A 91,356-nucleotide genomic window follows, 5' to 3' on the forward strand; every position below is an offset into this window, starting at 1 on the left:
ACCCTTGTTGATGTCCTCGAGCTTCAACGTGTGGGTGATCATCGGGTCGATCTGGATCTTGCCGTCCATGTACCAGTCGACGATCTTCGGCACGTCGGTGCGGCCGCGCGCGCCGCCGAAGGCAGTGCCCATCCAGGTGCGTCCGGTGACCAGCTGGAACGGCCGCGTCGAGATCTCCTGGCCGGCGCCGGCGACGCCGATGACGACGGACTTGCCCCAGCCGCGATGCGAGGCTTCGAGCGCCTGGCGCATCACCTTGGTGTTGCCGGTGCAGTCGAACGTATAGTCGGCGCCGCCGATCTGATCGGCGCCGCGCTTGGTCATGTTGACGAGATGAGGCACGATATCGCCGTCGATCTCCTTCGGATTGACGAAATGCGTCATGCCGAATCTCTCGCCCCAGGCCTTCTTGTCGTTGTTTAAATCGACGCCGATGATCATGTCGGCGCCGGCGAGCTTCAGGCCCTGGATGACGTTGAGGCCGATGCCTCCGAGACCGAAGACCACTGCGGTCGCCCCTTGCTCGACCCTGGCGGTGTTGATGACAGCACCGATGCCGGTGGTGACGCCGCAGCCGATGTAGCAGATCTTGTCGAATGGAGCGTCCGGGTTGACCTTGGCCAGCGCGATTTCGGGCAGCACGGTGAAGTTGGAGAAGGTCGAACAGCCCATGTAATGAAAGATCTTGTCCTTGCCGATCGAGAAGCGCGACGAGCCGTCGGGCATCAACCCTTGCCCCTGCGTGGCGCGGATCGCCGTGCAAAGATTGGTTTTCCTGGACAGGCAGGACGGGCACTGGCGGCATTCGGGCGTATAGAGCGGGATGACGTGGTCGCCCTTTTTGACCGAGGTGACGCCCTTGCCGACATCGACGACGATGCCGGCACCCTCATGGCCGAGGATGGCCGGAAACAGGCCTTCAGGGTCGGCGCCCGACAGCGTGAATTCGTCGGTGTGGCAGATGCCGGTCGCCTTGATCTCGACCAGCACCTCGCCCTCGCGCGGACCCTCGAGGTCGACCTCCATGATCTCCAGAGGCTTTCCGGCGGCGACAGCGACAGCGGCGCGGGTCTTCATCGAGCAAATCCTCCCAAGCGATCGATAGAGTTTCACGTTCCGACATTGCTGCGGATGCTCTCGAAGTCGAAGACCGCGATCCGCTCAGCCACCGCCATCCCCCCGCGAAAAGGCATAGGACTAAAGCAGACCCCTAATCCACCTCGCAGGGGTTTGATAAATTTTTTGGGTCCGCTAAGCTCATCCTGGGCACCTTGAATTCGCGCGGGTTCGGCATCAATCGGACTTTAGTGCAAGAACGGGCAGTTTTATCGATGACGAGCGTGGTGCCAGGCACTCTCGCGGCCTTGTTGGTTTTTTTTCTCCAGGCCATCAACATTCCGGACGTGATGGCCCAGGAACTGGCGGGCAAGCAATCGGCTGCGACCGAGAGGCCGGAAAAAAAGATAACCGAAATCAAGATAGGTTATTTGCGGGCCTACGCGCCGCAACTGACGCTTTCGTTGCTCGACCTGCCGCCGCGTGACGAAGGGGTCGCCGGCGCCAATGTCGCAATCGGCGATAACAACACGACCGGAAAATTCACCAGCCAGAAATTCAGCCTCGACGTCACCGAGATAAAGCCGGAGGCCGATGCCGTTCAAGCATTCGAGGATCTGATCGCCAAAGGCGATCGCTATGTGGTCGCGGACCTGTCGGCCAGGCAATTGCTGTCGATCGCCGACATCGCCCGCGACAAGGCGGTCCTGGTCTTCAATGTCGGTGCCAGTGACGACAGCCTGCGCGAGGAGGACTGCCGCGTAAATGTCTTCCATGTCGCGCCGACGCGCAGCATGCTTGCCGACGCGCTGGCGCAGTACCTCGTGGTCAAGAAATGGCCGAATTGGGTGCTGCTCTACGGTTCGCATGAGCAAGATCATCTTTACGCGGACGCCTTGCGCCGCGCGGCGGCCCGCTTCGGCGGCCAAATCGTCGCCGAGAAGGAATTCAAAGACACCGGCACGGCGCGCCGCACCGATACCGGCGCCACGCAGATACAGCAGCAGATTTCCGTGTTCACGCAGGATCTGCCGGAGCATGACGTGGTGCTTGTCGCCGACGAGAGCGAGGTGTTCGGAACTTATGTGCCCTACCGCACCTGGACATCGCGGCTGGTCGCCGGCACGGCTGGTCTTGTGGCGTCGTCCTGGCATCCCGCGAGCGAGCAATGGGGCGGCATCCAGATGCAGAGCCGGTTCCTGAGGACGACCGGACGGCGAATGCTGTCCAAGGACATGTCGGCCTGGACGGCGGTGCGGGTGGTGGGCGAAGCCAGCACGCATACAAATGGCGACGATCCCAAGAAGATCAGCGACTACATCCGCTCGGACGATTTCTCGGTCGCCGCCTTCAAGGGACAGAAGCTGACCTTCCGCAAATGGAACCATCAGCTTCGCCAGCCAATCCTGCTCGGCGATAACAAATCGGTCGTCTCGACATCCCCACAGGAGGGTTATCTCCACCAGATCTCCGAGCTCGATACGCTCGGCGTCGATCAGCCGGAAACGAAATGTGTCCTTAAGTAGAAGCTGTCGGGAGGAATTTCGTGCAGAGACGAGCTTGCGCACTCGCCATCCTGGCAACCGGCTTCATGGCCAATCCGGCGTCCGCCTACATGGTCTATGTCTCCAACGAGAAAGACAATACAATAACCGTCGTCGACACGGCGACGATGCAAGTGGTGAAGACCGTCGAAGTGGGTCAGAGACCGCGCGGCATCACCATCTCGCACGACGGCAAGCTCATCTACTTATGCGCCAGCGACGATGATACGATCGAAATCATCGACACCGCGACGCTTCAGATCGTCGGCACGCTGCCATCGGGCCCGGACCCCGAATTGTTCGTGCTTTCGCCCGACGGCAAGACACTTTACGTCGCTAACGAGGACGACAATCTCGTCACCGCGATTGACGTCGAGAGCAAACAAGTCGTGACCGAAATTCCCGTTGGCGTTGAGCCTGAAGGCATGGCTGTCAGTCCAGATGGCAAGACCATGGTCAACACTTCCGAAACCACCAGCATGGCGCATTTCATCGACACCGGCAGCCACGAGGTGACGGACAATGTGCTGGTCGACACCCGTCCGCGCTTCGCCCAGTTCAAGCCCGACGGGTCACAGGTCTGGGTCAGCGCCGAGGTCGGCGGGACGGTCAGCGTCATTGACAGTTCCAAACGCGAGGTGGTGAAGAAGATCGCGTTCGCGATTGCGGGGCTGCGGGCCGAAACCATCCAGCCGGTGGGGATCGCCATCAGCGCCGATGGCAAGAAAGCCTATGTCGCGCTCGGCCCGGCGAACCATGTCGCGGTGATTAACACCGAAAGCTACGAGGTGGAAAAATACATTCTCGTCGGCCAGCGCGTCTGGCATCTCGACTTCACCCCCGATCAGAAGACGCTGATCACCACCAACGGCAATTCCAACGACATCACCTTCATCGACACGGCGACCGACGAGCCGGTTCAATCGGTCACGGTGGGCCAGCAGCCTTGGGGCGTGGCCATATCACCCCGATAGAACGCGGTGATTATCAGGGAGGCCGAATGATGAATATTGCCACGGGGTCACTGCAAGTGCACTAGATAACCAGCACGCCCCGAAGGAGTGAGCGGCATGCAGCATGTGAGGACAAGCGGGCCTGAAAGCGCGGTGGCGGCGCTCGATGTCGCCGGCATCGGCCATTCCTATGGTCCGAAGCGAGCGCTCAACGACATCTCATTCTCGGTCGCGCCAGCAACTTTCACCGTTCTTCTCGGCCTCAACGGCGCCGGCAAAACAACTCTGTTCTCGCTGATCAGCCACCTCTATGACACGCGCCGCGGATCGATCCGCATCTTCGGCCATGATGTCTGCCGCGCTTCGGGCGAAGCGCTCAGGCGTGTCGGCATCGTGTTCCAGGCACGCACGCTCGACCTCGATCTCAGCGTCCACCAGAATCTCTCCTACCATGCCTCCCTGCATGGCATCGCGGAACGCGAGGCCCAGCAGCGTATTGCCGCGCTGCTCGACACAGTCGGCATGCAGGGCCGGCAGCATGACAAGGCACGCAGCCTTTCCGGCGGCCAAATGCGGCGAATTGAGATCGCCCGGGCTCTGCTCCACCGCCCGTTGCTGCTGCTGCTCGACGAGGCGACCGTCGGTCTCGACATCGAATCGCGCGCAGGCATTCTCGCGACCATCCGCAAGCTCGTCGAAACCGAGGGCATTGGCGTGCTGTGGGCAACGCATCTGATCGATGAGGTCGAAGACGGCGACCATGTCGTCGTCTTGCGGCAAGGCGAACTGGCTGCCAAGGGCAAGGTCGCCGACGTCGTCAGGGACACGAGTGCCAATTCGATCCGCGCTGCTTTTTCGAAGCTCAGCCGCATCGAAACAACCAGCGCCCCGGAGGTGTCGCCATGAGCGCCCCCGCAATGCCCGAAAAAGCAGCCGGCATCATGCCGGTCAGGTTCGAAGAATTCGGCCTCAGGCACCATCTCATTTGCCTGAAGGGAATCGTCCTGCGGGAGTGCCTGCGCTTCATGCACCAGCGCGAGCGCTTCATATCCTCGCTGGTTCGGCCTCTCGTCTGGCTGTTCATCTTCGCCGCCGGATTCCGGCAGGTGCTCGGTGTATCGATCATCCCACCCTACAAGACCTACGTGCTATACGAGGTTTACATCACGCCGGGCCTGTGCGGCATGATCCTGCTCTTTTCGGGCATGCAGTCTTCGCTGTCGATGGTCTATGACCGCGAGATGGGCAACATGCGCACCCTGCTGGTCAGCCCCTTCCCGCGCTGGTTCCTGCTGGTGTCGAAGATGCTCGCCGGTGTCGCGGTGTCGATCGCGCAGGTTTACGCGTTTCTGATCGTTGCCTGGTTCTGGGGCGTCAAGGCGTCGCCGCTTGGCTATTTGACGGTGCTGCCGGCGCTGTTCCTGTCGGGCATGATGCTGTGCGCGCTCGGCATGCTTTTGTCTTCGATGATCAAGCAACTCGAAAACTTCGCCGGCATCATGAACTTCGTCATCTTTCCCGGCTATTTCGCTTCTCCGGCACTCTATCCCTTGTGGCGCATACAGGAGGCGAGTCCGCTGCTCTACAAGATCTGCCTCGCCAATCCGTTCACCTATGCCGTCGAACTGATCCGCTTCGCTTTCTATGGGCAGGTCGATTGGGTGTCGCTGGTCATCGTCGCCGGATTCACGCTGCTGTTTCTGGCCGGCGCCATCATCGCCTACGACCCCTCGCGCGGCCTGATGACCCGCAAACAGGACCCGGGAGGAAACGGCTGATGGCAGGGATGGTTCTCGTTCGCAGCCTGGTTCTGGTCGCCAGTTTTGTCCCGATCGCGAATGCCAATGCGGCAACCACTGATCCGGACTGGCCCTGCATGCAGCGCAAGGTGCCGCAACTATCGCTCGGCCAGGTCTGGAACGGGCCGAATCTGCCGCCGTCGGCCAAGGATTGGTCGAAGGATACCGCTGTCTCCGCTCTGGTCGAGGACGTGGCGGCACGGCGGATGCCGATTGCGGACGCCAAGAAGGAAATCAAGGATTTCGCCGCCTCCCTGCCGGTCGGGCAGCTTGCACCGAAAATGGCGATGCTGGTGCAGGGGATGTTCGATCATATGGACGCCGAGCGTTCGCATGTGATTTCGGCCATTTCCCGTTACGCCCACAAGCAGCTCGAAATGGCCGCCAAGCTCCGTAAGGAAGCATCCGACCTCGATGCATTGCGCGCCAAGCCGGATGCCGATCCCGACGAGGTGGCGCGGCGCACCGATCAGCTGAATTTCGCAACCCGAATTTTCAATGAACGTGTCCAGTCACTGACCTACGTCTGCGACGTGCCGACGATAATAGAGCAGCGGCTCTACGTATTGACCAAGACCGCTTCGGAATTGCTCCCCAGGAAATAGACCTCATTCGAGCTTGGCGGCAGATCTCACGTCCCTCGACCGGGCAGCACGCGCCAGCGCTGCACGAAATACCCTGGATGTGTCTCCATCCAGTGAGCCACCAGCGGCTGCGCCTGCATGAAGGCAGTCCCAGGATTCATCGCCAGACCGTCCACCATTTGTTCGCGTTGTTCACAGGTCTGCGGCACATCCGTCAAGCAAACCAGCATTACGAGCGTGTAAAGCATTGCCCCTTTTCCCCATCGAATTCCCGAACCCCCATGCCTGGGGAGCTTTCCGAGATACCGACCAGTCTGCAGGGTCGCACATACAGATCGCTTGTGGGTGAAAGGACGTGCCCCCGCTCTTTCGCACCGCAACATAACATGCAGCTTATCTAACGCCAACGATCGCCTGGCGTTCTCCACTCCCTTCTTGACCCATCTTGCGATCTCCAGCGTTGGTAGGTCGGTCGTTGCGGTCGGCGCCCCAGTCCAACTTCATCCCGCTTTGTCCGGATAGAGCTTGCCGAAGAGGGGCAGGTACATCGCCCCCTTGCGCATCAGGAAATCGTTGAACGTCGCCATAGCCGGCGAGATCGCGTGATCGGTGCGCATCACCGAAAACCATTGCCGGCGGATCGGCATCCCGACAACGTCGAGGATGACGAGCCGGCCAGCTTCGGTTTCTGCAGCGATGGTGTGGGCAGAGATGAAGGCGATGCCCAGACCAGCCATCACCGCCTGCTTGATTGTTTCGTTCGAGCCCATCTCGACACCGAGGTCGTCGATGCGGCCAGGCACGTCGCTCAGGAATATTTCCAGCGAGATGCGGGTTCCGGAGCCGGGCTCGCGAATAAGGAAATGCTCCTCGGCGATCCGCTCCTTGGAGATATCGCGCGCCGCCGCCAGCGCGTGTTCGGGCGGCGCGATGATGACCAGTGGGTGATCGCCGAAGACCGAAGCACGCACCGGAACCTCTTTCGCCGGGCGCCCCATCAGCGCGATGTCGATGTCGTGATTCCTGAGGTTGTCGATCGTCTGGGCACGATTGCCGATCGCAAGCCGCATGTCGATGTCGGGATGGTCCTTCATGAACGCAGCCATCAGCCGCGGCGCGAAATATTTGGCGGTGGAAACGACGCCGAGCCTCAAGCTGCCGGTGCGCACACCCTTGATGGCGTCCATCTTGTCTTCGAGCAGACCGAGGTGCTCCTCGATAGCCTGCGCCGTCTCGAAGAAGGCCAAACCTGCGGCAGTGGGACGCATGCCGTCCGACGTCCGGTCGAACAGAGCCAGCTGGAATTCTTCCTCCACTTGCCGCAACTGAATTGTCAGCGCTGGCGGAGACAGACCTAACATCTTGGCCGCGCCGACAATTTTTCCGCACTTGATGATTGCCTGGACGGTCTTGAAATGCTTGAGCGAGAGGCTTCTCATGCCGCATACTAAATTATTTTTACTAGCAAAGTAAAGTTATTGAATTTTACTTATCGCATGTCTTTTGTTTCCATTCCCCAGTCCGGCCGATCCGAGGGAGATGCGGCGGGATCGGGAGGTTACGATGCCAGCGGCAACGCTCGACGCTTTTCTGAACTCCTATCTTGGCCAGCCAGACGAACTCCGTTCCGCGGTTGTGATGACCGTCCGTCAGCTGACACAGGCCGCCAGCAAGGTTCGCAATACCATCAATCAAGGGGCGCTCGGCGCCGCATTTGCCGGAATCCGTGGCGCCAATGCCGACGGCGATATCCAGAAGGATCTTGATGTCTTCTCCGACGACATCTTCCTCGACGCCATGCGCCATGCTCCGGTCGCGCTTTACGTCTCCGAGGAACTGGAACAGCCGGTTCTGCTCGACAGGCAAGCGCCACTCGCCATTGCCATTGACCCGCTCGATGGCTCTTCCAACATCGATACCAACGTGTCGATCGGAACGATCTTCTCGCTCCTCCCTGCGACTGGCGCGCCGGATGCTGATCCGGCCGCCTCTTTCTTGCAGGCAGGCGTGAACCAGCTGGGCGCCGGTTTCTTCATCTATGGGCCGCAGCTGGCGCTCGTCCTGTCGCTCGGCAGCGGTACGCATGTCTTCGTCCTCTCGACCAGGCTCGGCACCTTCGTCCAGGCCTACGAGAGCCGGATCATTCCGGAACGCACCCAGGAGTTTGCGATCAACGCCGCCAACTACCGGCACTGGGATGAGGCTGTGCGGCTCTATATCGACGACTGCCTGGAGGGGACCGATGGACCGCGTGAGAAGGATTTCAACATGCGCTGGATCGCCTCCCTGGTCGCCGACTGCTACCGCATATTGATGCGCGGCGGCGTGTTTCTCTACCCAGGCGACCGGCGCAAGGGCTACCGTCATGGACGGCTGCGCCTCGTCTACGAGGCCAACCCGATCGCCTATCTCATAGAACAGGCGGCCGGTGCCGCCACCGATGCGATCACCCGCATCCTGGAAATCGAACCCGAGAGCCTGCATCAGCGCGTGCCCATGATCTTCGGGTCGGCGCGGGAAGTCGCGCGCATAACCCGCTATCACACCGAGCCGAGCAACATCGGCGAACGTGCGCCGTTGTTCAGCCGCCGCGGCCTGTTCAGGGCCTGAGCACCATGTCGGCAAAGCACCCCGTCATCACCATCACCGGGTCCTCAGGGGCAGGCACCACCTCGGTCAAGCGCATCTTCGAGCTGATCTTCCGGCGCGAGAACATCGACGCCGCCTTCATCGAAGGCGATGCCTTTCACCGCTATGACCGCGCCGCAATGAAGGTAAAAGTGGCCGAAGAGGAGAAGGCGGGCAATCCGAACTTCACCCACTTCAATGCCGAGGCCAACGAACTCGGAATCCTGGAAGAGGTGTTTGAGGAATACGGCCGCCGGGGAACCGGAAAGACCCGCACCTACATCCATGACGAGGACGAGGAGAAGCAGTACGGCACGCCGCCGGGACATTTTACCGAATGGCGCGAATTCGCTCCGAGCGACCTGCTCTTCTACGAGGGCCTGCATGGCTGCGTCGTCACCGACAAGATCAACCTGGCCAGGCACGCGGACCTCAAGATCGGCGTGGTGCCAGTCATAAATCTCGAATGGATCCAGAAGATCCATCGCGACCGCGCAACGCGCGGCTATTCCACCGAGGCGGTGATGGACGTGATCCTGCGCCGCATGCCGGACTATGTTCGCTACATCGTCCCGCAATTCTCACAGACCGCCATCAACTTCCAGCGCGTGCCGATCGTCGACACGTCCAATCCATTCATCGCGCGCTGGATTCCGACGCCCGACGAATCGATGCTGGTCATCCGCTTCGCCAATCCCCGCGGCATCGATTTCCCTTACCTGCTGTCGATGATCCACGACTCGTTCATGTCGCGGCCGAATTCCATAGTGGTGCCAGGCAACAAGCTCGATCTTGCCATGCAGCTGATCCTGACGCCGCTCATCCTGCAATTGATCGAGCGCAAGAACCGTGTGTCGTGAGGAGGACTCCATGAACAGCCAGGCAGCAGCATTGAAGCCCGTCGCCGCCGTCTCGGAGCGCGACATGGCAAACGCCATTCGCGCATTAGCGATGGACAGCGTCCAAAAGGCCAATTCCGGTCATCCGGGAATGCCGATGGGCATGGCCGACGTCGCGACGGTGCTGTTCAGCCGGTTCATCGACATCGATCCGTCGGCGCCCAACTGGCCCGATCGCGACCGCTTCGTGCTTTCGGCCGGGCACGGCTCGATGCTGCAATACGCGCTGCATTATTTGCTCGGCTATGAAGACATGCCGATCGAGGAATTGCAGCGATTTCGGCAGTTGGGCAGCCGCACCGCCGGACATCCGGAATATGGCCATGCGCTTGGTATCGAGACGACCACCGGCCCGCTCGGACAAGGTATTTCCACGGCGGTCGGCATGGCGCTGGCGGAACGCATGCTCTATGCCCGCTACGGTGCCGATCTGGTCAATCATCGTACCTATGTGATTGCGGGCGACGGCTGCCTGCAGGAGGGCATCAGCCACGAGGCGATAGACCTCGCTGGTCACCTGAAGCTCTCCCGCCTGATCGTCTTCTGGGACGACAATGCCATTTCCATTGACGGGCCGACTTCGCTGTCGACATCGATGGACCAGCCGGCACGATTCAAAGCCGCTGGATGGCATATCCAATCGGTGGACGGCCACGACATGGAAGCTGTCGGCGCGGCAATCGAGGCGGCGCAACGGTCGGATCGTCCGTCGCTGATTGCCTGCCGCACAGTGATTGGCAAGGGTGCGCCCAATCTCGGCGGCTCGGAGAAGACGCATGGCGCGCCGCTGGGCGATGCAGAGATCGCCGCGACACGCGAAAACATCGGCTGGGCCCACGCGCCGTTCGAGGTGCCGGACGACATCCTTTTCGCCTGGCGCGAAATTGCCGAGCGCGGGCAAGCGGCGCGGCACGCCTGGGAGCAGCGGCTTGCCGCCTCGCCGCAGCACGAGGCCTTTGCGAGCGCGATCACCGGCAACTTGCCCGACGCGGTCTTCGAGGCCCTAGTGGCTTTCCGCAAGGAGCATGTCGAGAAGGCGACCAAGGTCGCAACGCGCAAAGCCTCCGAAATGGCGCTCGGTGTGATCAACGCCGCTACCGAGCTGACCGTCGGCGGCTCCGCCGATCTGACGCATTCGAACCTGACGATCACCAAGGGCATGAACCGCGTTGCGCCGAGTGACTACGCCGGCCGCTACATTCACTACGGCATCCGTGAGCACGGCATGGCCGCCGCCATGAACGGCATCGCGCTGCATGGAGGCTTCGTGCCCTATGGCGGTACGTTCCTGTGCTTCGCCGACTATGCGCGCGGCGCGATGCGGCTCTCGGCGCTCATGGGTCAGCGCGTCATCTACGTGATGACGCACGATTCCATCGGCCTCGGCGAGGACGGCCCGACGCACCAGCCAGTCGAGCACCTGGCGATGTTGCGTGCCACGCCGAACCTCAATGTCTTCCGCCCAGCGGATATCATCGAAACGGCGGAGTGCTGGGAATTAGCGCTGAAGAGCGAGAGCCGGCCGAGCGTGCTGGTGCTCTCGCGCCAGAACCTGCCGATGCTGCGCCAAGCACACAGCGACGAGCCACACAGCGAGGAGAACCGGTCGAGCCAGGGCGCTTACATCCTGCGCGAGCCAGCCGAGCACCGCGCCGTGACGCTGATCGCCACCGGCTCGGAGGTCGAGATCGCTATTGCCGCCGCCGAACGGCTGGCGACCGAGCACGGCGTCGCCGCCGCGGTCGTCTCGATGCCGTGCTGGGAGCTCTTTGAGGAACAGGATGCGGACCACCGCAAGGCCGTCCTCGGCTCGGCGCCTCGCATCGCCATCGAAGCCGCAGCACGGCTCGGCTGGGACCGTTGGATCGGCGACATCGGCGCTTTCGTCGGCATGGCTGGTTTCGGCGCCAGCGCCCCTGCCCCGGATCTCTACCGGCATTTCGACATCACGCCCGAAGCCGTCGCGGCAGCGGCGCTGAAGCTCATTATCTAGGAGGACGACCATGGCCCGCATCACCCTTCGCCAGCTTCTCGACCATGCCGCCGAGCATGGCTACGGCGTTCCGGCATTCAACATCAATAACATGGAGCAAGGCCTCGCCATCATGGAGGCGGCCAAGGCCTGCGATGCGCCGGTCATCATCCAGGCCTCGCGCGGCGCCCGCTCCTACGCCAATGACATCATGCTGGCCAAGATGATGGAGGCATTGACTGAAATCCATCCGGCCATTCCGCTCTGCATCCATCAGGATCACGGCAACAACGAAGCCACCTGCCTGTCGGCGATCCGCCACGGCTTCACTTCGGTGATGATGGACGGATCCTTGATGGCGGATGCCAAGACGCCGGCGAGCTACGACTACAACGTCACCATCACCGAACGTGTCGCACGCATGGCGCATTGGGTAGGCGCTTCGGTCGAAGGCGAGCTTGGCGTGCTCGGCTCGCTGGAAACCGGCCAGGGCGAGGCCGAGGACGGGCACGGCGCTGAAGGCGCGCTTTCCCATGACCAGCTTTTGACCGATCCCGACCAGGCGGTCGACTTCGTGACCGCCACCCGGGTCGACGCGCTGGCGATCGCCTGCGGTACCTCACACGGTGCCTATAAATTCAGCCGCAAGCCTGACGGCGGCATCCTGGCCATGCAGGTGATCGAGGCGATCCACGAAAAGCTGCCCAACACGCATCTGGTCATGCATGGGTCTTCCTCCGTGCCGCAGGAACTGCAGGACATCATCAACAACTATGGCGGCGAGATGCCCCAGACCTTTGGCGTCCCGGTCGAGGAGATCGAGCGCGGCATCCGCTACGGCGTGCGCAAGGTCAACATCGACACCGATTGCCGAATGGCCATGGCCGGGCAGTTCCGCCGCGTCGCGACGGAGGACCCGCGCGAATTCGATCCGCGTAAATTCCTGAAACCCGCCATGGACGCGCTGCGCGACCTTTGCCGCGATCGCTTCGAACGCTTCGGCACCGCAGGCCGCGCGTCGAAGATCGGGGTGATCGCCATGGATGAGATGGCGAAACGTTACGCCGCAGGAAAACTCGACCCGCATATCGCAACCGCGAAAGCCGCCTGAGCGGCAACAGGAGACCTGTCATGAACAAGATCGAGATGCCGTCAGCAGGCACGCTCAAGGAAGGCAGCGAACGCTACAAGTCGGGCGTCATTCCCTACAAGAAGATGGGCTATTGGGAGCCGGACTACCGGCCAAAGGAGACCGACCTGATCGCCATGTTTCGGATCACGCCGCAGCCCGGCGTCGACCACGAGGAGGCGGCCGCCGCCATCGCCGGTGAATCCTCTACCGCGACATGGACCGTGGTGTGGACCGACAGGCTGACCGCCTGCGAGCTCTATCGCGCCAAGGCGTTCAAATCCGAGCCGGTGCCGAACACCGGTCCCGGCACCAGGACCGAGCAACAGTACTTCGCTCACATCGCCTACGACCTCGACCTGTTCGAGCCGGGCTCAATCGCCAACCTGACTGCTTCGATCATCGGCAACGTGTTCGGCTTCAAGGCAGTCAAGGCCTTGCGGCTCGAAGACATGCGCATCCCGGTGGCTTACCTCAAAACCTTCCAGGGCCCGGCGACTGGGATCGTGGTGGAACGCGAGCGACTCGACAAGTTCGGCCGGCCGCTGCTCGGCGCGACGACGAAGCCGAAGCTTGGCCTGTCAGGCCGCAACTACGGTCGCGTCGTCTACGAGGCTCTGAAGGGCGGCCTCGACTTCGTCAAGGACGACGAGAACATCAACTCGCAGCCCTTCATGCACTGGCGCGACCGCTTCCTCTACTGCATGGAGGCTGTGAACAAGGCATCGGCCGCCACCGGCGAAGTCAAGGGCCATTATCTCAACGTCACCGCCGGCACGATGGAGGAGATGTACGAGCGCGCCGAATTCGCAAAACAGCTTGGCTCCTGCATCGTCATGATCGACCTCGTCATCGGCTACACGGCGATCCAGTCGATGGCCAAGTGGGCACGCCGCAACGACATGATCCTGCACCTGCACCGCGCCGGCAACTCGACCTATTCGCGTCAGAAGAACCACGGCATGAACTTTCGAGTCATCTGCAAATGGATGCGGATGGCCGGCGTCGACCACATCCATGCCGGCACGGTGGTCGGCAAGCTGGAAGGCGACCCACTGATGATCAAGGGGTTTTATGACACCCTGCGCGAGGAGCGCACGCCGCAGAACCTCGAAACCGGATTGTTCTTCGACCAAGAGTGGGGCTCGCTCAACAAGGTGATGCCCGTCGCCTCAGGCGGCATCCATGCCGGCCAAATGCACCAGTTGATCCACTATCTCGGCGAGGACGTCATCCTGCAGTTCGGTGGCGGCACGATCGGCCATCCGGACGGCATCCAGGCAGGCGCGACGGCCAATCGCGTCGCATTGGAAGCGATGATCCTCGCCCGCAACGAGGGACGCGACTATCTGCGCGAAGGGACCAAGATCCTCGAACAGGCGGCCAGATGGTGCACGCCGCTAAAGGCTGCCCTGGAGACCTGGAAGGATGTCACTTTCAACTACGAATCGACCGACACGGCCGACTTCGTGCCGACCGCAACGCCCAGCTTCTAGACGAAAGGAACCGTCGCCATGATGACCAATCCTGGAAACAAGGTCACGCAGGGACAGTTCTCGTTCCTGCCCGACCTGACCGATGAGCAGATTTCGGCGCAGATCAAGTACGCGCTGAAGAACCATTGGGCGGTCAGCGTCGAGTACACGGACGATCCGCATCCGCGAAATACCTATTGGGAAATGTACGGCAATCCGATGTTCGACTTGAAAGATCCGGCGGGCATACTGCTCGAGGTCAACGCTTGCCGGAAAGCCTGTCCGAACATGTATGTGCGGGTAACCGCCTTCGATTCGACCAAGGGCTGGGAAGCGCCGCGCATGTCGTTCATCGTCAACCGGCCGCCCAGCGAACCCGGGTTCAGGCTGCTGCGCCAAGAGCGCGACGGCCGCAGCCAGGGTTATTCGATCGTGCCTTATGCGACCGACAGGCCCGAAGGCGAACGGAGCTAGGCGAAACCATGCTGGACGCGATAGAAAAGGGCGCTGCCGCGCAGGGCGAATCGGTTGATCTGCAGGCCGAGTTCGAGGCGTCCAACATCGACGAGGTGATGGACAAGCTCGACCGTGAACTCGTTGGCCTGAAGCCGATCAAGACCCGCATCCGCGAGATCGCCGCTCTCCTCCTGGTCGACCGGCTTCGCCGCAAGTTCGGGCTGACCTCGGGCGCCCCGACACTGCACATGAATTTTACGGGAAATCCCGGTACCGGAAAGACCACCGTGGCGCTGAGGATGGCCGAAATCCTGCATCGTCTCGGCTATGTCCGCGAAGGCCACATGGTCGCGGTGACACGTGACGATCTCGTCGGCCAATATGTGGGCCACACCGCGCCCAAGACCCGCGAGGTGATCAAGCGTGCCATGGGCGGCGTGCTTTTCATCGACGAGGCCTACTATCTCTACAAGCCCGAGAACGAACGCGACTACGGCCAGGAATCGATCGAAATCCTGCTGCAGTGCATGGAAAACAACCGTGACGATCTGGTTGTGATTCTTGCCGGCTACAAAAACAAGATGGACCGGTTCTTCGACAGCAATCCCGGCATGCGTTCGCGCATCGCCCATCATCTCGATTTTCCCGACTACGGCGTCGGCGAACTCAAATCGATCGCCGAGATCATGCTGGCGGAACAGAATTACCGTCTCAGCGAGGCGGCGGCCCAGGCGCTCGAAGAGTATCTGCCGATCCGCATGCGGCTGCCGCATTTTTCCAACGCGCGCTCGGTCCGCAATGGGCTCGACCGGGCACGGCTTCGCCAGGCCAACCGGCTTTTCGCATCGCGCGGCCGGGCGTTGACCAAGACCGATCTTGTCACCATTGAGGAATCCGATATTCGCGGCAGCCGCGTATTCGCGGAAGGGAAGCTCGAAGGCGAACCGGAGACGAAGGCGCGCTGACAGGATGAAGCCGGCTGGCGTGCGGCGACCGAAACGGGAAGACAGAATGGGAGTCGACGACCATGGAGACTAACACAATCATCGCGCCCTCGGTGCTTTCCGCGGACTTCTCGCGGCTCGGCGACGAGGTCGAAGCTGTCGTGCGGGCGGGTGCCGAATGGATCCATCTCGACGTGATGGACGGCCACTTCGTGCCCAACATCACCTTCGGTCCGCCAGTGATCAAGGCGATCCGCGATCGAACGGACACGGTCTTCGACTGCCATCTGATGATCGCGCCGGCCGACCTCTATCTGCCCGCCTTCGCCGACGCCGGCTGCGACATTATCACGGTGCATGCCGAGGCCGGGCCGCATCTAGACCGTTCGCTGCAGGCAATCAGGAATCTCGGCAAGAAGGCCGGCGTGTCGCTGAACCCGTCGACGCCGGAAAGCGTCATCGAATATGTGCTCGACCGGATCGATCTGGTGCTTCTGATGACGGTCAATCCAGGCTTCGGCGGCCAGGCTTTCATTTCTGCGGTCATCGAGAAGATCAGGCGAATCAAGGCACTGGTTGGCCACCGCCCGATTGACATCGAAATCGATGGCGGCATCACGGCCGAAACCGCTCCGCTGGTCATCGCGGCTGGCGCCAATGTGCTGGTCGCCGGCTCCGCCATCTTCAAGGGTGGCACCGAGGCTGCCTATCGCGCCAATATAGGCGCCATTAGACAGGCAGCCGACGGGGCGATCCGGAAAGCGGCGTAAAACCATTTCATCGGAGGACAACATGGGAGCAATCCCACCTGTCTGTGATTTCGGCTGGCAAGCCATCGATGCCGTTTTGCCCGGCATCGACGGCAAATCGCATTCGATTTTTGGCCACGCCGGTCCGAATGGGCTGGTGGTGGCCTTCATCTGCAACCACTGCCCCTATGTGAAGGCGGCGATTCCACGCATCGTCCGCGACGCCAACGATCTCGAAGCCGAGGGCGTCGGCTTCGTCGCGATAAACTCCAACGATGCTGGTGCCTATCCGGATGATTCCTTCTACAACATGAAGCTCTTTGCCAGGACGAATGGCTTCACTTTCCCCTATCTCCACGACGAGCGCCAGACGGTAGCGCGTGCCTATGGAGCCGTTTGCACTCCGGATTTCTTCGGGCTCAACAGCGACTTGACGTTGCAATATCGCGGCCGGCTGGACGCGGCGCGACGAGACGCCGGACCGCCCGGATTAAGACGCGATCTGTTCGAGGCGATGAAGCAGGTTGCCCGAACCGGCGACGGGCCGCTGGACCAGGTCGCCTCGATCGGCTGCTCGATCAAGTGGAAGGATGCCGCATGAACGTCGGCGCAGGTAGGCCGCTTCGATCGCCGAAGGCGATCCTGTTCGACCTCGACGGCACGTTGGTCGATTCGGCACCGGACATAGCGGCCGCCATCAACGAGGTGCTGGCCGGCCGCGATCTGCCGCCGCTGCGCCTGGAACAGGTCAAGGCCATGATCGGCGGCGGCGTCAGGAAACTGATCGAACGAGCCTTTGCGGCTTCCGGCACGCCGCTCCTCGGCAGCGCGCTCGAAGAGGCCAACCGCGTCATGGCGCCGATCTATCGCAGACATCTGACCGTCCTGACAAAGCTGATGCCTGGCGTCAGGGAGGTTCTCACGCACTTTCATTTGAGCGCAATAGCCATGGGCGTGGTGACCAACAAGCCGCAGTTGGCGGCTCGCCAAATCCTGCTGCATTTTGGGTTAACGGAATATCTCGGCGCGATCGTCGGCGGAGATGCGGTGACACACTTGAAACCTGCGCCCGACGCGCTGTTGCTGGCGCTCGACCAGCTTCAGGTCGAACCTCGTGACACGCTGATGGTCGGAGACAGCAGCGCCGACGTTGCCGCCGCGCGGGCCGCCGGCATGCCCGTGATCCTGCTGCGTGGCGGCTACACCCAAATTCCCGTTGAAGAGCTTGGCGCCGACCTCGTTTGCGACAGCCTGCTCGACCTGCCGTCCGCGATGCAGAGGCTGCAAGACGCAACGTGAACAGCGACGCCGACACCGAGGCGCTCGCCGGCCACATGTACGGCCGGTGGAAGAACCGGGTTACTTGGAGAATTGCTTCAGATAGGCGATGACATTGGCGACGTCTTCGTCCTGCTTGAGCCCGGCAAACGCCATTTTCGTACCTTTGACCATGGCCTTGGGATCATGAAGGTAGGTCGCCAGCGTGGTTTCGTCCCATTTGACGCCGGATTTTCCGGCTGCGACCATCGCTTGAGAATAGCTGAAACCCGGATGCGTGCCTGCCGTCCGGCCGATGACGCCGTTCAACGACGGACCGATCTTGTTCTTATCCTGGTCGGCGACATGGCAGACCTTGCATTTGGTGAACACTTTCTCACCTGCCGCGGCATCCTGTGCCTGGGATTGGCTCGTGAAGGTCACAACGGACACGACGGCGAAAAATGCAATTGCGCGCATGACATCTCCTCATTGATCGTCTGGGTGCCCTGGACGATTAGCGCGTGTCGATGCTTTGGCCGCCGGCGAACTCTTCGCCGTTCCTCCCTGGAATGGCAGCACCTGCACGCCTTGAAAAGCTAGACTGCCGATGAAGCAAGTCAATCGTACAAAGGTCCTGTTTCGTTTCCCGGCTGCGCGAAGTAGAAGCGCATAGCGACATGCAGCTCATATTATTGACGCGTATTGGCCGAACGCGTAGCCTAACTTCAACCGGTTTCCTGTTTGGGCACCTTCAGGAAATTCCATGCAACTCCAAAGCACGAACTCTGGAGAGATCGCCGCAGAGGCGACGATAAGTGCCAAATGGATATGGTCGATCTCATATTAACGGTATGCCTGAGCGCCAATCCGGGTAATTGCCGAGATGAACACCTCTATTTCGAGAGCCGCGGCTCTCTGTTCCAATGCATGTTCCTGGCGCCCAGCGAGATCGCAAAATGGTCTCAGGAACATCCGGGGCTCAAGATCGTGCGCTGGAAATGTGCCTTTCCGAGCAGGGAACGAGCGATTTGATCGACATCCCTGGGTCATCGACAGCCCAGGAAGAGGAGCCGTCACGATGATTTCGCGGCGCAAAACGCTACGTTTGGCGGCCCTCGGGACCGCCGCCATCCTCGCCTCAAGGCCGGTTGCTGTCTCTGCAGCAGCTAAGGTCCGAATTGGTGTCCTGAAGTTTGGCACCGTGAGTTGGGAACTCGATACGCTGAAACAAAACAAGTTCGACGAGGCCAACGGGATCGATCTGGAAATAGTCTACTTCGCCGGGGAGGATGCGACCAACGTCGCGATGCTGGCCGGCGCGATCGACATGATCGTGACCGACTGGCTGTGGGTCTCGCGCCAGCGCTCCGAGGGCGGCGACCTTACGTTGGCCCCTTATTCGGCCGCGGTGGGGGCAATCATGGTCAAGGAGCAATCGCCGATCCGGACGATCGCCGACCTCAAGGAAAAGAAGATCGGTGTCGCCGGCGGCCCGCTCGACAAGAGCTGGCTACTGATCCAGGCGCTGGCCAAACGCGATCACGGCATCGATCTGCCGACAGCCAGTGAAGTCGTCTTTGGCGTGCCGCCGCTGATTTCGGAAAAGGCGATGCAGGGCGAACTCGATGCGGTGCTCAATTTCTGGCATTTCTGCACCCGGCTCGAGGCCAACGGCTTTCGTCGGTTGATCGGCGCGGATGATGCGGCGAAAGCGCTGGGAGCCTCGGGCGCCGTGTCGGCGCTCGGCTACGTCTTCCACGACCAATGGGCGAACGAGAATCCGGATGCCGCCCGGGGCTTCGTCAAGGCCTCCACGCAGGCCAAGGACTTGCTGGCCAGATCCGACGATGAATGGCTGCGCCTGGCGCCGCTCATTCGCGCTAGAGGCAAGGAGCTGGAAAGACTGCGCGACCGCTATCGCCAGGGCATTCCCAGACGGCCGGTCTCCGAGGAGGCGGCCGATGCGGGCAGGCTCTATCACGTGCTGGCTACGATAGGCGGCGAGAAGCTGGTCGGCAGGGCGCCGGAGATGGCGCCCGGCACGTTCTGGCCGGAACTCGTGAAATGAGCGCACCGGAGGATATGTCCGGTCGATCCAGCCTTGCGACGGCACTGACGCCAGCTCTGACGGTGGCGGTTTCCCTGCTCGGACTTTGCCTGCTGTGGAGCCTCGCGGCCCATTTGTGGCAAAGCCGTGCCTTTCCTTCACCAGGACAGGTCTGGCAGGTGCTGCTCAGGGAAGCGGCGAGCGGCGACCTCTTTTATCATCTTGGCGCGACGCTCGGACGGGTTGCCGCGGCGTACGTCGTTGCAATGATTATCGGCTCCGTCATCGGCGTCCTCCTCGGCAGCTATCGCGGTGCAGACCGGTTCTTCAGTCCCTGGGTGATCCTGTTTCTCAACATTCCCGCGCTGGTGGTCATCGTGCTCGCCTACATCTGGTTCGGCCTCAACGAAGCGGCGGCGATTGGCGCAGTTGCCGTAAACAAGATCCCGAACGTCGTGGTGACAATGCGCGAAGGCGCCAGAGCGCTTGATGCGCGTTATGCCGAAATGGCCGCCGTCTACCGCTTCGGCCCACTCGACCGCATCCGCCATGTCCTGCTGCCGCAACTGCAGCCCTATTTTGCCGCTGCCTCGCGGTCCGGCATCGCCCTCATCTGGAAGATCGTGCTGGTGGTCGAACTGCTCGGCCGCTCCAGTGGTGTCGGTTTCCAGATCTATGTTTATTTCCAGCTCTTCGACGTCGCCGCCATTCTTGCCTACACGCTGGCTTTCGTGGTGGTGATGCTTGTGATCGAACTCCTCCTGGTGCAGCCCGTTGAACGACATGCAACCCGTTGGCGGCGTCGCCCCGCTTAAGGTCGATATCGCCGAAAAGACCTTCATATCCGCGCGAGGTGTCTCGGTCACGGCGCTTCAGGGTCTCTCCTTTGAGGTCCGGCAGAGCGAATTCGCCTGTCTGCTCGGGCCGTCGGGCTGCGGCAAGACCACGACGTTGCGTATCTTGCTTGGATTGGACAAAGACTTTTCCGGCTCTTTCCAACTGCCGCAAGGCGGCTCGAACCGCATCGCCGCCGTGTTCCAAGAGCCGACTTTGCTGCCGTGGCGGACGCTAGAGCAGAATGTCAGACTGGCGCTGCCGAGAGGGCTGAGGACGAAAAAACTCGACGGACTGTTCGACAGTCTCGGCCTGACCGGCATGCGCTCGCTCTGTCCGGCGGAGCTTTCGCTTGGCCTTGCGCGAAGGGCGGCACTTGCGAGGGCCTTCGCCAACGAGCCGGCGGTGCTTTTCCTGGACGAACCCTTCGTCTCACTCGATGAGCGGACCGCAGAGCGGCTTCGGCACCTGCTTTTGACCGTGTGGTCGGCACGACCTACGACCGCTCTCATGGTAACGCACAATCTGCGCGAGGCACTGATGCTGTCGGATCGCATCATCGTGCTCGCCCAGCGCCCAACTCATGTGCTCGGCATGTTCGACGTAAGCTTGCCGCGTCAACATCGCAATCCACAGGTGATGAGCGACCTTTTACGGTCGTTCCACCAAAAATTTCCGGGTGTGGCCTGATCGCCTTATGGCTCGAACGCGGATGGCAGGGTATGTCGCGGCCATTGGCCGATGGAAACGGCGAGACTGTGAGGCACCACCATGCGCGCCTGCTTCGCCTGATCAAAAGCAACGTACGTCGGCTTCCGCCTGCGCACGTTTCAATTCTGCGCGCGCTGCCTTCGCTGGTACGCTTTCGCGAAACAACCCTGCGGCCTCCCCTGTCGTCAGCGACATGCTTTTGAAGGTCTCCGCCCTCTCATAGTGATCGTAGGGAAGGATCGAGGCGATAACATCGATCGAGCAGGAACAGCTTTCAAGCGCCTGACGTGTCTGGCCATTTGTCTGCATGCAGCCGAGCACGTAGTCGGCGATCGTTGCCGTCGGGTAGTCTCCCGCGGCGCTGGCCGGGTTCGCAAAGGCCAGGGTCGCCGTAAAGACCAGCGACAAGGTGAAAGATCCAACAGATCGGGTCATGAGGGAACCTCCGGTTGGCAGGGGCACGATACATCCAGACAGGATCATTGCGCCAATTGGCGACGTGCCGCAAAGCCAGTCAAGCTCCCATGGCCTGCGTATAGGACCAAAGGAGGAATGCCCTATCGACCGACAAGAGACAGCTTCATGACCCGCTGCGCACGCCGCTTCCAGCGTTCATTTCAAGGCTCGCCCACTATCGGCAGCCAGCCAGACCCATGCATACTTACCTCAAGACGTCTTGCAAATTATATTGAAATAATTCTAAATACGCATCGCATCGATAATACAGCAGCAATAGGGCTCTTATATACGCCCCGCTATCAGTCAGCCCATCAATAGTCTTACTGAAAGATATTTCTCTTGTTTGTTTTCTATATATTGCGGCGCACCATAATCCATATTGCGACGCAAAAACGCGCTCTGGATTTTTGCTTGCTTGGCCTTTTACGATGACATAGCTTTTTCCTGTTTCCGGCTTCAAGAGCGCCATCGTCAGGGAGCGGTGGCAGTCTTTCGAAGGCCAAGTGGGGCGGGCAGCAATGGTGCCCTCTGCTTGTCGGGGTAGGTCGTGACAGCTGCCGGAAATACTTCCCCACATGGATCGCTTGGGCAAGCCCTCGGGGCTTGACGATCGATTCGTCACTGTGAACCCCGGGAGGATTTCGGATGCGTGTACTTGCCAAAGCTACCTATATTCTGACGAGCGCGGCGTTTCTGTCGCTCGGCGCGGCCTATACGGCTTCGGCCAACGAAGACCTTGCAAAGCTCGCATCGGATGCGAAGAACTGGGCGATGCAGACGGGTGACTACGCCAACACCCGCTATTCCAAACTCAAGCAGATCACTGCGGACAATGTGAAGAACCTGCAGGTCAAATGGAGCTTTTCCACCGGCGTGCTGCGCGGTCACGAAGGCGGGCCGCTGATCATCGGCGATGTGATGTATGTCCACACGCCTTTCCCAAACAACGTCTTTGCCCTTGACCTCAAGAACGACGGGAAGATCCTCTGGAAATACGAACCCAAGCAGGATCCGAACGTTATAGCGATCATGTGCTGCGACACGGTCAATCGCGGTGTTGCCTATGGTGACGGCAAGATCATTCTCAACCAGGCCGACACCACCGTCGTCGCGCTCGATGCCAAGACCGGTAAGGTCGCCTGGTCGGTCAAGAACGGCGACAAGACCGATGGCGGCAAGGGCGAATCAGGCACCTCTGCGCCCGTTGTCATCAAGGACAAGGTGCTCGTCGGTGTCTCCGGCGCCGAATACGGCGTTCGCGGCTGGATAGCGGCTTACAACCTGAAAGACGGCAAGCTCGCCTGGAAAGCCTATTCGGAAGGTCCTGATGCAGACACCCTGCTCGATCCCGAGAAGACGACCCATCTCGGCAAGCCTGTCGGAAAGGATTCCGGCACGAACACCTGGGAAGGCGAACAGTGGAAGACAGGCGGCGGCACGACATGGGGATGGTATTCCTATGATCCCAAGCTGAACCTCGTCTACTATGGCACCGGCAATCCCTCGACGTGGAACCCGGTCCAGCGCCCCGGAGACAATCGCTGGTCGATGACGATCATGGCTCGCGATGTGGATACTGGTGCCGCCAAATGGCTCTACCAGATGACCCCGCATGACGAATGGGACTTTGACGGCATCAATGAGATGATTCTCGTAGACGGCATGGAGGTTAATGGCACCAAACACGATGTGCTTGTGCATTTCGATCGCAACGGCTTTGCCTACACCATGGATCGCGCCACCGGCGAGCTTCTGGTCGCCAAAAAATACGATCCGGCTGTGAACTGGGCGACCGAAGTCAACATGGATCCCAAGAGCGACCAGTATGGCCGCCCGCAGGTCGTGGCCAAGTATTCGACCCAGCAGAACGGCGAAGACACGAACTCGACCGGCATCTGTCCGGCTGCGCTTGGCACCAAGGACCAGCAGCCGGCGGCCTACTCGCCGAAGACCGGGTTGTTCTACGTGCCGACCAACCATGTCTGCATGGACTACGAACCTTACAAAGTGAGCTACACCGCCGGTCAGCCCTATGTGGGCGCCACCGTGTCGATGTATCCGGCCCCTGGGGGTGACGGAAACATGGGCAACTTCATTGCCTGGGATGCAGCCAAGGGTGAGATCGTCTGGTCGAAGCCCGAGCAGTTCTCGGTGTGGTCGGGCGCATTGGCGACAGATGGCGACGTCGTCTTCTACGGTACCCTTGAAGGCTACATCAAGGCGGTCGATAAGGACGGCAAGGAACTTTACAAGTTCAAGACCCCGTCCGGCATCATCGGCAACATCACAACCTACGAGCATGACGGCAAGCAGTACATCGCCGTCCTGTCGGGCGTCGGTGGATGGGCCGGCATCGGTCTGGCAGGTGGCCTGCTTTCGCCCGATAACGCCGCTGCATGGCATGGCGCCGTCGATCAGGGCCGTGCGCAGGGCGACCAGGGCGCGGTCGTTGGAACCGCTGGTCTGGGCGCCGTCGGCGGTTATGCAGCACTTGCCGACTATACGACGCTGGGCGGTCAACTCACCGTCTTCGGCCTCCCGGACTGACAGCCGGGAAGAGCCTTACGAGTAGGCTTGAAAACGAGAGCCCGGGTCACCGGGAACCGGGCTCTCGATTGCGCCGCACACCCAAACACCGATCAATGCCGCTGCACGACGGCAGCCAGTGCCCCTGGCAAATGAAGGAAGAGCCTGAATGATCGTTCGCATTGCAGTTTCCGCTCTGGCCCTGGTCCTGCTGCCCCTGGCCAGCTCAAGTCTGGCACGGGCCGAAGACAGCATGGAAAAAGCCAAGGCGGTGAAGCAAGAAGGAGGCAAATATTTAGATGCGGACGGAAATCCGACCTACAAGATCGAAAACGGAACCGTCGATTGGTACACCTTCAGCGGGTACCGCCGGTATCATTCCGATTGCCATGTCTGTCACGGACAGGACGCAACAGGTTCGAGCTATGCGCCAGCCCTGGTCAATAGTCTGAAAACCATGGATTACGCCACGTTCCTGTCGATCGTCGCCGAGGGTCGCAAGAATGTCGGCGGCGGCAAGGAAAACGTCATGCCTGCCTTTGGCGACAACAAGAACGTCTATTGTTACCTGGACGATCTCTACGTCTATCTGCGCGCGCGCGCAGATGGCGCGGCACCCCGCGGCAGGCCGCCCAAGCATGAAAACAAGGCTCAGGCAGCCAAGGATGCCGAAGCATCCTGCATGGGTGGATGATATGACCGGCTGCACTGCATCTAAGCTGCGCGTCGTTCTGCCTATCCTCGGCGCGCTCGCCTTGCTGCCGTCGAACGTTCTGGCGCAAAATGCCGGACTTGGCGCTGCGGGCGAACTGGTGGATCCCGACATTCTGCGCGTCTGCGCCGATCCCTCGAACATGCCCTTCACCGACAAGAACGGCCAAGGCTTCGAAAACAAGCTGGCTGAACTGTTTGCCAAGAAGACGGGGCGGAAATCAGTCGCTTACACGTGGTTTCCCACTGTCACCGGCTTTGTGCGCAACACGCTGGGGGCCAACCGATGCGACATCATCATGGGCTACGCCCAAGGCGATGAACTGGTGCAGAACACCAACGCCTACTATCGCTCCGCCTACGTGCTCGTATACCCCAAAGGCAACGGCATGGAAGGCGTCGAGACGATCGAAGATCCGAAACTTTCCGGTAAGAGAATCGGCGTCGTCGAAAGCACGCCACCAACCGCCAACATGGCCGCCAACAAGCTTCTGCGGACCGCCAAGATCTATCCGCTCGCGGTGGATACGCGCGTCACCCCTTCCATGGGAGAGGTCATGATCAAGGACTTGCTCGCCGGCAAGATCGACGCGGCGGTCCTGTGGGGACCGATGGCAGGTTACTACGCCAAGGAACTCGGAGCCGATGTCACCATTGTTCCGCTGTTGAAGGAAAAAACCGGCTCGCGCATGTCCTACCGCATTACCATGGGCGTACGTCCGTCCGACCAGGAATGGAAACGGACGCTCAACCGGGTGATCAGGGAAAACCAGCCGGAGATCACCAAGCTCCTGCTGGGTTACAATGTGCTGCTGATCGACGAGCACGACAATCCGATTACGCAATAGTTGGGATGGGTCAGGAGGAGGACAAACCTACGCGATGAACAATTGAAGAGAAGACTACAGCTATTTTCGATAGTTTTGTTTTTCGGCTTTTCAAAACCTTGTGTTTCGTTTGTCCATTTTGAGAACGTGATGGACGAGCCATTGCTTCGTGTGCCCTGCAATGGTTGGCTAACCACCGGATCGGCCCCTTTCGGGCTGGTAGAAGAGGAGAAATGTCATGAAGAAGAGCTGGACAAAACCGACCATGTGTCAGGTTGCTGCGGGCTTTGAAATTTCGCGGTATCTGCCTGCCGAAATTGCTCCCAAGAAGTAGGCCGCAGAGGTGCGTGTCCCTGGCAACAGGGGCACGCATCCCCTTGCCGCATGGGATTTTCGTGGAAGATTTTGAGGCACGCAAAGGCACGCAAAGCGAGCGGGACGGTTTTCGCGGCTGCAAATTGGCTGCTGGCCAGAGAGGCCGCGGGGCGGGCGTTATCATGCGCTTGAGACTCCTCGGATCGGCGGCCGGCGGTGGCTTCCCGCAATGGAACTGCAATTATCGTCTGAGCCGTGCGGCTCGCACCGGTGTGGCTGGCGTGCATTCACGAACCCAATCAAGTGTCGCCGCGTCGGCGGATGGGCTCGGCTGGGTTCTGTTCAACGCGTCACCCGACATTCGCCAGCAGATCGCGGCAACGCCTGAATTGCAGCCCGCGCACGATGCGCCGCTGCGCTCGACGCCCATTCGCGCGGTGGTGCTGACCAATGCCGATGTCGATCATGTCGCCGGCCTGCTCAGCCTGCGCGAGCGGCAGCCTTTCGCTATCTATGCAACGACACAGGTTCTGGGGACGCTGGAGGCGAATTCGATTTTCAATGTCCTCGATCCGGCGCTCGTGCCGCGACGCACCTTGCCGCATGCAAAGGAACTGGCGATCTGCGACGCAGACGGCCACGAAACCGGCGTCGCCGTCGAGAGCTTTCCCGTACCTGGGAAGATCGCGCTCTATCTCGAAGAAAGAGGGCAGCCGGATGCCAATTTCAGCTCTGACGCTGGCGACACGATCGGCGTCCGTATCGCCGGTGCCGGCAGTCGCGGCTCCGTCTTCTACATTCCCGGCTGCGCCCGCATCGATGCGACCCTGCGCACGCGTCTAGCCGATGCCGCATGTCTTCTGTTCGACGGTACGGTCTTCACCGACGACGAGATGATCGCTGCCGGCGTCGGCCAAAAGACCGGTGCGCGCATGGGGCATCTGGCAATGTCGGGAGAGGCGGGGTCGATCGCCGGCTTGGCCGATGTGAGGATCGGCCGCCGCGTCTTCGTCCACATCAACAACACCAATCCTGTTCTGGATGAGAATTCTGCCGAGCATGCAGCAGTCGAAGCGGCTGGCTGGGAAGTGGCCCGCGACGGGATGGAGATGAGCTTTGAGTGATTTCCACCACGCAGGCAGCAAAGGCCTGTCCTCCAGAGAGCTCGAAGCCGTGCTGCGGCAGGTCGGTGCCGAGCGCTATCACAACCGCCATCCTTTCCATCACAGAATGACCAGCGGTGCACTGTCGAGGACCGAGATGCAGGCCTGGGCGCTGAACCGCTATTGCTATCAGGCTGTCATTCCGCGCAAGGATGCCATGATCCTCGCGCATGCCGAGGATCCGGCGTTTCGCGCCGCCTGGCGCAAACGCATCGAGGATCATGACGGCGAGGACGGCTGGAGTGGCGGTATTGCGCGCTGGTTGCACCTGGCGACCTCGCTCGGTCTGGATGCCGACGCGGTGAAGAGCGAGAGGCTGGCCCTGCCGGCGACACGTTTTGCGGTTGGCGCTTACCTCTCCTTTTGCACGAACCGGACCCTGCTGGAGGCGGTCGCGTCGTCGCTGACCGAGATGTTCTCGCCGCTCATCATCGGCGAGCGGGTACCCGCGATGCTGGCCAGATACGAATATATCACCGAGGACACGCTGGCCTATTTCAGCCGACGGCCCGAACAGGCTTCGCGCGACGCCGACTTCGCCCTTGCCTACGTGCTCCAACATGCTGACACAGCAGAACGCCAGCGGCAGGCGATCGACGCGCTGGTGTTCAAATGCGATATACTCTGGGCCATGCTCGACGCGCTTCAACACGCCTATGGCGAGCCGGGCAATATCCCGCACGGGGCCTTCCGTCCGGAGGCAGCCCGATGATGACACTGCGCGAAAGAGCCCTGGTGTCGTCGCAGTCGGTTCCATCGCTGCCGAAGCACGTGCGCATACAATATGACCCCGTGCGCCAAGCGTTCGCCGTGCTTTCGCCCGAAAAGGTGTTCTGGCCAAACGAGATCAGCCTCGACATATTGCGCCGCTGCGATGGGCGGTCCACGGTCGGCCACATCATTGCCGACCTTGCCGCAGATTATGACGCCGAACAGGAGGCTGTGGCGGCCGATGTCATCGCCTTCCTGCAGGAATGGTCGGACAAGCTGCTGGTGAAGCTATGAGCGAGCCCCTCCCCCCGATCGGCATGCTGGCGGAACTGACGCATCGCTGTCCGCTGCAATGCCCCTATTGCTCCAATCCGCTCGAATTGCTGAAGGCCAATCGCGAACTCGACACGCAGAGCTGGCTCGACCTGTTCTCGCAGGCGGCCGATCTTGGCATTCTCCAGGTGCATCTGTCCGGCGGTGAGCCGACGCTGCGTCGCGATCTTGAGCAATTGATCGCCGGGCTTTCGGCGCGCGGCGCCTACACCAACCTGATCACCGCCGGCGTCGGCATTGCGGATGGCCGCATCGAGGCATTTGCCGAAGCCGGGCTCGACCATCTGCAACTGAGCTTTCAAGGCGCACGGCCGGCGACCACCGAGCGCATCGGCAATCACAGGGGCAGCCACGAAAAGAAGCTGGAAACGGCACGCCGCGCCCGCGCGGCCGGCTTGCCGCTTACCATCAATGCGCCGATCCATCGCCACAATATCGAGGAGGTACCGGAATTCATCGATCTGGCCCTTTTGCTGGGTGCGGAGCGTCTCGAGATAGCCAACGTGCAGTACGCCGGCTGGGCGCTGACCAATCGCGATCAACTGATGCCAGAGCGTGCTGCCCTCGACCGGCAGGCGGAGATCGTCGCGGCGGCGCGCGAACGGCTCACCGGCATCATGAACATCGATTTCGTCACGCCGGATTATTTCGCCATCTATCCCAAGCCGTGCATGGGCGGTTGGGCGCGCGACGCCTTCATGGTGACGCCGGACGGCACCGTACTGCCATGCCATGCCGCCCAGACCATCCCGTCGCTCAGCTTCGAGCGTTTTGGACCACGCAGCCTGGCCGCGATCTGGACCGATTCCCCGGCATTTAACGCCTTTCGAGGCACGGACTGGATGCAGGAGCCCTGCCGCAACTGTGGGCGGCGCGAGATCGACTGGGGCGGCTGCCGCTGCCAGGCGATGGCAATCGCCGGCGATGCCGCCGCGACGGACCCGGCTTGCGCGAAATCGCCGATCCATGCGCGCATGGCAATGCTGGTCGACGAAGCCCAGCGCGCTGCGACGGTTCCTTCGAAGGACGAACCATTCGTCTACCGGCGTATCGGCGTCGTCACCGAGCCCGCCTGACTGCCGACCTATTCCTACGGCCTTACCCTCGAGAAAGCCGTTCGGCATGCCAGGTCATATGGTCATGCATGAATGTCGAAATGAAAAAATATGAGTAATCGTATCCGTCCTGCATCCGCAATTTCAACGGAATGCCGGCCTTGGAGCAGGCATTCTCGAGCAGCCAAGGCCTGAGGCCCTCCTGAAGGAAACCGTCTGATGTCCCCTGGTCGACCAGAAATTCCGGGAACCGGTGTCCATCCTCGATGAGCGAAGTGGCATCATAGCGCCGCCACGAGGCCTCATCCGCGCCGAGGTATTTTTCAAAAGCCGGCCTCGGCCAGCCGGCTGTGCTTGGCTGCACGATCGGCGCAAAGGCCGAGCAACTCCTGAAACGCTCGGGATTTTTCAGTGCGATCGTCAGCGCGCCACGCCCGCCCATCGAATGGCCGAAGATCGACTGGCGCGCCATATCGGGCCTGCAAAATCTGAAAAGCCGCAAATGAAGGAGGCAGGATTTTGAAGAATTCCGAGATTTCACGCCGCCAGATGCTCAAGGTACCGCTTGCCGGCGCGGCGCTCGCAGCAGCATCTCAATCTGGTCTTATCTGCGAGGCACTTGCACAGCCGGTTCCGGCTTCGTCGCCGGCGCCTCTCGGCGCCGAAGCGGTTGGCTATACCGATCTCGATCATCGCCCGGCCTTCAAGATGGCGGTCAGGCAGGTAGGCGAGCGATGGTATCTTTACACCGGGCACTTCTGGCACTCCGGATGGAACATCGTAGATGTGACCAAAGCCGGAGGTCGTCAATTTCGTGCCGTATCCCGGCACGAACACCTGGACGCTGCAGATCGATTTGTCCGGCAACACGATGGTGACCGCACTCGAAAAGCCATTCGCGAATTTCGGCGGCGATCCCGATGCGCCTTTCGACGAAGGGGTTCTGATCTGGGATATCGCCGATCCCGTCAATCCGAAACAACTTAGCCACTACCGAACTGGCGGAAACGGCACTCACCGCAATCTTTATCCCGGCGGGCGCTACGTTCATCTTGCCGCCGGCATGCCGGGATAAAAAGCTAATATCTACATCATTCTCGATATCCCGGATCGCTCCAATCCGCGAAGCCTGGCGTTGGTGGGTGCCGGGCCAGCATGAGGCCGGCGGCGAGAGCTTCGCGGCTGCCGAACCCGCCGCCGATCTGGAGACCTCTGATCGCTACCAATTGCGATTGAAACCGCCCATGTGCGGCGCCTTCTGCGCCAGCACGGGCGCGGATGTCTCGCTGCACGGCCCGCCCTATGTCGCCGGCGATCTCGTCTGTTTGCCTTATGGAGCGGCCGGGATAATTGTGCTCGACATCAGCGACGTCTCGCGGCCGAGGCAGATCGGCGGCCTAAGTTTCAGCCCTCCCTTTCATTCGCGCTTCGGTGTGCATGGCGTGCTGCCGATCCCCGAGCGCGGCATCGCCTTCGCCAATTCGGAGAACGTCACCTATGGCCGTGGCCCGATGCATCACGCGTCGATCGTCGACATTTCAGATCCAAGCGAACCCTTTCTACTGTCGCTGTTGCCCGAACCCGTGCCGCCCGAAGGCGCTCCCTATTCGGATTTCACAACGCGTGGCGGCTGGCGCGGGCCGCACAACATCAACCACCATCAGCATCATCCCGATGTCCAGAAACAGGGCGATCTGTTCTACATCGCGCACTTCAATGCTGGGCTTAGGATCTACGACGTTTCGAACACGCGGCTTCCGCGTGAGGTCGGTTATTTCATCCCGCCGGAACCCACCCGCCGCTACGGGCCAATGCCCGAGGACAAGCTGGTCCTGCAGACCGAGGATGTCGTCGTGGATCGTCGCGGCTTCATGTATATCAGCGACAAGAATCAGGGGCTCTGGATACTCCGATACACGGGGCCGAAACCCGATGGTGCCGGGCGATGAAGGTGCTTTCCGGCTCAACAGCACCGGGTTTGGCAAACGCGGAAGCAGGCACACCTCTCCTCTCGATCTTGGCGACTGCGCGAGCGCGCCACGTGGCGTCGTCAGTCGGCTGGCGGCGCTCCGGGACTGAATGCCTAAAGCACGATGAATGCCCGCCCTCGCGTTCTAGACATCACATGGTCGTTCACGGAAAAGAGCGGGAAGCAGCTGGCAGGTCTTCGGATCGTACCTACTCCGCGCGCGCCCAGTGGTGCGACCGCCAGCACATTGGAAACTGCCGCCAGGCAAGCGAGCCGCTGGCGACGCGCAACGATTCTCTGGGTCCGAGTCTCGATCGGTCGGCCGCTACCAGCCATAGCTGAAAGTAGCGCCACCACTGCCATTGCGGTTCTGCGCGACATTGGCGTCGGTGTTTCTGCCGAACTGGAAGATGCCGTAGGCGTTGTCATTGCCGTTCTGCTCAGTGTAGCGGAATGGCCATTGCCCTCCTGCTGGATGATGCCCAGATTGCCGCGACCGTTTTTATGCCAGCTGCGTTTCGCTGTCCGGACTGACGGATGCTGGCACCATGCAGGCCGCGATACAGCGAATAGAAGCGCAGTCCAGTCGCCAGGGCGCCGGCGTCGCGGACGTTGCCGGGGGCAAATGTCACCGAAACCCAGCCGCCGGCGTAAGCCCATGCGGACAGCGCCGCCTGGCCGATGCTGCCGGCAAGGAGAACGGCGGCAAGAGTTTTGAGCATATTGCGGGTCATCTTTGGTCTCCATTTTCCGGCTGCCCAGCCTATGGCCAACCTTCTCATGTGGTGGCTGAACCCTCCCGGAATCCTTCGTTCAGCTGTCGTTCAGCCATTTTTCTCCCGGCCTGACGCACATAGAAAAAGGGCGCCGATTGCCGACGCCCTTTCGTAAATCTGGCGATACGATCAGGTCGCGCCGCCGAGCCGCTCGGCACAACTGATGCTCTTGCCATCGACCGTCAGCTCGAGCCTGGCGTCATAGACACCGCCCTTCGCGTCGAGCGTGACAGCGCTGAGCGTAGCTGGCTTGCCGGGCGCTGTGCTGAAGGCGCCGTCCTGCTTGATATTGGTGCCGCCGGTGCGAGCGGCACTTTCAACATAGAAGGAATAGGTGCCGCTCACGCTTTTGTCGGCATGGGCGAGCGCCTCCAATGAGATCATGCCGCCTTCCGACGTAGCGCGGATTTCGCAGCGCACCGGCCCGAGGGACTGATCGGCGGTAGCCACGGCCGCCATCGCGCCGGCCGAGATCAACACCAAGGCAAGCGCGCTTATGGCACGGCGGGGATGCTTCACGATGTGTGGCATATTCGTCTCCTTGGCGTTCGTGGGCCGCGGACTACGGGCCGCCCGGCGTTGCCGTGTTTATGGGCAGGCCTGGACGAAAGCGGCGACATTGCCACTGCCACCCTGGCTGACATTGGCGTCGCAGCCGTGGCCCACCTGCACGCCGGCAGCGATGTTGCCATTGCCATCCTGGGTTAGGATGGTGGTGTGGTTGGAGCCGAACTGAGCGACGCCGGCGACGTTGCGGTTGCCATTTTGATAGGTGGCGCCGTAGTTGCCGGTTCCCTGCTGGCCAATGGCCGAAAGGTTGTGGCGGCCGCGCTGCTGGCCGATCACCGTGTTGAAGCGGCCGTTCTGGTAAACCCGGATGCGGTTCTTGAAGCCGTTCTGGGCGCCGCCAGCCGAATTAGACCAGCCATACTGCTCGATGCTCACGTCGTTGGCGATGGCTGGGGCAGCGACGACAATGCCGACAAGAGCGGCGAGCGCGGTTGCGATAAAAGAATTGCGGATCATGAGAGCGTCTCCTTTGGCGGACGGACCGCGAGTTGAACGGCTTCGTTTTAGGAAATGCCGTTCGAACCGATGCTGAAGGCGGCGTTCAGGCGTGGTTCAGGAGGAGTAGCGCGGGAGGCCGCCTAGCCGGCGTCTGACTCGTTGCGGACGCGGCGATCGCCGGCGGTGCTTGGTGTGACGGGCGTCACTTATTGCCCGGGCGAAGACCTGTTCTTCAGCAATACCGCCGGCGCTGTTCTGGCGGCCAGGAACTGCTCGGTCGTGCTTTTGGCCGGCGAGCGCATCGAGCGCGGCACCTCCGACCCGGTGTCGGCAGCAAGCTCATTGCGCTCGGCGGCTGAGCCAACCGCCGAACCCGACACCAACACGCTCGCGCCGATGGTTGCAATAAGTCAAACCGAATGGTTCGTGTCCATCGACGCACCGTGCAGACGAGCGAGGTCGCTGCGGCGCTCAAGTGGCAGTCTAACATCCGTTGATGCGATCGCTTGGTGCAACATGCTTGATCGACAAACCCGCGGCCAGAAGGGCCAAGGCGTTCTCCTATCTGGACGGCCGGCGCGGGCTATCGGTTCGAACGACCAAGCGCCGTGGATGCAATCGCCCCCTCAGAGGGAACGGGGCGGCGAAGCGACTTGCGTGCTCTCGCGCATCGAGCAAAATCACCGTCAAGCCATGCTCCAGCGCGCGTGCAAACGGTGACAAACACGCAACACTACAGACCAACCCATGCAGATCAATGAGCGAAGGCTGCGTCATCTCTCATGAGTTGCCTACCGCCGAGCGCGACACGCGCGAAAACAGCTACGAAAGAAGCTGAACAGGGTGTCCTTGCGCCGACAGCAGTTTAACTGCCTTGCGGTCGAAAGAGACGAATGTCTCCCCTCCCAGCCAGTCGCCGTCGAAGGCAATCACGCCGTCCGCGAAATCACCGCCGGCCTCAAGCACTGCAAGCCCTGCATCGACAGCCGGCCGGTTGACGACGACGTTTGCAGTGTTGGCCAAGGCTCGGATTGCCGCCACGATATCTACGCGTGCGGTTTGATACTGTCGGCCCAAAACCCATGCGAACTCGCACAAGGCTTGGAGACTAACGGCCACGATGTCTGCCTGCGCCAGGAGGTCGATGGCCGCTTCCGCCTGTTGTTCGTCGTCGGCGACATAGGCACGCAGCAGAACGTTCGTGTCGGCCGTGACTTTCATTCCTTACTCGATCCAGCTGCAGCACCCGCTTCCGCAATTGCCTCATTGATCTCCTCAATGCTCAACACCCGGCCGTTCGTCTTGCCCTTGAGAAAACCGTGAAGCTCCCGGAATGATCCCTTTGGCCTCGCCGCCTTCAATTCCGCCCGGCCGTCTGGAAGCAGATCAACTTCGATCTTCTCGCCCGGCCGGATGCCGAGATGCTGCATAATGTCCTTGCGAAACGTCACCTGTCCGCGTGCGGTAACAGTTAGCGTCGTCATTTTGGCAGCTCCAATTCATTCATGTGATTAGATAATGCAAATCTGCATTATCATCAATAGCAGAGATCAAGGCCGCATATGGAAATTTGCTAATCTACCTCAAGGGATGTGAGCCGTTGGCAAGCAGGGTCTCTCCTGCCTCGGTCAAGGTATGCGTCGTGTCGTGCGGTGAAAAAGCGGAACTCCCAGACGAAGCTTTTGAAGCGTTTAGCTGATGGCACCGGCGTCACCTCGAGATCGAGCGCAGCCTTTCGAATGCTCTGCCGCTTGGCTGTGGCGCGTCGATTCCCGCATGCGTTCCGCGTAGAGGACTCCGAAGGCGCCTGGGCTCAGTCGCGTACTTTTGGAATTGTACGCCAGATGCGCTTCGTCCAGCTGAGGTCGGAGGACCCTTGCTCCGGCATCGAGCACTGACGAGCGAACAGCGCGACTGGTTCAGCCGTGCATTGTGCTTTTGCCCACCGAAGGGCGCTCGACGCGGGCATGCAAGCTCGAAGATAGTTAGCCCAACGTCAGTCCGGCCTGGCGCGCCGCATCGCGCAGGAACGGCAGCCCGACTTCGATGACATCGCGCGGATCTTCCGCCACCGGACGCCACACCGCCAGTCCGCCGGCAATGTCGACATCGACATGGTTCATGCTTTCGAGCGTGATCGCGCCCCGGCAGCCGACATCGGCGATCGCCTTCATGCACGCCCGCCAGTTGAGCATGCCGCGCCCCGGCACACCGCGATTGGCCTCCGAGACATGGACGTAACCGAGGAAAGGTGCCGCCGCGGCGAAGCCGGCGGCAAAGCTCTCCTCTCGATATGCATGTGGTAGGTGTCGAGGTGGATGAAGACGTTGCCGGCGTCGACGCGCTCGATAATCCTTGCCGCATCGATACCGCGGTTGATCAGATGTGTCTCGCAGCGGTTACAAGGCTCGATGCCGAGCTTCAGCCCATGCGCCTTGGCAGCCTTCGCCGCGCGCCCGAGGAATCGGGCACATGCCGTCGACTTCTGCCGTGGTCTGCGCACGGCCCGAGGTCTTGCCGATCGTGCCATAGGTGACGCCGCCGAGCGCCGCGCTGCCGACCGCTTCGCAAACCCGAAGGCCGGCTCGACCGCTTCGCAAACCCGAAGGCCGGCTCGAGGACAGCCAGCGCCTCATCCGGCCGCTCGACCACGTCGAGCGCGCGCGGCAGGCCGAGCGATGGGATGAGCTCGATACCCTGGCGTTCGGCGAAGGCGCGTGTCTGCTTGGTGTCAATCTCCTCGGGTCGCAGCAGTGGGATCTCGAGCAGGCCGATGCCGAGTTCCTTCAGCCGCTCCATCTGCGGCTCGATCAGGTCAAGGTCCCAGACCGGAGCAATGGCGAAAGTGTGCAATCCAAAAACATTCTTCGGTCAGCCTCGTTGTTCGTGCGCCGCGGCGGCTGACGACTTTGTTCATATTGGTCCTGGCTGTGCGAGATCGGCATCGGCCCGCCCGTGGCGCAGCACCACGATGCGGTCGGTGACCGAAAGCACGTCGTTCAGCCGGTGCGAGATCAGGATGGGCGATGCCTTCGGACTTCAGCCGACGGATGAGATCGAGCACGCTCTGCACCTCGCGCACGGCGAGCGCCGCAGTCGGCTCGTCCATGATCACCAGCTTCGAATTGAAGGTCAGCGCCCGGGCGATCGCCACCGTCTGCTGCTGGCCGCCCGAGAACGAGCCGACCGAGCGGTTGATCGACGGCAAATGCGCCCCTAACCGCTCAATCATCTTTGCCGCCTGGCGGTCCATCTCGGCTTTGTCGACGAAGCCGGGAAACAGCCCGAACAGTTTTCTGGTCGGCTCGCGGCCCAAAAAGATGTTGGCCGCCACGTCCTGCTGCTTGGCCAGCGACAGATCCTGGTAGATCATCTCGATGCCGAGTTCGCGCCGCTGGCCGGGATCGAGTGGCAGGATGTCCTTGCCGTCGAGTTCGATCGATCCGGTATCGGCGCGGTAGATGCCTGTGATGGTCTTCATCAGCGTCGATTTGCCGGCCCCATCGTCGCCGACAACGCCGACCACCTCGCCCGCCTCGACCGAGAGGTCGACGCCGTGCAGCACATCGACGGCGCCAAAACTCTTGCGGATGCCCTGGAGGGTGAGAAGGGTCATAGCCGCCTGGGCATCGCTGTGTGTCCGCCGCTCCGCTAAACACGGGGGCTGAGTGACGGACACTCCGACGTCACCGCGATGCCACGCCATTTTGCAGAACTTGACGCACACAACTCCAACCCGAGAATTCTGCACCGATAGAGGCGACGGCAGGCGCACGTGTTGTCTGACTGGGCCGCCGGGCCCCATCACACGCCGGCGAACGTTGGCAAGCCGCACTGTCGATAGCGAATTAAGTTGTCCGGTTTAGGTAGCACACGAGTTGTCCGCTGCTTCTGGTTTTGTTCTGCTGGCCGCCGAGCGGGTTCAAGCGGCTTTTTGTGTATGTAGGGCTATTCCATTGTGGTCGTAGCGGCCCAGACAACGAGGCCCGTGGAAGATTGCATAGGCGCCGTCATGATAGCGGCGCACCTTGACTGTCGCCTTGACGAAATGGGGCCGCAGCGGGCTTTCGGGAATTTGCAGCTTCAGTCGATTGAACGAGACGCAATTGTCGTTGCCGACCTGGCGCTCCTCCTGAATGCACAGGATCTCGCCCAGATCGACGCCGGGAATGGCGACGAAGGCTGAGCCTTCCTGTTCGGGCTTGACGGCGAAGCGCTTGTTGTGGGCCGGAATATAAACGTCGCGCAGAAAGCTGTTGGCCTCCTCCATGGTGGCGATCCCGGCCAACGCCAGTTCTTTTGTCAGCCGGTCTTGCAAGGTTTGGAAAACCCGCTCCGAACGACCGCGTGCCTGCGGCGAATAGGCCGCGATATGCTCGACGCCAAGGTGGGCCAACGCGCGGCCGACCTGGGTCAGGTTTGTCCTGTCGATTTTTCCACCAGCCTGCGGCGTATGGAAATAGTGGCTGCCTCGATCAGTATAGAGGCTCAACGCCAGACCATGGCCGCCAAACACCTCCTCCAAAGCCCGAAACGTCGAAGCCGTCCCTTCTTCCTTGGTCAGAAAGCCCGAATAGATGGTGTTCGTCGCATCGTCCATCGTGACGATGAGGTCGAGCGCCGGTTGGCCGCCGAGCCAGATGTGGCGCGAGCCATCCTGATGCAGCATCATCCCCGGCAAGGGTCGGCGCGGCCGCTTGCGCCGGTGTGCTCCGCGCCTGGATGCCTTGGCCAAAAGGCCTTTCGAATGCAGGAACGCCTTCGTCCAGGTGTAACTCCAGCTGAACCGATGATCGCGCACCAGAAGTTCGTGGAAATGCTTGGCCGTGAACCCGCTGTAGCGCGTCCGGTAGAGGGTCTCGACCTCAAACTCCCGGTCCAGCGGAACCCGTTTGCCAGACGCCTTGCCAAGACGGCGGCCCAATAAGCCGGCCTCCCCAGCCTCTTCATACCGGCAGCACCAGCGCCGGAAGGTTCGCTCGCTCAGACCCAGCAACTGCGCAGCCTCCATCTGGTTGAACTCCAAAGCCTCATAGCGGCTCAATACGTCTCGGAACTTGATCATTCGCACACCTTGATTGGCTTCCGACCGGCGCATCCAGACCCCGTTTAAAAGGTCGAGACTTACCGGACAGATCGTGTGCTACCTAAACCGGACATATCGTGTGCTACCGACACGTTGGCAAGCCGCACTGGCGGATCGCGAGCGAATGCGCTATATCTGACTATCTGACTATCTGACTAGGTACGGGATTATGAGCAAGGGAATCAAGCGAGACTCTGGACAACGGAAGGGGCGAGCGAGTGACGCTCGTGTCGGCCGGTGGAAACTGGAGGATGCCAAGGCGCGCTTCAGCGAGGTGGTGCGACACGCGCGCAGCGACGGACCGCAGCGCGTGAGCGTGCGCGGTCACGACGCGGTCGTGGTCGTCAGCGTGGAGGAATTCGATCGGCTCGCGCCGTCCCGGCCGAAACAGCCCTTCCTGGAGTTTATGGAGAGCCTCCATCTCGGCGATCTCGACCTTGCACGTGAAGAGGATCACGGCCGGGATGTCGATCTGTGAATGGTTGGCTCCTCGACACGAACGTCGTCGCCGCATTGATCAATCCCAACGGAGCGCGATCAGTGAAGGCATGGGCCGAGGGTCAACTGGAGGAGACCTTCTTCCTGAGCGTCCTCACACTAGGCGAGTACGACAAGGGCATCTACAACCTTGCCGACGATCACCCCGATCGCCCACGCTACATCGCCTCCCGCGATGCTTTGGCAGCCCGCTTCGGCGAGCGCACCCTCTCCGTCAGCGATGAAATAATTCGCGGGTGGGGCCGAATATCGGGAACGGTCAAGCGGGAAACGGGCCATGCGCCACAGGTAATCGATACACTCCTGGTCGCGACCGCAGTCGAGCACCACCTCTACCTGGTGACACGCAACGTGAAGGACACCAAGGGTTCCGGCGCGACGGTGTTCGATCCATGGAACGACGATCCGGCGCGATTTCCTTTGAGTGAGCGAAAGCGACCGGGCGGCTGATGCGAGGAGACCTCGTGCGGAACCGATAGCGCGAGGCCCGCCGTTGTGGCGGGGCCTCGCTGTTGGCGGTCAGTCAGTTGGGGCGGGACCAGATGAGCTGGAGGCCTTTCTTCGCCTTCCACCTCGATCAGGGTGGCCTGACCGGGGCCAAATCAGCCAGCAAAGAGGCAACACAGGACGGCCTTCAGCATCATTCTGGTGAACGATGCTGGCCATTGGTCATTCAGCCGGATGCTTCGCGACTGCGTCCGCTATCCGGGTGGTTGCCCCGGCGATCTCTGTCGGCAATCCTGTCGTTTACAAGCATGCCAGTATCGTCCCCCAATGTGCGGCGCTGTTTGAGGATCTGATTCGGCAGGCGGGTGCGCCCGAGGGGGCCGTCACCATCGTCTTCGCGCAGCCAATTGGGCTGACGCTTCAAGAGATCGGCGCCGAGCTGGCCTGCCAGCCGATCGCGTGCCGTCGCGTCGGGATTGGTCGCGGTTATCGGGCCAGTGGACCAAGCACATCGACCAGCGCATCGCCGAGTTGCAGCGCCTGAGGTCGGGGCTTACCGAGTGCATCGGTTGCGGCTGCCTGTCGATCGACCGGTGTAGCCTTGCGAACCCTGCCGATATGGCAGGACGCAAAGTTGGCGCTGCTCGTCCGTCGTGAAAGGCTCGAGCCGGACAACCACAGGTTTGATGCCGAAACAATCCCTCACATGCTCGGTGACGGAGGGGTCCCACTCACTCGAGCGACCGGCAAACACCACGGTATCACACTGCATGTCGCTCGCCTTGACGACAATTTCGTCGAGCGCCAGACGGTCGATGCGGGCAACCTCATCCATCGCGTCGATAACGAGGGGCGCCTTGGATGCAGCAACCTGGCGGCTGCGGAACACGCTGGCGCGCACAGGCGGGCTGCCGAGCAAAGAACCAAGCTTCCCGAGCAACTCGGTCTTTCCGCCACCGGGTTCGGCGAGAACGATGAAAACCGTGCCACGTGAAGAAGCTGATCTTCACTATAGGCTCGGTCCTCGACCAGAAGTTTTCTTGGAATATACATGTCATCCACGGACGAGACTTAGCAGAAGTCAGGGCAGCAGCGCCACTGCGGCGCACCATTCTCCGAAGGTTTTCAGGGGCTTTGTGGTATGGGCTGGCACGCGCCAAATATGCCGATATCAATCAGCGCGCTGCGCATGCAGCCTTCGCTTCGCGATGGCAATCGAGAAGGACCGTGACGAGAGTCTTGGGGTCGTCTGTTCGCTGATCTTCTGCTGAGGACGAGTGCGATGTCACCGAAGAGCCGGCTGACCGCGCGCCAGCGACTCCAACCAGGCCGTCGCGGCGCTTGGAACTGTTTTTGGAATGCGGCTGCGCCAGACCGAGGGATTGCTACGCTCGCTGCTGGGTCTCATGGGGCTGAATGTGCCTGTTCCCGATCATACGACGCTGAGCCGTCGGGCGCAGAAGTGGGAGCCATCAGCCAGACGAAACCAGCCTCTGCCGGACGGCCCGCTGCACGTGAGATTGACCCGTTCACAGCCGACGGGGCCTATGATGGCAAGCCAACCTATCAGATGATCCTGCAGCATAGCAGCACCGCGAACGTCGTCATTCCACCTCGGTCGACGGCAGTGGAAAGCGATGATACCGGACCGCCTGGTCAACGGGACAAGCACATTATCGCGATCGCAAGCGACGGTCGGCTGAGATGGCAGGCTGCTACCGGCTATGGTAAGCGGGCTCTGATCGAGACCGCCATCGGAAGGTACAAGGCACTGATCGGACGACGCTTGCGGGCTCGTTCGTTCGCCGCTCAGCAGACCGAGGTTGCCGTCGGTTGCAGCGTGCTCAACCGCATGCTGGCGTGTGCACGCCCGGAGTCTGTCCGGCATCAAGTCCGGCAGGTATAACCGGCAACATCAAAGACCGAAATGCGTTCGATTTCATATCCGCGCACCAACGCCGCGTCATTGCCTTCATCTCGCGGCAGATCCAATGCTCACGCAAGAAATCAGCCGTCGGCGGCCGCTCAAAATTTACCATTCTCATGAATAGTCCCAAATGTTTAACACTTGCCGGTATCTTGGCGGCTATAGTCCGAGCCGCGCTGGTGGACTCGGAAATATCTCGGCATGTGCGGTTTTAGCGGTTATTTCGGCACTGTCCGGGATGGGAGGGCGCTCCTTGAAAGGATGACGGCTGCCATTGCGCATCGCGGCCCCGATGAGCAGGGGTTCTTCACCACAAAGGCGGCCGGCCTCGGCCATGCGCGGCTGTCCATCATCGACCTGGGGGACGGCCAGCAGCCCATGTCCGATGCGACGGGCGATCTGACGATCGCCTTCAACGGCGAGATCTTCAACTATGTGGAACTGCGCGAGCAGCTTCGCGCGAAAGGCCGCCATTTCCGGACAGCCAGCGACACCGAAGTGATCCTGCATCTCTATGACGAGATGGGGGAGGATTGCGTCTCCGCGCTCAATGGCGATTTCGCCTTTGCGCTCTGGGACGGCCGCCGCCGCCGCATGGTTCTGGCGCGCGACCGCATGGGGGTCCGGCCGCTCTTCTATACAAGGCAGGGCGAACGGCTTTACTTCGCCTCGGAGGTCAAGGCGCTCCTCCAGGCCCCGGGCGTCGCGGCCGAGATTGATCCGGTCGCACTCGACCAGATCTTCACGCTCTGGGCCCCGATCGCGCCGCGCACGGCCTTCCGCAATATCTACGAGCTCGAACCCGCAAGCCTGATGATCGTGCAAGAGGGCAGCGTCTCGACGCGGCCCTACTGGAGTCTGGAGTATCCCGACCGGGAAGCGCCGCCCCGGCACCGGGACGAGCGTGCCGCGGCCGAGGAACTGCGCGCCCTCCTGACGGAGGCGACCCGCATCCGCATGCGCGCCGATGTACCAGTCGGCGCCTATCTCTCTGGCGGCCTCGATTCCTCCATCACATCGGCGCTGGCGGCGGGCATGGCGCCGGGTGGCCTCAGGACCTTCTCGGTCACCTTCGATAGCGCCGAACATGACGAGAGCCCCTTCCAGCTCGAGATGGCCCGTGCGCTCGGCACGCATCACAGCGCCGTCGCCTGCGGGGAAGGCGATATCGCCGCCGTCTTCCCTGACGTTATCCGCTTCACGGAGCGGCCGATCCTGCGCACTGCCCCTGCCCCGCTCTACAAGCTCTCGAGCCTCGTGCGCGAGGCCGGCTTGAAAGTGGTGCTGACGGGCGAAGGCGCCGACGAAGTCTTTGCCGGCTACGATATTTTCAAGGAGGCCAGGGTTCGGCGCTTTTGCAGGAGACAGCCCGGCTCCCGCATCCGGCCGCATCTGTTCCGCAAGCTCTACCCCTATCTTCCGGGCCTGAGGCAGCAATCGGCCGAGTACCTTTTCTCCTTCTTCGGGGCTAGCGGCGCGGCGCTCGACGATCCGCTGTTCTCCCATCGGCCGAGGTTCGACGGCACGGCGGCGACGAAGCTGTTCTACTCGGGCGATCTGCGTGCCACATTGTCCGGATATGACGCCGCCGAAGAGCTCGCCGCGCGGCTGCCCGAGGCGTTCGCCCGCTGGCATCCCTTGCATCAGGCGCAATATCTGGAAGCCCGCTTCCTTCTCCCCGGCTATATCCTGTCCAGCCAGGGCGACCGCATGGCGATGGCCCACGGAATCGAGGGCCGCTTTCCCTTCCTCGACCATCATCTGGTCGAGTTTGCCGCCGGCCTTCCTCCCGAGATGAAGCTGAAGGGGCTCGTGGAGAAGCATATTCTCCGGGAGGCGACCAAAGACCTGCTGCCGGCCGCCATCGGCCGGCGGACCAAGCAGCCCTATCGCGCACCGGACAGCCAGTCCTTCGTTGGGCCGGGCACGAGGGACTATGTCCAGTCGGCCCTGGGCGACGCCGCAGTCAGCGCCGGCGGGCTCTTCAATCCGAAGGCAGTGGCAAAACTACATGAGAAATGCAGCCGCCAGCCGGCCTCCGGCTTTCGCGACAACGCGGCCTTTGTCGGCATCCTGTCGACGCAGCTGTGGCTGACGACTTTCACCGGCACAGGCATTTGCAACGCAAAGGCCGCCTGACACCACCAAGGAAAGCGAACGACATGACCGATACGATCCGAGACGCAGTGAAGGCCTTTGTCATCGAGAACTTCCTGTTCGGCGACACCACCCACGCCCTCGCCGATACGGACTCGCTGATCGAGAACGGCATCATCGATTCGACCGGCGTTCTGGAACTGGTGGCCTTTATCGAGGACCATTGCAGAATCACAGTTGCGGACGCCGATATCGTGCCGGCCAACCTCGATTCACTGGCGCGCATCACGGCCTTCATCTCAGCGAAGACCGCATCGCTCGTCGCGGCGTGACGGCTGGCAGCGGAAGGCCCGAGCTCATGCGGGTCGAGCAATTCCTCATCACGAACGCGGCCGCGCATGGCGCGAAGACGGCGCTTGTCACCGACCGGAAGCGGTTGCGCTATGACGAGCTCGACGATCTGTCGAACCGGCTCGCGACCGCTCTCGTCGCGAATGGCGTGCAGCGCAGCGACCGCGTTCTCGTCTTCATGGACAATTGCTGGGAAGCTGCCGTCTCGATCTTCGCGGTTCTCAAGGCGGGCGCGACCTTCAGCCCGATCAACGCCTCCACCAAGGCTGACAAGCTCGCTTATGTCATCGACGATTGCGAGGCTGCGGCGATCCTGACCCAGGCCAAGCTGATGCCTGTCGTGATCCAGGCGCGTGCGCTGTCGGACCGGCCGCTCTTCGTCGCGTCGACGCAAGCGCCATCCAGCCATGCGCCGGATGGCGCTGCCTCCTTCGAGGATTGTCTCAAGGTCGCGCCCGTGCCCGTTCGCCATGGCGGGATCGACATCGACCTCGCCATGCTGATCTACACCTCGGGCTCCACCGGCCGCCCCAAGGGCGTGATGATGACGCATCGCAATATCGATGCCGCGGCCGAATCCATCACGACCTATCTGCGCAACACCCCTGACGACATCATCCTCAATGTCCTGCCCCTGGCTTTCGACTACGGCCTCTATCAGCTGCTGATGGCGATGAAGCTCGGCGCGACCCTCGTCCTCGAAAAATCCTTTGCCTTTCCGCAGGCCATTTTCGAGCGCATCCGCGCCGAGAAGGTCACCGGTTTCCCGCTGGTGCCGACGATGGCGGCGCTGATCCTGCAGATGCGCGATTTGGCGCCGGGTTTCCTGCCGAGCCTGCGCTATATCTCGAACACCGCCGCCGCCCTGCCGCCGGTGCATATCGCCCGGCTGGGCGAGCTGTTCCCCGGCGTGCGGCTCTATTCCATGTACGGTCTGACGGAGTGCAAGCGCTGCACCTACCTGCCCCCGGAGGAACTGGACCGCCGGCCGGGTTCCGTCGGCATCGCTATTCCCAACACGGAAGCGATCGTCGTCGACTATGAGGGCAACCGCGTGCCACCGGGCGTGGCGGGCGAGTTGGTCATCCGCGGCCCGCATGTCATGCAGGGCTATTGGCGCAACGACGTGGCCACGGAGCAGATGCTGCGTCCCGGGCCGCATCCCTGGGAAAAGCGGCTCCACACCGGCGACCTGTTCCGGACGGACGAGGACGGCTTCCTCTATTTCGTTGGCCGCAAGGACGACATCATCAAGACGCGCGGCGAAAAGGTCGCCCCGAAGGAAGTCGAAACTGTGCTGCACGCCCATCCCGGCATCGTGGAAGCCGTGGTGACCGGCGTGCCGGATCCGGTGCTCGGCCACGCCATTGCCGCCCTCGTCGTTCTCTCGGACGAGACCCTGAGCGAACGGGACATCATTCGCTACTGCGCCGTTCATCTCGAGGATTTCATGGTGCCGAAGCTCATCGAGTTCCGCCGCGAGTTGCCGAAGACCGATACCGGAAAGGTCAGCCGAAGGCTGGCGGCCGAAACGTTGGGGACGGCAGAATGAACCTCTCCCTCGCCCCGAGCCGTCCCGCCTTCTCGGCCGACGCGCTGACGCTCGACAACGCTGCGGAAACCGACCGCATCGTCGCCGGGTTGCGCGAGCAGCTACGCGGCATGCGCAAGCGCGGGCTCGTGCTCGGCCTCTCTGGCGGCATCGATTCCAGCGTCTCGGTCGCGCTCGCCGCCCGCGCCGTCGGCGCGAAGAACGTCTTCTGCCTGTTCATGCCGGAAAGCGACTCCGATCCCGACAGCCTCCGCCTCGGCCGGCTGGCCGCCGAAACCTTCGGCGTCGAAGCGATCGTGGAGGATATCGGCCCGACGCTGCACGCGATGGGTTGTTATGAGCGGCGGGATGCCTTCATCCGCAAGCTGGTGCCGGAATACGGGCCGGGCTGGGCCTCAAAGATCGTCATCGCCAATTCGCTCGCCGGCGAGGGCTACAACATCTCCTCGCTGGTGGTGCAGGACCCCGAAGGCCGGCAGACGAAGCTGCGCATGTCGCCGGCGGTCTATCTCGGCATCGTCGCCGCCACCAACATGAAGCAGCGCACGCGCAAACAGATCGAGTACTATCACGCCGACCGGCTGAATTTCGCCGTGCTCGGCACGCCGAACCGCCTCGAATACGACCAAGGCTTCTTCGTGAAGAATGGCGACGGCGCGGCTGACGTCAAACCGATCGCCCATCTCTACAAGAGCCAGGTCTATGCGCTTGCCGCCCATCTCGGCATTCCCGAGGAAATCTGCCGCAGGGCGCCGACGACCGACACCTATTCCCTCGAGCAGACGCAGGAAGAGTTCTACTTCTCCCTGCCCTATGACCGCATGGATATTTGCCTCTTCGGCCTGAATAATGGCCTTTCAGCCGTGGAGGTCGGCGCCGCCGCGAAGCTGACTACGGTCGAGGTCGAACGCGTCTGGGCCGATATCGCCGCCAAGCGCCGGGCGACGCGCTATCTGCACCTTGGCCCGCAGCTCGTCCGCCCCGTCGAGGAAATCGCCTGCTGAGATCGGCGCGACCATCGGGATTATGTCGTCGCGCGCGCAATGACGGCCTATTCGAACCGCTCCCCGGCCAGGCGATTCCAGTGCTCGCCGGCCAGCCCGTTGAAGAAACCTTGCGAGCTCAGGAACGCGTTCACCAGCTCCTCGTCGCGCGAATGCACCACGGTCGAGGCCGGTTGAGTGAAGGCGACCCGCCGACCCAGCATCGCTGCCAACAGGGCGGGTTGCGTCCGGCCGCGCAGGCCGGCGGCGCCGCGCCGCGCTGCATCGCCAATCAAGCAGTCGACGACGGAACCAGCTTGCCCCGGCAGGGCCAGAACCTGCAGCACGCGCGCCATCCTGCCCGGGCGGGTGTGATAGAGGAAGGCGCCGACCAGCGCCCCGCTGGGGGAGGAGACGGACGCGAACACGGCCTCGCCATAGTCCGGCTTCTGGGAAGCCTCCGCGAGGATATGCGCAAGCTGCTCCGCGCTCCAGTCGGGGCGGAGCGGGAACTGCCGCGTCAACGGGTCCAAAAGTGCCGCAAAACCGGCATGATCGATTTCGGCAACCTTGAGGCCGCCCTTGCCATTCCAGAGTTCCGGGACCCCGGACCAGCGCATCTCGTTCTCCTGCATCCGTCCGCGAAGATAGCGATCGAGTCCGCGCGCGAGCGGGTCAAGCAAGCGCACGGCGCCGGCTCGCCGCGAGGCTAGATCGAGCAGGAAGGCCGAAGGCCGGATGACCCGGATCCAGTCCAGGCTGTATTGCGGCAGGGCGACCCCGCGCAGTTTCGTCCACATCTGCGTCGAGAGGGCATTTGCGGTTTCGCTGAAGGAGATGTCCTGCGGCCCGGCCAGGAATGTCCTGAGCAGCCTTGCGCCGGCCATCGGGTCGTTCGCCCGCGGTTCGACCATGAGCGAACCACAGATGGCGGCGCGCAGCTTGCGCTGGCCATGCCTCATCGGCAGCACATTCACGCCGACAAAGCCTGAAATGTCGCCTTCGCTCGCAATATGGACGAGAGACGCGATCTCCGGATCGCGGACCGGGCCTTCGAGATAGTGCCAGCGCAGATAAGTCTCGAGCGCCGGAGGCGGCGGCTTTCCACCGTCCCGGAAGGTTCTTTGAAAGAGCCCGGCGACGGCCGGAATATCCGCAGCCTGCAGGGGGCGAATCTGGCTCATGCCAAACTCGCGGAGGATGAGATCGCGGGCGCACCGTTCTCCAGCTTGCGGAGGAGTGCGACACGCGGCATTCCGACCTCATCCTTGGCGAATGTCACGGGTTCATAGGCCTTGGCTCTGGCTATCAGGGCAGCCACCTGGCGGTCCTGCCCCTGCCCGAACTCGAACAGCAGCCAGCCACTAGGCTTGAGGAAATCGATTGCGTCCCGGATCAGCCGCTGTTGGATCGAGATGCCGTAAGGCCCCCCGTCGAAGGCCTCACGCGGCTCGCACTCAAGCAGATGCGCGCTCTCGCCTTCGAGGCGCGCAGTCGAGATATAGGGCGGATTGCAGACAATCATGTCCGCCGCGCCGATAAGCCCATCGCCCTCCAGCGCACCGAACAGATCCCCTTTCCGGATGGTGACCCGGTCCTGAAGGGCCAAGCGTTCGGCATTGCTACGGGCGAGCGCGACCGTGCTGTCAGTCACGTCCACCCCCCAGACGCGGGCCGACGGAACTTCCGCCGCGATCGCCAGAGCAAGGTTGCCGGAGCCGCAGCACATGTCGATCACCATCGGGCCGGGCGCGCGATCGCGAAGAATCGCGAGCGCGCTCTGTCCGAGCAACTCTGTTTCCTGACGCGGCACGAGAACGCCCGGAGCCAGTTCGAGCATCACGCTCATGAAACGATGCAGGCGGGGCTTAGAACGGCCGGCTAGGGCTGCTGCTCTGTGCGGCACGGCGGTTACTTACGTCATCCAACGGTATTGCATACACAATGACCTATCGCGCTCCGGTAAACGGCTGCTAAAGATATCGCCGCCGATACTCCGCAGCGCGCCAACTCGGCCATATAGATGCGGCGTTGGTGCGCGGATATGAAATCGCCGGACTTGATGCGGGACAGTGGGCAATGATCTCGCCATTATTGGCATCCACTGCCAGATGGAGCTTGCGCCAGTGACGGCGTGATCTGGCACCAAGTTTCTCCTCCAGCCATTGTCCGGTGCCGTATATTTTCAATCCCGTGCTGTCGACCAGCACGTGCAGCGGGCCGTCCGGCCGAGGCTGGTTTCGTCTGGCTGATGGCTCCCACTTCTGCGCCCGACGGCTCAGCGTCGTATGATCGGGAACAGGCACATTCAGCCCCATGAGACCCAGCAGCGAGGGTAGCAATCCCTCGGTCTGGCGCAGCCGCATTCCAAAAACAGTTCCAAGCATCAGGGCCGTCTCGATGGCAAGATCGGAATACCGGGCTTGGCATCCCCGGGTCTTGCGTCGGGGAGCGTGCCACCCGGCCAGGGCTTCCGGCGTGGCCCATAATGTCAGGCTGCCACGTAGGCGGAGACCTGCCTCCTAATCCGGCCAGTTCGTCACCCTGAATTTCATCTTCCCGATGCGGTGACGGCACGCAGAATTGCGTTTGTAGGGCATGGCACGGATCAAGCTGATTTCGATCCTGTTTGCCTATCCCAGAACCCTTGACAAGGTATCCACGCACCAACGCTGCGCGCTACGCTCTCCTGGTTTCGGTACGAGCTCCTGGAGCCAACGTTGATATCTACACGGCGATCGCCAATCAGTTGGCAATCCCGATCCCTGCATCATAACCGGCGGACCGTCGCCGCCATCATCTACAAAACCATCCAGCGATAAGGGTGCGCCGTGGTCCGGCGCGGCAAAGGTAGAGGGGGTGCGGCTATTATCTGCGCGCGGTGCCCAACCGTTGGCGCGAGCCGTGTCCTTCCGCCTTCTAAAACTGGATCGAGACAGACCTGAAGGCGAGCCTATCGGAGAGAGCTATGGCCTTGACTTCCTTACAGGGCCACCCCGTCGTGCTTGAGTGTCCTCTTTCGTAGGACCAAGGACACTCATGAAAAACCAGGACTTTGTCGAAGCGGGCGCCGGCGTGCTTCGCAGTCGAGCTTAAGCCGCGAGTGTCTGCAAGCGCCAGCGACTGTTGCGTGGGCGGCGGGCAGTCATTCGTCGACCTCGACCCCGCCGTATTCTGCGCTACCGGCAAAGTCGGGCATGATATCCCCCGCCAACAGCTTCTCTTTGCTCAGCAGCCCGGCATCCTCGAGTGCCTCGAAATCCGGCAGGTCGCGCAGCGTGTCGAGACCGAACTCGAGCAGGAATTCTTTGGTCGTGACGTAGGTGTAGGGCGCGCCGGGCGTCGGGCTGCGCGGACCGGACGCGATCAGCTTTGCGCCGCGCAGATGACCGATGAGATCGCGGCTGATCTCCTTGCCAAAGAAGGAAGAAAGCTCGGCGCGGGTGATCGGCTGGAAGTAGGCGACGCACATCAGCACCAGCACTTCAGATTGTGTCAGATCCACGGCTCGGTCGTTGCCGCCGACCGCGGCACGGATGGCGTCGGCATAGGCCGGCCGCGTCAGATGCTTCCAGCCGCCGGCGACGGCGACCAGGTCGTAGGGCCGGCCGCGCAGTTCTTCGCGGATGTCATCGATCAAAAGGTCGATGCTGCAGTTTTTGCCGACGATCCGCGCCAGAGTCTCGCGGCCGACCGGCTCGCTGGCAGCAAAGATTGTGGCCTCGACGCGATGCATCCATTCGCGCCAGCGCGCCTCCGGCGGCAGGTGGTCCAGCTCCCGGTCGAACAGCTGGTCAGCTGATTGACGATCATCTGACCGGCTTCCCCCTCGCCTGCGCACTGCCTCGGCCATGGTCTCAGAGTCCGTAAATGCGGAAGGTCGATCGACCTGACAATTCGCGCACGGCGCCGAGCTCGACCAGCCGGTCGAACAGCCGGCGCAGGCCGCGATCGCTCATGCCGATGTTTTTGTCACCGCGGGATGCCATGATGGCGTCCTGCGACAGCAGTCTGTCGACGATGGTGTCTGCCCCTTTCGCACGCAGCTTTGGCGCGACAGCGAGCAGTTTTTCCGCGCGGCGCCCGAGCTCGGCGGAAAGATCATTCGCGCGCAGCGCGGCGCGCGCCTGCGCGGCCAGCAGGCTTTTGGCCCGATCGGCATCCGTTTCGGCACCCGGAGCCAGAGCAGCAGTCACTGGTCGACGCGGCCGGCCCGTACCCACGGCCAAGGCCGCCTCCCCGCCCAGCAAAGGGATTGCATGCGTCCAGCCTAGCCGCTGCGCGAGCAAGGCATCGGCAAGCCAGGCTCCGAGAACGCGCCCGAAACCGTGTCGTTCGGCGGCCGCGACTGCGCCAGTCAGCATTCCGACCAACCCGGCGCTGGTGCCGAGTTGGCGAAGTTCGTCCGCCAGATCGCCGAGCCCCTCATCGTCGGGGGCGTAGCCGAACTCCTCCAACACCGCGGCGAGGTTCTTCTCCGTCACCAATTCTTCCGCGGGCCGAACCGCCAGCCGGCGCCAGGCAAGCAGCAAAAGACCGGCGGGACCGACGGAAAAAAAATCGCCCGGCCGTGTGAGCAGCACGGCGTCGCGCAATGCGCCTTCATCCTCGACGCGCCCCGCCTGGCGTGCCGTTGCCGCGGCCGCCGCAAGCGCCAGCCGCTGCCGCCAGGCGCCGGCCCACCGCTCCTGCCGGCGGACCACCGCATCGAGCGCGCCGATGGCGGCGCCGGCAACGAGCGCCACGTCAACATCTTTTCCCGCAAGGCTTTGTGCATCCGGGATGGCCCGGCGTAGCCAAGCCGGCACCGTTGCCATCGGTGCGGTCGAAGGCGTGGCGTGGTGGCGCGGAGAGGGTTTGGGACGCAGAATCATCGCAAGCACGATGAATCATGGCGGCGCTTTTGGCAATCGTTTTGAGCAAAAACCGCCGCGCCTGTCGCCCAGTTAATACGAATGATAATGTTGCATTATCGTTCGTAATCGACATAGGACCAAGTCTTTGGTAGAAACCGGCGAAAAGGTAGAGTTTGGAGCCTCTCGTGTCCCTCAGTATCAAAAATCCGGCCACCGTTGCCCTCGCCGACGAGCTCGCGCGCCGTCAAGGTGTCACCAAGACCGCGGCCATTCATCAGGCGCTGAGCGAGCGTCTTCATCGCCTGGGCTTTGGCGACAAGGCTCAGGAGCGGATGCGGGTAGAATTGCGCGGCATTCGCGAAAGAGTGGCCCGGTTGCCGGAATTGGACGGTCGCAGCGATGAGGAGATCATCGGTTTTGACGAGCATGGAATTCCGAACTGATGGTGATCGATACCTCAGCGCTTGTGGCCATGCTTCGCAGTGAGCCGGAGGCTTCACGGCTTGAAAGCGCGCTGGTCGCCGATCCGGTCCGCCTGATCCCGGCAACCTGCCTGCTCGAGGCGCGGATGGTCCTGGTCAGCAGGCGCGGAGAGCACGCGTTGGCCGAGGTCGATCTTTGGCTCCGCAAAATCGAGGCTGACGTCATCCCTGTCGACTCCGAATTGGTCGATCTGGCGACCCAGGCGTGGCTTACCTATGGCAAGGGCCGTCGTCCCGCGGCCCGGAATTTTGCCGATTGTCTATCGTACGCTCTAGCAAGGCGTTCAGACGAACCGCTGCTGTTCATCGGCAACGACTTTTCCCAGACAGACGTGGAGGCTGCATGAGGATGGCTGAGCACGGTCAACGATCACCTGCTGTTGCAGCTGGAGAGAATGATCTTCCCGATATCATAGATGTGGTCATGGAGATGAGGGGCGCATCAGATGAGCCGCAAATGGCCCCTGCCCCATCGTCGGCGTCCGGTCTTCCGGCGCACCTGGAAAAACTGGCCGACCACGCGCGAAAATATGTCGAGGCGGCAAGCTCCGCCAACACGCGGCGCGCATACGCCGCCGACTGGAAGCATTTTTGCGCTTGGGCACGCCGACAAGGTCTGCAGGCGTTCCCGCCTGATCCACAGACCGTCGGCCTCTACATCACCGCCTGCGCGTCCGGCAAGGTGACAGGAGACAGGAAGCCTAACTCCGTCTCGACCATCGAGCGCCGTCTTTCTTCGCTGACCTGGAACTATACGCAGCGTGGCCAGCCGCTCGACAGGAAAGACCGCCACATTGCCACCGTGCTGGCCGGCATCCGCAACACCCACGCCTCCCCTCCCCTTCAGAAAGAAGCCATTCTGCCTGAAGACCTGATCGCCATGCTGGAGACGCTTGACCGTGGCACTTTGCGCGGGTTGCGCGATCGCGCCATGCTCTTGCTTGGGTTTGCCGGCGGCCTGCGCCGCTCCGAGATCGTCGGGCTCGATGTTGCCAAGGATCAGACGGAGGATGGCCGCGGCTGGGCCGAGATTTTCGACAAAGGTGCTTTGGTGACATTGCGCGGCAAGACCGGCTGGCGCGAGGTCGAGATCGGTCGTGGCTCCTCGGACGCCACCTGCCCGGTCGTCGCCCTGCAGACCTGGCTGAAATTGGCAGGGATTGGACACGGACCGCTATTTCGACGCGTCACCGGCCAAGGCAAGGCTGTCGGAACCCAGCGATTGAACGATCAGGAGGTGGCGCGGCTGGTCAAGCGCGCGGCGCTCGCTGCCGGCGTGCGTGGTGATCTTTCCGAGGGCGAGCGCGGTCAAAAGTTTTCCGGCCATTCGCTGCGCGCTGGCCTCGCCTCCTCGGCCGAGGTCGACGAGCGCTATGTGCAGAAGCAACTCGGCCACACTAGCGCAGAGATGATCCGCAGGTATCAGCGGAGGCGCGACAGGTTTCGGATCAACCTCACCAAGGCAAGCGGGCTATAAACGCCCCTATAGAGGGAGCCCGCACTACCAAGGGCCAATAACCTCCGTTTTGCGCGATCGCCTTGCTGCTACAATATGTCGATAGATTACGGTTCTATCGACATGATTTGGCAATATGTCGATGCCAAGGACATATCAACCCCGACATGTCGATCGAACAAGGAACCATCGACATGACGTTTCAGGCCGACCGACCTTACAATGGCCTACCTTCCCTGCCCCCAAAGAAGGATGTTGAAACGAAGCCCGTGCTCAAGGCCTGCATAGCGGCGCGCGCGGCCTTGGCAGAGCTCAGGGTATCGGGTCAGCTTATCCCGAACCAAGCAGTCCTCATCAACTCTATCCCGCTCCTAGAAGCCCAGGCAAGTTCCGAAATAGAGAACATCGTCACGACGACGGACCGCTTGTATCGCTTCGCCAATGAAGCCGGAAATCTCGCTGATGCTGCCACGAAGGAGGCGCTGCGCTACGGCACCGCGCTCAATCAGGGCTTCCGAACTCTGCAAGAGCGCCCTGTGACGACGTCAACGGCGGTCGCGGTGTGCCGCACGATCAAGGGCGTCGAACTCGACATTCGGTCGACGCCCGGCAGGTGGTCAACCAGGCGACGGGTGCGGTTGTCTACACCCCGCCCGAGGGACAGAACCTCCTGCGCGACAAGCTGGCGAACTGGGAGCGCTACATCCATGAGGCCGAGGACATCGATCCGTTGATCCGCCTCGCCGTGATGCACTACCAATTCGAGGCCATCCATCCATTTGGCGACGGCAATGGCAGAACCGGCCGCGTGCTGAAGCTGCTCTATCTGGTTGACAAGGGCCTCCTGGACATCCCGGTGCTCTATCTAAGCCGCTATATCATCCGAAACAAAGGAGCCTACTACGATCGCCTTCTCGCCGTGACGACGGAGGGCGCGTGGGAAAGTTGGATCCTCTACATGCTCGCCGCACGGAGACGGCTGGCTGGTCAACTGCCCGTATACACGCGATCCGCGACCTACGAGACCGCCGAGCGCTTGCGGCGAGACCTCCCGAAGATCTACTCCCGAGAGCTTGCCGAGATAATCTTCGTCAATCCGTACTGCCGGATCGGCGATCACGAGAACCTCTATATCAATCCGGCCTTGCTGGCGCTTCTCACCGAGCGCCAGCCGGCGCAAGGCGGCCAGTGAAGCCCTCACCTTCCTACCGGCACTAAACCGCCCGTCTGTGGCGCGATCAAACCGAAGACGGTCGCGGCTGGATTGAATTTTTCCCGCTGCATCGCGCATGATCCCCTTTTCCGCCGCGCCACCGCGCAGGGCAAAGCGGTGGGCACCGAGCGGCTCAACGATCAGGAGGTGGCGCGGCTGGTCAAACGCGCAGCCTTGGCGGCCGGCGTGCGCGGTGATTTTTCCGAGGGCGAGCGCGGCCAGAGTTTTCTGGCCATTCGCTGCGCGCAGGCCTCGCTTCCTGAACGCTATAGGCAGAGGCAGCTTGGTCACGCCTCGGCCGAGACACCGTTTTCGGGTCAACCTCACCAAGGCGTCGGGATTGGAGAGTGACGAAGCCCACCTCTTCTGAAAGGCATACTTCTCCCGAATTCGGACGTTGCGGGCGTCGACGCTGACCAATTTCGTCAGTCCGTCCTTGCAAATCAGGAATTGCACTCCATAATTGCTAGGATGATAAAGCGCCGGATCGAAACGCAACTCGCCGAATTGATAGACACTACCCCTGCGGTGGCACTGATTGGGCCGCGCCAGGTCGGCAAGACTACGCTCGCGCTCGAAATAGCCGAGACACGGCCGTCGATCTATCTCGATCTCGAGTCCGATGCGGACAGAGCTAAGCTCGCGGAGCCGGAACTCTACCTTGCCGAACATGAGGGCGAGTTGGTGATCCTCGATGAGGTCCATCGGCTTCCAAACCTGTTCCAGAATCTTCGTGGCTTGATCGACCGCGGTCGCCGCAGCGGCAAGAAGACCGGGCGCTTTCTGCTGCTGGGGTCCGCTTCCATCGATCTCCTCAGGCAGACCGGCGAGACGCTCGCCGGCCGCATCGCCTATCTTGAAATGCATCCGATTGACGGACTGGAGGTGCCGGCCGAACAGTTGAACCCCCTGTGGGTGCGCGGCGGCTTTCCCGACAGCTTTCTGGCTACGAGCGACCGCGCCAGTCAGCGGTGGCGGCAGGACTTTATCCGCACCTACCTTGAGCGCGATATCCCGCTGCTCGGGCCTCGCATTCCGGCCGAAACGCTGCGCCGCTTCTGGACCATGCTGGCACATCATCAATCAGGGCTCCTCAACGCGGCCGAATTTGCCCGCGCCCTCGGTGTCGACGGCAAGACTATCGCTTCCTATCTGGACCTGTTGGTTGACCTGTTGCTGGTGCGCAGGCTTGAGCCGTGGCATGCAAATGTCGGGAAACGTCTAGTCAAGTCGCCGCGGGTTTACGTGCGCGACAGCGGCATTGCTCATACGCTGCTTGGACTGACAACCCTTGAGGACGTTCTCGCTCATCCCGTTGCCGGCGCCAGCTGGGAAGGGTTTGTCATTGAGACACTGATTGCGGCCGCCCCATCCGGCACGGACGCCAACTTCTATCGCACATCCGCCGGCGCCGAAATCGACCTGCTAATGACACCTCAAGGCAGCCAGCCCTGGGCGATCGAAATCAAGCGCAGCCTGACGCCAAAAGTGGAGAAGGGCTTTCATCTGGCGTGCGAGGACGTAGATCCAATCCGTCGCCTCGTTGTCTATCCGGGAGCAGAGCGCTTTCCGTTGAAACATGACGTCGAGGCAGTACCGCTTCATATCCTTGCGAAAATGCTGGTCGAACTTGGCTGATAGGCTCGTCGGCCCTCCCCTTACGACCCGCCCCATCCGGCACTCACTCTGCAGCTGACCCAGGTCTTGTTAAAGCGTTAGTCGCGGCCTGGCCTGCGCCTCAGTGCGATGAGCATTAGTCCGTCAGGCTTGTCGTGTCCCATGACCTCGATCGCTCCTGACCTCGATCGCTTCCTGCCATGCACTTTGCTTGTGTCGATAAACGGCTGGACGAGAGCCGCAGCATTCGTCGGGCTGGTCAATCGCCGAACAGGTGCAGGATAAGGCGATCCCCGAGGCCAAGATGCTACTACTCATCGTGGCCGACCAGTTTTGGATCGACTACAGCGCGCATGTCCTTGAAACGTGTCTTCACTCACATCGCCCGGCCTTGCTGAGGTCTATTGCTAGGCGATGCCCCAGCACGTGGCCCCGGCCGCGGCATAGGCCGCGCGTCATGCCGAACTGCGCCCGATCGGAGTCAAGGGTTCTCGCGCCTCGTCGCGATCGTGCTGGTCGGCCATCGCTTTAAAACTCGCTCCCCAATTCACCCATGACCAGTTCAAAAGGAGCCTGACTGCCGTCGGCGGGAACGCCTCCCCTGCGCCCGTTCGCAATTGCAACCTTTTTGCCCGCTGACGAACGCGATTTTACTGCCGTAAATAATGGTCTTTGTGGCAGGGAAAACATGCATTTAGCCAGCCGGGTGGGAGAGTTCTTGCTTCGAAGGACGAGCCGCCGCTATCGGGACGATATCAGTATTCGCCAGTAAGAATGCCGGCAGGTGCCGTTAACCTTCTGTTAACCTAAAACTTCTTGCCGGGCTTTCCGAATCGGAGCTTAATGGCGCTTGTTGAATAGTTTCATCGCAAAAAGCGCCAATTCGGGTTTCGACGAGAATGAATATCGCCATGCGGCTACCAAGCTTCGAGTTCGACGACAAGATTCTCGAGCAGGGTGCTGAGATATCGCGACGCCTCAATCAGCTTCGCATGGAGAAATTTCCACCCAATGCGACGAAGACACTGCGTCCATTTTCGATGGCGGAAGTCGCCCACTATCTTGGTGTATCGCAAAACAATCTGAAGCGGCTTCACCTCGAAGGCAAGGGACCTTTGCCTGACCAGGTCCCTTCCGGCCGACGCTCCTACACGGCCGCACAGATGCTCGAACTTCGCCATTTCCTGGACCAGCACGGCAGGACCGAGGTCAAGAAGTATGTTCCGCATCGCAAGCCTGGAGACAAGCTCCAGGTGGTTGCTGTCGTCAACTTCAAGGGCGGTAGCGGCAAGACAACGACTGCCGCCCACCTCGCCCAGCACTTGGCTCTGACCGGCCACCGTGTCCTTGCAATCGATCTCGACCCGCAAGCTTCGCTCTCCGCCCTGCATGGCTTCCAGCCCGAACTCGATCAGAACCTCTCGCTCTATGAGGCGATCCGTTACGATGACAAGCGCCTACCGATCTCCGACGTGATCGTGCCGACGAACTTTCCGAGCCTGGATATCATTCCGGCCAATCTCGAGCTGCAAGAGTATGAGTACGACACGCCGCTCGCCATGCAGGATAAATCGTCCAGTGCTGGCCGTCAGTTCTTCACCAGGATCGCAAAGGCGCTGTCCGAGGTCGACGACCGTTACGACGTCGTTGTAGTCGATTGCCCGCCCCAGCTCGGCTATCTGACCTTGACGGCCATGTCGGCGGCGACGTCCGTTCTCATCACCGTTCATCCTCAAATGCTCGACCTGATGTCGATGAGCCAGTTCCTGTTGATGCTCGGCGGAATTTTGAAAACCATCAAAGCCGCCGGTGCGGCGATCGAGCTCGATTGGTTTCGCTACCTGATCACGCGGTACGAACCGACAGACATTCCGCAAGCGCAGATGGTCGGCTTCATGCAGTCGATGCTTGCCGGCCAGATCCTCGAGAATCCCATGCTCAAGTCGACGGCGATTTCGGATGCGGGTCTGACGAAACAGACGCTCTACGAAGTCGAGAGATCGTCCTTTACCCGCTCTACCTATGACCGGGCGCTTGAATCGCTGGACGCAGTGAACGCGGAGATCACGGCTCTTGTCCATCGCGCCTGGGGGCGGTCATGACAGCGCGGTTTACGGCAGTAAAAAGTGGAAATTTTGATCGTGAAATCAGTCGACTAACCGCGAATCGGAGCGATTGAATGGCACGCAAGGACATTTTCGGCAGTGTCATGGGTCCCGCAACGGCAATTGCCGATGGCCAGGACGTCTCCGGCTACGCCGTTCGTGGCGCATCACGGTCGATCATACAGTCCTTCGAGGAGCTCTCGAAGAGTTCAGTCGTCGATCTCGATCCGGCTCTGGTCGACACGTCATTCGTCTCGGACCGTATGGACGATGACGATGATGCGTTTCAGGAGTTGCTGACGGCAATTCGTGAACGAGGACAGGATTCTCCGATCCTGGTCCGACCTCACCCTGAGACTCCGGGACGCTTTCAAACGGTCTTTGGCCATAGGCGCGTCAGGGTTGCCCGGCAGTTGGAAAGGCCTGTACGCGCTGTCGTCAAGAAGATGGACGATAGGGACCATGTCATCGCCCAAGGCCAGGAGAACGCCGCCAGAGTCGATCTGTCCTTCATCGAGCGGACGCTTTTTGCAGACCGCGTTCTCAAGCGAGGCCATTCGCCTGACACGGTGAAATCAGCTCTTGCGCTCGACGACACGACCTTCTCGAAGATGCGTTCTGTGATCAGCAACATTCCAGAGCAGGTCATTTTTGCGGTGGGCGCGGCCAAAGGCATTGGCCGCGACCGCTGGTGGCAGCTTGCCAAGCTCATGGAGCATCCTGGTGCCGCGGCGAGGGCAGCGGAGTGCGTGGCAATCGCCGATTTCGCGCAGCCCGGTAGTGAGGCCCGTTTTGCCCGTCTGTTCGACTTTGTGAGCGCCCCGGTGAAGCCCCCGCGGGCGCCATCGAAGCCCCAGGAGCGGGCCTGGGCACCCCAGGACAAATCGGTTCGCGCTAAGATCACCGACACGGGAAAAGTGTTTACGCTTGCCTTGAAGTCCAAGGAAGCGTCGCCCTTCGGCACATTCATTGCCGGCAAACTCGATGAGCTTTTCGAGGCTTTTCGGGAGTCGGAAATGGCGAAGAAAACAGGAGACTAAACCGCAAAAGAAAAAGGCCCCCGAACGTCACCGTCGCGGAAGCCCTTCTCAAGTCTGTAGCAAGCTGAGAATCGCACTTCCTCGAATCACTGTCAAGAGTCGTGGCGTCGTTTCGGCGAGCGGATTTCTTTTGCCTGATTGAAAGGTGAGGGAAATGGAGAGTGGGTATGGAACGACGCCCTTTGGGCGGCGGCCGATGACGCTTGCGCTGGTGCAAGCGAACGCGGCATCGCGAGAGATTCCTGATGGAGCTCTCGTCGAGAAGTGGCAGGTCTATCGTTGGTTGTGCGAGGGCAGGGCCGTCGTAGGTGTGGGAGATCGCGCTCTGGCCGTGCTGAGCGGGCTTTTGTCGTTCTATCCCGACGACCAGATCAGCGAGGAAAACGGCCTGATGGTCTTTCCCTCGAACGCGCAGTTGTCACTGCGCACACACGGTATGCCCAGTTCCACATTGCGGCGACATCTGGCTGAGCTGGTGAGTTGCGGCCTGATCATCCGTCGGGACAGTCCAAACGGCAAAAGGTTCGCCCGGAAAGGGAAGGGTGGCGCCATTGAGGAGGCGTTCGGATTCTCACTGGCGCCGCTGCTGACGCGGGCCGTTGAGTTTCAGCATGCTGCCGAACAGGTGCGCGCCGACAGCCATGCGCTCCGGTTAATGAGGGAGCGGATCACGCTTCATCGTCGCGACATCCACAAGCTTGTCGAGGCTGCGATCGCGGAGGGCGTTCCTGGCGACTGGGGAGCCATGTGGAGACGGTTCAGGGCCATTGTAGATGCAATTCCGCGGCGGGCAGGGCTATGCGAATTGGAGGCAATCGTTGCCGAGCTGACGAGACTTCATGACGAAGTGGACATGATGTTGGAAAACTTCATGAATTCCACGAAACCTAGCGCCAATGAGTCCCAAAATGAGCGGCAGCAATCTGATTCAAACACAGACTCCACTTTTGTATTTGAACCGGCTTTCGAGAAAAGCAGGGCGGCGGTCGAACCAAGGCGGGCAGACGACGCGAAACCGAAAAGCTATCCGATAGGACTTGTGCTGAAAGCCTGCCCCGAAATTTCAGACTATGCCGTGCACGGCATCGGAAACTGGCGCGATTTGATGATCACCGCCGTCCAGGTACGAGGCTACCTTGGTATTTCGCCCTCGGCATACGAGGAGGCTTGCCATGTGATGGGCCAGGAGACCGCCGCCATCGTGATTGCCTGCATCTTGCAAAGGGCACAGCACATCAACTCGGCCGGCGGTTATCTGCGGGTTCTAACCGAAAAGGCGAGGGCAGGGGAGTTTTCGGTCGGGCCTATGCTGATGGCGGCGTTGAAGGCGAACGGTGTGACGGCAAAGATGACTGGGTAACCGTTGGCGGATCGGTTCGCGCTGATGCGGGGCTTGCATGGCGCATCATGTGAGGCGATATTTTGCCTCACATGGAATGGAGAGTGAAATGCTGGCGTTTGGAAATGTCGCCGACGTGTTGGGGCTGCCCGTTAAGGAGGTGGCGTCACGGTCGCCTTTCGGGCTGATCTCCCGGATCGAGAATGGACTTCCCATCGGCGCGCTCGAGCGCGTTGCGCAGCTTCTGGCGCCTGGCGATGCTCAGTTCAAATACCGGCTGATCCCCAAGGCGACCTACGAGCGGCGCAAGGCGGTACATCGTCTCTCGTCGGACGAGGGCACACGATTGGCCCGCGTGGCGCGCGTCTGGAGTCTTGCTGTCGATGTCTGGCACAACGAAGAGGAAGCACGTGGTTTCTTGTTTCGGCCGCACCCGATGATTGAGGACAAGCGACCGATCGACGTCGTTATCCTGAGCGAGTTCGGCGCCGAAATGGTGGTCGATATCCTCGGAGGTCTGAAGTACGGCAGCGCTGCGTGACGGCGCAGACTCCCGATCGCACGCTATCGTCCTTTCGCATCGGCGATCCGGCCGGCACCTCCCGATCTACGACGCGACCGGCTCGACAATCGCGCCAGGGCGATGGAACACGCCCGGAAGTCCTATCATCTACACCAGCGAGCACTATTCGACGGCCTTGTTGGAAAAGCTGGTGCATGGCAGCGGCCGACTGCCGCCCAACCAGCATTACATCGAAATCACAATTCCGCGCGGGCTGAGCTATGAGGTCTTTTCCCAGCCGTCACTGCCCGGCTGGGACACGATGCCGGCGACGGTGAGCAAGGGATTTGGCGAAACCTGGTGTTTAGAACGGCGCAGCGTCATTCTGCTGGTGCCGAGTGCCGTGGCGCGTCTCGATTGCAATGTGCTGATCAATCCGGCGCATCCGGAGTTTTCAAGGATCCAGACAAGTCTGCACCAGCCCGTCTACTGGGACAGGCGGCTGTTTGGCGCGTAACGGGGAGGGGCTTTGTGTCGCCTACAACCCCGAGGCCTTGGTGAGATTGACGCGGAACCGGTCACGTCGGCGCTGGTATTTCCGCGTCATCTCGGCCGAGGCATGGCCGAGCTGCTTTTGCACATAGCGCCATCGACCTCGAGAACATGCCTTGCGGCGTCGACGTATCGATCGGATCGCGGAGCGAGCGGAAATGCACGCCGCGCGTCTCAAGCTGCTCGATGACCTCCAACAGATGGCTGACCGACCGGGCGAGGCGGTCGAGCCGCACGAGGACGAGAACGTCGCCGGCGGCGATCTCACACATCAGCTTCGCCAGCACCGGCCGGGAGCGAGAGGCGCCGGAACCATGTTCCTGGTGAACCATATGACAGCCGGTGGCGTTGAGCTCGTCGACCTAGGCGTCATTGAGTTGGTCTTCGGTGGAGACCCGTGCATAGCCGATCAAGGGGGGCGAGGAAGGGTGTGAGCTGTCTGCGTGACTTGGCCCTGCGGCGTATTTTGGGTCGATTTTTGCAAAGTTGCAATGTGTCAGAAAAGGAACGTTTGAGGCGAGTGTCGCGACACACGCCTTGACTTTTCCCTTTGCGTAAGCCATTTACTAACCCATTGGGTTATAGGAGTAGTATGCAGACTGTCGCCGAGACGCCGCTCTTCATCAAGCAGGCCACTGAACTTTTCACCGAAGAGGAGCGCTCGGAACTGATCGATTTCCTGGCGGCCAACCCCCAGGCGGGCGATGAAATTCCCGGTGCGGGTGGTGTTCGCAAGTTGCGTTTCGGCGCCAAGGGAAAGGGCAAACGCGGTGGAGCCCGCGTGATTTACTACTGGTACAGCGAGGAGGCGCCAATCTATGCGCTTCTGGCGTATGGAAAGAACGAGAAGACCGACTTGAAGCCGGAAGAGGCCAAGGCCGTAGCCGCGTTCGCGAAAGCGATCAAGGCAGCGAACAGGAGCAAGATATGAGCGAGATGACGAAGTTTGGAGCGGACCTGATCCAGGCGATGTCCGAGGCGCTGGCTCACGCTCAGGGCAAGGACGTTCCGGGAATGCAGGTCCATGCGGTTGATGTCGGCACAGTTGATGCGAAGGCGATCCGCAAGAGGCTGGACCTTACACAGGACCAGATGGCGACCGTGCTCGGAACCAGTCCGTCCGGCTACAAGAAATGGGAGCAGGGGACGAGGCAGCCCAGCGGCGCTGCGCGCACGCTGCTCCGGATCATGGAACGGGAGCCGGAAGCTGTGCTGCGAGCCCTGTCTAGGGAAGTTGCTGAGAGCGACGAAACGCGCGCTTCACCTGCGGCATCTCACTGACAGGAACATCAATCGGCTCGGTCCTATGTGATCACAGCGCGGCCCGTCCGTGGGTCCGTTCCGCGTCATTGTGATGCTGAACGGCGGTGCTGCGACTGCTGCATGCTTCGCGCAGCCTCAGCGAGATTGCCGGAGTGCAGGCTGTGGGCGGAGAAACATTTTCGGATCGAGCCCGGCCTCGGCAACGCGGCGTGAGGTGTCGCGCGACGCTTTCGGGGGCGATATCAGTCACCGACCTCGATCGAATTGTGATCGCACCACGTCCTCAACGCTCTTTCTTCCGCATTCGCTTCGAAAGCGTACCACCGATCGAGTGCACCCCTTCGCTGCAACAGATCCTTGAATCTTGCGTACGCGCCTCTTTTGCTGAAGATTTCTTGAACGTCACCGACGTTGTCAGGCAGAAATTGGCGTGCGAAGTCCAGTGCGAGCGGCTTGCCCAGGTCGAGTTCTTTCTTGTCAGGTATTTGGGCGTATTTGTCGCTGTCGTCGATATCATCCGGCAATTCGTCCAAATCACCCGTGAATTCGGAATGCCAGTAGAGCGTGCCTGACTGCTTGCACAGAAAGGCCTGATGTTCTCCCGTGCCCCCAGAACTGACGAATTCGAAAGCCAACAGTATGTCTTTAAAGCTGACGGGCATTGTCGTTCGGCGTCCTATATAGATGCCAACGCATCAGAGGTCGGTACCACGAGCTGTTCTCGATAGTGCCCCGCCGCATGGTGTACCCGGCGGTGACGAAGTCGCCCGCGAGCGCGCTCTCAGCAACGCTGTAGCGAGCGGCGTAGCGGGGGCATCGATGTTCGCTGGCAAGGTCGAGTTGCTCACACCAACCTGATTCGAAGGACCCACCGATGACCGACGACATGATGAACCGCCGCACGCTCGTGGTGAAGACCCCTGACGCTGATCTTTTGCGCGAGATTATGGACTTTGCCGCCGAGCGGCGACGGCGCCGCAACCGGCGGTCCGGGTTCCTAAACGATGATTCTTGCTGCCCTTCCGAGCGTTCGTTCGGCCTCGTTGTAGTAGTTGGAAGCCTGCTGCACGGAACGATGCTGCGACTGCTGCATGGCTTCCTGCAGCGGAATGCCGCGACGGGCGGTTTCAGTGAGATATCCGGAGCGCAGGCCATGGGCGGAAAACGCCGCCGGGTCGAGTCCGGCCTCGGCGACGCGGCGCTTCAGGATCAGATTGACGGCCTGCGGCGTGAGCGCGCGTTTTTCGAGATTGCCCCAACGGTCGATGCCGCGGAAGACGGCGCCCTCGGTGACCTCGGCGCGTTCGAGCCACGATTGCAGAACCGTCACCGGCCGGCCGACGAGCAGCACGAAAGCGTCGCTGTCGGCCTGTGTCGTCTTGGTCCGACCGAGTCGGATCGACAGGCACGGCAGTTTGTCGCCGTCGGGATTCTTTGGATCGGCCGGAACGGGCTCTTCCTCGACCAGTTGTTCGACGCGGAGAGCAGAAATCTCGCTGCGGCGGCGGCCGCCGGAGGCAAAGGCGGTGATGAGAAGGGCGCGGTCGCGTAGGTCGACGAGACGGTCGCCGGCGCAGGCTTTCAGGAGGGCGGTCAAAATATCGGCGGTCACCGCCTTCTTGCTCTTGCGGCCGCGCGGACGGGCGCTGGCGCGCACCGCCAGCTTTATTGCGCTTTGCAGCCCCGGCGCGTTGAAGTTTCCGACAAGTCCGCGCCATTTGGTCAAGGTGGACCAGCTCGACAGGCGTCGGCGCACTGTGGCGGGCGCGTGTGGTCCGTCGCTGCGCAAAAGCCGCTGGGATTTCAGCGTCGCCGCAACGTCTTCGGGCATGCCGTGCGCTGGATCGGTCTCGTGTTTCGCGAAATCCCACAAATGGTGGGCGACGAATTTTATCAAAAACGCCTCCGGCGCTGGCCAGGGCAGCGGCTGTCCAGTCGCGGCGAGCGCCCAGGCCTCGAGATAGCCGAGGTCGGAGGCCAGCGCCCGCAGAGAATTTGCGCCGATGCCTTCTTTCGCCAGGTGGCGCAGGGTGGCGACGTCGTCATCGGTCAAAAGCCCGGCCAGAAAATCGCGACGGTCGAAGGGCAGCACGGAATCGAGCGCGTCGAGGGCTTCGGCCCGTCTCGCGACGATTTCAGCAGTCTTGGCGTTGGCAAGCTGCCCTGTCACTGGCTCGTTTCCCTCTGGTTAGCCGCCGATACTTGCGGAAAGCCCGTAAAGCCCGTATATTCCGGAACAAAGGAGTCTCGCCGATGACCACCACCGTCACCGCCGCCGCTGTCTCGAAAAACTTCGGCGCCTATCAGGATGCCGCCGTCCGTGATCCGGTCATTATCACCAAGAACGGCCGCCCGCGCACCGTGCTGCTGGCCTACGAGGATTTTGTCCGCCTGTCGAAGCGCGACCGGCGGGTCGAACTGACAGCGGAGCTCGGCGCGGACGAGATCGCCGCGGTCGAGGCCTCCGAAATGGAGCCGGGTCTTGACCATCTCAACGACGAACTCTCTGGGTCAAAACCCGCCGGCGCAAAAAGCCTGACGGCAAAAAATGCTGCCGGCTGAAATCAAGGTCGGCCACGTCTTCCGTTATTCCTATCTCTGGCATTGGCAGCACCGCGAGGGCCGCGAGGAAGGCGACAAGGACCGGCCCTGCCTGGTGCTGGCGCTGGTCGCCATGCAGGAGGACGGCTCGCCGGTCGTCCGGGTCCTGCCTATCACCCATACGCCGCCGTCCGATCCCGATGATGCCATCGAGATCCCGGCTGCGGTCAAGCTGCGCTTGCGGCTTGACGGCGAGCGGTCGTGGATCGTTTTGACGGAAAGCAACCGGTTCGCCTGGCCGGGGCCCGACGTCCGGCCGCTGGAGACGGAGAGCGGCTATTACGGGCCGCTGCCGCCGGCGTTGTTTGCCGCGGTCAAGCGCCGGTTTGTCGCCATCGCGACAGGCCAGGCGCACACGAGCACGCCGCGCACGGCGTAACAAGGCAGTCTCCATCAAGACGTCTTCCAGGCGGGTTTCTGCGGCCTTCGCGGCGAGCTTTGCGCCGAATCTAGCGCCTTTTGGCGGTCAAATCCATCACTATCGATAAGAGGTCATTATCGATAGTTAGAAGCGTCCTAGAGAAAACCCCCACCAAGTCAACCTAAATGCCGGATAGCTTGACTGTCGCGAATCAGCCATCATGAAAACAATGGCTTACGACATTGGCTCTTTGTCCCTGGACATCCTCATCGCGCCCGTCGCGAAGGCGACCGAGGCTTTGGCGCGGCTCGACGAGCGGCTGGCCCGCTCACCGGTCCGCGACGGTTTTGTCGAGCGCCAGCACTTCGCCGACGCGGCTGCCGCGCTCTGGCTCGCGGGCGAACTCGTCCACGTTGAAGACCTCGTCCTGCACGACGCCCATATGGACATTCGGACCCCGACCCACGAACTCACCCGCGCACATGCGGTGCTGCGAACCCGACGCCGAATTTTTGCACAGAAGCCGGACTGGGCGCTCAGCCGCGAGGGTTTTTTGGCGCTGACCGGCCGGGGCGGCGCGACGCCGGCATCGGGGCCGAAAAGCCGGGAAGGGGAGGGGGCTGGAACAGCCTCTGTTGATCCCGAGGTTCGCGATGACGCTGAGGACGATCTCCTGGCCGAAGAATTTGCCGAGATCGATGCTGTCCTGGCGCGCTCGTCGAAGATTCTGAGCGGCGCCGGCGAGCCGGGGAAAGCGGCGCGCCCCGACGACCGGCCGGAGCCGCAAAACGGCCTGATCTACGATCTCGACTGGAATGAAGAAGAGCGGCTGGCCGAATGGCAGGTTGTTGTCGCCGGGACGCGCGATCTGCCGGTCATCCTGCGAGCGGCGATCCTGCTTGAGGCCTGGTCCGAAATCGAGGTGCTGCAGCATGCAGCCTGGCTCGGGCCCCTGCTGGTGGCCGCGCTGCTGCGGCAGGACGGTCTTGCCGCCAACCATCTCGCCTGCCTGCATCTCGGTGCCAAAAACATTCCGCGCGAGCGGCGGCGGGCGCGCAATCGGTCCGAGCGGTTGCTGGCCTGCCTCGATGCCATCCACGACGCCGCGCTGGTCGGCCTGAAGGAACACGATCGGCTGGTGCTGGCAAAAAGCCAGATGGAGCGAAAACTCCGCGACCGCCGCGCCAGCTCCAAACTGTCCGACGTGGTCGAACTGGTGCTGTCGCGGCCGCTCGTCTCGGCAGGCATGATCCAGGAGCGGCTAAAAGTGACAAAACAGGGGGCGCTCAACCTGGTCGGCGAGCTCGGGCTGCGCGAGATGACGGGCAGGGGAAGGTTTCGGGCATGGGGAATTGTTTAGTCCGCAGCCATTCGCTACTAACTTTACGAAATTATCGAACTTGACGAACTTGCGATCTGTAACCATATTGGTGACAGCAGGAGGTTCTCATCATGGCCGCTCCAAAACGCAGCAATCATAGCGGGACCGCATCCCATGCGGGAGTCGCCGCTCTGAGTTTCACCACGAAGCTTCCGGCACAGGCCCACTTCAAAAAGGTGCTGCTCGAACGCTATCAGGAAGCGATCGCACGCAGCAGCAAGATCGGCCACCGCGTATCGTTCCGGGTAGAGGTCGATCCGGCGGCCGATGCGCAGACGATCACGCCAGTCGAGGAGCAACCGGTCGATACCTTTCCCGTCGAGGACACGGGCAAGCCAGACGCTGAACTTGAAGCGGCGGTTGCCGCGGCGCGCGAACGTGGCCGCAAGCGCGTCGCCGAAATTGTCGCCGGCGAGGAGATGCTGAGTGCTGAAGCCTTCGCCAAGTTGCTTGGCACCTCGCGGGTGACAGTCAACGCCAAGCGGCAGAGTGGGCAGGTGCTCGGGATCGACGGCGCCAAGCGCGGCTTTCGCTTTCCTGTGTGGCAACTCGACAAGGACGGTCGTCCCTTCGGCGCGTTGCCGGCGCTCCATGCCATGTTGGGCAACAGTGCCTGGGCCGTCTATCGGTTTCTGGAGTCGCGCCACGGCGGGCTCGATGGGCGGACGGGTCTTCGAGCCCTTCAGCAAGGCGACGATGCCGCGGTGCTGGCCGCGGCCGAAGGTATGGCCAGGGGTGATTTCGACTGAATGCCCGGCGTTCCTCCTCCTCCCGATTTCGGGCGTGCAAACCTCGAAATCGAGACCATATCGCCGGGACGGACATTCGGCCGGATCTACTGGAGCACCTATCCCGATCCGTTGGGGTACGGGAAGTCGCCGAGCCGATTCAGCGATCCTCGACGCCGCGTTGACGCCAATCGGTTTGGCGTTCTTTACCTCGGTGACTCCCTGAAGGTGTGCTTTCTCGAGACCGTGCTCCGCGACCGCCGCGAAGGAATCCTTGACGATCTTCCGGTGGAAGAGGTGGAACTGACGCGACGGCGCTATGCGGAGATCGCGACCACGGCGGACCTACGCCTGGTCGACCTCAGAGGCGACAATGCCGTTCGGATGGGTGTGCCGACCGATGTCGTTCGGGCACAGCGCCAGAACCTGGCACGCCGGTGGTCACTGGCGTTTCACGAGCACCCATCTGAGCCTGACGGGGTCATTTACCCCTCGCGCGCTCAACGGGGCGACCAATCTCGCCATCTACGACCGGGCGATACTGAAGCTTCAGCCGAAGCGCGTTTTGACACTTCTCGGCGCGCAGGGGCTGGCTCAGGTTCTGGAGGATTTCAGGGTGGGGTTGGTGTGAAGATGCAGCACGTATCCGTATCGCTTGACGAAGATGGCTGTAGCGCCAGAATCGTCCACTAAGCCGGAGCAACGCAACGACCGGTGTGGGGCCGATTGCAGTCTGGCGGGTTTCAGCCCGCCTTCGCGGTAAGCTGCCTTTTTCAGCAACCGACCCCATTTCAGCCGTTAGCGCATCGCTTCCGCAATGGCGGCTTCTTGCCCAAAGCGTTCGGCCACTGATCTCGCCAGCTTGCTTTGGCAACCCTCTACGGTTGGCAGACTACGGAACCGGTAGCGCCAACCTCGGTGCAAGCCGAGAAAAAAGATTGCAGGAGCCAGTACAATTGAACGAAGGTATGGCTCGGCCTTTGCCCAGCCTGCATCGCAGCGAAGGCGTCCGCGACCGCTTGCTTGCTAAGCGAGGATGTCACGATGACGGCACGCCGCAACGCATCCGGCGCTGTCCTAGCACTCGTAAACGTGTCGGCCAAGTTTGCTCCATTTGACCGCACGGTTTTCGGAATCTGTGTTGCCTGCCCTGGGCCGTTGTACGTCCCGCCCCACCCTTGGATTTTTGCGGCCATTCGTTCCTCTGGAAAACTCATGTTTCCGAGGTTTTTGATCGCCTGGCTAACGGCCACATGGAACGACGCTGCACTTACTTCGAGCGCACCATGCTTAGCATGGTAAAAGGAAATCTGCGTTAGACCCCCTATTTCTTTGATCCCGACGAAATCCGCCCATTCGTCGCCCAGATCATCGCAAACGAGCGTCGTGTCTGTCGCAGCAATATGGTCGACGACGGCGCCAAAGGTTGATGCCGCATCAAAGGCCGTCTGCCCCGCAACGAAGTTGCCCTTTTCGCTTGTTACAGTTTGAAGCGAGGCATCCGCGTGCAGGTAACGCAGGAATGATGCTCCACCGTCAAGCATGGTCTCGTCTCGAAAAACCTGGCCGTCAATGTAAGACAGGCGCACGTCATCAAACAGAACGACGAAAGCGTTCTCCTCATCCAGATACTGCTGCAGGGACCGACGATCTGGATCTCCCCCTAAGGGCATTTCGAGCGCCTCAATCTCGATTTCATCAGCCCCACCAAGCGTGAGGGAACGAAGGGCGATCCTGCTCTTGTTTAGGCTGATTGCTGCCGCGTCATCGTTGGTACCAGGCAATTTTGCCGATCGACGCTTTCCACCGTCCTCGATGGTGAGGGCGTGCTCCAACTTAGCGGTCAGATCACCCAACTCGGAGGCTGTCAGTGCAAAGACTTCGTCTCCCACGCGCACGAGCCGGATTATCGCATTGTCACCTACGACAGCATCGGTCAGCTTGTTCGTGTCTATGGCAAGCGTGATCGGCTGTGACGACGAAAGCGCGTCTGCAAGCGACATCGGTCGTGCAAAGGTGCGGATAAATGGGGACACATCGGCGGGTTCGGTTCGCAGTGCGTCGATGACGCCGGTGGCGAACTCTACAAGTTCAGGCTGCCCGACGCGATCTGAACGCACGCCAATCCTTCCGGTGCTGGGTGTGGCAGTGCTTTGGACGCCATCCGTTGTCACCGAGTATGTTTGGGGAGCGTACCTACGACTTCCCGCAGGACCTACGACGTTCGCGAGGTTCGGGGCCTCAAGCGTCTTGTTGCGCATAACGTACTGAGACACCGACATGTTGCGCATGCGCATCTTGTGAAAGACGGCATTCTCCGTCGCGATCGCACCTTCCACGCGACTAATCGGAACAGGTGCAAAGTGGGTCGACTTGAATGCAGCTGGGAGGCCAATGCGCGAGGAGAACACTGAAAAATGGTTTTCGTATTCGATAAGCATTAGATAGCCGCAGAGCGTCTCTTTAATGCCGGACGTACTGTCTAGGAAGGCAGGCGGCGCCTCGAACATAAAGCAGATCGCCGACCATCGCGCATTTCCGAGAACTTCTCGCGTGTGCTTGAAAATGTTGTGGGCCTTGACCCCATAAGTGGCCCGGAGTGTTGTGAAGACGGATTCAACCGCTTTGTCGGACAGCTTTTTGCGCGCCTTGAAAAAGGTGGCTGCCTTTGCAACTGCCAAATCTTCGATCATCGCGAGCCCCCGAACGCTGATCTTAACCGGTCGAGTCTTATAGTATTAGCCATGAAATGCTGCGTGAATAGAGACAAAGAACCCTCATGCGCACCAATCAGACCAAGAGACGAGCTTTGTCCCTGGAGCGCCGCTACGCGCGGCGTTGAGCGGAAGGCTGGGCAGTGCACACCCGGAAGGGCTTCGTGTATCTTGAGTGATCATTTTGGGTTCCCCGTCCGGGACGGCATGGAAGCGGCTCACAGATCAACAAATGAACAAGACTTCTTATGGCACTTCCGATGACGATACCTGGAGCCTGGCGTGCCAGTGCGCCGATGTCCACATTTGTGCAGATATAGCTCGGACCTATGGCTTGAGAGCGCTGGTGGAATCCTTCTTCGATCTGCTCCGGGGGCAGATATCCGACGAGCTATTTGCCCAAGCGCTGGAGTTCAGGCGCCGAACTTTCGACGGTGAGGAATTCCACCGACGCTGTCGGCAGGTCCGGTCGCAACGCGAGCAGCGAGCTGCGCACCTCGCTGCTCAGACAGCTCGCTTGCCATCCTGCCACCCACGAGCATGGAAGCGCGACGTAGCGAAGTATGTGCTCGGACATCATCGATATCAGCTCCCAGTGGGACAGGGCGGCTTCAACGTCGGCACCCTTCGGGATCTTGGACGGAACGAGGCGATGTGGCGGGCGTCCTTAGCTTTCGATGCCATACCCTCGGCCGAATTCATGTATGTTTACGACTGCGGCTCGGATCCGATCGCGGGTGTGATCCAGTCGGTGCGGTCCATCGTGGCCCGACGCCCATCGCGGCGGCTCGATATGCTTTTCGTGTCGCATTTCGACCGCGATCATATCTGTGGCATTCCTCATCTTCTGCACGAGAAGAGAGGCCTTCGGGTCGATACAATCGTAATGCCGTATCTGGACGACATCGATCGGATAATCGCTTTCGGGAGAAGCGGGGCGACAAGCGGCGAACGCAGTGCGGAACGCTTCCAGGAAGATGCGGTCGTGGATCCCGTCGGCACCATGGCGCGGTTCGGGCCGCGGCAGATCATCATGATAATGCCGGAAGACGAGGACGAAGGTGGTTCGGGCTTCTTCGAGTTACCGCCCGCGGAGCCTCCTCGTTCCGGGCCGGATGGTATGCCATGGCAAGGCAAGGATTCGACAGGCTGGCGAAGTGACCCGCCTCCTGCGCGCCGGACGCCCGAGGGAGCGACCGTCGTGCAGCATATCGAATTCGATGTTGCCGCGGGCACCGAAGGTGGATGGTGCTTGAAGCCCCACGTGAAGCGAGCGTCACAGCAGGATCGGGAGGCGTTCTGCGCCGCAGTGGAGGCGCTCCTGCAATGGCCGAGAGGTAGCTTTAGCGACAAGGTGAAAGTCCAGAAGGAACGCCGAGGTTTGGTCACGAAACACCGAGCCGCCGTTTCTCGAGCTTATGCCTGGGCGTTCGGCGACAAGAACGAGACCTCCTTATCGCTGTATTCCGGTCCGGCCGAGCCGCAGACGGCCGGCGCCGTGCTGCGCAATTCGCGGACGTTCGCGAGAGCGCGCGTAGGGTGGATGGGAACCGGCGATGCAGGCTTCAGGGATCCGCTAGCAGTGCAGAGGTTCCAGCATTACTATCGGGACGAGATGGATTGGGTGAACACCTTCATGCTCCCCCATCACGGCTCCGCGCACAACTTTGACCCATCACTTTTCGTGGTCGATGCGGACCTCTGGGTAGCAGCAGCCCAACCAATCCACTTGCATTGGAAGCATCCGGCGCCGGAAATCGTCAAAGCGATCAAGGCAAGCGGTGCCCAATTCCGCAGGGTGGGATTGTCGCCGAAATCCCTTCTCTGGGAAAGAATGGTCGTTTTCTGGCCCGGCTGAAATGGCTCCAAGCGCAGGAATTCCAGCAGATCGGCAGGTCTCGCGACCATGCCGCCGTTAGGTTACCTGCCGGGCGTCTACTTGCTGCGGCAAATCCAAAATACCACGGCTTTCGCCGAGGCGAAGTTTGCATCGACGTGCAGAAGGGCCGCTTATCTTCGGATGATTTACAAGAACAGTCGTCAGCTTTGCACCTAATCCCGGCCCATCGCGTCGAGCCAGGTCCCCTGGATCGGCAAGAATTCATTTTGGCCGTTTGGGGGCCGACAGCAGACTGACAGCTTTCATACTCTGATCAGGCAAAGATAACATTCCGAGTGTAAGGTGAAGCTTCGACGCCTGCTCATGGGTGTAGCTGATGGCCTTACGGCCTGTCGCTCATCATGACGTTGGCGAGAGACGGCACGTGCGAAAGGGCGATTGCCTACATTGAGGACGGCCGCCTTCCTTATCGCCCATCCTGCCTCCGACGGGAACATTTTGGGGCGACCTGTCGGATTCCGCTGACAGGCCGGCTCAGCGGCATGAGAAGCATCGCCGCCGCTCGGTTGTTCTTCTCTTGTTCCCTTGTACATGATAGTAAGATCTCACCTCGCATCCCAAATGGAATAAGATGACCGAAAGCGACTCCGAATATCAATTTATAGAGCTGAACCGCACTTTTCACGAGCTGTCCAAGTACGCCAACGAGGACGATGAGCTTGACCTAAGTTACGCGTTTCGTGTCGGTGATCGGCTTTCTTGGTCGGACCTGATTGAGCGGTACCGCGTCATTATCTTGTCGGAAGCCGGTTCAGGAAAAACTGCTGAAATTCGCAATATCGCCCTCGATCTACGTGCCCAAGGCAAGTCAGCGTTTTTCATCCGTCTCGAACATGTACCCAACGATTTCGAGGACGGATTCGAGGTCGGGACGTTTGAAGAGTTTCAGTCGTGGCTCGCATCGAATGATGAAGGATGGCTCCTGCTGGACTCCGTTGACGAGGCGCGCCTGCGCAATCCCGGAGACTTCGTGCTCGCAATCAGGAAGCTAGGAAGGCGGATCGCAACGGCGAAGGATCGCACGCACATCATTGTCACCGGGCGAACCAATGCGTGGCGCCCCAAGACGGATCTTGCGCTTTGCGTCACTCATCTGCCTTTCACACCTGCCACGACGACGGCGAAGGAAGACGCGGCTTCCGAAACCGACGATGCGATTGAGGACGCAGTTGAGACTTCCGATAGACCGGCAGAAAGGTCCCAGCCCGTCTTCAAGATCGTAACGTTGGATGACCTTTCTCGCTCCCAAATCGAGGCATTTGCCAATGCCCGTGGCATCAATCACACCAAAGCCTTCATCGAGGCCATCGAGCGCGCCGATGCATGGTCCTTCACGTCAAGACCACAGGATTTGATGGAGCTGACGGAATTCTGGCTTGATCAGGGCCGCATCGGAAGCCGACTGGAAATCATGCGCAACAGCATCTCTCGGCGTCTCCAGGAGAGAGACCAAGAGCGCGTCGACATATACCCACTCGCTCCTCAAAAAGCTCTGCAGGGAGCTAGGTTGATAGCCGCAGCGACCACCTTGGCCCAGGACTCGGCTATACGCGCATCCACATCACGACCTCAAGCTCCATTGCCAATAGCCCTCTCACCACGTTGGGCTTGCTCTCGGCGTCCACGACGAAACGCCCAATCTCGCGCTCAAAATCCGCAAGGCCGAGTTTGTGCGCGCGCTCATCTGGCGTAGGCCCTTCCTTGCCGCTCGTTTCCGGATCGTCCTCTTCGGCCACAACGGACTCGCCTGAATGCTGCAAAGCCGCCGTCTTCGCGCGGCCATGCCCAAGGAGCATGCGGCGCAGCCGGGTCATCGCAACGTCAAACTGGTCAGGAGTGGACGAAATGCCGGAAGGTGGAACAGTGCCTTGAGAACCCTCAGCGCCTGGCGCCAGGTCGGCTAGGTTCACTGTGACGGATTTGCCGGAGCCGTCCTGGTGTTCGCCGTCTACCGAAGCCTTCTGCACCGGACGGTCGAACATGCGCAGATAGTGCTCCGCCTGCATGCTCAATTGGTCGAGCAGCGCTTCAAAGTCGTCATCTGTTCCCTCCCGCCGCATCAGTCGGCTCAGCGAGCCTGCGGTCAAACGCCTCCTGCCCGAAAGAGACAAAAACATCTCGTTGTGAACCCATCCGCGCGCCTCACGCTCGCCCATGGTCATCACGGCTTGCAGGGCAGGCATTTCGGAGAAAGCTTCGAGCGCCGAAGATCTGACCGAAAAGCTCCCGTCTGCCTCCACTGGAGCATCGAACGAGGTGGCCTCGCCATCGGCCTGTATCAAACGCCCGGTCCAAACGCCTTGCGTCGGTTGCAGGGAGATTATCCGGCCCGTGACCAAAGAAGCGTCATGACGATCAAAGCTGGCATAGACAATCTCGTTCTCCTTTAGGCCTGATGGCATTCGCCCTTGCGGCTCGAAGGCAGGCGGGTCGGTCGGATCCCAGACGAGCGGAACGCTTCCGGGAGGAAGTGCGCGCAATACCCCAAGCTCTACACGCGAACGGAAAAGGGCTAGCGCCCGCCTTCGTGACCGCGACGCGGGTCCAGGATACTTTCAACCGCTCGGCGAGGGTCCGCACCGCAAGTCCGTCGTGGTCGTGATAGGGCGACATGATAACCGCTTCGGTGCAGGCACCGTATGGAGCCAGTAGGCCCGGCAACTGATCGATAACGGGCTCGTTGACAGGATGCACGAGCCGCAGCGGGGGAGAGCCATCCTGATCGGCCCCTTGATCCGCCGCAGCCCGGGAGCGGCCTGCAAAGTCTTCGACCCATTCTGACCGTGCGATTCTGATGTCGGGACGCGAACCGACGGCTTCCAGAAAATCGGCGAAATCGCGGAAGGCGCTCGCCGCAGAGCCGGGCGAAAGGGCCTCGAACACTTCAGCGTTCTTGCCATGTCCGCCGAAGGTCAGATTGCCGCTGCCGACCAGGAGCAGATCGCCCTCATCGCCTGCGAGGTAAATGCATTTTGCATGAAACACCCCGTCCGGTAGAGCAACTGGGATAAGCCGATACTCCTGCCCGACGCGCATGGAACGGCGCTCCAGCAGCGAGGATCGATAGCCTTCCGCGTCAGCGACCAGCCAAATGTCAGAGCAGCCACCACGTAGCAGCGGCCGCAGAATTTCTGACTCGAAATAGCTAAGGCTCAGGGTGTACGTCGTGAGGAGCGCATGCTTCCAAGGGCGCATTCGCACTATGTCGGAAATAGCAGGCTCGGCTTCATTCTTGTCATTCATGCTTTTTTGCTACGCTTGCCCACCCCGATCCGATTGCAGCTTGGTCGTTCGGATTTCAGCGAATCCAGTATCCGTGCAATCCATGGACCAGAAACTCGACCCATGCCTAGGCGAACGTGTAGTCGCTGTGCGCGGCATGATAAATGCAGGTAATCCGGTTGGTACTGTCCGGCTTGGCCGTACCTCTGCGCGACCTCGCATCGTATTTACAACACGCCTGGGTACAATTGCGACTGGTGAACTTCTTGCCGACTTTTGGCTGACAAGCCAGCATACCTTCCCGGCTTGTCCCGTTTATAGAGTCCCTTCGGCAGCGGGCTTCTAGGCGAAGTGGAGCCTGCAGCATCGTCATCCGTGATGTCTGCTTCTAGGCGGAGACGAGTTTGCCTCTATGGCCGACTTTGGGCGCAAAGCAGATGAGGTGGATGGCTCCCGCTCCCGGCATCTGAGTGCCACAGTGGGTTTGCTGTCAGGCAACCCGAGCAAAGGAGCCATCCGCCATGCAGATTACCACCGTGGGCCTTGATCTGGCCAAGCGCATTTTTCAAGTTCACGCCGTCGACGCGTCTGGAGACGTTGTTGTTCGCAAGGCCCTGCGCCGATCGCAAGTTCTGCCGTTCTTCACCAAGTTGCCGCCCTGCCTGATCGGCATGGAGGCGTGCGGCACATCGCATCATTGGGCTCGAGAGTTGACGGAGCTCGGCCATGAAGTCCGCCTGATGACACCGTCCTACGTGAAGCCCTATGTGAAGCGCGGAAAGAATGATGCGGTGGACGCGGAAGCGATTTGCGAAGCGGTAACACGCCCGACCATGCGTTTCGTCGTGATGAAGTCAGCCGAGCAGCAAGCGGCCCTATCGCTTCACCGCACCCGTAATCTTCTGGTCAAGCAGCGTACGCAACTGGTGAATATGATCCGCGGCCTGTTGGCCGAGTTCGGCATCGATATTCCCGAAGGTTTGGAGCGAGCGCTTAAGCTGGCGCGCCAGATAGCCGCGAAGAAATCCACATTGGACGTACGGCAATGGCACTGCAGATTCTGTGTCTCCTGTGCGAGCAGGTGCTCGACACCCATGCCCGGCTCCAGACCATCGACCGGTCGATCCTTGCCCTCCAACGAACCGACGACGTCGCACGACGCTTGTCGACGATCCCCGGTATCGGTCCGGTAGGGGCTACAGCATTGGCTGCATCCGTTGCCGATCCGGGACAGTTCCGCTCGGGTCGAGAGTTCGCCGCCTGGCTCGGGCTGACACCTTCGCAAAACTCGAGCGGCGGAAAGGACCGTCTCGGGCACATCACCAAGATGGGCGACCGGTACCTGAGAAAGCTCCTTGTGATCGGCGCGACCTCTCTGATCCGACGGGCAAGGCATAAGCCCGATGCTGCGGATCCGCGCCTCCTCGCGTTGCTCGCCAGGAAGCCAGCGCGCGTGGCCAGCGTAGCGATGGCAAACAAGATGGCCCGCGTGGTGTGGGCGATCATGGCGCGCGGCGAAACCTATCAAGCGCGTCATGCTCCGAACCTTGCGGCGTAAGTTGCGCAGAAGACGAGACACTGAAGCAGAAATCAGATCGAGCCGATCAATCGGCTCCATGAGGTTGTAAGAGCGACGCGATGTGATGGCGAGACTGTCAGGCCGGGAACAGGGACAACCCATGCGATGTCGGAGGCATCATAGCCTGCAAAGCAGATTGGGACCTTGTTCGCCGACCCCATCAAGGCCAGCAGCTTCGAACGGCTGCATGAACAGGCCGGACAGAAGACTGCACCCGACCAATGCGCCAGAACAACGAATTACCTCTTGCAATACGGGAGCCATCCACAGAGGACATCCGCGGCGAATTTGAACCGAATACCCCGTCATCCCATGTTCATGATTTGTGCTTCGAAAGTCGCATAAATGGCAGCCTGGAACTCAAACGATGGAAGGATGGCGCAATCGGCGCCGGGTTTCGACGCCGACCGTCAAGAGGTCGTGTCCGATCAGGTGACGTCGTCCGGCGGTTTTGAAGCTACCCCGGAGGCTTGCTGGCGGACAGTATCATGGATGACGGCTATCAGGACACGATCGCAGGGCTGTCGCGCCCGCGCGGCTGGGAGCCAACTGCTGAGCCTGCGTTGTCGGGCGCGCTGGCAACCCCTGACATACAGGTTTCCAGTTGGACCAGCGGAATGCCCATGTTCCCCCTGGGGACAGCCGCTCGATCCGCTGCGCGGGCGGCATCCCAGAACCTTTAGCTTCTCGTCGGCCAGAGCGTTCGCCGCATGGCAGGGCCGTCAGCCTCGTTCGATGGAGCTGGATCACAACGGAAGTTCAATTTCATTCCCAGCTCTGCCGGTCATAATGTGGCCGGCGGCGGCATTACCGAGCATGTCTCGAGGAGGAGATGAAAAAATGCGGCTCAATAAATTTGTTTTCGAAGATAAGTTTTCATCGGTGCTTTCTCCCGCAGCGGGGAGACAACGGTCTCGGCTTCACGCTATCGTGATATATGTGGCCGTGGCGGCCGCTTCCGCGATCGCAACTTTGTCGGCGGCGGCGCAAGGAGCGGAGGAGGGGGCTTGGATCACCACATGGGCGGCCACACCCGCTCCGCGCTGGTCGGATGATCTTCCCGCACCTTTCGGTGTGCCTGAGGTCCTGGAGAACCAGACGGTCCGTCAGGTCGCCCGCATCAGCGTGGGCGGCAATTCCGTGCGTGTCGTCCTGTCGAATGCCTTCGGGACCAAGCCGCTGACCATCGGCGCCGGCAGCGTCGGAATCGCAGGCAAGGACGGCAGCGTCGACCAGGCGAAGCCGCTCACCTGGGGCGGTAAGAGTTCAGTGGTGATTCCGGCGGGTGCACCGATCCTCAGCGATCCGGTCGAGCTTCCGGCAAAAGCGCTTTCCGAGATCTCGGTCAGCGTTTTCCTTCCGAAGAAGACCGCGCTCTCCTCTGTGCATTGGGACGGCGTGCAAACGGCCTACATTTCCGGCCCGGGTAACTTCACGAGCGACGCCTCGTTCAAGGCCGACAGCACAATCAAATCGCGCCTATTCCTGAGCGACATACTGGTCGACGCCGCGCAGGATTCAAAAGCGATCGTGTTTTTCGGCGATTCCATCACGGACGGCAATTGCTCGACGCCAGACGCCAACAATCGCTGGCCGGACCATATCGCCACGCGGCTGCACGTGGCGAATCGCAATGTCGCGGTGGTGAACGAGGCCTTTTCAGGCAATCGCGTGTTGACCGATGGCATGGGGGTCAACGCGCTCGCGCGTTTCGATTCCGACGTTGTCAGCCATCCTCGGGTATCAACCGTGGTCCTGATGATGGGTATCAACGATATCGGCTGGCCCGGCAAAAATGCAATCACGCCGGACGACAAGGAACCGACCGCCGAAGACATCATCACCGGATACAAGCAACTCATCGACCGCGCGCATGCGCATGGCGTGCGCATTGTCGCCGCGACGTTGACCCCCTTCGCCGACACGTTCAAAGGGCTTCCGACCGAAGGCTACTACACGCCCGAGAAGGAAAAGATCCGCGTCGCCGTGAACAAATGGATCCGCAGCGGCAGCGGCTTCGACGGAGTGATCGACTTCGACAAGGTAATGGAAGACCCGGCCAGGCCGGGATACCTGCGTGACGACTACGATTGCGGCGATAACCTCCATCCCAACGACGCCGGGTACAAGGTGATGGCGGACGCGGTCGATCTCGACCTCTTGCTGGGCAAAGCCAAATAGGCCGATTTTCCGCTTGCCGCTGGACCGATGGCATCCCAGCGGCAGAGGACTCCAATCATGAGCGGCGCCTGGCCGGCGCCGCGTGGGACGCTGAAAATTATGTATGCACATTAATTCCGATGACTGCTTGGGGGTCTGTAGTGTGAACCGGCGCCAAACCCCTGCCCCAATGTGGGTGAACCGTTTGATTTATTCGGCTTTTCTTGACCCAGGAGAGGATTACGACCGGCGCCGGTGTCGGCCCTCTTTCAGCGCCCGATATGAACGCGATATCAATAGCATACCGGCGATTTGCGTGGGATCATGGTTCGGCGCCGTGTCACAATCGAGCAGCAGGGCTGAACCAAAAATGACAGATTCTTAGGTGGCCGGTTCAGGACGCGCCGTAACCAGCCCAAACTGGGCACAGAGGTCGGGCACACTCTCGGGGTCCATGTCGAGCTCGTACTTCCGGAGCAACTCGGGCATCTTCGTCTGATCGGGCCACAGGGCTGCGAGCTCACGGAAGTAGTTTTCGAATCCCGCCGGCGAGATCAGCTCAATGATCTCGCACGGCTCGTCACCCGCGTTCCAAAAGGTGTGCCACTGGTTGCGCGGTTTAAACACCCACGTACCTGGTTCTGCGGTAACGACATCATCGCCAAGCAGGGCGCCGAGCCGGCCGGTGAGGACGTAGAAATATTCGTCTTCGCGATGATGCCGATGAAGCGGCGCCGCCAGCGCCCGAGGAGCAAGAGGGTGGTGGACCACGGAGAAGCGCCCGTCGCTCGCAGCTCCTTCAATCTTCCAGCGGATCCCGAAACCGCCGATTGCGAGTTCACTTATCGATAAACTCCGATCTGTCTCTCGTCAAGATGGGTAACCACGTGCGTTCACCGAAAGTGCCGCCCCGGCGGCGTTATAACCTCAAGGCCAGGGCCGACAAACAGGCCGAAACCCACCGGGCGCTCGCACGCGCCGCGTCCGAACTGCACCACACCGTCGGGCCTTCGCGAACGACGATCAGCGCGATCGCCGAAAGGGCCGGAGTGCAGCGTCTCACCGTCTATCGCCATTTCCCCGATGAGGAGGCGATCTTCACGGCCTGCACGGCCTATTCGTTCGAGGCCGACCCTCCGCCGAGGCCGGACACGTGGATCGGCATTGATGATCCGGAGGAGCGTCACCGAACCGCGCTCGAGCAGCTTTACGGCTACTACCGCCGCAAGCGTCAACTGCTCGCCAACCTTTACCGCGACGCCGAGATGCCCGTGGTTGCAGCTGCGCTGGAACGGAGGCGCTCGATGCTCCGGCGAGCGGAAGAGATCCTAAGTGAAGGCTGGAAGGTCGGCCCAGCCGAGCTTCGCTTTTTCGGCGCAACGCTCGCGCATACCCTCGAGTTCGCGACCTGGCTTTCCCTGGCCGAGGAGCGAGACCTATCCGATACCGAAGCCATTGAGCTTGCCGTCCGCCTTGTGAAGGCGTCGACACGTTGAACGTTGCCGCTCGTGCGGGCCGGCCCCCACCCGTTCGCGTCGTGATGCCGGCGTATCCGTGTCCGCTCGTGGCGGGAATCACCGATTATGGCGCTACTTGCTCGTTCCGGTGACCGGCCGTTAGTAGCGAGCGACCTCGGCTGCCCCTTCGAGGCAGGTGCTGCCCGACAAGAATCACCGGTTGTTCTCCCTAAGCGTTGTTTAGCGTACTTTCAACGCGATGCCCTCTGAAAGCCCGCTACGACGAGCCGCTGCTAGTCAACCTCGTCGCCTTCGCCGGCATCATGGTGGCGACCACCGTGTTCACCAATGCGGTGCGGGTCGACCTCGATCCTGAGCTTGAGCTTTATCGCAAGAAGGCTTGATCGCAGCACTTCACTTTACGCAGGACCGGCCGGCTCCCGCTCTCAGCGAGGCGGCCAGTCGTAGGCGATATAGTCCCTCGCATCCGCCGCGGCCTTGGCGCCGAAAACCTCGCCCGCCAGCCACAGCGCCATTTCGATGCCCGATATGACGCCCGCAGCGGTGATGACCTTGCCGTCGCGCACGAAGCGCTGTCCCGCGATCACCTCTGAAGTGCCCAGCGCGCGAAGCTCGTCGAGAAAGCGGTGATGCGTGGTGATCTTGCTGCCGGTCACCAGCCCGCACTTGGCAAGCAGGAACGACCCCGTGCAGACACTGGTCAGCCACCGGCACCGGCTGGCGGTCTGCCTCAGCCATGCTGCGGTCGGTTTATCGGGAATGCGCCGAGCGCCGCTGCCGCCCGGCACCAGCACGACATCGAGCACCGGCGCCGTTGCAAACGTCGCATCGGGCAGCACCCGCATGCCTTTCTCGCACAGGATCGGCTGCCGCGATGCCGCCACGGTCAGCACCCTGTCAGCGGGCGAAGCGGCCGCCGTCAGCACTTCCCAGGGTCCGACGAAGTCGAGTTCCTCGGCGGCATCGAAAAGCAAAATTCCAATGGTTGCGGGCATCGGCTCGGGGTTCCGTTTCTAAGGCGATGTTCGACGTCGGCCGTAAAGTTTGCCTGTTGTAAACCTTGCAGCCGGTCGCCGCCATCCGAAGCATGCGAGACGTCGATGAACAGTGCTGGCGAGGCGATCACTTCGCAGGAAACGGGTGGTCCGCGGGCGCTGCTTCACCCATCTCTGATAGCAGGCACGCTATTGGAGGCAAAGCCATGACCATCCATTCGATAGGGTCGAAAGCGGCGGCGAAATCGGCTGAGGCGCGCGTCGCCGGCTACGACTGGCAAGCTCGCTGAGGAACTGAGCGGCTATGGCTGCGCGGTGATGGAAAAGCTGCTGACGCCTGAGGAGTGCCGGCAGATCGCGGCGCTTTACCCGCAGCAAGAGCATTTCCGCAGCCATGTCCACATGGCGCGGCATGGCTTCGGCAAGGGCGAGTATCGCTGTTTCCGCTATCCCTTGCCCGACCGGATCGGCGGCTTTGCGCACCGCGCTCTATCCGCGGCTAGCCGAAATCGCCAACGATTGGAACCAGCGCCTGGGGCTTGCCCAGCGCTATCCGGCCGAGCACGCCGCCTTCCTCAGGCAATCCCACGACCAGGGCCAGACCACGCCGCTATTCTTGCAATACGCTATGCAGGCAGTTGAAGTCGCCGGGGGCGGCGGGGAGAGCCTTCCCCTGCGCCGAGCCCAGGATCTCGGCCGACCCCTTCTGCGGGGAACCCGCAAAGAAAGCAGCTCCGCTGCCCAAACGGCGATCTGATAGGAGCATTGGTTTAAGAAAGAGCGATGGAAAGGGTAAACTATAGCCTATATGGCGCATTTTCAGCGATAGAAAGCCCAGCTCGCCCGTGCTGTCCGTGCGAAAAGGCTCTGTTGACAAATATGCATCAGAATGGCTATTTATTGCCCAATTCCACACAGAATCGTAGACCTCGCTATGCAGCCCCGCCAGCACAAAACGGCCAGCTTCCTGTCGGCTCATCCGGTGTTCACCCGGGCTGAGTTCGCGGCGGCCTTCGGCCACCCGGCGGGCGGGGCCAATGTCACGAGCCTACTCCGGCATCATTTGCGGGCCGGCAACATCAAGCGCGTCAGTCGCGAGGTGTTTGCCGCGGTGCCCGCCCATCTGCCGGCGGAGCGGATGGTGATCGATCGCTTCGCCGCGGCCAGCAAGCTCCGTCCCGATGGCGTCTTGGGGTTTCACTCCGCGCTTGAGCTGCATGGCATAGCCTATTCCGAGTTCAACGAAGTCCAGCTCGTTAGCGCCGGGCGGACCGAACGCGTGGATCGGCCGTTTGGCGCTTGCCGTTTCGTCACGCCGCCGAAGGCGTTGGCGGCTGCCAGCAAGGCCGACTATCTGACCATGATCATGGATCGGCAGGGGGTGACAGTCCGTGTGACCGCGGTCGAACGCACGGTCGTCGACGTCTTGCACCGGCCGGAACTCGCCGGCGGCGCCGAGGAAGTCCTGAAATCGCTGGATCTGGTGCGCTATCTCGATCCGGCGAAGGTCGCCGACTATGTCGAACTGCTGGACAACCGCTCGCTCGCCTCCGTTTCCGGCTGGTGGCTTGAGAGGCGGCGCGGCGCGCTCGGCGTCGCCGACGACGTCCTGGCACGCCTGCGAGCGCGGCTTCCACGCTCGAAGCATTATGCGCTAGGCGCTGAACCTGGTCATGCCGTGTTCGTCGAGCCGTGGCGCGTGCTTCTCCCGACGCAGGCGGTCGACGCCGCCTTTGAAGGCGTCTGATGGCTGCGTCGCGAGAAACCCTTCAGGACCTGGCGGCCGAGCGGCAGCTTCAGCCCGCGACGCTGGAGCGTGTGATCCGGCTGATCGATATTCTCGATGCTTTTGGCGCGGACACGCTGATCGGGCCACGGATCGCCTTGAAGGGCGGCACGGCGCTTAATGTCTTCCATTCCGATCTGGACCGCCTCTCGGTCGATATCGACGTCAACTATGTCGGCGCGCTCGAGAAAGAGCAGATGGACGCCGACCGGCCTGGATTGGAAGACCGGATCGAGCGCCTGATGGAATCGAAAGGCTATGCGGCGCGGCGTGAGCCGTCCGAGCACGCCGGCGGCAAATGGATTTATCGCTATGCCTCCGCGCTGGGCGGTGCGGGGACCATCGAGATCGACATCAATTATCTCTATCGCGGACCGCTCTACGGCGTGGCTCGCATGCCATCAACAGCTATCGGACCCTTTCAAGCCACGAACGTGCCGGTTCTTGACATCCATGAGATCGTTGCCGGCAAGATGGTCGCGCTGGTCACGCGCCGCGCCGCGCGCGATCTGTTCGATGCGCACCGCATCATCGCCATGCCGGGGCTCGACTGGGCGAAGATCAAGGCCGCTACCTTGATGATCGGCGCGAGCGCCAAAAGCTTCGACTGGCGCACTACCTCGCCAGACGAGATCGGATGCGAGGTCGGCGACATCACCGGCAAGCTGACCATGTGCCTGCATGATCGATATTTCGATGCCTTTGGCGGCCCCGCAGCTTGGATCGAGAGCGTCACGGCCGAATGCCGGGAGAAGCTCGCACCGCTGTTTCGGTTCACGGCGGGGGAGAGGGCATTTCTGGATGCCGTGCTGGACCGGGGTGAGATCGACGCGTCCGCTCTGGAGGCGCCGGAGAACGTGCGCGCCTCGATAGAAGCCAGTCCGGCCCTGCGGTGGAAAGCACAGAACGTCAAAGCTTGGAAATCTGGCGACAAGTCGCTGGCGCCACGTACGAGACGAGCCAGGCGGCCACATGGAGAAGCCAGGTGAATACTGAAGCAGATACCTGTCGAAAATTCGTTGTTCCGCGCCTGCAAACGGCAGGCTGGGAAGGCGCGCCCCACGCCATCAACGAACAACGGACCTTCACCGATGGCCGAGTGATCTTTGTCGGTGGTAATTCACGCAGGTCAACTCGAGGACTACTTGCGAACAACCGGGGCTCGCCGCGGCGCGTTGGTCTATATGACCCTCGGCACTGTGCGATGGGTGGAGCCTGGTGTCCGCACCGAGAGGAACGCGTGATGTCGAATTCACGCCTTTGACCCAACGCGGACACTAGAAATTGGCGGCCATCGCCAGTCTTCTGTCGCATCCTGCAAGTGAATGCCACAGGAGGCGTGCCTATATCTGCCGATGAATGGCGGGGACGGCCTAGTCGTCACCCCGGCCGAAAGCATCGAAAGGAACAAGTCATGCCCACCACCAAGCGCCGCGCACTGATCCTCATCTCGTCCGGCCACCAGCTGCCGCTGGCCGAACCGGCCGACGTCAAGTCGATCTCGACCGGGTTCTTCCTGGTCGAGATGGCTCAAGTGCTCAAGGAGTTCGAGAACGACTACGAGTTCACCTTCGCCACCCCCGACGGCAACGCCCCGCAACTCGACATCAACGGCATGGCCCTGTCCGTGCAATCCATCGAGAAGACCGGCGCCATAACCATCCCCCTCCGTATGCAGCAGCGCCGCCGCTCGTTCGACGTCAACAGTTTCCGGCAGCGCCACCCCGCGTTGGTCGCCCGCCGCGAGCAGGAAGTCCAGTTGCTGGAGCGGCACATCGGCCGGATCCCAGTCTCCGAACTGTTGCCCAACAGCGAACCGGAGCCGCGTACCGCCCCGAACTGATCCGCCGCCTCGACAAGCTCCCCGAGGGCACCTTCCACTCGCTGCAGGACTCGTCCAACGTCACCGCGACCCGGCCGACCCGTTCACTTTCGCCGACTTTGACTTCATCCACACCCCCGGCGGTCACGCACCCATGGTCGACTTCCGTGACAACCCGTGGCTCGGCGAAACCCTCCACGTAGCCCGGGAGAATGGCGTCGTCATCTCGCTGATCTGCCACGCGCCCGTGGCGGTCACCTCCACCCGGCAGCGCGTCGACGCGCAGGGCCACCCCTACCTCGTTAGCGACAACCCGTTCCTCGCCGCCACCATCTCGACCGTCCCCGCAATCGGCGAGCTGTTCGCGCTGCGGTTCCTCTACCCGCGCGTCCCCGGCAAGAAGACCCGAACCGCCTACTTCGTCGACAAGGCCATCAAGGAAGCTGGCTTCAAACTCGCGACCTCCCTCAACATCGCCGCCCCGCTGCTGGCCTACGAGCCATCCGTGCGGCTGCTCACCGGGAACGGCCCGCAGGCCATCGACCAGCAGGCCGCCAAGCTGCGTAGCGTCCTCGCCGGCACTCACGCCGCCCGGCGCGCCAGCGGCAAGCAGCTGAGCGAGCAACCGTTGCCGTCCACCCCGCCGGCCACACAGTGGGCGACCCGGTAGAGCAGATGGATCACTGGATCGGTGGCGGATTCGGCTACGCTGTGATCGAACTGGGATTGGGCTGGACGACGATAGGACAGTGGCGCTCATATGCCGCCATTACGGGCGAGTGAAAGGCCTGCCATGACACGGCTACCAATCGACAGATGCAAAGTCCCGCAGGCCTTTTGGCGCGCGGTAGAGCGGGCTGGCATCTCACCGGCGGCATTGTTGAGGCAAGCTCGGTTGCCTGCGACGCTCCACATTTCCGAAGACGCCTGGGTCAATACCGCCCAATACTTCGACCTCTGGCAAGCGCTGGAGGAGCTGTCGGGCGACCCTGCCATCGGGCTGCATATCAATGTAGCGGCAGATACAACGGTCCATCCCCCCGCAACCATGTCGGCCTTCTTCGCCAAGGATTTCCGCGACGGCCTCAATCGTCTTGCCAGGTTCAAGCGGCTTTGCACCCCGGAAGAGCTGCACGTGATAGAACGTGATGGTGAGGCTTTTGTCAGCTTCGCCTGGATCCACGCCGTTGGCCCGGAGCCTGACGTAGCGGTCGACGTGACGTTTGCAGCAATCCTTGAATTGGGACGACGTGGAACAGGTCGTCACATCGTCCCGCTGCGCGTGGAAATGACCCGAGCAGGCCCGACGACCCGAGAGCACAAGGAGTACTTCGGAGCGCCAATAACCTTCGGGGCGCCCAAGAACCAGCTGGTGCTGCGTGCTGATGATCTGGATCGACCGTTTGCTGGGCACAATCCCGAGCTGCTCGCCATCCTTACGCCGGCACTGTTGGCCTCACTCGACGAGATCGATGCGCAAAGCTCGTTGCCGGAACAGGTCAAGATTGTTCTGAAGCGGCGGTTGGCCAGCGGCAAGCCCGAACTATCGGACGTGGCCAACGCCCTGGGGATGGGCGAGCGCACGCTGCAGCGCCGTATTTCGGAATCCGGGACAAGCTTCAGGCAGCTACTGGAAGCTTCGCGCCAAGAGCTTGGTCGCGAAATGCTCGCCAGTGGCGCGAATGCGGCCGACGAGATTGCCTACCTGTTAGGCTTTCAGGATACCAGCTCGTTCTATCGCGCCTTCCGCGAGTGGGAAGGCGTCACCCCCGCTCAGTGGCGCGAGCAGAACATCGAGGCCTCTCGCCTGAACTAGTTTGGCGCCCATCGCCAGTTTTCTGTCGCAACCTGCAAATGAACTCGACAGGCGGCCTGCCTACCTCAAGAGACGTGCCCAATGGCACCCAAATCATGAGGTAGTTTGATGTCGAAAATCTGGTTCATCACGGGCGCGTCGCGTGGATTTGGCCGCATCTGGGCGGAAGATGCACTCAAGCGGGGTGATAAAGTCGTCGCGACCGCTCGATCGCTGACCGATGTAGCTCCCCTTGCTGACAAGTTTGGAGACTCGGTCCTGCCTCTAGCACTTGACGTGACCCACCGCGACCAAATTGCCGATGTCGTCTCTAAGGCGCATGCGCATTTCGGTCGTTTGGATATCGTCATCAACAATGCCGGCTATGCGCTGATAGGGGCGATCGAAGAAGCCAGCGAGGCCGAGGTCCGCGCCGAGTTCGACACCAACTTCTATGGACCTCTCTCTGTAATCCAAGTGGCCCTTCCGCTTCTGCGCGCGCAGGGGAGTGGTCACATCATTGGCGTTTCGAGCGTGGCGGGCATTTACGCCGGCCCGATAACCGGCATGTACCATGCGTCCAAGTCGTCGTTTGAGGCGCTCCATGAGAGTCTGTCCAAGGAGGTCAAAGGGTTCGGCATCAAAGTAACGCTTTTAGAACCCGGCGCCTACGCGACGAACTTCGCAAGCCAGACATCCATGAAGCTTTGCCATTCAAGAACATGAGCGGCGACACGACGCTAGATTATTTTAGCGACGGCATGACAGACAATTTGATCTCGATGCTGGCAGGCGTCACAAAGGACCTTACTTCCTGGTCAAGGCCTTGGTCCCGCTCCTTTCGAATCCGGCATCCATCATTCTCAGCGGCTCCGTCAACGCACACATGGGAATGGCTGGAACGCACGTCTATTCGTTGGCAAAAGCCGGAATGATTTCATTGGCGCGAACGCTCTCCGGTGAGCTGATAGGGCGAGGCATCCGCGCCAACGTGATCAGCCCGGGCCCGATAGACACGCCGCTCAACGACAAGCTTGGTCTGGGTCCGGCGGAAACGAAGGCTCGGGCGAACGCTGTCGTCGGGATGGTCCCGGCAGGCCGCTTTGGGACGGCCCAGGAAATTGCCAATGCTGTGGTGTTTCTGGCGTCCGACGAATGCCGTTTCATGGTCGGTTCTGAAATGCTAATCGATGGCGGCATGAGCATCATGTGAGAACTCGGCCCAGCGAAGGGTATCGAACTGCGGCTCACGCCAACTCGGTAGTGGCGGGCGCCAAGGCAGAGCACTTTGTCGGGCAAGGCTTCTCGAACGCCCAGCCCTTCTGGCCTGCCGATCGATCCTGCTGGGCAAATCCGAGATGGGGTCGAGACGCGACCTTCGCGTCAACACTGGCAGAATCCGGAAGTGGCGCCACCACGACCTCCAACGCGATCTGCGACGTCAGCTTTCAGGAACGGCAAAGCGGATCTATACGGCCGAGATGCCGCGCATTGCAGACTGACCGCTCTGGGGCCGAAGACGGCAGCTCATTCGGTAACAGCGGAGAGCAATTCGTCATCTTGCGGCGGGTTGACAATCCGGCCTCAGCCGGCATGCTGCACTGCAACATTACTATCTCGGAGTCCGCAATGACAGATATCAGGTCATCGCGCATCGAATGCCTCGACGGGCTTCGCGCGCTCGCGGCGATCTGGGTGCTTGTCGGGCATTGCCTGCTTCTGACCGGCTGGCGTGTTCCCATCGTCGGCGAGCCGGATCTCGGCGTCGATCTCTTCATCATGCTGTCCGGCTTCCTGATGGTGTTCCACTATCAGCTGCGCCGGGACAAAGAGCCCTGGCAAAGACCGGGAACCTGGCTGAAATTCTGGACGCGCCGCTACTTCAGGATCGCGCCGCTGTTCTACGTCATGCTTTTGCTGGCACTCGCGCTTGGCCCCTATCTCTACGGTTCCAGGATAATCATCGACGATTTCCTGTCGAGGTCGCACCAGGCGCCCGAGCGCTATCTCGACAGCGGCCTGAAGAACATCGTTGCGCATCTGACGTTCCTGTTCGGCCTGCTGCCAGGCTTCGCCTACCGCACGCCGCTCCCCGACTGGAGCCTGGGGCTGGAGATGCAGTTTTACGCGGCCTTCCCGGCCATTATGCTGTTGGTGCGCCGGTTGGACTGGATAAGAAGCGTCGGGCTTGTCGCCGCGGTTGGCTGCATCATCGTGTTTGCGCTGGGCCGATTGTCGATCCATTTTCCGATGCCGTCGTTCCTGGCGCTGAAGATGCAGATATTCCTGTGCGGCATGCTGCTGGCGGGCGTCGTGCACCAGAGCCAGCCACGGCCGATCCTGTATCTGGCACTGGCGCTGCTTCTGGCGGCGCTGCCGTTTGGCGGCGACTACGGACTGGGCAAGCTTTTGGTGCGTGAAGCGCTGGTGGCGGGGTTCTTTGCCCTGGTTCTCTACCGCATGCTGCCGGGAGCGGCGGGAAGGCTGGCGAGGGCGATAGCCGTGACGCTCAGCAACCGGTTCTTTCATCTCATGGGAGAGCTTTCCTTCAGCATCTACCTGATCCATCTGCTGGTGTTGCAGCCTGTCGCGGCGTTCGTCATCAGCCAATACGGCCACGGGCTGGCGGCGCCGCTGCGTTTCGCGATCGTCATTGCCGTCGTGCTGCCGACGGTGACCCTGCTGTCCTGGGTCACCTATAATCTGATCGAGGTCCCCGGCCAGAAGGCGGGCCGATTCGTCGTCCGGCGCTTTGGCCGCAAGGGCGGCGCGCCGGCGCTGGAGAGCATCAAGCGCAGCGCGTGATCGTGCTGCCGATCGCCAATCGCGCGTCGGCCAAATGGGCACGCTGTCATGACACAACCGGCGGCGAACCAAAATCCAGCTAAAACTGTGTCACGCCCTCTCGTGCGCGCCAAAGTGAAAGCCACTGCCGCAGCAGTGTCCGGATGTTCTTGTCGTAGACATAATGCGCGAATGCCGAGACCGCGATGATGGCGATGGATGTTCCCAGAATGAACGGCAAGCCGTGCTCGTTCCACGAGGCCCCGGTCACAGATTCGACCACGGCGTTCGAAAGGCGGATGAGCGGCGTGTGAAGCACATAGATGGCGTAAGAGATATTGCCGGAGAAGAGCGCAATCCAGCGCCAAAACCCGGATAGCCGCAAACGGGAGGCCACGACAACGAGCCAGGGCCAGACCAGGACTATGATCGCCAGACTGTACAATTGCACATGTTCGACGGGTCTGAAGATCATGAGCACTCCGCACAGCGTCAGGAGAAACGGCATATAGAGATTGCCATCCCGACTCTTCCCGGTCGCATATCGATTGAGAAAGACCCCGAGAAAGAACGAGAACGCGATCCGGGCGGGAGCCGCGATCGTGTCGTCCCAATGGGCGCCGCCCCCAAGGACGAAACCCTGCCAAGCCAGAAGCACCAGGGCCAGGAACGCAACACCGACAATGAGCGCAAGTGAACGAGCAGCCAGCCTTACGGCCAGCGCGGCAAAAACAGCGTTGGCGGCGAGTTCATAAAATAGGGACCACGCTGGGCCATTCAGCGGGAAAAGCACGTCGGGAAATGTCGAGAGCGACGGCGGCGTGGGTAAAAAAAGAACGGAAAACCCAAGACTTGCGAGCAAATCCAGCCGCGAATACGAACTGAGCCCGCGCGTTGCGATGATTGCACCCACGCCGATCACGGCCAGGCCGACCGCGGCAAAATATAGCGGGTAGAGCCTGAGAAGACGGATCTCCGCGAACTTCCAAAATGACATGCCCTTTCGGAACTTGTCGTCGTAGGCGTGTGCGATCACGAAGCCGCTCAACAGAAAAAACAGGTCGACGGCGAGGAACCCGGACGGCGCCAGATCATATCGCCGGCCCGTGAATTCGGTGAAGTGGCCTAGCATCACCAAAACAGCAGCGATGCCCCGGAGGCCATGCAGAGCGTCGAAGTGGGCCGTTTCCGCCCTTGATTCTGGCGTTTTGGTCATCCCGTATCCGTTACCTTGTCCATCTACGCACGGATTGCTGCAACGCACAAGAACGTTTTGCGACGCACACTCAACCCACATCCAGGAGCCCCACATGGCCATTGCAGAAGGCTCAATCAGCCGCGCCCGCGATATCCTTTCCCGCCAGTCCGAGCTCGAGAGCGAGCGCAGCCAGTATGAGGCCGTGTGGGAGCAGGTGGCGGAGTTCTGCGACCCCGATGCGCCCGATATATGGAGCGGCCGCCGCACCGGTTCCCCGGACTCGCAGGCCGAGCGGCAGGAGCGGCGCGGTGCGCGCGTCTATGCCAACCACCAACTCGTGGCGGCGCTGGAGAAGGCGGCGCGGGCGGAGGGGTGGGCGGTGTCCGCGACGCTGCCGATCTCCCCCTCGTGGTCCATCGAGGGGGATTGGCTATCTCGTTCACTTTCGCCGATCACCAAATTACTGGATTGGCGGCACCGGTGAAGCTGCTGATCTCTCCCATGAGGAGCAGGGCTGTCCGGGGAAAGTTTTGAGTGAATCGAAATGCCGCATGTGCATGCCCCGTAAAACGGGGTTTGTCCGTCTTCTCTCT

General features: G+C 61.3%; 92 protein-coding genes and 11 pseudogenes. 74 read left to right on the plus strand and 29 right to left on the minus strand.

Features of this window, described 5'->3' with window-relative positions; genetic code table 11:
* On the minus strand, nt 1–1,077 hold a 1,077-nt coding region (locus NKH02_RS18480; protein WP_352880540.1), incomplete at its 3' end, for an S-(hydroxymethyl)glutathione dehydrogenase/class III alcohol dehydrogenase.
* Between the two features lie 329 nt (nt 1,078–1,406).
* Between NKH02_RS18480 and NKH02_RS18485 the strand changes: the two genes are divergently transcribed.
* The 5 genes from NKH02_RS18485 (at nt 1,407) to NKH02_RS18505 (ending at nt 5,957) form a co-directional block, all read left to right on the plus strand.
* A complete protein-coding gene (locus tag NKH02_RS18485) occupies nt 1,407–2,582 on the plus strand; it encodes an ABC transporter substrate-binding protein (protein ID WP_502913835.1) in 1,176 nt (391 codons plus the stop codon).
* 20 nt (nt 2,583–2,602) lie between these two features.
* Nucleotides 2,603–3,574, plus strand: coding sequence for a YVTN family beta-propeller repeat protein (locus tag NKH02_RS18490; RefSeq protein WP_352880542.1), 972 nt, complete (start codon nt 2,603–2,605; stop codon nt 3,572–3,574).
* A gap of 96 nt (nt 3,575–3,670) precedes the next feature.
* Nucleotides 3,671–4,459: a lanthanide ABC transporter ATP-binding protein PedB/LutE gene (locus tag NKH02_RS18495; RefSeq protein ID WP_352880544.1), complete on the plus strand. Its 789-nt coding sequence runs from the start codon at nt 3,671–3,673 to the stop codon at nt 4,457–4,459.
* On the plus strand, nt 4,456–5,331 hold the full coding sequence (locus NKH02_RS18500; RefSeq protein WP_502913829.1) for an ABC transporter permease: 876 nt from the start codon (nt 4,456–4,458) through the stop codon (nt 5,329–5,331). Before NKH02_RS18495 ends, NKH02_RS18500 begins: the two co-directional genes overlap by 4 nt.
* Nucleotides 5,331–5,957, plus strand: coding sequence for a hypothetical protein (locus tag NKH02_RS18505; protein WP_352880546.1), 627 nt, complete (start codon nt 5,331–5,333; stop codon nt 5,955–5,957). The genes NKH02_RS18500 and NKH02_RS18505 overlap by 1 nt, the downstream gene beginning before the upstream one ends.
* A gap of 26 nt (nt 5,958–5,983) precedes the next feature.
* Here NKH02_RS18505 and NKH02_RS18510 read toward each other — a convergent pair whose 3' ends face one another.
* On the minus strand, nt 5,984–6,184 hold the full coding sequence (locus NKH02_RS18510) for a hypothetical protein (RefSeq protein ID WP_352880547.1): 201 nt from the start codon (nt 6,182–6,184) through the stop codon (nt 5,984–5,986).
* 252 nt (nt 6,185–6,436) lie between these two features.
* Complete coding sequence (locus NKH02_RS18515; RefSeq protein ID WP_352880549.1) at nt 6,437–7,375, minus strand: LysR family transcriptional regulator; 939 nt, start codon at nt 7,373–7,375, stop codon at nt 6,437–6,439.
* 124 nt (nt 7,376–7,499) lie between these two features.
* Here NKH02_RS18515 and NKH02_RS18520 point away from each other — a divergent pair, with 124 nt between their 5' ends.
* The 10 genes from NKH02_RS18520 to gph all read left to right on the plus strand — a co-directional run bounded on the left by NKH02_RS18520 (nt 7,500) and on the right by gph (nt 17,487).
* The gene (locus NKH02_RS18520) at nt 7,500–8,546 is read left to right on the plus strand and encodes a class 1 fructose-bisphosphatase (protein WP_352880551.1); all 1,047 of its coding nucleotides are present in this window, start codon (nt 7,500–7,502) and stop codon (nt 8,544–8,546) included.
* Nucleotides 8,547–8,551: 5 nt separating this feature from the next.
* Nucleotides 8,552–9,424, plus strand: a complete 873-nt coding sequence (locus NKH02_RS18525; RefSeq protein WP_352880553.1) for a phosphoribulokinase — start codon at nt 8,552–8,554, stop codon at nt 9,422–9,424.
* 10 nt (nt 9,425–9,434) lie between these two features.
* Nucleotides 9,435–11,456 carry a transketolase gene (tkt, locus tag NKH02_RS18530; protein WP_352880555.1) on the plus strand — a complete coding sequence of 674 codons (2,022 nt, stop codon included), beginning with the start codon at nt 9,435–9,437 and terminating at the stop codon, nt 11,454–11,456.
* Between the two features lie 10 nt (nt 11,457–11,466).
* Nucleotides 11,467–12,546, plus strand: a complete 1,080-nt coding sequence (fba, locus tag NKH02_RS18535; protein ID WP_352880557.1) for a class II fructose-bisphosphate aldolase — start codon at nt 11,467–11,469, stop codon at nt 12,544–12,546.
* Between the two features lie 20 nt (nt 12,547–12,566).
* Nucleotides 12,567–14,060 (plus strand): ribulose-bisphosphate carboxylase large subunit, encoded by a 1,494-nt coding sequence (locus NKH02_RS18540; protein WP_502913830.1) that lies wholly within the window; start codon nt 12,567–12,569, stop codon nt 14,058–14,060.
* Nucleotides 14,061–14,078: 18 nt separating this feature from the next.
* Complete coding sequence (locus tag NKH02_RS18545) at nt 14,079–14,513, plus strand: ribulose bisphosphate carboxylase small subunit (RefSeq protein ID WP_013532057.1); 435 nt, start codon at nt 14,079–14,081, stop codon at nt 14,511–14,513.
* Between the two features lie 8 nt (nt 14,514–14,521).
* The gene (gene cbbX / locus NKH02_RS18550) at nt 14,522–15,460 is read left to right on the plus strand and encodes a CbbX protein (RefSeq protein ID WP_352880559.1); all 939 of its coding nucleotides are present in this window, start codon (nt 14,522–14,524) and stop codon (nt 15,458–15,460) included.
* 62 nt (nt 15,461–15,522) lie between these two features.
* Nucleotides 15,523–16,209: a ribulose-phosphate 3-epimerase gene (gene rpe, locus NKH02_RS18555; RefSeq protein WP_352880561.1), complete on the plus strand. Its 687-nt coding sequence runs from the start codon at nt 15,523–15,525 to the stop codon at nt 16,207–16,209.
* A 22-nt stretch (nt 16,210–16,231) separates the two neighbouring features.
* Nucleotides 16,232–16,789 carry a thioredoxin family protein gene (locus NKH02_RS18560; RefSeq protein WP_352880563.1) on the plus strand — a complete coding sequence of 186 codons (558 nt, stop codon included), beginning with the start codon at nt 16,232–16,234 and terminating at the stop codon, nt 16,787–16,789.
* Nucleotides 16,786–17,487, plus strand: coding sequence for a phosphoglycolate phosphatase (gene gph, locus NKH02_RS18565; protein ID WP_352880565.1), 702 nt, complete (start codon nt 16,786–16,788; stop codon nt 17,485–17,487). Before NKH02_RS18560 ends, gph begins: the two co-directional genes overlap by 4 nt.
* Before the next feature lie 60 nt (nt 17,488–17,547).
* Here the strand turns inward: gph and NKH02_RS18570 are convergent, their stop codons facing one another.
* Nucleotides 17,548–17,925 carry a c-type cytochrome gene (locus NKH02_RS18570; protein WP_352880567.1) on the minus strand — a complete coding sequence of 126 codons (378 nt, stop codon included), beginning with the start codon at nt 17,923–17,925 and terminating at the stop codon, nt 17,548–17,550.
* Nucleotides 17,926–18,526: 601 nt separating this feature from the next.
* Here NKH02_RS18570 and NKH02_RS18575 point away from each other — a divergent pair.
* From NKH02_RS18575 to NKH02_RS18585, 3 genes are read left to right on the plus strand one after another with little or no spacing between them, the layout of a single operon-like run.
* Nucleotides 18,527–19,516 (plus strand): ABC transporter substrate-binding protein, encoded by a 990-nt coding sequence (locus NKH02_RS18575; RefSeq protein WP_502913831.1) that lies wholly within the window; start codon nt 18,527–18,529, stop codon nt 19,514–19,516.
* Nucleotides 19,513–20,310, plus strand: a complete 798-nt coding sequence (locus tag NKH02_RS18580; protein WP_352880571.1) for an ABC transporter permease — start codon at nt 19,513–19,515, stop codon at nt 20,308–20,310. Before NKH02_RS18575 ends, NKH02_RS18580 begins: the two co-directional genes overlap by 4 nt.
* Complete coding sequence (locus NKH02_RS18585) at nt 20,279–21,019, plus strand: ABC transporter ATP-binding protein (protein ID WP_352880678.1); 741 nt, start codon at nt 20,279–20,281, stop codon at nt 21,017–21,019. Before NKH02_RS18580 ends, NKH02_RS18585 begins: the two co-directional genes overlap by 32 nt.
* Nucleotides 21,020–21,121: 102 nt before the next feature.
* Here the strand turns inward: NKH02_RS18585 and NKH02_RS18590 are convergent, their stop codons facing one another.
* Nucleotides 21,122–21,475, minus strand: coding sequence for a hypothetical protein (locus tag NKH02_RS18590; protein ID WP_502913832.1), 354 nt, complete (start codon nt 21,473–21,475; stop codon nt 21,122–21,124).
* A 669-nt stretch (nt 21,476–22,144) separates the two neighbouring features.
* On the opposite strand from NKH02_RS18590, the gene NKH02_RS18595 reads away from it, so the two are divergent.
* From NKH02_RS18595 to pqqE, 8 genes are all read left to right on the plus strand, one after another.
* A complete protein-coding gene (locus NKH02_RS18595; protein WP_352880575.1) occupies nt 22,145–24,046 on the plus strand; it encodes a methanol/ethanol family PQQ-dependent dehydrogenase in 1,902 nt (633 codons plus the stop codon).
* 148 nt (nt 24,047–24,194) lie between these two features.
* Nucleotides 24,195–24,719 (plus strand): c-type cytochrome, methanol metabolism-related, encoded by a 525-nt coding sequence (locus tag NKH02_RS18600; protein WP_352622911.1) that lies wholly within the window; start codon nt 24,195–24,197, stop codon nt 24,717–24,719.
* 1 nt (nt 24,720) lies between these two features.
* On the plus strand, nt 24,721–25,584 hold the full coding sequence (locus NKH02_RS18605; protein WP_352880577.1) for a substrate-binding domain-containing protein: 864 nt from the start codon (nt 24,721–24,723) through the stop codon (nt 25,582–25,584).
* A gap of 217 nt (nt 25,585–25,801) precedes the next feature.
* Complete coding sequence (locus NKH02_RS18610) at nt 25,802–25,897, plus strand: pyrroloquinoline quinone precursor peptide PqqA (RefSeq protein WP_352880579.1); 96 nt, start codon at nt 25,802–25,804, stop codon at nt 25,895–25,897.
* A 163-nt stretch (nt 25,898–26,060) separates the two neighbouring features.
* Nucleotides 26,061–27,002: a pyrroloquinoline quinone biosynthesis protein PqqB gene (gene pqqB, locus NKH02_RS18615; RefSeq protein WP_352880580.1), complete on the plus strand. Its 942-nt coding sequence runs from the start codon at nt 26,061–26,063 to the stop codon at nt 27,000–27,002.
* A gap of 49 nt (nt 27,003–27,051) precedes the next feature.
* Nucleotides 27,052–27,753 (plus strand): pyrroloquinoline-quinone synthase PqqC, encoded by a 702-nt coding sequence (gene pqqC, locus NKH02_RS18620; protein ID WP_502913833.1) that lies wholly within the window; start codon nt 27,052–27,054, stop codon nt 27,751–27,753.
* On the plus strand, nt 27,750–28,046 hold the full coding sequence (gene pqqD / locus NKH02_RS18625) for a pyrroloquinoline quinone biosynthesis peptide chaperone PqqD (RefSeq protein ID WP_352880584.1): 297 nt from the start codon (nt 27,750–27,752) through the stop codon (nt 28,044–28,046). Before pqqC ends, pqqD begins: the two co-directional genes overlap by 4 nt.
* The gene (gene pqqE / locus NKH02_RS18630) at nt 28,043–29,161 is read left to right on the plus strand and encodes a pyrroloquinoline quinone biosynthesis protein PqqE (protein WP_352880586.1); all 1,119 of its coding nucleotides are present in this window, start codon (nt 28,043–28,045) and stop codon (nt 29,159–29,161) included. Before pqqD ends, pqqE begins: the two co-directional genes overlap by 4 nt.
* A gap of 22 nt (nt 29,162–29,183) precedes the next feature.
* On the opposite strand, the pseudogene NKH02_RS18635 reads toward pqqE, so the two are convergent.
* Nucleotides 29,184–29,615: pseudogene (locus NKH02_RS18635) on the minus strand (alpha/beta hydrolase-fold protein); the annotation flags it as partial.
* 339 nt (nt 29,616–29,954) lie between these two features.
* Between NKH02_RS18635 and NKH02_RS18640 the strand changes: the two are divergent.
* Nucleotides 29,955–30,215 (plus strand): LVIVD repeat-containing protein, encoded by a 261-nt coding sequence (locus NKH02_RS18640; RefSeq protein WP_352880588.1) that lies wholly within the window; start codon nt 29,955–29,957, stop codon nt 30,213–30,215.
* Nucleotides 30,216–30,282: 67 nt separating this feature from the next.
* Nucleotides 30,283–31,089: an LVIVD repeat-containing protein gene (locus tag NKH02_RS18645; protein WP_352880590.1), complete on the plus strand. Its 807-nt coding sequence runs from the start codon at nt 30,283–30,285 to the stop codon at nt 31,087–31,089.
* 345 nt (nt 31,090–31,434) lie between these two features.
* On the opposite strand, the pseudogene NKH02_RS18650 reads toward NKH02_RS18645, so the two are convergent.
* The 3 genes and pseudogenes from NKH02_RS18650 to NKH02_RS18660 all read right to left on the minus strand — a co-directional run bounded on the left by NKH02_RS18650 (nt 31,435) and on the right by NKH02_RS18660 (nt 32,911).
* Nucleotides 31,435–31,843 (minus strand): annotated as a pseudogene (locus tag NKH02_RS18650) (curlin).
* Nucleotides 31,844–32,014: 171 nt separating this feature from the next.
* Nucleotides 32,015–32,416, minus strand: coding sequence for a curli-like amyloid fiber formation chaperone CsgH (gene csgH, locus NKH02_RS18655; protein ID WP_352880591.1), 402 nt, complete (start codon nt 32,414–32,416; stop codon nt 32,015–32,017).
* A 57-nt stretch (nt 32,417–32,473) separates the two neighbouring features.
* On the minus strand, nt 32,474–32,911 hold the full coding sequence (locus NKH02_RS18660) for a curlin (protein WP_352880593.1): 438 nt from the start codon (nt 32,909–32,911) through the stop codon (nt 32,474–32,476).
* A gap of 174 nt (nt 32,912–33,085) precedes the next feature.
* Here NKH02_RS18660 and NKH02_RS18665 point away from each other — a divergent pair, with 174 nt between their 5' ends.
* Complete coding sequence (locus tag NKH02_RS18665) at nt 33,086–33,613, plus strand: hypothetical protein (protein ID WP_352880595.1); 528 nt, start codon at nt 33,086–33,088, stop codon at nt 33,611–33,613.
* A gap of 102 nt (nt 33,614–33,715) precedes the next feature.
* Here the strand turns inward: NKH02_RS18665 and NKH02_RS18670 are convergent, their stop codons facing one another.
* The 7 genes from NKH02_RS18670 to NKH02_RS18700 all read right to left on the minus strand — a co-directional run bounded on the left by NKH02_RS18670 (nt 33,716) and on the right by NKH02_RS18700 (nt 37,958).
* Nucleotides 33,716–34,114, minus strand: a complete 399-nt coding sequence (locus NKH02_RS18670; RefSeq protein WP_352880596.1) for a type II toxin-antitoxin system VapC family toxin — start codon at nt 34,112–34,114, stop codon at nt 33,716–33,718.
* Nucleotides 34,111–34,377, minus strand: a complete 267-nt coding sequence (locus NKH02_RS18675) for an AbrB/MazE/SpoVT family DNA-binding domain-containing protein (protein WP_352880598.1) — start codon at nt 34,375–34,377, stop codon at nt 34,111–34,113. The genes NKH02_RS18670 and NKH02_RS18675 overlap by 4 nt, the downstream gene beginning before the upstream one ends.
* 501 nt (nt 34,378–34,878) lie before the next feature.
* Entirely contained in the window at nt 34,879–35,067 is a 189-nt protein-coding gene (locus NKH02_RS18680) for a hypothetical protein (RefSeq protein ID WP_352880600.1), read from the minus strand.
* Nucleotides 35,064–35,423, minus strand: coding sequence for a TIM barrel protein (locus NKH02_RS18685; protein WP_352880602.1), 360 nt, complete (start codon nt 35,421–35,423; stop codon nt 35,064–35,066). Before NKH02_RS18685 ends, NKH02_RS18680 begins: the two co-directional genes overlap by 4 nt.
* Nucleotides 35,315–35,692: a hypothetical protein gene (locus NKH02_RS18690; RefSeq protein ID WP_352880680.1), complete on the minus strand. Its 378-nt coding sequence runs from the start codon at nt 35,690–35,692 to the stop codon at nt 35,315–35,317. Before NKH02_RS18690 ends, NKH02_RS18685 begins: the two co-directional genes overlap by 109 nt.
* A 16-nt stretch (nt 35,693–35,708) precedes the next feature.
* A complete protein-coding gene (locus NKH02_RS18695) occupies nt 35,709–36,509 on the minus strand; it encodes an ATP-binding cassette domain-containing protein (RefSeq protein ID WP_352880603.1) in 801 nt (266 codons plus the stop codon).
* A gap of 306 nt (nt 36,510–36,815) precedes the next feature.
* Nucleotides 36,816–37,958: an ISNCY family transposase gene (locus tag NKH02_RS18700; RefSeq protein ID WP_352880604.1), complete on the minus strand. Its 1,143-nt coding sequence runs from the start codon at nt 37,956–37,958 to the stop codon at nt 36,816–36,818.
* A 190-nt stretch (nt 37,959–38,148) separates the two neighbouring features.
* Between NKH02_RS18700 and NKH02_RS18705 the strand changes: the two genes are divergently transcribed.
* From NKH02_RS18705 to nadE, 10 genes and pseudogenes are all read left to right on the plus strand, one after another.
* Nucleotides 38,149–38,457, plus strand: coding sequence for a type II toxin-antitoxin system Phd/YefM family antitoxin (locus NKH02_RS18705; protein ID WP_352880606.1), 309 nt, complete (start codon nt 38,149–38,151; stop codon nt 38,455–38,457).
* Entirely contained in the window at nt 38,454–38,927 is a 474-nt protein-coding gene (locus tag NKH02_RS18710; protein WP_352880608.1) for a type II toxin-antitoxin system VapC family toxin, read from the plus strand. Before NKH02_RS18705 ends, NKH02_RS18710 begins: the two co-directional genes overlap by 4 nt.
* 205 nt (nt 38,928–39,132) lie before the next feature.
* Nucleotides 39,133–39,468 carry an aldehyde dehydrogenase family protein gene (locus NKH02_RS18715; RefSeq protein WP_352880610.1) on the plus strand — a complete coding sequence of 112 codons (336 nt, stop codon included), beginning with the start codon at nt 39,133–39,135 and terminating at the stop codon, nt 39,466–39,468.
* On the plus strand, nt 39,384–39,581 hold the full coding sequence (locus tag NKH02_RS18720) for a MerR family DNA-binding protein (protein WP_352872995.1): 198 nt from the start codon (nt 39,384–39,386) through the stop codon (nt 39,579–39,581). Before NKH02_RS18715 ends, NKH02_RS18720 begins: the two co-directional genes overlap by 85 nt.
* A complete protein-coding gene (locus tag NKH02_RS18725) occupies nt 39,559–39,918 on the plus strand; it encodes a hypothetical protein (RefSeq protein ID WP_352880612.1) in 360 nt (119 codons plus the stop codon). Before NKH02_RS18720 ends, NKH02_RS18725 begins: the two co-directional genes overlap by 23 nt.
* 310 nt (nt 39,919–40,228) lie before the next feature.
* Nucleotides 40,229–40,830: pseudogene (locus NKH02_RS18730) on the plus strand (transposase); the annotation flags it as partial.
* A 222-nt stretch (nt 40,831–41,052) separates the two neighbouring features.
* Nucleotides 41,053–42,990, plus strand: a complete 1,938-nt coding sequence (gene asnB / locus NKH02_RS18735) for an asparagine synthase (glutamine-hydrolyzing) (protein ID WP_352880614.1) — start codon at nt 41,053–41,055, stop codon at nt 42,988–42,990.
* A gap of 23 nt (nt 42,991–43,013) precedes the next feature.
* Nucleotides 43,014–43,280, plus strand: a complete 267-nt coding sequence (locus NKH02_RS18740) for an acyl carrier protein (RefSeq protein ID WP_352880615.1) — start codon at nt 43,014–43,016, stop codon at nt 43,278–43,280.
* 26 nt (nt 43,281–43,306) lie between these two features.
* A complete protein-coding gene (locus NKH02_RS18745; RefSeq protein ID WP_352880617.1) occupies nt 43,307–44,851 on the plus strand; it encodes a class I adenylate-forming enzyme family protein in 1,545 nt (514 codons plus the stop codon).
* On the plus strand, nt 44,848–45,855 hold the full coding sequence (gene nadE / locus NKH02_RS18750) for an NAD(+) synthase (RefSeq protein ID WP_352880619.1): 1,008 nt from the start codon (nt 44,848–44,850) through the stop codon (nt 45,853–45,855). The genes NKH02_RS18745 and nadE overlap by 4 nt, the downstream gene beginning before the upstream one ends.
* A gap of 47 nt (nt 45,856–45,902) precedes the next feature.
* Here the strand turns inward: nadE and NKH02_RS18755 are convergent, their stop codons facing one another.
* From NKH02_RS18755 to NKH02_RS18775, 5 genes and pseudogenes are all read right to left on the minus strand, one after another.
* Complete coding sequence (locus NKH02_RS18755) at nt 45,903–47,018, minus strand: hypothetical protein (protein ID WP_352873006.1); 1,116 nt, start codon at nt 47,016–47,018, stop codon at nt 45,903–45,905.
* Nucleotides 47,015–47,683 (minus strand): N5-glutamine methyltransferase family protein, encoded by a 669-nt coding sequence (locus tag NKH02_RS18760; protein WP_352880621.1) that lies wholly within the window; start codon nt 47,681–47,683, stop codon nt 47,015–47,017. Before NKH02_RS18760 ends, NKH02_RS18755 begins: the two co-directional genes overlap by 4 nt.
* 223 nt (nt 47,684–47,906) lie before the next feature.
* Nucleotides 47,907–48,434, minus strand: a pseudogene (locus tag NKH02_RS18765) (IS5 family transposase); the annotation flags it as partial.
* A gap of 545 nt (nt 48,435–48,979) precedes the next feature.
* Entirely contained in the window at nt 48,980–49,687 is a 708-nt protein-coding gene (gene scpB / locus NKH02_RS18770; RefSeq protein WP_352880622.1) for an SMC-Scp complex subunit ScpB, read from the minus strand.
* Between the two features lie 4 nt (nt 49,688–49,691).
* On the minus strand, nt 49,692–50,708 hold the full coding sequence (locus NKH02_RS18775; RefSeq protein WP_352880679.1) for a DUF1403 family protein: 1,017 nt from the start codon (nt 50,706–50,708) through the stop codon (nt 49,692–49,694).
* Nucleotides 50,709–50,875: 167 nt separating this feature from the next.
* On the opposite strand from NKH02_RS18775, the gene NKH02_RS18780 reads away from it, so the two are divergent.
* The 12 genes and pseudogenes from NKH02_RS18780 (at nt 50,876) to NKH02_RS18835 (ending at nt 60,961) form a co-directional block, all read left to right on the plus strand.
* Complete coding sequence (locus tag NKH02_RS18780; RefSeq protein WP_352873010.1) at nt 50,876–51,133, plus strand: type II toxin-antitoxin system VapB family antitoxin; 258 nt, start codon at nt 50,876–50,878, stop codon at nt 51,131–51,133.
* A complete protein-coding gene (locus NKH02_RS18785) occupies nt 51,133–51,519 on the plus strand; it encodes a type II toxin-antitoxin system VapC family toxin (RefSeq protein ID WP_352880624.1) in 387 nt (128 codons plus the stop codon). Before NKH02_RS18780 ends, NKH02_RS18785 begins: the two co-directional genes overlap by 1 nt.
* Before the next feature lie 2 nt (nt 51,520–51,521).
* Nucleotides 51,522–52,649, plus strand: coding sequence for a site-specific integrase (locus tag NKH02_RS18790; RefSeq protein ID WP_502913834.1), 1,128 nt, complete (start codon nt 51,522–51,524; stop codon nt 52,647–52,649).
* Nucleotides 52,650–52,822: 173 nt separating this feature from the next.
* Nucleotides 52,823–53,083 (plus strand): annotated as a pseudogene (locus tag NKH02_RS18795) (Fic/DOC family N-terminal domain-containing protein); the annotation flags it as partial.
* 158 nt (nt 53,084–53,241) lie between these two features.
* Nucleotides 53,242–53,820 carry a Fic family protein gene (locus NKH02_RS18800; protein ID WP_352880627.1) on the plus strand — a complete coding sequence of 193 codons (579 nt, stop codon included), beginning with the start codon at nt 53,242–53,244 and terminating at the stop codon, nt 53,818–53,820.
* Nucleotides 53,821–53,910: 90 nt separating this feature from the next.
* Nucleotides 53,911–54,211 (plus strand): annotated as a pseudogene (locus NKH02_RS18805) (integrase); the annotation flags it as partial.
* A gap of 101 nt (nt 54,212–54,312) precedes the next feature.
* Nucleotides 54,313–55,479, plus strand: a complete 1,167-nt coding sequence (locus tag NKH02_RS18810; RefSeq protein ID WP_352873014.1) for an ATP-binding protein — start codon at nt 54,313–54,315, stop codon at nt 55,477–55,479.
* 878 nt (nt 55,480–56,357) lie between these two features.
* Nucleotides 56,358–57,560, plus strand: coding sequence for a plasmid partitioning protein RepA (gene repA, locus NKH02_RS18815; RefSeq protein ID WP_352873016.1), 1,203 nt, complete (start codon nt 56,358–56,360; stop codon nt 57,558–57,560).
* Nucleotides 57,561–57,637: 77 nt separating this feature from the next.
* Nucleotides 57,638–58,603, plus strand: a complete 966-nt coding sequence (gene repB / locus NKH02_RS18820; protein WP_352880629.1) for a plasmid partitioning protein RepB — start codon at nt 57,638–57,640, stop codon at nt 58,601–58,603.
* Between the two features lie 154 nt (nt 58,604–58,757).
* Complete coding sequence (repC, locus tag NKH02_RS18825; protein ID WP_352880631.1) at nt 58,758–59,963, plus strand: plasmid replication protein RepC; 1,206 nt, start codon at nt 58,758–58,760, stop codon at nt 59,961–59,963.
* Nucleotides 59,964–60,051: 88 nt separating this feature from the next.
* A complete protein-coding gene (locus tag NKH02_RS18830; RefSeq protein WP_352873021.1) occupies nt 60,052–60,483 on the plus strand; it encodes an antitoxin Xre-like helix-turn-helix domain-containing protein in 432 nt (143 codons plus the stop codon).
* Nucleotides 60,480–60,961, plus strand: a pseudogene (locus NKH02_RS18835) (RES family NAD+ phosphorylase). Before NKH02_RS18830 ends, NKH02_RS18835 begins: the two are co-directional and overlap by 4 nt.
* Nucleotides 60,962–61,100: 139 nt before the next feature.
* Here NKH02_RS18835 and NKH02_RS18840 read toward each other — a convergent pair.
* Nucleotides 61,101–61,409, minus strand: a pseudogene (locus tag NKH02_RS18840) (recombinase family protein); the annotation flags it as partial.
* A gap of 179 nt (nt 61,410–61,588) precedes the next feature.
* Between NKH02_RS18840 and NKH02_RS18845 the strand changes: the two are divergent.
* Together NKH02_RS18845 and NKH02_RS18850 are read left to right on the plus strand one after the other, a co-directional pair.
* The gene (locus NKH02_RS18845) at nt 61,589–61,927 is read left to right on the plus strand and encodes a type II toxin-antitoxin system RelE/ParE family toxin (protein WP_352880633.1); all 339 of its coding nucleotides are present in this window, start codon (nt 61,589–61,591) and stop codon (nt 61,925–61,927) included.
* On the plus strand, nt 61,924–62,277 hold the full coding sequence (locus NKH02_RS18850; RefSeq protein ID WP_352880635.1) for a helix-turn-helix domain-containing protein: 354 nt from the start codon (nt 61,924–61,926) through the stop codon (nt 62,275–62,277). Before NKH02_RS18845 ends, NKH02_RS18850 begins: the two co-directional genes overlap by 4 nt.
* A gap of 224 nt (nt 62,278–62,501) precedes the next feature.
* Here the strand turns inward: NKH02_RS18850 and NKH02_RS18855 are convergent, their stop codons facing one another.
* Together NKH02_RS18855 and NKH02_RS18860 are read right to left on the minus strand one after the other, a co-directional pair.
* Nucleotides 62,502–62,921, minus strand: a complete 420-nt coding sequence (locus NKH02_RS18855) for a hypothetical protein (protein WP_352880636.1) — start codon at nt 62,919–62,921, stop codon at nt 62,502–62,504.
* Nucleotides 62,922–63,256: 335 nt separating this feature from the next.
* Nucleotides 63,257–64,429, minus strand: coding sequence for a site-specific integrase (locus NKH02_RS18860; protein ID WP_352873029.1), 1,173 nt, complete (start codon nt 64,427–64,429; stop codon nt 63,257–63,259).
* Between the two features lie 83 nt (nt 64,430–64,512).
* Here NKH02_RS18860 and NKH02_RS18865 point away from each other — a divergent pair, with 83 nt between their 5' ends.
* The 5 genes from NKH02_RS18865 to NKH02_RS18885 all read left to right on the plus strand — a co-directional run bounded on the left by NKH02_RS18865 (nt 64,513) and on the right by NKH02_RS18885 (nt 68,023).
* Nucleotides 64,513–64,821, plus strand: coding sequence for a type II toxin-antitoxin system Phd/YefM family antitoxin (locus NKH02_RS18865; RefSeq protein ID WP_352873031.1), 309 nt, complete (start codon nt 64,513–64,515; stop codon nt 64,819–64,821).
* Nucleotides 64,808–65,239, plus strand: a complete 432-nt coding sequence (locus tag NKH02_RS18870; RefSeq protein WP_352880638.1) for a plasmid maintenance toxin (PemK-like) — start codon at nt 64,808–64,810, stop codon at nt 65,237–65,239. Before NKH02_RS18865 ends, NKH02_RS18870 begins: the two co-directional genes overlap by 14 nt.
* Nucleotides 65,240–65,450: 211 nt before the next feature.
* Nucleotides 65,451–66,581 carry an RHE_PE00001 family protein gene (locus tag NKH02_RS18875; protein ID WP_352880640.1) on the plus strand — a complete coding sequence of 377 codons (1,131 nt, stop codon included), beginning with the start codon at nt 65,451–65,453 and terminating at the stop codon, nt 66,579–66,581.
* Nucleotides 66,582–66,673: 92 nt separating this feature from the next.
* Nucleotides 66,674–67,351: an XRE family transcriptional regulator gene (locus tag NKH02_RS18880; RefSeq protein ID WP_352880642.1), complete on the plus strand. Its 678-nt coding sequence runs from the start codon at nt 66,674–66,676 to the stop codon at nt 67,349–67,351.
* Nucleotides 67,352–68,023, plus strand: coding sequence for an RES family NAD+ phosphorylase (locus NKH02_RS18885; RefSeq protein WP_352880643.1), 672 nt, complete (start codon nt 67,352–67,354; stop codon nt 68,021–68,023).
* 185 nt (nt 68,024–68,208) lie between these two features.
* On the opposite strand, the gene NKH02_RS18890 is transcribed toward NKH02_RS18885, so the two are convergent.
* Complete coding sequence (locus tag NKH02_RS18890; RefSeq protein ID WP_352880645.1) at nt 68,209–70,023, minus strand: hypothetical protein; 1,815 nt, start codon at nt 70,021–70,023, stop codon at nt 68,209–68,211.
* Between the two features lie 253 nt (nt 70,024–70,276).
* Here NKH02_RS18890 and NKH02_RS18895 point away from each other — a divergent pair, with 253 nt between their 5' ends.
* On the plus strand, nt 70,277–71,902 hold the full coding sequence (locus NKH02_RS18895) for a ComEC/Rec2 family competence protein (RefSeq protein WP_352880647.1): 1,626 nt from the start codon (nt 70,277–70,279) through the stop codon (nt 71,900–71,902).
* A 613-nt stretch (nt 71,903–72,515) separates the two neighbouring features.
* On the plus strand, nt 72,516–73,637 hold the full coding sequence (locus NKH02_RS18900) for an NACHT domain-containing protein (protein ID WP_352880649.1): 1,122 nt from the start codon (nt 72,516–72,518) through the stop codon (nt 73,635–73,637).
* A gap of 662 nt (nt 73,638–74,299) precedes the next feature.
* Here NKH02_RS18900 and NKH02_RS18905 read toward each other — a convergent pair.
* Nucleotides 74,300–75,187, minus strand: a complete 888-nt coding sequence (locus NKH02_RS18905; protein ID WP_352880651.1) for a phospholipase D-like domain-containing protein — start codon at nt 75,185–75,187, stop codon at nt 74,300–74,302.
* A gap of 500 nt (nt 75,188–75,687) precedes the next feature.
* Between NKH02_RS18905 and NKH02_RS18910 the strand changes: the two are divergent.
* Together NKH02_RS18910 and NKH02_RS18915 are read left to right on the plus strand one after the other, a co-directional pair.
* Nucleotides 75,688–76,724, plus strand: a pseudogene (locus tag NKH02_RS18910) (IS110 family RNA-guided transposase).
* An 861-nt stretch (nt 76,725–77,585) separates the two neighbouring features.
* Nucleotides 77,586–78,926: an SGNH/GDSL hydrolase family protein gene (locus NKH02_RS18915; protein WP_352880653.1), complete on the plus strand. Its 1,341-nt coding sequence runs from the start codon at nt 77,586–77,588 to the stop codon at nt 78,924–78,926.
* A 360-nt stretch (nt 78,927–79,286) separates the two neighbouring features.
* On the opposite strand, the gene NKH02_RS18920 is transcribed toward NKH02_RS18915, so the two are convergent.
* Nucleotides 79,287–79,676, minus strand: a complete 390-nt coding sequence (locus tag NKH02_RS18920) for a cupin domain-containing protein (RefSeq protein ID WP_352880655.1) — start codon at nt 79,674–79,676, stop codon at nt 79,287–79,289.
* 116 nt (nt 79,677–79,792) lie between these two features.
* On the opposite strand from NKH02_RS18920, the gene NKH02_RS18925 reads away from it, so the two are divergent.
* Nucleotides 79,793–80,401 (plus strand): TetR/AcrR family transcriptional regulator, encoded by a 609-nt coding sequence (locus NKH02_RS18925; RefSeq protein WP_352880657.1) that lies wholly within the window; start codon nt 79,793–79,795, stop codon nt 80,399–80,401.
* A gap of 197 nt (nt 80,402–80,598) precedes the next feature.
* Nucleotides 80,599–80,766 (plus strand): hypothetical protein, encoded by a 168-nt coding sequence (locus NKH02_RS18930; protein WP_352880682.1) that lies wholly within the window; start codon nt 80,599–80,601, stop codon nt 80,764–80,766.
* Nucleotides 80,767–80,808: 42 nt separating this feature from the next.
* Here NKH02_RS18930 and NKH02_RS18935 read toward each other — a convergent pair whose 3' ends face one another.
* The gene (locus tag NKH02_RS18935) at nt 80,809–81,378 is read right to left on the minus strand and encodes a DJ-1/PfpI family protein (RefSeq protein WP_352880659.1); all 570 of its coding nucleotides are present in this window, start codon (nt 81,376–81,378) and stop codon (nt 80,809–80,811) included.
* 206 nt (nt 81,379–81,584) lie between these two features.
* On the opposite strand from NKH02_RS18935, the pseudogene NKH02_RS18940 reads away from it, so the two are divergent.
* The 9 genes and pseudogenes from NKH02_RS18940 to NKH02_RS18980 form a co-directional block, all read left to right on the plus strand.
* Nucleotides 81,585–82,003: pseudogene (locus NKH02_RS18940) on the plus strand (2OG-Fe(II) oxygenase); the annotation flags it as partial.
* A 309-nt stretch (nt 82,004–82,312) separates the two neighbouring features.
* The gene (locus NKH02_RS18945; protein ID WP_352880661.1) at nt 82,313–83,125 is read left to right on the plus strand and encodes a type IV toxin-antitoxin system AbiEi family antitoxin domain-containing protein; all 813 of its coding nucleotides are present in this window, start codon (nt 82,313–82,315) and stop codon (nt 83,123–83,125) included.
* Nucleotides 83,125–84,153, plus strand: coding sequence for a nucleotidyl transferase AbiEii/AbiGii toxin family protein (locus NKH02_RS18950; protein WP_352880663.1), 1,029 nt, complete (start codon nt 83,125–83,127; stop codon nt 84,151–84,153). Before NKH02_RS18945 ends, NKH02_RS18950 begins: the two co-directional genes overlap by 1 nt.
* Nucleotides 84,154–84,578: 425 nt before the next feature.
* Entirely contained in the window at nt 84,579–85,007 is a 429-nt protein-coding gene (locus NKH02_RS18955; protein WP_352880664.1) for a type 1 glutamine amidotransferase family protein, read from the plus strand.
* Between the two features lie 133 nt (nt 85,008–85,140).
* On the plus strand, nt 85,141–85,656 hold the full coding sequence (locus NKH02_RS18960; RefSeq protein ID WP_352880666.1) for a hypothetical protein: 516 nt from the start codon (nt 85,141–85,143) through the stop codon (nt 85,654–85,656).
* Nucleotides 85,657–85,779: 123 nt separating this feature from the next.
* On the plus strand, nt 85,780–86,802 hold the full coding sequence (locus NKH02_RS18965; protein WP_352787594.1) for an AraC family transcriptional regulator: 1,023 nt from the start codon (nt 85,780–85,782) through the stop codon (nt 86,800–86,802).
* Nucleotides 86,803–86,910: 108 nt separating this feature from the next.
* Nucleotides 86,911–87,507: an SDR family NAD(P)-dependent oxidoreductase gene (locus tag NKH02_RS18970; RefSeq protein WP_352880668.1), complete on the plus strand. Its 597-nt coding sequence runs from the start codon at nt 86,911–86,913 to the stop codon at nt 87,505–87,507.
* 79 nt (nt 87,508–87,586) lie between these two features.
* Nucleotides 87,587–87,994: pseudogene (locus NKH02_RS18975) on the plus strand (SDR family oxidoreductase); the annotation flags it as partial.
* A 416-nt stretch (nt 87,995–88,410) separates the two neighbouring features.
* Entirely contained in the window at nt 88,411–89,586 is a 1,176-nt protein-coding gene (locus NKH02_RS18980; protein ID WP_352880670.1) for an acyltransferase family protein, read from the plus strand.
* A 79-nt stretch (nt 89,587–89,665) separates the two neighbouring features.
* Here NKH02_RS18980 and NKH02_RS18985 read toward each other — a convergent pair whose 3' ends face one another.
* Nucleotides 89,666–90,781 (minus strand): acyltransferase family protein, encoded by a 1,116-nt coding sequence (locus tag NKH02_RS18985; RefSeq protein ID WP_352880672.1) that lies wholly within the window; start codon nt 90,779–90,781, stop codon nt 89,666–89,668.
* 94 nt (nt 90,782–90,875) lie between these two features.
* Between NKH02_RS18985 and NKH02_RS18990 the strand changes: the two genes are divergently transcribed.
* Nucleotides 90,876–91,247, plus strand: coding sequence for a hypothetical protein (locus tag NKH02_RS18990; RefSeq protein WP_352880674.1), 372 nt, complete (start codon nt 90,876–90,878; stop codon nt 91,245–91,247).
* The last annotated feature ends 109 nt before the right edge of the window (nt 91,248–91,356 follow it).

This window comes from Mesorhizobium sp. M1396 (assembly GCF_040317725.1).
Classification (GTDB): domain Bacteria; phylum Pseudomonadota; class Alphaproteobacteria; order Rhizobiales; family Rhizobiaceae; genus Mesorhizobium.

Bases quoted from the DNA above. Each gene is read 5' to 3' on its own strand.
- NKH02_RS18485 (WP_502913835.1), top strand. From the start codon at position 1,407: ATGGCCCAGGAACTGGCGGGCAAGCAATCGGCTGCGACCGAGAGGCCG.
- NKH02_RS18495 (WP_352880544.1), top strand. From the start codon at position 3,671: ATGCAGCATGTGAGGACAAGCGGGCCTGAAAGCGCGGTGGCGGCGCTC.
- NKH02_RS18500 (WP_502913829.1), top strand. From the start codon at position 4,456: ATGAGCGCCCCCGCAATGCCCGAAAAAGCAGCCGGCATCATGCCGGTC.
- NKH02_RS18505 (WP_352880546.1), top strand. From the start codon at position 5,331: ATGGCAGGGATGGTTCTCGTTCGCAGCCTGGTTCTGGTCGCCAGTTTT.
- NKH02_RS18510 (WP_352880547.1), bottom strand. From the start codon at position 6,184: ATGCTTTACACGCTCGTAATGCTGGTTTGCTTGACGGATGTGCCGCAG.
- NKH02_RS18515 (WP_352880549.1), bottom strand. From the start codon at position 7,375: ATGAGAAGCCTCTCGCTCAAGCATTTCAAGACCGTCCAGGCAATCATC.
- NKH02_RS18520 (WP_352880551.1), top strand. From the start codon at position 7,500: ATGCCAGCGGCAACGCTCGACGCTTTTCTGAACTCCTATCTTGGCCAG.
- NKH02_RS18525 (WP_352880553.1), top strand. From the start codon at position 8,552: ATGTCGGCAAAGCACCCCGTCATCACCATCACCGGGTCCTCAGGGGCA.
- tkt (WP_352880555.1), top strand. From the start codon at position 9,435: ATGAACAGCCAGGCAGCAGCATTGAAGCCCGTCGCCGCCGTCTCGGAG.
- fba (WP_352880557.1), top strand. From the start codon at position 11,467: ATGGCCCGCATCACCCTTCGCCAGCTTCTCGACCATGCCGCCGAGCAT.
- NKH02_RS18540 (WP_502913830.1), top strand. From the start codon at position 12,567: ATGAACAAGATCGAGATGCCGTCAGCAGGCACGCTCAAGGAAGGCAGC.
- NKH02_RS18545 (WP_013532057.1), top strand. From the start codon at position 14,079: ATGATGACCAATCCTGGAAACAAGGTCACGCAGGGACAGTTCTCGTTC.
- cbbX (WP_352880559.1), top strand. From the start codon at position 14,522: ATGCTGGACGCGATAGAAAAGGGCGCTGCCGCGCAGGGCGAATCGGTT.
- rpe (WP_352880561.1), top strand. From the start codon at position 15,523: ATGGAGACTAACACAATCATCGCGCCCTCGGTGCTTTCCGCGGACTTC.
- NKH02_RS18560 (WP_352880563.1), top strand. From the start codon at position 16,232: ATGGGAGCAATCCCACCTGTCTGTGATTTCGGCTGGCAAGCCATCGAT.
- gph (WP_352880565.1), top strand. From the start codon at position 16,786: ATGAACGTCGGCGCAGGTAGGCCGCTTCGATCGCCGAAGGCGATCCTG.
- NKH02_RS18570 (WP_352880567.1), bottom strand. From the start codon at position 17,925: ATGCGCGCAATTGCATTTTTCGCCGTCGTGTCCGTTGTGACCTTCACG.
- NKH02_RS18575 (WP_502913831.1), top strand. From the start codon at position 18,527: ATGATTTCGCGGCGCAAAACGCTACGTTTGGCGGCCCTCGGGACCGCC.
- NKH02_RS18580 (WP_352880571.1), top strand. From the start codon at position 19,513: ATGAGCGCACCGGAGGATATGTCCGGTCGATCCAGCCTTGCGACGGCA.
- NKH02_RS18585 (WP_352880678.1), top strand. From the start codon at position 20,279: ATGCAACCCGTTGGCGGCGTCGCCCCGCTTAAGGTCGATATCGCCGAA.
- NKH02_RS18590 (WP_502913832.1), bottom strand. From the start codon at position 21,475: ATGACCCGATCTGTTGGATCTTTCACCTTGTCGCTGGTCTTTACGGCG.
- NKH02_RS18595 (WP_352880575.1), top strand. From the start codon at position 22,145: ATGCGTGTACTTGCCAAAGCTACCTATATTCTGACGAGCGCGGCGTTT.
- NKH02_RS18600 (WP_352622911.1), top strand. From the start codon at position 24,195: ATGATCGTTCGCATTGCAGTTTCCGCTCTGGCCCTGGTCCTGCTGCCC.
- NKH02_RS18605 (WP_352880577.1), top strand. From the start codon at position 24,721: ATGACCGGCTGCACTGCATCTAAGCTGCGCGTCGTTCTGCCTATCCTC.
- NKH02_RS18610 (WP_352880579.1), top strand. From the start codon at position 25,802: ATGAAGAAGAGCTGGACAAAACCGACCATGTGTCAGGTTGCTGCGGGC.
- pqqB (WP_352880580.1), top strand. From the start codon at position 26,061: ATGCGCTTGAGACTCCTCGGATCGGCGGCCGGCGGTGGCTTCCCGCAA.
- pqqD (WP_352880584.1), top strand. From the start codon at position 27,750: ATGATGACACTGCGCGAAAGAGCCCTGGTGTCGTCGCAGTCGGTTCCA.
- pqqE (WP_352880586.1), top strand. From the start codon at position 28,043: ATGAGCGAGCCCCTCCCCCCGATCGGCATGCTGGCGGAACTGACGCAT.
- csgH (WP_352880591.1), bottom strand. From the start codon at position 32,416: ATGCCACACATCGTGAAGCATCCCCGCCGTGCCATAAGCGCGCTTGCC.
- NKH02_RS18660 (WP_352880593.1), bottom strand. From the start codon at position 32,911: ATGATCCGCAATTCTTTTATCGCAACCGCGCTCGCCGCTCTTGTCGGC.
- NKH02_RS18670 (WP_352880596.1), bottom strand. From the start codon at position 34,114: ATGAAAGTCACGGCCGACACGAACGTTCTGCTGCGTGCCTATGTCGCC.
- NKH02_RS18675 (WP_352880598.1), bottom strand. From the start codon at position 34,377: ATGACGACGCTAACTGTTACCGCACGCGGACAGGTGACGTTTCGCAAG.
- NKH02_RS18680 (WP_352880600.1), bottom strand. From the start codon at position 35,067: ATGAAGGCGATCGCCGATGTCGGCTGCCGGGGCGCGATCACGCTCGAA.
- NKH02_RS18685 (WP_352880602.1), bottom strand. From the start codon at position 35,423: ATGGCACGATCGGCAAGACCTCGGGCCGTGCGCAGACCACGGCAGAAG.
- NKH02_RS18690 (WP_352880680.1), bottom strand. From the start codon at position 35,692: ATGGAGCGGCTGAAGGAACTCGGCATCGGCCTGCTCGAGATCCCACTG.
- NKH02_RS18695 (WP_352880603.1), bottom strand. From the start codon at position 36,509: ATGACCCTTCTCACCCTCCAGGGCATCCGCAAGAGTTTTGGCGCCGTC.
- NKH02_RS18700 (WP_352880604.1), bottom strand. From the start codon at position 37,958: ATGATCAAGTTCCGAGACGTATTGAGCCGCTATGAGGCTTTGGAGTTC.
- NKH02_RS18705 (WP_352880606.1), top strand. From the start codon at position 38,149: ATGAGCAAGGGAATCAAGCGAGACTCTGGACAACGGAAGGGGCGAGCG.
- NKH02_RS18715 (WP_352880610.1), top strand. From the start codon at position 39,133: ATGCTGGCCATTGGTCATTCAGCCGGATGCTTCGCGACTGCGTCCGCT.
- asnB (WP_352880614.1), top strand. From the start codon at position 41,053: ATGTGCGGTTTTAGCGGTTATTTCGGCACTGTCCGGGATGGGAGGGCG.
- NKH02_RS18740 (WP_352880615.1), top strand. From the start codon at position 43,014: ATGACCGATACGATCCGAGACGCAGTGAAGGCCTTTGTCATCGAGAAC.
- NKH02_RS18745 (WP_352880617.1), top strand. From the start codon at position 43,307: ATGCGGGTCGAGCAATTCCTCATCACGAACGCGGCCGCGCATGGCGCG.
- nadE (WP_352880619.1), top strand. From the start codon at position 44,848: ATGAACCTCTCCCTCGCCCCGAGCCGTCCCGCCTTCTCGGCCGACGCG.
- NKH02_RS18755 (WP_352873006.1), bottom strand. From the start codon at position 47,018: ATGAGCCAGATTCGCCCCCTGCAGGCTGCGGATATTCCGGCCGTCGCC.
- NKH02_RS18760 (WP_352880621.1), bottom strand. From the start codon at position 47,683: ATGAGCGTGATGCTCGAACTGGCTCCGGGCGTTCTCGTGCCGCGTCAG.
- scpB (WP_352880622.1), bottom strand. From the start codon at position 49,687: ATGGCCGAGGCAGTGCGCAGGCGAGGGGGAAGCCGGTCAGATGATCGT.
- NKH02_RS18775 (WP_352880679.1), bottom strand. From the start codon at position 50,708: ATGATTCTGCGTCCCAAACCCTCTCCGCGCCACCACGCCACGCCTTCG.
- NKH02_RS18785 (WP_352880624.1), top strand. From the start codon at position 51,133: ATGGTGATCGATACCTCAGCGCTTGTGGCCATGCTTCGCAGTGAGCCG.
- NKH02_RS18790 (WP_502913834.1), top strand. From the start codon at position 51,522: ATGGCTGAGCACGGTCAACGATCACCTGCTGTTGCAGCTGGAGAGAAT.
- NKH02_RS18810 (WP_352873014.1), top strand. From the start codon at position 54,313: ATGATAAAGCGCCGGATCGAAACGCAACTCGCCGAATTGATAGACACT.
- repA (WP_352873016.1), top strand. From the start codon at position 56,358: ATGAATATCGCCATGCGGCTACCAAGCTTCGAGTTCGACGACAAGATT.
- repB (WP_352880629.1), top strand. From the start codon at position 57,638: ATGGCACGCAAGGACATTTTCGGCAGTGTCATGGGTCCCGCAACGGCA.
- repC (WP_352880631.1), top strand. From the start codon at position 58,758: ATGGAGAGTGGGTATGGAACGACGCCCTTTGGGCGGCGGCCGATGACG.
- NKH02_RS18830 (WP_352873021.1), top strand. From the start codon at position 60,052: ATGCTGGCGTTTGGAAATGTCGCCGACGTGTTGGGGCTGCCCGTTAAG.
- NKH02_RS18845 (WP_352880633.1), top strand. From the start codon at position 61,589: ATGCAGACTGTCGCCGAGACGCCGCTCTTCATCAAGCAGGCCACTGAA.
- NKH02_RS18850 (WP_352880635.1), top strand. From the start codon at position 61,924: ATGAGCGAGATGACGAAGTTTGGAGCGGACCTGATCCAGGCGATGTCC.
- NKH02_RS18855 (WP_352880636.1), bottom strand. From the start codon at position 62,921: ATGCCCGTCAGCTTTAAAGACATACTGTTGGCTTTCGAATTCGTCAGT.
- NKH02_RS18865 (WP_352873031.1), top strand. From the start codon at position 64,513: ATGACCACCACCGTCACCGCCGCCGCTGTCTCGAAAAACTTCGGCGCC.
- NKH02_RS18870 (WP_352880638.1), top strand. From the start codon at position 64,808: ATGCTGCCGGCTGAAATCAAGGTCGGCCACGTCTTCCGTTATTCCTAT.
- NKH02_RS18875 (WP_352880640.1), top strand. From the start codon at position 65,451: ATGGCTTACGACATTGGCTCTTTGTCCCTGGACATCCTCATCGCGCCC.
- NKH02_RS18880 (WP_352880642.1), top strand. From the start codon at position 66,674: ATGGCCGCTCCAAAACGCAGCAATCATAGCGGGACCGCATCCCATGCG.
- NKH02_RS18885 (WP_352880643.1), top strand. From the start codon at position 67,352: ATGCCCGGCGTTCCTCCTCCTCCCGATTTCGGGCGTGCAAACCTCGAA.
- NKH02_RS18890 (WP_352880645.1), bottom strand. From the start codon at position 70,023: ATGATCGAAGATTTGGCAGTTGCAAAGGCAGCCACCTTTTTCAAGGCG.
- NKH02_RS18895 (WP_352880647.1), top strand. From the start codon at position 70,277: ATGAACAAGACTTCTTATGGCACTTCCGATGACGATACCTGGAGCCTG.
- NKH02_RS18900 (WP_352880649.1), top strand. From the start codon at position 72,516: ATGACCGAAAGCGACTCCGAATATCAATTTATAGAGCTGAACCGCACT.
- NKH02_RS18905 (WP_352880651.1), bottom strand. From the start codon at position 75,187: ATGAATGACAAGAATGAAGCCGAGCCTGCTATTTCCGACATAGTGCGA.
- NKH02_RS18915 (WP_352880653.1), top strand. From the start codon at position 77,586: ATGCGGCTCAATAAATTTGTTTTCGAAGATAAGTTTTCATCGGTGCTT.
- NKH02_RS18935 (WP_352880659.1), bottom strand. From the start codon at position 81,378: ATGCCCGCAACCATTGGAATTTTGCTTTTCGATGCCGCCGAGGAACTC.
- NKH02_RS18945 (WP_352880661.1), top strand. From the start codon at position 82,313: ATGCAGCCCCGCCAGCACAAAACGGCCAGCTTCCTGTCGGCTCATCCG.
- NKH02_RS18950 (WP_352880663.1), top strand. From the start codon at position 83,125: ATGGCTGCGTCGCGAGAAACCCTTCAGGACCTGGCGGCCGAGCGGCAG.
- NKH02_RS18955 (WP_352880664.1), top strand. From the start codon at position 84,579: ATGCCCACCACCAAGCGCCGCGCACTGATCCTCATCTCGTCCGGCCAC.
- NKH02_RS18960 (WP_352880666.1), top strand. From the start codon at position 85,141: ATGGTCGACTTCCGTGACAACCCGTGGCTCGGCGAAACCCTCCACGTA.
- NKH02_RS18965 (WP_352787594.1), top strand. From the start codon at position 85,780: ATGACACGGCTACCAATCGACAGATGCAAAGTCCCGCAGGCCTTTTGG.
- NKH02_RS18970 (WP_352880668.1), top strand. From the start codon at position 86,911: ATGTCGAAAATCTGGTTCATCACGGGCGCGTCGCGTGGATTTGGCCGC.
- NKH02_RS18980 (WP_352880670.1), top strand. From the start codon at position 88,411: ATGACAGATATCAGGTCATCGCGCATCGAATGCCTCGACGGGCTTCGC.
- NKH02_RS18985 (WP_352880672.1), bottom strand. From the start codon at position 90,781: ATGACCAAAACGCCAGAATCAAGGGCGGAAACGGCCCACTTCGACGCT.
- NKH02_RS18990 (WP_352880674.1), top strand. From the start codon at position 90,876: ATGGCCATTGCAGAAGGCTCAATCAGCCGCGCCCGCGATATCCTTTCC.